The 115343-nt window shown below is 43.9% G+C and carries 104 protein-coding genes, 2 tRNA genes, 1 pseudogene, 1 riboswitch and 1 other annotated feature (1 of these 109 running past the window's edge); of the genes and pseudogenes, 22 read left to right on the top strand and 85 right to left on the bottom strand.

What is annotated here, in order from left to right; genetic code table 11:
* The 5 genes from ACIFSR_RS25135 to lspA form a co-directional block, all read right to left on the bottom strand.
* Positions 1-13, bottom strand: the 5' end (the start) of a protein-coding gene (locus tag ACIFSR_RS25135; protein ID WP_076268183.1) for an aspartate carbamoyltransferase catalytic subunit. The gene continues 887 nt to the left of window position 1, outside the view; only the first 13 of its 900 coding nucleotides appear in the window; the start codon lies at positions 11-13; its stop codon lies beyond the left edge, outside the window.
* On the bottom strand, positions 10-585 hold the full coding sequence (pyrR, locus tag ACIFSR_RS25130; protein ID WP_076268182.1) for a bifunctional pyr operon transcriptional regulator/uracil phosphoribosyltransferase PyrR: 576 nt from the start codon (positions 583-585) through the stop codon (positions 10-12). Before pyrR ends, ACIFSR_RS25135 begins: the two co-directional genes overlap by 4 nt.
* Before the next feature lie 339 nt (positions 586-924).
* The gene (locus ACIFSR_RS25125; RefSeq protein ID WP_339208739.1) at positions 925-2160 is read right to left on the bottom strand and encodes an LL-diaminopimelate aminotransferase; all 1236 of its coding nucleotides are present in this window, start codon (positions 2158-2160) and stop codon (positions 925-927) included.
* A gap of 112 nt (positions 2161-2272) precedes the next feature.
* On the bottom strand, positions 2273-3211 hold the full coding sequence (locus tag ACIFSR_RS25120; protein ID WP_339208738.1) for an RluA family pseudouridine synthase: 939 nt from the start codon (positions 3209-3211) through the stop codon (positions 2273-2275).
* Positions 3192-3713 (bottom strand): signal peptidase II, encoded by a 522-nt coding sequence (gene lspA, locus ACIFSR_RS25115; RefSeq protein ID WP_339208737.1) that lies wholly within the window; start codon positions 3711-3713, stop codon positions 3192-3194. The genes ACIFSR_RS25120 and lspA overlap by 20 nt, the downstream gene beginning before the upstream one ends.
* A gap of 228 nt (positions 3714-3941) precedes the next feature.
* Between lspA and ACIFSR_RS25110 the strand changes: the two genes are divergently transcribed.
* On the top strand, positions 3942-4673 hold the full coding sequence (locus ACIFSR_RS25110; RefSeq protein WP_339208735.1) for a TraR/DksA C4-type zinc finger protein: 732 nt from the start codon (positions 3942-3944) through the stop codon (positions 4671-4673).
* Here ACIFSR_RS25110 and ACIFSR_RS25105 read toward each other — a convergent pair whose 3' ends face one another.
* The 9 genes from ACIFSR_RS25105 to ACIFSR_RS25065 all read right to left on the bottom strand — a co-directional run bounded on the left by ACIFSR_RS25105 (position 4674) and on the right by ACIFSR_RS25065 (position 12806).
* Positions 4674-5012, bottom strand: a complete 339-nt coding sequence (locus ACIFSR_RS25105; RefSeq protein WP_256710892.1) for a DUF5665 domain-containing protein — start codon at positions 5010-5012, stop codon at positions 4674-4676. It abuts the gene before it with no gap.
* A gap of 145 nt (positions 5013-5157) precedes the next feature.
* Positions 5158-8256, bottom strand: a complete 3099-nt coding sequence (ileS, locus tag ACIFSR_RS25100; protein WP_430060844.1) for an isoleucine--tRNA ligase — start codon at positions 8254-8256, stop codon at positions 5158-5160.
* A 46-nt stretch (positions 8257-8302) separates the two neighbouring features.
* Positions 8303-8604: a binding site (T-box leader), on the bottom strand.
* Positions 8605-8683: 79 nt separating this feature from the next.
* Entirely contained in the window at positions 8684-9181 is a 498-nt protein-coding gene (locus tag ACIFSR_RS25095; protein ID WP_076268175.1) for a DivIVA domain-containing protein, read from the bottom strand.
* Positions 9182-9277: 96 nt separating this feature from the next.
* Positions 9278-10060: an RNA-binding protein gene (locus tag ACIFSR_RS25090; RefSeq protein WP_430060842.1), complete on the bottom strand. Its 783-nt coding sequence runs from the start codon at positions 10058-10060 to the stop codon at positions 9278-9280.
* 18 nt (positions 10061-10078) lie between these two features.
* Complete coding sequence (locus tag ACIFSR_RS25085; RefSeq protein WP_054027981.1) at positions 10079-10345, bottom strand: YggT family protein; 267 nt, start codon at positions 10343-10345, stop codon at positions 10079-10081.
* 10 nt (positions 10346-10355) lie between these two features.
* Positions 10356-10805, bottom strand: a complete 450-nt coding sequence (locus ACIFSR_RS25080; RefSeq protein ID WP_076268173.1) for a cell division protein SepF — start codon at positions 10803-10805, stop codon at positions 10356-10358.
* A 2-nt stretch (positions 10806-10807) separates the two neighbouring features.
* Positions 10808-11527, bottom strand: a complete 720-nt coding sequence (locus ACIFSR_RS25075) for a YggS family pyridoxal phosphate-dependent enzyme (protein ID WP_430060840.1) — start codon at positions 11525-11527, stop codon at positions 10808-10810.
* Positions 11528-11530: 3 nt separating this feature from the next.
* Positions 11531-12382, bottom strand: a complete 852-nt coding sequence (pgeF, locus tag ACIFSR_RS25070; RefSeq protein ID WP_430060838.1) for a peptidoglycan editing factor PgeF — start codon at positions 12380-12382, stop codon at positions 11531-11533.
* Between the two features lie 142 nt (positions 12383-12524).
* Entirely contained in the window at positions 12525-12806 is a 282-nt protein-coding gene (locus ACIFSR_RS25065) for a YlmC/YmxH family sporulation protein (RefSeq protein WP_076268170.1), read from the bottom strand.
* Between the two features lie 178 nt (positions 12807-12984).
* Here ACIFSR_RS25065 and ACIFSR_RS25060 point away from each other — a divergent pair, with 178 nt between their 5' ends.
* Together ACIFSR_RS25060 and ACIFSR_RS25055 are read left to right on the top strand one after the other, a co-directional pair.
* Entirely contained in the window at positions 12985-13551 is a 567-nt protein-coding gene (locus tag ACIFSR_RS25060; protein WP_430060836.1) for a TetR/AcrR family transcriptional regulator, read from the top strand.
* Positions 13552-13567: 16 nt separating this feature from the next.
* A complete protein-coding gene (locus ACIFSR_RS25055; protein WP_430060834.1) occupies positions 13568-13996 on the top strand; it encodes a DUF3995 domain-containing protein in 429 nt (142 codons plus the stop codon).
* A gap of 55 nt (positions 13997-14051) precedes the next feature.
* On the opposite strand, the gene sigG is transcribed toward ACIFSR_RS25055, so the two are convergent.
* The 3 genes from sigG to spoIIGA form a co-directional block, all read right to left on the bottom strand.
* Positions 14052-14834 (bottom strand): RNA polymerase sporulation sigma factor SigG, encoded by a 783-nt coding sequence (gene sigG, locus ACIFSR_RS25050; RefSeq protein ID WP_054027974.1) that lies wholly within the window; start codon positions 14832-14834, stop codon positions 14052-14054.
* A 104-nt stretch (positions 14835-14938) separates the two neighbouring features.
* The gene (gene sigE / locus ACIFSR_RS25045; protein WP_054027973.1) at positions 14939-15661 is read right to left on the bottom strand and encodes an RNA polymerase sporulation sigma factor SigE; all 723 of its coding nucleotides are present in this window, start codon (positions 15659-15661) and stop codon (positions 14939-14941) included.
* Positions 15662-15699: 38 nt separating this feature from the next.
* Positions 15700-16683: a sigma-E processing peptidase SpoIIGA gene (gene spoIIGA / locus ACIFSR_RS25040; RefSeq protein WP_305953884.1), complete on the bottom strand. Its 984-nt coding sequence runs from the start codon at positions 16681-16683 to the stop codon at positions 15700-15702.
* 431 nt (positions 16684-17114) lie between these two features.
* On the opposite strand from spoIIGA, the gene ACIFSR_RS25035 reads away from it, so the two are divergent.
* Positions 17115-17798: a DNA-binding response regulator gene (locus ACIFSR_RS25035; protein ID WP_430060831.1), complete on the top strand. Its 684-nt coding sequence runs from the start codon at positions 17115-17117 to the stop codon at positions 17796-17798.
* Positions 17799-19119: 1321 nt separating this feature from the next.
* On the opposite strand, the gene ftsZ is transcribed toward ACIFSR_RS25035, so the two are convergent.
* The 21 genes from ftsZ to ACIFSR_RS24930 all read right to left on the bottom strand — a co-directional run bounded on the left by ftsZ (position 19120) and on the right by ACIFSR_RS24930 (position 44906).
* On the bottom strand, positions 19120-20238 hold the full coding sequence (gene ftsZ / locus ACIFSR_RS25030) for a cell division protein FtsZ (protein WP_339208724.1): 1119 nt from the start codon (positions 20236-20238) through the stop codon (positions 19120-19122).
* Between the two features lie 119 nt (positions 20239-20357).
* The gene (gene ftsA, locus ACIFSR_RS25025) at positions 20358-21599 is read right to left on the bottom strand and encodes a cell division protein FtsA (protein WP_430060829.1); all 1242 of its coding nucleotides are present in this window, start codon (positions 21597-21599) and stop codon (positions 20358-20360) included.
* Between the two features lie 236 nt (positions 21600-21835).
* Positions 21836-22588 (bottom strand): cell division protein FtsQ/DivIB, encoded by a 753-nt coding sequence (locus ACIFSR_RS25020; RefSeq protein WP_339208722.1) that lies wholly within the window; start codon positions 22586-22588, stop codon positions 21836-21838.
* 111 nt (positions 22589-22699) lie between these two features.
* Positions 22700-23968 carry a UDP-N-acetylglucosamine 1-carboxyvinyltransferase gene (murA, locus tag ACIFSR_RS25015; RefSeq protein ID WP_076268162.1) on the bottom strand — a complete coding sequence of 423 codons (1269 nt, stop codon included), beginning with the start codon at positions 23966-23968 and terminating at the stop codon, positions 22700-22702.
* A gap of 15 nt (positions 23969-23983) precedes the next feature.
* Positions 23984-24889, bottom strand: coding sequence for a UDP-N-acetylmuramate dehydrogenase (gene murB, locus ACIFSR_RS25010; RefSeq protein ID WP_430060826.1), 906 nt, complete (start codon positions 24887-24889; stop codon positions 23984-23986).
* A gap of 522 nt (positions 24890-25411) precedes the next feature.
* Entirely contained in the window at positions 25412-26509 is a 1098-nt protein-coding gene (spoVE, locus tag ACIFSR_RS25005; RefSeq protein ID WP_076268160.1) for a stage V sporulation protein E, read from the bottom strand.
* Between the two features lie 46 nt (positions 26510-26555).
* A complete protein-coding gene (gene murD, locus ACIFSR_RS25000) occupies positions 26556-27995 on the bottom strand; it encodes a UDP-N-acetylmuramoyl-L-alanine--D-glutamate ligase (RefSeq protein ID WP_339208719.1) in 1440 nt (479 codons plus the stop codon).
* A 75-nt stretch (positions 27996-28070) separates the two neighbouring features.
* Positions 28071-29030, bottom strand: a complete 960-nt coding sequence (gene mraY / locus ACIFSR_RS24995) for a phospho-N-acetylmuramoyl-pentapeptide-transferase (RefSeq protein ID WP_430060909.1) — start codon at positions 29028-29030, stop codon at positions 28071-28073.
* Between the two features lie 4 nt (positions 29031-29034).
* Complete coding sequence (locus ACIFSR_RS24990) at positions 29035-30450, bottom strand: UDP-N-acetylmuramoyl-tripeptide--D-alanyl-D-alanine ligase (protein WP_430060823.1); 1416 nt, start codon at positions 30448-30450, stop codon at positions 29035-29037.
* Complete coding sequence (locus tag ACIFSR_RS24985) at positions 30447-31934, bottom strand: UDP-N-acetylmuramoyl-L-alanyl-D-glutamate--2,6-diaminopimelate ligase (RefSeq protein ID WP_430060821.1); 1488 nt, start codon at positions 31932-31934, stop codon at positions 30447-30449. The genes ACIFSR_RS24990 and ACIFSR_RS24985 overlap by 4 nt, the downstream gene beginning before the upstream one ends.
* Positions 31935-32008: 74 nt before the next feature.
* Positions 32009-33949 carry a stage V sporulation protein D gene (locus ACIFSR_RS24980; RefSeq protein ID WP_339208717.1) on the bottom strand — a complete coding sequence of 647 codons (1941 nt, stop codon included), beginning with the start codon at positions 33947-33949 and terminating at the stop codon, positions 32009-32011.
* Positions 33950-34086: 137 nt separating this feature from the next.
* Positions 34087-36378 (bottom strand): penicillin-binding transpeptidase domain-containing protein, encoded by a 2292-nt coding sequence (locus tag ACIFSR_RS24975; protein WP_430060820.1) that lies wholly within the window; start codon positions 36376-36378, stop codon positions 34087-34089.
* A 56-nt stretch (positions 36379-36434) separates the two neighbouring features.
* Complete coding sequence (gene ftsL, locus ACIFSR_RS24970) at positions 36435-36827, bottom strand: cell division protein FtsL (RefSeq protein ID WP_256710903.1); 393 nt, start codon at positions 36825-36827, stop codon at positions 36435-36437.
* Between the two features lie 23 nt (positions 36828-36850).
* The gene (gene rsmH, locus ACIFSR_RS24965) at positions 36851-37801 is read right to left on the bottom strand and encodes a 16S rRNA (cytosine(1402)-N(4))-methyltransferase RsmH (RefSeq protein ID WP_179089802.1); all 951 of its coding nucleotides are present in this window, start codon (positions 37799-37801) and stop codon (positions 36851-36853) included.
* A gap of 29 nt (positions 37802-37830) precedes the next feature.
* A complete protein-coding gene (gene mraZ, locus ACIFSR_RS24960; protein ID WP_076268151.1) occupies positions 37831-38268 on the bottom strand; it encodes a division/cell wall cluster transcriptional repressor MraZ in 438 nt (145 codons plus the stop codon).
* Positions 38269-38413: 145 nt separating this feature from the next.
* On the bottom strand, positions 38414-39421 hold the full coding sequence (locus ACIFSR_RS24955) for a DUF4349 domain-containing protein (RefSeq protein ID WP_430060817.1): 1008 nt from the start codon (positions 39419-39421) through the stop codon (positions 38414-38416).
* Positions 39422-39597: 176 nt separating this feature from the next.
* A complete protein-coding gene (locus ACIFSR_RS24950) occupies positions 39598-40863 on the bottom strand; it encodes an adenosylhomocysteinase (protein WP_076268149.1) in 1266 nt (421 codons plus the stop codon).
* Between the two features lie 20 nt (positions 40864-40883).
* Positions 40884-42524: a bacillithiol biosynthesis cysteine-adding enzyme BshC gene (bshC, locus tag ACIFSR_RS24945; protein ID WP_430060814.1), complete on the bottom strand. Its 1641-nt coding sequence runs from the start codon at positions 42522-42524 to the stop codon at positions 40884-40886.
* Positions 42525-42672: 148 nt separating this feature from the next.
* Complete coding sequence (locus tag ACIFSR_RS24940) at positions 42673-43068, bottom strand: DUF3397 domain-containing protein (RefSeq protein ID WP_339208710.1); 396 nt, start codon at positions 43066-43068, stop codon at positions 42673-42675.
* Positions 43069-43074: 6 nt separating this feature from the next.
* The gene (locus ACIFSR_RS24935) at positions 43075-44076 is read right to left on the bottom strand and encodes a ketopantoate reductase family protein (RefSeq protein WP_430060811.1); all 1002 of its coding nucleotides are present in this window, start codon (positions 44074-44076) and stop codon (positions 43075-43077) included.
* Between the two features lie 179 nt (positions 44077-44255).
* Positions 44256-44906, bottom strand: a complete 651-nt coding sequence (locus ACIFSR_RS24930; RefSeq protein ID WP_076268145.1) for an RsfA family transcriptional regulator — start codon at positions 44904-44906, stop codon at positions 44256-44258.
* A gap of 276 nt (positions 44907-45182) precedes the next feature.
* Here ACIFSR_RS24930 and ACIFSR_RS24925 point away from each other — a divergent pair, with 276 nt between their 5' ends.
* Positions 45183-45419 carry a DUF2626 domain-containing protein gene (locus tag ACIFSR_RS24925; protein ID WP_053375484.1) on the top strand — a complete coding sequence of 79 codons (237 nt, stop codon included), beginning with the start codon at positions 45183-45185 and terminating at the stop codon, positions 45417-45419.
* A gap of 185 nt (positions 45420-45604) precedes the next feature.
* On the opposite strand, the gene ACIFSR_RS24920 is transcribed toward ACIFSR_RS24925, so the two are convergent.
* The gene (locus tag ACIFSR_RS24920; RefSeq protein WP_430060808.1) at positions 45605-46759 is read right to left on the bottom strand and encodes a class I SAM-dependent methyltransferase; all 1155 of its coding nucleotides are present in this window, start codon (positions 46757-46759) and stop codon (positions 45605-45607) included.
* 73 nt (positions 46760-46832) lie between these two features.
* Between ACIFSR_RS24920 and ACIFSR_RS24915 the strand changes: the two genes are divergently transcribed.
* Positions 46833-47939 (top strand): coiled-coil domain-containing protein, encoded by a 1107-nt coding sequence (locus ACIFSR_RS24915; RefSeq protein WP_430060806.1) that lies wholly within the window; start codon positions 46833-46835, stop codon positions 47937-47939.
* Positions 47940-48014: 75 nt separating this feature from the next.
* Here the strand turns inward: ACIFSR_RS24915 and ACIFSR_RS24910 are convergent, their stop codons facing one another.
* Together ACIFSR_RS24910 and ACIFSR_RS24905 are read right to left on the bottom strand one after the other, a co-directional pair.
* Positions 48015-49304, bottom strand: a complete 1290-nt coding sequence (locus ACIFSR_RS24910) for an ABC transporter substrate-binding protein (RefSeq protein WP_430060804.1) — start codon at positions 49302-49304, stop codon at positions 48015-48017.
* Positions 49305-49426: 122 nt separating this feature from the next.
* Entirely contained in the window at positions 49427-50758 is a 1332-nt protein-coding gene (locus ACIFSR_RS24905) for a PhoH family protein (RefSeq protein ID WP_430060802.1), read from the bottom strand.
* A 118-nt stretch (positions 50759-50876) separates the two neighbouring features.
* On the opposite strand from ACIFSR_RS24905, the gene ACIFSR_RS24900 reads away from it, so the two are divergent.
* Positions 50877-51413, top strand: coding sequence for a YhcN/YlaJ family sporulation lipoprotein (locus tag ACIFSR_RS24900; RefSeq protein WP_339208704.1), 537 nt, complete (start codon positions 50877-50879; stop codon positions 51411-51413).
* Positions 51414-51452: 39 nt separating this feature from the next.
* Here ACIFSR_RS24900 and ACIFSR_RS24895 read toward each other — a convergent pair whose 3' ends face one another.
* The 7 genes from ACIFSR_RS24895 to ACIFSR_RS24865 all read right to left on the bottom strand — a co-directional run bounded on the left by ACIFSR_RS24895 (position 51453) and on the right by ACIFSR_RS24865 (position 56798).
* A complete protein-coding gene (locus tag ACIFSR_RS24895) occupies positions 51453-51701 on the bottom strand; it encodes a hypothetical protein (RefSeq protein ID WP_430060800.1) in 249 nt (82 codons plus the stop codon).
* Between the two features lie 75 nt (positions 51702-51776).
* Positions 51777-52826, bottom strand: a complete 1050-nt coding sequence (locus ACIFSR_RS24890) for an LCP family protein (RefSeq protein ID WP_430060798.1) — start codon at positions 52824-52826, stop codon at positions 51777-51779.
* A 17-nt stretch (positions 52827-52843) separates the two neighbouring features.
* Entirely contained in the window at positions 52844-53116 is a 273-nt protein-coding gene (locus ACIFSR_RS24885) for a hypothetical protein (protein ID WP_430060796.1), read from the bottom strand.
* The gene (locus ACIFSR_RS24880) at positions 53113-53424 is read right to left on the bottom strand and encodes a YlaH-like family protein (RefSeq protein ID WP_076268136.1); all 312 of its coding nucleotides are present in this window, start codon (positions 53422-53424) and stop codon (positions 53113-53115) included. The genes ACIFSR_RS24885 and ACIFSR_RS24880 overlap by 4 nt, the downstream gene beginning before the upstream one ends.
* Positions 53425-53603: 179 nt before the next feature.
* Positions 53604-55445: a translational GTPase TypA gene (typA, locus tag ACIFSR_RS24875; protein WP_076268135.1), complete on the bottom strand. Its 1842-nt coding sequence runs from the start codon at positions 55443-55445 to the stop codon at positions 53604-53606.
* Between the two features lie 39 nt (positions 55446-55484).
* Positions 55485-55967 (bottom strand): hypothetical protein, encoded by a 483-nt coding sequence (locus ACIFSR_RS24870; protein WP_054027942.1) that lies wholly within the window; start codon positions 55965-55967, stop codon positions 55485-55487.
* Positions 55968-56135: 168 nt separating this feature from the next.
* Entirely contained in the window at positions 56136-56798 is a 663-nt protein-coding gene (locus ACIFSR_RS24865; RefSeq protein WP_076268134.1) for a TerC family protein, read from the bottom strand.
* Between the two features lie 139 nt (positions 56799-56937).
* On the opposite strand from ACIFSR_RS24865, the gene ACIFSR_RS24860 reads away from it, so the two are divergent.
* Entirely contained in the window at positions 56938-57645 is a 708-nt protein-coding gene (locus ACIFSR_RS24860) for a TerC family protein (RefSeq protein WP_339208698.1), read from the top strand.
* Positions 57646-57766: 121 nt separating this feature from the next.
* Positions 57767-58042, top strand: a pseudogene (locus ACIFSR_RS24855) (IS3 family transposase); the annotation flags it as partial.
* Positions 58043-58195: 153 nt separating this feature from the next.
* Here the strand turns inward: ACIFSR_RS24855 and thiI are convergent.
* The 16 genes from thiI to ACIFSR_RS24775 form a co-directional block, all read right to left on the bottom strand.
* The gene (gene thiI, locus ACIFSR_RS24850; protein WP_339208696.1) at positions 58196-59416 is read right to left on the bottom strand and encodes a tRNA uracil 4-sulfurtransferase ThiI; all 1221 of its coding nucleotides are present in this window, start codon (positions 59414-59416) and stop codon (positions 58196-58198) included.
* 2 nt (positions 59417-59418) lie between these two features.
* Entirely contained in the window at positions 59419-60567 is a 1149-nt protein-coding gene (locus ACIFSR_RS24845) for a cysteine desulfurase family protein (protein ID WP_430060792.1), read from the bottom strand.
* 92 nt (positions 60568-60659) lie between these two features.
* Entirely contained in the window at positions 60660-61337 is a 678-nt protein-coding gene (locus tag ACIFSR_RS24840; RefSeq protein ID WP_339208693.1) for a lytic transglycosylase domain-containing protein, read from the bottom strand.
* 57 nt (positions 61338-61394) lie between these two features.
* A complete protein-coding gene (locus ACIFSR_RS24835; protein ID WP_430060790.1) occupies positions 61395-61751 on the bottom strand; it encodes an HAD family hydrolase in 357 nt (118 codons plus the stop codon).
* Entirely contained in the window at positions 61752-62150 is a 399-nt protein-coding gene (locus tag ACIFSR_RS24830) for an HAD family hydrolase (protein ID WP_430060788.1), read from the bottom strand.
* A 170-nt stretch (positions 62151-62320) separates the two neighbouring features.
* Complete coding sequence (locus ACIFSR_RS24825) at positions 62321-62923, bottom strand: nitroreductase family protein (RefSeq protein WP_339208690.1); 603 nt, start codon at positions 62921-62923, stop codon at positions 62321-62323.
* 170 nt (positions 62924-63093) lie between these two features.
* Positions 63094-64698, bottom strand: coding sequence for a DUF2339 domain-containing protein (locus ACIFSR_RS24820; protein ID WP_430060906.1), 1605 nt, complete (start codon positions 64696-64698; stop codon positions 63094-63096).
* A 51-nt stretch (positions 64699-64749) separates the two neighbouring features.
* On the bottom strand, positions 64750-65460 hold the full coding sequence (locus ACIFSR_RS24815; protein WP_339208688.1) for a TIGR02206 family membrane protein: 711 nt from the start codon (positions 65458-65460) through the stop codon (positions 64750-64752).
* 83 nt (positions 65461-65543) lie between these two features.
* On the bottom strand, positions 65544-66242 hold the full coding sequence (locus ACIFSR_RS24810; RefSeq protein WP_339208687.1) for a response regulator transcription factor: 699 nt from the start codon (positions 66240-66242) through the stop codon (positions 65544-65546).
* A complete protein-coding gene (locus ACIFSR_RS24805; protein ID WP_430060785.1) occupies positions 66235-67638 on the bottom strand; it encodes a sensor histidine kinase in 1404 nt (467 codons plus the stop codon). Before ACIFSR_RS24805 ends, ACIFSR_RS24810 begins: the two co-directional genes overlap by 8 nt.
* A 23-nt stretch (positions 67639-67661) precedes the next feature.
* Entirely contained in the window at positions 67662-68390 is a 729-nt protein-coding gene (locus ACIFSR_RS24800; protein ID WP_339208684.1) for a DUF6081 family protein, read from the bottom strand.
* A gap of 29 nt (positions 68391-68419) precedes the next feature.
* Complete coding sequence (locus ACIFSR_RS24795; protein ID WP_339209583.1) at positions 68420-69331, bottom strand: prenyltransferase; 912 nt, start codon at positions 69329-69331, stop codon at positions 68420-68422.
* 73 nt (positions 69332-69404) lie between these two features.
* Entirely contained in the window at positions 69405-70448 is a 1044-nt protein-coding gene (locus ACIFSR_RS24790) for a hypothetical protein (protein WP_339208682.1), read from the bottom strand.
* Positions 70445-72217, bottom strand: a complete 1773-nt coding sequence (locus tag ACIFSR_RS24785) for an HSP90 family protein (RefSeq protein WP_339208680.1) — start codon at positions 72215-72217, stop codon at positions 70445-70447. The genes ACIFSR_RS24790 and ACIFSR_RS24785 overlap by 4 nt, the downstream gene beginning before the upstream one ends.
* Positions 72218-72380: 163 nt before the next feature.
* Positions 72381-74138, bottom strand: a complete 1758-nt coding sequence (locus ACIFSR_RS24780; RefSeq protein WP_430060782.1) for a methyl-accepting chemotaxis protein — start codon at positions 74136-74138, stop codon at positions 72381-72383.
* An 85-nt stretch (positions 74139-74223) separates the two neighbouring features.
* Positions 74224-74308, bottom strand: a riboswitch (cyclic di-GMP riboswitch).
* A gap of 72 nt (positions 74309-74380) precedes the next feature.
* Entirely contained in the window at positions 74381-75151 is a 771-nt protein-coding gene (locus tag ACIFSR_RS24775; protein WP_339208676.1) for a DUF1836 domain-containing protein, read from the bottom strand.
* A 256-nt stretch (positions 75152-75407) separates the two neighbouring features.
* On the opposite strand from ACIFSR_RS24775, the gene ACIFSR_RS24770 reads away from it, so the two are divergent.
* Positions 75408-76727, top strand: coding sequence for a hemolysin family protein (locus ACIFSR_RS24770; RefSeq protein WP_076268110.1), 1320 nt, complete (start codon positions 75408-75410; stop codon positions 76725-76727).
* Between the two features lie 67 nt (positions 76728-76794).
* Here ACIFSR_RS24770 and ACIFSR_RS24765 read toward each other — a convergent pair whose 3' ends face one another.
* A complete protein-coding gene (locus ACIFSR_RS24765; protein ID WP_430060780.1) occupies positions 76795-77916 on the bottom strand; it encodes a glycerate kinase in 1122 nt (373 codons plus the stop codon).
* A gap of 94 nt (positions 77917-78010) precedes the next feature.
* On the opposite strand from ACIFSR_RS24765, the gene ACIFSR_RS24760 reads away from it, so the two are divergent.
* Positions 78011-78086: transfer RNA gene (locus ACIFSR_RS24760), tRNA-Thr, on the top strand.
* Between the two features lie 8 nt (positions 78087-78094).
* Positions 78095-78171, top strand: a tRNA-Pro gene (locus ACIFSR_RS24755).
* 64 nt (positions 78172-78235) lie between these two features.
* Here ACIFSR_RS24755 and ACIFSR_RS24750 read toward each other — a convergent pair.
* From ACIFSR_RS24750 to ACIFSR_RS24725, 6 genes are all read right to left on the bottom strand, one after another.
* Positions 78236-79621 carry a M48 family metallopeptidase gene (locus ACIFSR_RS24750; RefSeq protein WP_339208673.1) on the bottom strand — a complete coding sequence of 462 codons (1386 nt, stop codon included), beginning with the start codon at positions 79619-79621 and terminating at the stop codon, positions 78236-78238.
* 133 nt (positions 79622-79754) lie between these two features.
* Positions 79755-82922 (bottom strand): ATP-binding cassette domain-containing protein, encoded by a 3168-nt coding sequence (locus ACIFSR_RS24745; RefSeq protein WP_430060777.1) that lies wholly within the window; start codon positions 82920-82922, stop codon positions 79755-79757.
* Between the two features lie 236 nt (positions 82923-83158).
* Positions 83159-83575 carry an SRPBCC family protein gene (locus ACIFSR_RS24740; RefSeq protein ID WP_339208670.1) on the bottom strand — a complete coding sequence of 139 codons (417 nt, stop codon included), beginning with the start codon at positions 83573-83575 and terminating at the stop codon, positions 83159-83161.
* A complete protein-coding gene (locus tag ACIFSR_RS24735) occupies positions 83572-83880 on the bottom strand; it encodes an ArsR/SmtB family transcription factor (RefSeq protein WP_372238995.1) in 309 nt (102 codons plus the stop codon). Before ACIFSR_RS24735 ends, ACIFSR_RS24740 begins: the two co-directional genes overlap by 4 nt.
* Before the next feature lie 552 nt (positions 83881-84432).
* Positions 84433-87189: a glycoside hydrolase family 2 protein gene (locus ACIFSR_RS24730; RefSeq protein ID WP_430060774.1), complete on the bottom strand. Its 2757-nt coding sequence runs from the start codon at positions 87187-87189 to the stop codon at positions 84433-84435.
* 253 nt (positions 87190-87442) lie between these two features.
* A complete protein-coding gene (locus ACIFSR_RS24725; protein WP_430060772.1) occupies positions 87443-89179 on the bottom strand; it encodes a hypothetical protein in 1737 nt (578 codons plus the stop codon).
* Positions 89180-89337: 158 nt separating this feature from the next.
* On the opposite strand from ACIFSR_RS24725, the gene ACIFSR_RS24720 reads away from it, so the two are divergent.
* The 5 genes from ACIFSR_RS24720 to ACIFSR_RS24700 all read left to right on the top strand — a co-directional run bounded on the left by ACIFSR_RS24720 (position 89338) and on the right by ACIFSR_RS24700 (position 94959).
* On the top strand, positions 89338-90333 hold the full coding sequence (locus tag ACIFSR_RS24720; RefSeq protein ID WP_430060770.1) for a sugar-binding protein: 996 nt from the start codon (positions 89338-89340) through the stop codon (positions 90331-90333).
* Positions 90330-91781: a sensor histidine kinase gene (locus ACIFSR_RS24715; RefSeq protein ID WP_430060768.1), complete on the top strand. Its 1452-nt coding sequence runs from the start codon at positions 90330-90332 to the stop codon at positions 91779-91781. Before ACIFSR_RS24720 ends, ACIFSR_RS24715 begins: the two co-directional genes overlap by 4 nt.
* A complete protein-coding gene (locus ACIFSR_RS24710) occupies positions 91756-93090 on the top strand; it encodes an AraC family transcriptional regulator (protein WP_430060766.1) in 1335 nt (444 codons plus the stop codon). Before ACIFSR_RS24715 ends, ACIFSR_RS24710 begins: the two co-directional genes overlap by 26 nt.
* Positions 93091-93323: 233 nt before the next feature.
* Positions 93324-94697, top strand: a complete 1374-nt coding sequence (locus ACIFSR_RS24705) for a sugar porter family MFS transporter (RefSeq protein ID WP_430060764.1) — start codon at positions 93324-93326, stop codon at positions 94695-94697.
* Between the two features lie 52 nt (positions 94698-94749).
* Positions 94750-94959: a YrzA family protein gene (locus ACIFSR_RS24700; RefSeq protein ID WP_076268099.1), complete on the top strand. Its 210-nt coding sequence runs from the start codon at positions 94750-94752 to the stop codon at positions 94957-94959.
* A 226-nt stretch (positions 94960-95185) separates the two neighbouring features.
* Here the strand turns inward: ACIFSR_RS24700 and ACIFSR_RS24695 are convergent, their stop codons facing one another.
* Positions 95186-96637 carry an amidase family protein gene (locus tag ACIFSR_RS24695; RefSeq protein WP_430060761.1) on the bottom strand — a complete coding sequence of 484 codons (1452 nt, stop codon included), beginning with the start codon at positions 96635-96637 and terminating at the stop codon, positions 95186-95188.
* A gap of 305 nt (positions 96638-96942) precedes the next feature.
* Here ACIFSR_RS24695 and ACIFSR_RS24690 point away from each other — a divergent pair, with 305 nt between their 5' ends.
* Both ACIFSR_RS24690 and ACIFSR_RS24685 read left to right on the top strand, forming a co-directional pair.
* The gene (locus ACIFSR_RS24690; RefSeq protein WP_430060758.1) at positions 96943-97962 is read left to right on the top strand and encodes an alpha/beta hydrolase; all 1020 of its coding nucleotides are present in this window, start codon (positions 96943-96945) and stop codon (positions 97960-97962) included.
* A 94-nt stretch (positions 97963-98056) separates the two neighbouring features.
* On the top strand, positions 98057-98914 hold the full coding sequence (locus tag ACIFSR_RS24685) for an SDR family oxidoreductase (protein WP_430060755.1): 858 nt from the start codon (positions 98057-98059) through the stop codon (positions 98912-98914).
* 148 nt (positions 98915-99062) lie between these two features.
* On the opposite strand, the gene ACIFSR_RS24680 is transcribed toward ACIFSR_RS24685, so the two are convergent.
* The 3 genes from ACIFSR_RS24680 to ACIFSR_RS24670 all read right to left on the bottom strand — a co-directional run bounded on the left by ACIFSR_RS24680 (position 99063) and on the right by ACIFSR_RS24670 (position 100759).
* Positions 99063-99335 carry a hypothetical protein gene (locus ACIFSR_RS24680; RefSeq protein WP_430060752.1) on the bottom strand — a complete coding sequence of 91 codons (273 nt, stop codon included), beginning with the start codon at positions 99333-99335 and terminating at the stop codon, positions 99063-99065.
* 169 nt (positions 99336-99504) lie between these two features.
* Positions 99505-100353 (bottom strand): methyltransferase domain-containing protein, encoded by an 849-nt coding sequence (locus tag ACIFSR_RS24675; protein WP_339208652.1) that lies wholly within the window; start codon positions 100351-100353, stop codon positions 99505-99507.
* A gap of 52 nt (positions 100354-100405) precedes the next feature.
* Entirely contained in the window at positions 100406-100759 is a 354-nt protein-coding gene (locus ACIFSR_RS24670) for a VOC family protein (protein ID WP_339208651.1), read from the bottom strand.
* Positions 100760-100956: 197 nt separating this feature from the next.
* Between ACIFSR_RS24670 and ACIFSR_RS24665 the strand changes: the two genes are divergently transcribed.
* Positions 100957-101418 carry a VOC family protein gene (locus ACIFSR_RS24665; RefSeq protein WP_430060748.1) on the top strand — a complete coding sequence of 154 codons (462 nt, stop codon included), beginning with the start codon at positions 100957-100959 and terminating at the stop codon, positions 101416-101418.
* Between the two features lie 97 nt (positions 101419-101515).
* On the opposite strand, the gene ACIFSR_RS24660 is transcribed toward ACIFSR_RS24665, so the two are convergent.
* Positions 101516-102130 (bottom strand): glycerol-3-phosphate acyltransferase, encoded by a 615-nt coding sequence (locus ACIFSR_RS24660; protein WP_430060746.1) that lies wholly within the window; start codon positions 102128-102130, stop codon positions 101516-101518.
* A complete protein-coding gene (locus ACIFSR_RS24655; protein WP_430060742.1) occupies positions 102127-103221 on the bottom strand; it encodes a glycosyltransferase in 1095 nt (364 codons plus the stop codon). The genes ACIFSR_RS24660 and ACIFSR_RS24655 overlap by 4 nt, the downstream gene beginning before the upstream one ends.
* 333 nt (positions 103222-103554) lie before the next feature.
* Here ACIFSR_RS24655 and ACIFSR_RS24650 point away from each other — a divergent pair, with 333 nt between their 5' ends.
* Positions 103555-104304 carry a class I SAM-dependent methyltransferase gene (locus ACIFSR_RS24650; protein ID WP_430060739.1) on the top strand — a complete coding sequence of 250 codons (750 nt, stop codon included), beginning with the start codon at positions 103555-103557 and terminating at the stop codon, positions 104302-104304.
* A gap of 57 nt (positions 104305-104361) precedes the next feature.
* On the opposite strand, the gene ACIFSR_RS24645 is transcribed toward ACIFSR_RS24650, so the two are convergent.
* From ACIFSR_RS24645 to ACIFSR_RS24610, 8 genes are all read right to left on the bottom strand, one after another.
* Positions 104362-105723, bottom strand: coding sequence for a sodium-dependent transporter (locus tag ACIFSR_RS24645; RefSeq protein WP_430060736.1), 1362 nt, complete (start codon positions 105721-105723; stop codon positions 104362-104364).
* A 242-nt stretch (positions 105724-105965) separates the two neighbouring features.
* Positions 105966-106937, bottom strand: coding sequence for a hypothetical protein (locus ACIFSR_RS24640; RefSeq protein WP_430060733.1), 972 nt, complete (start codon positions 106935-106937; stop codon positions 105966-105968).
* A 1-nt stretch (position 106938) separates the two neighbouring features.
* On the bottom strand, positions 106939-107424 hold the full coding sequence (locus ACIFSR_RS24635) for an RNA polymerase sigma factor (RefSeq protein WP_339208643.1): 486 nt from the start codon (positions 107422-107424) through the stop codon (positions 106939-106941).
* Between the two features lie 165 nt (positions 107425-107589).
* On the bottom strand, positions 107590-108942 hold the full coding sequence (locus ACIFSR_RS24630; protein ID WP_339208642.1) for a HAMP domain-containing sensor histidine kinase: 1353 nt from the start codon (positions 108940-108942) through the stop codon (positions 107590-107592).
* Positions 108939-109613, bottom strand: coding sequence for a response regulator transcription factor (locus ACIFSR_RS24625; RefSeq protein ID WP_430060730.1), 675 nt, complete (start codon positions 109611-109613; stop codon positions 108939-108941). The genes ACIFSR_RS24630 and ACIFSR_RS24625 overlap by 4 nt, the downstream gene beginning before the upstream one ends.
* A gap of 56 nt (positions 109614-109669) precedes the next feature.
* Positions 109670-111628 carry a serine hydrolase domain-containing protein gene (locus ACIFSR_RS24620; protein WP_430060727.1) on the bottom strand — a complete coding sequence of 653 codons (1959 nt, stop codon included), beginning with the start codon at positions 111626-111628 and terminating at the stop codon, positions 109670-109672.
* Between the two features lie 166 nt (positions 111629-111794).
* On the bottom strand, positions 111795-113300 hold the full coding sequence (locus tag ACIFSR_RS24615) for a M56 family metallopeptidase (protein WP_430060903.1): 1506 nt from the start codon (positions 113298-113300) through the stop codon (positions 111795-111797).
* A 13-nt stretch (positions 113301-113313) separates the two neighbouring features.
* Positions 113314-113688, bottom strand: a complete 375-nt coding sequence (locus ACIFSR_RS24610; RefSeq protein WP_430060724.1) for a BlaI/MecI/CopY family transcriptional regulator — start codon at positions 113686-113688, stop codon at positions 113314-113316.
* A 243-nt stretch (positions 113689-113931) separates the two neighbouring features.
* Between ACIFSR_RS24610 and ACIFSR_RS24605 the strand changes: the two genes are divergently transcribed.
* Positions 113932-114828: a diacylglycerol/lipid kinase family protein gene (locus tag ACIFSR_RS24605; RefSeq protein ID WP_430060721.1), complete on the top strand. Its 897-nt coding sequence runs from the start codon at positions 113932-113934 to the stop codon at positions 114826-114828.
* Positions 114829-115343 lie beyond the last annotated feature (515 nt).

Here is a 115343-nt window from a genome sequence, read left to right as displayed (position 1 = left end):
GTGTGATGGTCATCCGGCTTGCCCCCTCTGATTAATAATGGTCACTTGGTCGATTTGATCGATTTCGGTAAGAGCCACATCGATTTGCTCTTGTTTAGAGCTTGGGACGTTCTTGCCTACAAAATCTGGTCGAATCGGCAGTTCGCGATGCCCTCTGTCTACAAGGACGGCGAGCTGAATGCTTTGCGGCCGTCCGCAATCCATAAGCGCATCCATTGCAGCGCGAATCGTGCGGCCCGTGTACAATACGTCATCGAACAAAATAATGCGTTTGTCCTGAACCGTAAAGGGTACGCCGTCGGTATCGCCAATTGCTGCTGCTATTTCCATGTCTGCAGATATGATTGCTTTGCGATCATCACGGTATTGAGTAATATCAAGCTCGCTCACAGGAACAGGCTTTCCTTCAATTTCACCGATACGCTCTGCAATTCGCCGAGCAAGGTAGATCCCTCTTGTGCGAATGCCTACAATCACACAGTTGTCGATTCCCTTGTTCTTCTCCACAATTTCATGAGCAATTCGCGTTAATGCGCGGCGAATCGCCGTTTCATCCATGATGACTAAATGCTCTTCTTCCGTCATTTCCGCTGACTCCTTCCATAACCGTCCAAAACTGCCAGGTTGCGACAAAAAGCTCCTTGCGAATTTCGCAAGGAGCTTGTGATAAGGCTTAAAGAGATAGGTGCAAGCAAGCAGAGCTCTCGTCACAGAAAGCAGTGCATAAAGCTGTCCTATTCTTCTCTTCTATAGACCTGTTATTCACGCTACCTTGCCAGCCTCTCGGGACTGAGTTAAAGGTACTGATGTATATCATAGGAATTATCCCACGTTCGACAATAGATGTCAAGTAAAAACGAATATTTCCGCTTCAACTTAGTGTGGACCAATCCTGATAAACTATGCAAGGATAGCGATTATAGGTTACAGGCTTAATTTACGAATTCTTTCAACTGCTTTTTGAGTATTCTCAAGGCTTCCGAATGCTGTAAGGCGGAAATAGCCTTGACCGCTTTGACCGAAGCCTACACCTGGCGTTCCAACGATGTTTGCTTCTGTAAGAAGCTTATCGAAGAATGACCACGAATCCATGCCGTTCGGTGTTTTCAGCCAAATATAAGGTGCGTTTACTCCGCCAAATACCTCAAGTCCGATGGACGCAAGGCCGTCACGGATAATTGCTGCATTTTTCATGTAGTAGTCAACCAAAGATTTGATTTGCGCTTTGCCCTCTTCTGAATAGATAGCAGCTGCTCCACGTTGTGTAACGTATGATACGCCGTTAAACTTCGTCGTATGGCGGCGATTCCACAAATCATTGATCAACACTTCATTGCCTGAAGCATCAAGACCTTTCAGCTCGCGCGGCACAACTGTGTAGGCACAGCGAACACCAGTAAAACCTGCTGTTTTGGAGAAGCTGCGGAATTCGATGGCTACTTCACGCGCGCCTTCGATTTCGTAAATGCTGTGCGGAACATCTTCTTCCTGAATAAATGCTTCGTATGCGGAGTCATAAAGAATGATGCAGTTGTTTGCTTTCGCATAGTCAACCCATACTTTAAGCTCTTCTTTCGTAAGCGTCATGCCAGTTGGATTGTTCGGATAGCACAAGTAAATAATGTCTACTTTACGATCAGGAAGGCTAGGCTTGAAATCATTTTCAGCTGTACACTCCAAATACGCAATGTTCTCATAGCGCTTAGTATCTTGATTGTATTTGCCAGAGCGGCCAGCCATGACGTTCGTATCGACGTAGACTGGATAAACCGGATCTTGTACCGCAACGATACTGTTCTCGCTGAAAATTTCTTGTATATTGCCGACATCGCATTTGGAACCATCACTTACAAACACTTCATTTGTTGCAATGTCAATGCCGCGTGCTTTATAGTCATTTTCGATAATTGCATTTATTAGAAAATCGTAGCCTTGCTCAGGTCCGTATCCACGGAATGAACCTGGAGCTGCAAGCTCGTCCACTGCACTGTGCATAGCATTCAGAACCGAATCCGGCAAACCGCGCGTAACATCACCAATTCCTAAGCTGATAATTTCAGCATTTGGATTTTCTTGAATGAATTTAGTACGGCGTTTTGCAATTTCAGAAAACAAGTAGCTGCCTTGCAGCTCCAAGTAATTTTGGTTAATGGAAGTCATTTCACGTCACCTATCCTTATATTCATTTACTTCAGTTGTTATTGATTAGAATAACGTACTTATGTGCTTGAAATAATGAATAATGTGGTGAAAAGTTTGCACTATTGCACTATTACCTTGAACGCAAGCTGCTTAATACATTTTCGAAGTCTGCCGGCAAAGGCATTTCGAACTCAAGCCGCTCGCCGCTGCGCGGATGTGTAAAGCCAAGCAGCGTAGCATGCAAAGCTTGTCCTTTTAAGGCTACAGTCTTGTTGCGGCCGTAAACCGGATCTCCCGCAAGCGGATGACCGATATATTTCATATGCACACGAATTTGATGGGTACGTCCCGTCTCTAGCTGAAGCTCTACAATCGTGTAATCGCCTAAGCGCTCCAATACGTGAAAATGGGTTACTGCATGTCTGCTATTGTGCTCGGTTACCGTAAAGAGCTTCCTGTCATTCAGGTCACGTCCGATAGGCGCATCAATTGTACCTTGGTCATGCGGCAAATTGCCGTGCACAAGTGCGATATATTTACGCGTTACCGTATGTTCCTTAAGCTGCTCAGCAAGCGAGACATGCGCCAGATCATTTTTGGCAGCCATCAGCAACCCTGTTGTGTCCTTATCTATGCGGTGAACAATGCCTGGACGGATCATGCCGTTAATGCCGGACAAGTCCTTGCAGTGATACATCAGCGCATTTACAAGCGTGCCTGAAGAATGACCAGGTGCAGGATGAACAACCATACCGCGCTTTTTATTAATAACAATCAAGTCTGAATCCTCATAAATAACTTCAAGCGGGATGTTCTCAGGGACAATGGCTGCCTCTTCAGGCTCTGGGATAATCAGAACGACACGATTGCCCTCTGCTACCTTCAGATTCGCTTTTGCCACTTTGTTATCGACCTGTACGGCCCCTGCTTTAATCCATTCTTGAACCTGCGTTCGGGACACGCCTTGATCGTCAATACTGTCTGTTACAAACTTATCTACTCGTTCACCGGATTGCTCCGCCTCTACGATCCATTCCAACGATTCTTCATTATACAGGTTGCTGCTCATGATTGTTTTGATCCTTGTCCTCTCCATTTTGCAAACGTTTCTTGTCATCTCTAGCCGATAACAAGGTGTCAATTAGAATTAATGCTACACCACAGACAATCGCTGAATCCGCTACGTTGAATATTGGGAAGCCATAGCTGCCGAAGTTAAACTGAAGAAAGTCGACAACCTCACCATAACGCGCGCGATCGAGAAAGTTGCCAATAGCGCCGCCAAGAACTAGTCCGAGTCCTATTAGCAGCCAAGGCTTAGCTGATTTTCTCGATGCCTGTATGTACCAAATGATACCCAAAACAATGATAACGGTAATAATGATAAAAAACAGTCTTTGCTCTTGCAAGATGCCAAATGCAGCACCGCGATTTCGATGCGAAGTGATGAGAAAAAAATTACCGATAATGCTAATTTGATCCCCTATCTCCAATTTTGTCTCAATTAATTTCTTTGTTACAAAATCAAGGACTAACACTAATACCGCTACCCAGTAATAATAAAAACGCATCGAATCACTCCTAATTTTTTGTAAAGCAGCGTTTCCATTCAAAAGCACTTCAGGCTAGATGTGAAAAGCCAGCGCATTTCTGAAAGTTTGCTAATCAATTGTAGCATACGGAGCTAAATAAGAGCCAGCGCCCGCCTGCTGTTCTTCCATTGAAGACCATACTGAAAAACCGTATTTCAGCAAAAGCTAATACTGCAATTATGTTCCCTGCTAAGGAGGGTGCTCAAAATGACAAAGCCAAACACTGCTCATATTCAGCTGCTGCAAGCCAGATTGTTGGACGAGCAGCGCGAAATTGAAAAACGTTTCTCAGAAAACGATCATTACGGCTTAGCAAATTCGTTGCGTGACACTACCGGAGAACTATCCACAATCGATAATCATCCAGGTGATGTTGCTACTGAGCTTTATGAACGCGAGAAAGATGTAGCCCTTCATGAACAAGAGGAATTGCATCTGAATCGCATTGAGGCAGCGCTAACCGCGATTGCTGATGGAACATACGGCATTTGTAAAACATGCAATGAACCTATTCCGCTTGAGCGTTTGGATGCCGTGCCTGATACGCTTTACTGCATTGAACATGCGCCAAGACAACAATTATCCCTGCGCAGGCCGGTTGAAGAATTATTTCTCGATCCTCCCTTTGGTCGAACCAGCATGGATGAGCATGATTCCTACAACGGCTTTGATGGCGAGGATGCTTGGCAAATTGTTGAGCAATGGGGCAATGCTGATTCACCTGCCACATCTGAGAATCGAGATGTTGCCGATTACGAGCATGTAGGCATTGAAGCTTTCGAGAATGACGGCTTCGTTGAATCCATTGAAAGCTTTCTTGCGACCGACATTACAGGGCGTCATGTGTCCGTAATCCGCAACCGAGAGTATAAAAACTACTTGGAGTCGGATGAAGGCGATCATGGATTAGAAGCTGATCTTGAGGATCAACGCTTATAATCAATAAACTTTTCCTTCGAGCTGGATTTGGACAATTCGGACAATGTCTGCAATATAGTCGCCGATTATCGGTAAGTTTAGCGCTCCTAATATACGCAGAACATAAAGAATGGTCGCAGCAAAAAAGGTAAAACCAATCGCGATTCCTACACCTCTGGCTGTACCAGCCAGCAGATTTTTCCAAATCATTGTCCATGGTCTGTTTAACAGATCAATGTAGTCCGCTATTTGGGTATGCTCCATTTCGGTAGCAATAGTTTGCAGTCGTTTATCAAGCTTGCTTAACGAGGTTTGTAACTCGTTCAAATTTTTCGGCTGTTCCGGGTTATTTGTATTCATACGAGGCATCCCCTTTGTCAAACAATAAAACGAGGCCTGACCTGCCGGACATTGCTAGCATTGCGACTATTCAGTCGTTTGCTGCAGCTGTCGGAAGGCGACGGCCTCGTTTTTTTCGCTTGTTAATTTCCTTTATACTATAACCTTATCCGCGGATGAAAATCCCTATTTCTTTTTCGCCAAGCACAACTTTCTCCATCCCCGGCTCATCACCATAAGCGACGGTTTGAACAAGCACGTTGTCTTGAAGCACTTGTGCGAACGCATCCAGCGCCGCTTTGAGCTCTGCATCAACATCAAGTACTAGATCGATACGCTTCTCAATCGGCAGATCGAGCTTTTTGCGTGTATCCTGAACGGCGCGAATCACTTCACGAACCCAGCCCTCTTGCTCAAGCTCAGCTGTAATATCCGTATTCAGCGCTACAGTAACACCGTTGCCAGATGCAGATGCGAAACCTGACTTCGCTTGCTTCTCAACCAACAGCTCATCAACAGTGATCGACAGCTGTTCGCCTTCTGCACTTGTGAAGTCGAAGCTTCCGCCATTTACGATGCTACGAGTCTGTTCTGCTGATAGTCCTTTTAGCTGACCTTGAATAGGTCCAACGTTTTTACCGTATTTTTTACCGGCAACTTTAAGATTCAGCTTAAGGGTGAAATCAACAAAACCACTGTCTGAATTTTGTACGGTAATAGCTTTTACATTTATTTCATCCTTCACGATATCCTCGTAGTCTGCTACGTTGAAATCACGATCAAGCGATACGATTAGCTCCGACAAAGGCTGGCGCGTTTTGATTCCTGTTTCGTTCCGAACGTTGCGAGCAAGCTCAACGATTTGTTTTGCACTTTCCATATCGCGCTCCAAAGTCTCATCAATTAGCGTTTCATCCGCTTTCGGATAATCAGCCAAATGAACGCTGCCTGCTCCGCCAAGGTTTCCGAATACATCCTCTGCAAGCAAAGGTGCGTATGGTGCGATTAAACGCGAGAGAGTAAGCAGTACGCTGCGCAAAGTTTGATAAGCGGCTAATTTATCAGCTGTAAGCCCGCTTCCCCAGAAGCGATCACGTGAACGGCGGATATACCAGTTGCTCAGCTCGTCAACGAACACTTCAATCGATTTAGCTGGATTTAGGAAATCATTTACTTCAAGACCCTTGTTCACTGTATTAATCAAGCTGTTCAGACGTGAAATGATCCAGCGATCCAGCTTGTTGTCTGATTTGATTTCTTCATGAGCTGTGTAGTCAAAGCCATCGATTGAAGCATACAACGCGAAAAACGCATGTGTATTTACGATGGTATCAATGACTTTGGATTTGGCTTCGCCAACGATGCCTCGTGAAAAGCGCTTGCTGTTCCAAGGTGCGCTGTCTGATAGTAAAGCCCAGCGGAACGCATCCGTTCCATATTCATTGATGATTTCCCAAGGATCGATAACATTACCCTTCGATTTGGACATTTTTTGCCCATTCTCATCCAAAATATGGCCAGTTGAGATAACCGCTTTATATGGCGCTTTGCCATTGTACAACGTAGATACTGCAAGCAAGCTGTAGAACCAGCCGCGTGTTTGGTCAATACCTTCACAGATCATATCTGCTGGATACTGCTCAGCGAATTGCTGCTCATTCTCAAACGGGTGATGATGCTGAGCGAATGGCATCGAACCGCTGTCAAACCATACATCGATAACCTCAGGTGTACGCGTCATTTCAGCACCCTCAGCGAAAGGTGATTTCAGCTTAATATCATCCACATACGGTTTATGAAGCTCAATGTCCTCTGGCACATCGCCAATCGCCATCGCACGCAGATCAGCAATACTGCTTGGTGAATACTCCTTGCCTGTTACATCGCAGACCCAAACGTTAAGCGGCGTACCCCAGTAACGGTTGCGGCTGATGTTCCAATCCACCAAATCCTCCAAAAACTTACCAAAGCGCCCTTCACGGATGTGGCCAGGATACCAATCAACGCTGTTGTTGTTGGCGATCAACTGATCCTTAACCGCTGTTGTTTTAATAAACCAGCTTTCCATCGCATAGTAGATGAGCGGCGTTTTGCAGCGCCAGCAGAATGGATAGCTATGCTCGTAGCGCTCCTTCGAGTAAAGAAGACCGCGTTCACTAAGGTTCTTGACGATGTCAATATCAAGCTCAGCGTCTTTCACGAAACGTCCTGCAAAGTCAGTAACCTCTGACGTATAGCGACCAGCCAAATCAACAACACTCAGCATGCTGATTCCGTTGTCGCGTGAAACTCGGTAGTCATCCTCACCATGTGCTGGCGCGATATGAACGATACCCGTACCGCTAGTGTCGCTAACGAAATCGCCTGCAATAACGACGTGGCCTTTTTCTAGGGCAACGTATTGGAATGGCGGCTCGTAGCTAAGACCAACAAGCTCAGCGCCTTTCAATACGGATAGAACTTCATAATCTTCTTTAAGAACGCTCTCCGCTAGATTTTGAGCAACGATATACACTTCACCGTTTTTGGAAGCACGGATATAATCAAGCTCCGGATTTACGGCTAACGCCACATTTGCAGGAAGCGTCCACGGCGTAGTTGTCCAAGCGAGAACGAATTCTCCCGACTCCACTAGCTTAAACTTCGCTGTTGCGCTTAGATCCTTAACATCCTCATAACCTTGAGCAACCTCATGCGAGCTAAGCGTCGTTTGACAATCCGGGCAATAAGGACTTACGCGATGACCGCGGTACAGCAGTCCTTTTCCGTGGATTGACGATAAAATATGCCAAACACTCTCGATGTACTCGTTTTTAAGCGTGATGTATGGATTGTCTAAATCCGTCCAATACGCGATGCCTTCTGTCAGCTCACGCCACTGCTTCTCATATTCAAATACGCTGTCTTTGCATTTTTTCACAAACTTCTCTACACCGTATTCTTCGATTTCCTGCTTGCCGGAGATGCCTAGCTGCTTCTCAACTCCAAGCTCAACCGGTAGACCATGCGTATCCCATCCTGCTTTACGGATAACACGGTATCCTGCCATTGTTTTGTAGCGGCAAATAAAATCTTTAATTACGCGGCCAAGTACATGACCGATATGTGGTGCTCCATTAGCGGTAGGCGGCCCTTCATAAAATACAAAATTCGGCTTGCCTTCCCGGTTTGCTATTGATTTTTTAAACGTTTCATCTGTTTTCCATTGCTCCAGCACTCGCAGCTCACGGTTGCGGGCACGTTCCTTAACGTCTACGCGTTGCATCGCTTCAGCCTCCTAATTTAAACAAAAATAAAGCCTCATCCCTATGAGAAGGGACGAGGCTTAGTCGCGTTACCACCCTTGTTCCGCACTGCTGCTGAAATCCAGCAACAAGTTAATGAGAGCAGACAGCTACGTTCAGCTGTGCTTCATGCGGCACCTTAGTCGCGAACATAATATTCGCGTTCCCTGTAACGGGGGACAGCCGTCAGCACTTACTGCTGCATACGCAGGTTCAGCACCGCTTCTCAGAGAGGATATTCCGCAATAGCTCACACACCGGGCTTTCAGCTGCCGCCGGCTCTCTGAGGAGTGAACTCAAAACGTACTTGTTCTCATCAACGAAGTTTAGATCATCAATTAATTACTATTAGTTATAGCGTAACAACAGGCCAAATGTCAAATGGCATTTCGCCTGTTTATAAAAAAACTAGCCGCGAGTCAATTCATGCTCGGTTTGTCTTACATGCGGCTCCAACGTATCCCAACCATCTACGGAAAGCAGTTCAAGCTGAGCTTCTACAAGTGTACGGAAACGAGCACGGTATACGGAAGCTTGTTTTTTAAGCTCTTCCACCTCAAGAGAAACCTTGCGAGACTTGGCAAGTGAATCATTGATAATTCGATCAGCGTTTTTCTCTGATTCCTTAATAATCAACTGTGCTTCTTTCTTCGCGTTGTTTCTTACTTCATCGGCTGCTTCTTGTGCAACTATAATCGTTTTGCTAAGCGTTTCTTCGATATTCGTAAAATGATTCAATCTTTCCTGCAAGCCTAATACTTGGTTTTGCATTTCTTTATTTTCACGAATGAGCGATTCATAGTCTTTGATGACCTGATCTAGAAATTCATTAACTTCATCCTCATCGTAGCCACGCAATCTCCGACCAAACTCTTTGTTATGTATGTCCAATGGCGATAACGGCATTGGGGCACCTCCTTATGGTATTTGGAACATTCGTAACCGAAAATACACGATTTGATGAGAATAATTCGACAACTACAGGAAAATTCCTGCAATCATTCAAATAAATTTGCCGACCTTTACTCGAATTCTGCCTTTTTTTGTCACGCCATCCACCTCTAGTACTTTAAATCGGCCAAGTCCTTTGAATGACACAACGTCACCCGCTCGAAGCTGCTCGGATGGGTCTTCTTCCGATTTCCAATTCACCCTGCATCTTCCTGCTCGAATCGGATCAACGATTTTGGATCTGCTTATGCGATAAACATCGCTCGCAATCCCGTCCAATCGCATAGAAGCAACTGACAAACTCATTTCCTCCAGCTTAACCAAAGCCGTCTGAAGCTCAGATAGTGGAAGTACGTCTGTCAGCACATTAATCCGATGAACCTGTCTCAGATGGATATTCAAGTAATCCGCAATTTCATCCATAACAATGATATGACAAAAATGCTCATGCACATGTATGTCACCAATTCGGTCACGTTTTATACCAAGTCCAAGCAGTGCTCCTAAAAAATCACCATGATCTAATTCCATTTGGGCTTGTCCCGGTCCATTAACTACAAGAACAGATATGCCAGCATTTTCGTCATCCAAATTTCGATAATCTGGACCTATAATGGCTCGTCTACGCTCAGCTTGATCATAACCGCCATCAAACCGGACATTAACATCAGGGTTGCGATTTGCCAAAATAGTCAATATTTGCGCTTGTCTTGGGTCTAAAAAATCGGTCCGCTTCAGCTCATGCTGCTGTGCGGACCGCTCTATCCATTCCTCCGCCCGATCTACGAAAGGTTTCTCATCGGGATGGAAATGATCGTATATTCCTTGTTTCATATAAACTCATTCCTTTAATCAAATAAAAAATCCGATTACTGCAATCAGGCCATACGCTACAAATTGCAATGCGAACACGGCAAGGATTGGCGAAAGATCCAGCATGCCTCCGATTGGCGGAATAAACTTTCTGAAAATACCTAAGTATGGCTCAACCAGCTTACCTAGAAATACGCCGATAAAGCTTTCACGGGCGTTAGGCAACCAAGATAGCAGCACATAACCAATGATCATAAACGTGTAAATTTTTTGTACCAGCATCACAATACTATAAACTTCATCCATTAACTCAAGGTCACCTCATTTTGTTGTAGTCGTTCTCCTCCGCCAGCATTTCCGTTATAGCACCTTGAATTTCGACTGAATCCGGCGTACAAAGAAAAATATTGGGTCCTAGCTTAGAGATGCTTCCGCCTAAAGCGTACACGGTACCGCTTAGAAAATCAACAATTCGAACAGCAAGATCGCTGCGAACACGTTGAAGATTCACGATTACTGCACGGCGTGAACGCAAATGATCAGCAATTTCTTGCGCTTCATCATAAGACCTTGGCTCGCTAAGTACTACCCGGACATTCTTCTGTGAATGAATGCTGACGACATTATTGCTCTTCGTGTTTTTACGTGCCTCGAAGGGAGAAGTTTCAGCTTCTTGTTCTTCCTGCTGTACAACACGTTCTCTCTCTACAACTTCTTCTTCATCTTGCAAGCCAAGAAAACTCATAAAGCGGTTCATGACGCTCATCCCTATTCCTCCTCTTTACCTACTAATATCGTACCAAGGCGAATCCATGTCGCTCCTTCTTCGATGGCAACCTCAAAATCATTCGACATGCCCATTGATAACTGGGTGATGGTGTTTGGATGTTCCGAGCGCCGCTCTAATTCATCCCTCAGCTCTCGCAATGCTCTAAAGACGGGTCTCGTTTGCTCTGGTTCGGCTTCATAAGGAGCCATCGTCATCAAACCAATTGGCTTGATCGAATTAAACTTAGCAAGCTGCTCCACAAAGGGAAAGAGCTCGTCTGGATTAATGCCTTGCTTGGAATCTTCTCCAGATACATTTACTTGAATAAAGCAAGGAACGATAATTCCTAGCTGGGAAGCACGCTTATTTATGGCTTCAGCAAGCGATAGCCTGTCCAACGAATGCATGTATGTAAACTTCCCAATGACGTCCTTCACCTTATTCGTTTGCAATGAACCGATAAAATGCCAGATAGGCTGATCCTCTGCTGCTAGATCGTCACTGCCGCTTATCGCTTCCCACTTCGCCTGCGCGTCCTGCCAGCGATTTTCACCCAAATGAAGCAAGCCTTGCCCTAGGGCAGCCTTCGTAGTATCTAAAGAAACATATTTCGTAACAGCAATAATTTGAACTTCATCTCTGCTGCGCCCGGCACGCTCGCAAGCTTTCTTAATTCGCTCTTCCACAAGCTCAATTCTATTCTCTAATGTGAATGACATGTTTCACCTCTCCCGAATGCCGATCCAACTGGCCATTCGGCCGGTTAAGCCACCTTCTTTGCGATGAGAAAAAAATAAATCCCGTCTGCATCCAGTGCACCACTCTGTTAATTCGATACGTATCGGCAAAATTCCTGCTTTTATCATAATCTGTCGGTTTATTTCTTTCAAGTCTAAGTTCGCTTTGCCATCCTCGCTTTGCTTAAGCATTGATTCCGCTTCTTCTTGCGTCAAGCTCAGATCAGTCAAAAGCGCCTGTACTTGCTCTATGACTGGACCATCCACCTCATAGCAGCAGCCTCCTATAGAAGGCCCTATCGCTGCCACAAGCGCTTTAGGGTCGGTTCCATATGCTTGCTCCATTGCTCGTACCGTTTCAACAGCGATCTGCTGGACGGTTCCCTTCCAACCGGCATGGGCAAGCGCCACCGCATCATGCTCTGGATCATAGAAATACAATGGGACACAATCTGCGTAAAAAGAAGTCAGCAGCACCCCAGGGACGTTAGTCATGATAGCATCACAATCCCTGAGCACATCGTCCAGACTATTTCTACCTTTGCCTTTATCTGCTTCAGTCACTTGCCATACCCGGTTTCCATGCACCTGTTCAGCACATGTCCACGCTTCAAAAGGCCAGCCGATAGCATCGGTCAGCAATCGCCTGTTCGATATAACTGCGGCATCTTGATCCTTGACGTGCAAGCCCATGTTTAACGATGAAAAGTGGCCTTCGCTAACCCCGCCTTGACGTCCTGTAAACCCCGCATTCAAACGATCGTAACGTGATTCCCATTCAGACAATAAAAAAAGCGAAGGTCCCTTCGCTGATTGATTATGTTTAAAAGCTTCCATTTGTTCACCTCTATTAAAGGTTTGCGAAGCAAACCTACTTCGTAAGCATTTGCTTAGGTTTGCGAAGCAAACCTACTTCGTAAGCATAAGCTAAGGGTTGCAAAGCAAATCAGCTTTGCTGGTATAGTCACAGTTTAGCGTTTTATGAGCGAGCGTGCAAATCTTCTTCCTCGGAACGAAGCTGTTTCGTGTCATCCATTCGAACGAGCACAACATCTGCCCCAATTTTCACAATATTGCGCCATGGAATAACGACTTCCGTGCCGCCACCGCCAAACATTCCCAAAAACTTAGTATACTGCGGCACCACAATAGAATCGATCCGACCTTGCCGTAGATCAAGCTCCAAATCCGTTATTTGACCTAGCTTTTTTCCGTCCACAATATTAATAACGTCCTTTGTTTGAAAATCAGATATTTTCATTTCCGCTCACCACTTTTCAAGTAGAGTGATCACCCGTTTGTCTCTCCTATAACTATATGTGGAAATCGCCCAAAATGTCCTTCTTATCAAGAAAAGGAGCCTCTTATTTCAAAATTTGATTTTTATGTACGATAGCGTACAATAAAAGAATATCAGAGGATCGAATAAGGAGCATATCATGCCAAAAATCGTCGCAACGGAACTCGATTGGATTAAGCTAGGACTGCAAAAATTTGCTGAAGGGGGTGTCGAAGCTCTCGTTATCGAACAGCTCGCTAAGCAGTTAAACAGCAGTAAAACCAGCTTCTATTGGTATTTTAAAAATCGTATTTTGTATGTGGATCGTATTATTCATTACTGGCATGAACAAACAACCATATCAATCATCGCTCATATTCAGCAGCATGATTCATTAGAACCGAAGCAAAAGGTACACCAGCTGCTCAGCGTCATGTTCAGCACGATAGAAGGAAAAGATTTTATTTATCATTTCCGAAAATTAGGAACGACATCGCCTGCGTATGCCGAGCTGCTTCAGCAAATTGAGCAGCAGCGCTTGGATTATATGAGCGGCTTGCTCATAGCGTGCGAATTATTAGAAGATGAGGCAAAAAATACATCTGAACTCTTATACAGTTATTACTTGGGATGGTACGAACGAAATAAACATCGTACTCTCATTCCGGAAGAAACCAAGAAGCAGATTGACCTGCTCATGCCGTTTATTGAAAAAAATCATACATGACACGGAGGGATATGTGATGCAATCGTTATTAGCAGCGCTCATTAGTGCGGTGTTGTTCGTCATCGGCGTGATACATATATATTGGGTGTTAGGTGGTCGGCATGGAATCTCCATTGCTGTCCCGACAAAGAATTACACATCTCAGCCTCTTTTTAAACCTCGTCCTGTTGGAACGGCAGCTGTTGCAGTACTTTTCTTTGCGGGCGCCGCATTCATTCTTATGTTTGCTGATATTATCCCTGTCATCGGACCAGCATCGCTGCCCTCCATTGCAGCATGGGCACTTGCTATTATTTTTTTGGCTAGAGCAGTTGGTGAGTTTCGTGCAGTCGGGTTATTCAAAACGATTCGAAACACGCATTTTGCACGGATGGATACGTATGTCTACTCTCCGCTTTGTCTGATCATCAGTTTCTTATCTTTTTGGTTAATGATTATTGATTAGTCTCCTTCAATAAATCACGTAAACAAAAAAAATGGTGCCTCTCGGCACCGTTTTTTTATGTTTTTACATGCTTTTGCATTTGCTGAATAGCCGACTTTTCCAAACGAGATACCTGTGCCTGTGAGATGCCGATTTCATCGGCTACCTCCATTTGCGTCTTGCCTTCGAAAAAGCGCATCGACAAAATCATTTTTTCACGGTCGTTCAGCTTATGCATAGCTTCCCGAAGTGCGATTTCCTCGATCCACGATACGTCTTTGTTACGTTCGTCACTAATTTGGTCCATAACATAAATAGGATCGCCGCCGTCATGGTAGATCGGTTCAAACAATGAAACAGGATCTTGAATGGCGTCCAGTGCGAATACGACATCTTCTTTCGGAACATTTAATGCTTCCGATATTTCAAAAATCGTCGGTTCGCGTGAGTTTTTGTTCGTCAAGCTATCCCTAACTTGAAGCGCCTTGTAGGCAATGTCTCTCAAGCTGCGTGATACGCGTATAGGGTTGTTGTCACGCAAGTAACGGCGTATTTCCCCGATAATCATCGGTACGGCATAGGTGGAAAATTTGACATTTTGGCTAAGGTCGAAATTATCTATCGCCTTCATAAGTCCAATGCATCCGACCTGGAATAAGTCGTCTACAAACTCTCCCCTATTGTTAAACCGTTGTATAACGCTAAGCACTAGCCGCAGATTACCGTTAACTAATTTCTCTCTTGCTGCCCACTCATTACGGGTTTGTAATGCCGTAAACAATTCTCTCATTTCGACATTATTAAGGACAGGCAGTTTCGCGGTATCCACTCCACAGATCTCGACTTTATTTCGGGTCAACGTGATTACCTCCCAAGGAGAAACATTAATGTACATTATCTCCTCAGGAGTCCTTTTTATTCCTATTGCGACATCGTTCGACAACCGCAAGCAGGATGCGGGATCTAAACCATTTTGTTAAATTCTTTTCGAAGCCTTTTAATAATTCGCTTCTCAAGGCGTGAAATATAGGACTGTGAAATGCCAAGAAGATCAGCAACATCCTTCTGTGTTTTTTCCTCGCCGTCTGCAAGACCGAAGCGAAGCTCCATAATGATCCGTTCACGCTCAGACAATTTATCAAGCGCTTTGTGAAGCAACTTGCGATCTACCTGCTCTTCAATGTTCCGGTAAATCGTGTCGTTCTCCGTTCCGAGCACATCCGATAGAAGCAGTTCATTTCCATCCCAGTCGATGTTAAGCGGTTCATCAAAAGACACTTCGGTACGTGTCTTGCTATTGCGGCGCAGGTACATCAATATTTCATTTTCAATACAACGGGAGGCGTAGGTGGCCAGCTTAATCTTTTTCTCAGGATCAAACGTGTTAACCGCCTTTATTAGACCGATCGCGCCGATTGATACGAGATCTTCAATATGAATGCCGGTATTCTCAAACTTACGAGCGATGTATACGACTAGCCTTAAATTACGTTCGATTAGCATTGCGCGAATAGCCGTATCGCCGGTAGGCAGTTTTTCCAGCAAATATTCTTCCTCTTCACGTGTTAGGGGAGGCGGTAATGCCTCACTGCCACCAATGTAATAAATTTCTTCACTTTTTAATCCGAATAAAAACATGACACGATAATAATATAACTGAAGGATCAGTTTGTACTTGACGAGCATCTGGCCCATCCCTCCTCGTTTGTATGAGCATACGTTCGTTACTGTTGTACCATAGACGGATGGATAATGGCTCGATATGCCCCATCAGACGTTAACTTACCGCCGTCAAGCCCGATAAGCACCTTCCGCGTTTCAAAAACTTGTCCTTCCCTAGTAATTTCAACCGCATCCGGCTTTATCGCTAGCATGAACTGTGACCCTCGATTAACACCTCTGAATGGTACAAGACGAAGTCGATCTTGCCAAACAAAGGTGTGCTCATCCATTCCCGCTACAAGACGATCCACTTGTGCATCTCGTATGCTATTCAACCACGATTCAGGTAAATCATCTTGCCACAAGGATGCCTCCATCACCATGACCGGTGTCCGTGTAAGTGGATCATACAGCTGATTGCCGGTGTCGATCAGGCCTATGCAGGTTTGTATACGTTCTCCAATCATAATTTTCACTTCTGCCAAATGAGTGTGCACCAGCTCCCTTTCTCTTTTTTGCGTCAATACGGCACGGTATATATACAATCCGATACATAACGCAGCAATTAAATAAAACAATCCCATCTTAAGCTCCACACGCATGTTTCCGTTTACGAACATCATCGTTTTCCAAACCTCACGGGACCCTTGCATGAACAAATAATAAAGTCCAAGCACAGCTCCAGCAGCCACAAAGTTAACCGCATAAAACGCTGCAACATTCCTCATATAGTGCTGAATCGAGGCAAAGCCAAAAGCAATCCATAAAATCAATAACGACGTAGCAACCTTAACTGCAAATGTGAATAAAAAAGATAATTGTGGAAAAAGCATTAAAACGACATAACAAGCTCCGACAGCAGAAGCCAATAATACTCGCCAAGGCTTCGGTTTAAGATGACGTGCCCAAGCAGTAGTTAATAGAATAGCACCGTCAACGAGCAGCTCTCGTAAAAACATAACATCAACATAAACAGCCACTTCGGTCACCTTCCTGCAACTGGCGGTAAACGGCCTGCAGCCGGCACCCGGGAGAACGATTGACACTAGTATATTAAAATCCTATTTCAAAGTCTGTCTATTCATGACGGCATGACGTATCTTTTTTTGTCGAGTAGGAGTATAAAAAACGGCAAGTCTTTTACGTTTTATTGCAGAGGCTTATATCTTTAGCTCGTCATATTTTGCTAACAGTTCATTAGCCTAGGGCAGCTCCTGTGAGGGATCACTCCTATGTCAGGCTGAATCTACCTTTTTGTTTCTTATTGAGGCACTTGACATTGCTAAAATAATTTTCGACTAAATAATCTGGCCGTTTTTTAAAAAATACAAAAAAAAATTGGAATGGATACTTGTTCCACTTAGGCAATTAGATTATCATTCTAAATAGATAGAAGCAGTGAAGCACACCGCTTACTCGGGAGATCTCTCTCCCGCAGTATGCGGTTTTTTTTATTTTCCGTAGGAGGATGATAAATTTGTCGTTTCAATCAGTATACGAATGTTGGCTGGGACTTCATCTGAAAAAGAGTAGTGGAGAATATGGACGGAGGCTGGAGCAAGGACATGGACACGCTGAAAAATTATTTTTAGAAAGGGTGTGGTATCCTGCCTTCCATCAACTTGATGGGCTTATTCCAGAGTTTGAGATTGCTGATTTTCGTGACGGCACTCGTTTTTTGGACTTTGCATATTTAAAATCAGGCTTACGGCTAGCGATCGAAATTGATGGATATCGCACTCATTCCTCAGAAACCACTCGTTGGCAGTTTTCAGATTCATTAATGCGACAAAACCACCTTGTGCTCGACGGTTGGAAAATATTACGTTTTTCCTATGATGACCTAAAAGAAAAACCGCGAATGTGCCAACAGCTTCTCCAACAATTTATGGGTAGGAGCTTAATTGGCAATAAACAAGATACAAGCGCTGATGCATTCTTGCAGTTGGAAGTATTACGTTATGCTTCTCAAATACAGCATCCTATCCGGCCCACTGACGTAATCGATCTCCTAAAAATCAAAAAACGCGAAGCTCAAAAACTGCTTCATCGTATGGTTCTCAATCAAGCCTTATTGCCCGCAGGAAATGGCACCCAGAGAATTCGATGCTACAAAGTAAACCAAGAGCAGTTGCATACTCTATTATTCAAATCACTTTAACAGGCACATTAGAGGGTTATTAGCATTTATAAAATGCAGCTTCTCAACCTTGCTCATTCACCAAGCGTTGATTGTAAGAACATATAGGCGCTTATTGGCAGCAAACTAAGGCTTCTTTCATGCTGTAAGAACCTATACGTGCTTACAGAGGCTTCTCTACCTTGCTCATTCACAAATAGTAGACTGTAAGAACGTATAGGCGCTTATTGGCAGCTAACCATGGTTTCTTTCATGCTGTAAGAACCTATACGTGCTTACAGCGCCTTATCTACCTTGTTCATTCGCAAATAGTAGGCTGTAAGAACGTATAGGCGCTTATTGGCAGCTAACCATGGTTTCTTTCATGCTGTAAGAACCTATACGTGCTTACAGCGCCTTATCTACCTTGTTCATTCGCAAATAGTAGCCTGTAAGAACGTATAGGCGCTTATTGGCAGCTAACCTTGGTTTCTTTCATGCTGTAAGAACCTATACGTGCTTACAGAGTCTTATCTACCTTGCTCATTCGCAAATAGTAGGCTGTAAGAACGTATAGGCGCTTATTGGCAGCAAACAAAGGCTTCTTTCATGCTGTAAGAACCTATACGTGCTTACAGAGGCTTCTCTACCTTGCTCATTCGCAAATAGTAGACTGTAAGAACGTATAGGCGCTTATTGGCAGCTAACCATGGTTTCTTTCATGCTGTAAGAACCTATACGTGCTTACAGCGCCTTATCTACCTTGTTCATTCGCAAATAGTAGGCTGTAAGAACGTATAGGCGCTTATTGGCAGCTAACCATGGTTTCTTTCATGCTGCAAGAACCTATACGCGCTTACAGCGCCTTATTTACCTTGCTCACTCGCAAATAGTAGGCTATAAGAACGTATAGACGCTTAATGGCAGCTAACCTTGGTTTCTTTCATGCTGTAAGAACCTATGCGTTCTTACAGTGGCTTATCTAGCTTATCTAGCTTACTCATTCACCAAGCATTGGCTTTAAGAACGTATAGGTGCTTATTGGCAGCTAACCATGGTTTCTTTCATGCTGTAAGAACCTATACGTGCTTACAGAGACTTATCTACCTTGCTCATTCGCAAATAGTAAACTATAAGAACGTATAGGTGCTTATTCGCAGCAAACTAAGGCTTCTTTCATGCTGTAAGAACCTATACGTGCTTACAGAGGCTTATCTACCTTGCCCATTCGCTAATCGTAGGCAAAAGAACATATAAATGCATATGCGTGCTTACAGCTGCTACTCCCCTTTTCTCGATCAACTTACAATCAAAAAAATAAAAAAAAGCCTCACCATAATGGTGAGGCTTAGTACAAAAAGTTCTAACGATCGTTGTTGCGAGGGCGATTGCGCAAAAATGCTGGAATTTCAAGCTGGTCGCTTGAAGTGTTGCTAGCTCCAAAAGGCTTAACTGCATTGGAGCTGCCCTGTTGCCTTGTATCAACTGCTTCTGGCTGCTGTTGTGGAACACGACGCGCAGCTGGTGACTTGTGCTCGAAGCCCGTTGCTATAACGGTTACTTTAATTTCGTCCTTCAGATCTTCATCGATGATCGCACCAAAGATCATGTTCACATCTGGATCAGATGCTGAAATGACGATTTCAGCTGCTTCATTCACTTCATAGAGTGAAAGGTTGCTGCCGCCAGTAATGTTCATAATAACACCGCGAGCGCCGTCAATTGACGTTTCAAGCAGCGGGCTCATAATCGCTTTTCTCGCTGCTTCAGCAGCACGGTTCTCGCCAGTAGCAATACCGATACCCATCAAAGCGGAGCCGCGTTCTGTCATAATCGTTTTTACGTCTGCAAAGTCAAGGTTGATTAGGCCTGGTACTTGAATAAGGTCTGAGATGCCTTGAACGGCTTGACGGAGCACGTTATCCGCTTCACGGAAAGCTTCCAGCATTGGTGTCTTTTTGTCTACAATCTCAAGCAAACGGTCATTAGGAATGACGATAAGCGTATCTACTTTTTCTTTGAGCGCTTCAATCCCAAGCTCAGCTTGTCCAGCACGCTTGCGTCCTTCAAAGGTAAAAGGCCGAGTAACAACCCCTACAGTGAGTGCGCCGCATTCGCGAGCGATTTCGGCAATAACCGGAGCTGCTCCCGTTCCCGTACCGCCGCCCATTCCTGCTGTCACGAATACCATGTCCGAGCCTTTAAGCTGGTTCATAATAATTTCGCGAGATTCCTCGGCAGCCTTGCTGCCTACATCAGGATTGGCACCCGCACCAAGTCCACGCGTAAGCTTATCGCCGATTTGCAGCTTATGCTCGGATTTAGCCAAATGCAGCGCCTGAGCGTCGGTGTTTACCGTAATAAACTCCACGCCTTTAACACCATTTTCTATCATTCGGTTAACGGCATTGCTACCGCCACCGCCAACACCTATTACTTTTATTTGAGCAAGCTGCTCAAGCTCAAAGTCGAATTCCAACATCTTTCATTTTCCCCCAGTCAAGCGTAAACTGCTGATAACATCTATGAGACGGCACAGCAACGTTTCGCAGTAAAATATAAGTATCGTATATAAGGTGAAACTTATATTATCTTAAATCCTCAAATAAATTTATTAAACATACTTTTAATCCGCTCGAACATACCGGGTTTAGTAGAAGGTGTTGGACTTGCTTTGCGGCTTGCCGTTTTCTTCACTGCTCCAGTTCCGCGAGCTCCCATATATTTTGACACATATTGAATCATGCCAACGCCGCTGCTATACGCCGGGTCTCTTACACCAATATAATCAGGGAGTGCAATTCGGACGGAAGACTCAAGCTCTGCCTGGGCCAAAGCGAGTGTTCCTGGCATCGATACAGTGCCACCGGTCAACACATAACCGTTAACCTTGTCTCCATAACCAAGTCGACGTACCTCTTGACGAACTAAATGGAAAATCTCTTGCATGCGAGGCTCAATTATACTAGCAAGATCAACCTGTGAAAACTCTTTTTCCACATTGCTGCCCATTCGTGCTACTTTAAACTTCACATCTTCAGCAGCATCCAATACATTAGAACAGCCATATTTAAGTTTGATTTTCTCAGCTTGCTCACTTTGCGTGCGCAAACCATAAGCTATATCATTTGTTACATATTCGCCACCAATTGGAAGCGTTGACGTAGCAGCTAGGCCGCCTTGATCATAAATGGCAATCGTACATGATCCTGCTCCTATGTCAGTAAGAACTGTCCCTATCGATTTCTCATCTTTGGTGAGCGAAACCACGCCTGAAGCGAGTGATAACAAAATGACACCAGAAATACGAAGGCCTGCTTTCTCTACACAACGCATAAGGTTATGTATAGCAGTCTTTGTCCCCGTGACGATCGTCGCCTCAACCTCAAGGCGAACGCCAATCATACCGCGCGGATCGGAAATACCTTCCAAGCCGTCTACTAGATACTGCTTTGGAACCAAGTTAATGATTTCACGCTCTGGAGGGAGCGCCACTACTTTAGCAGCTTGTAATACTCGTTCAATATCTTCTTCACCAATTTCACGGTCCTCATTGGATACTGCAACGACGCCTCTATTGGTTTGCAAAGCAATATGATTGCCTTGAATACCAACATATACGTCTGATATTTGAATGCCTACCATGCGCTCCGCATGCTCTACGGCATTACGGATCGATTGCACAGTCTGGTCAATATCTACTATTGCTCCTTTGCGAATACCCTCTGAGTCGGCAGATCCAACTCCAATAATATTAATGGCTCCATTATTCACTTCACCAATAATAGCACGAACTTTGGATGTACCGATGTCCAAACTGACGATGATGTCGTTGCTGCTCATCTTGCGGCACCTCCGTTTCAAATAATTAATTATTTTACCACATGTTAAGGTCTTCCTACATATTCAACGCTTTTATTATTTTCCCTCTTTTTTCAACAAATTTTTCGATGTTTCTCGCTTTGTGTCGAGCACCGCCCCTTGCGATTCTCTATATTTCCTATGTTTATCCAGCTTAATCGAGTATTAATGCATAAATAAAATTCTACCATTCTTTCAGACTATTGAGTAGTATAATTTTACTCAGAATCTATATTTTCTGGACTCTCACTTACGAAAGGCACATATGTATCCGCCAGAAGCATCGTGATCTTACCTGGCTCTTGGGTCTCGATTACTGCATTCAACGCTTCAATCTTCTCTGGAAGAACCGACACCGCTGTTACCACTTCAAATTTTGTGCGAGTGTACATCAGAATCCGATCGGGATAAGCGGTTGACGGAAATGGTAAAATCTCAGACAGGTCGGAGAGCTGCTTCGTCGATATTTTTGCAAGCTGCTTCGTGAGCTGTGCTTTTACGGGATCTCCATCTGCCCAACCTGACAATACAGGCTTGTCCACAAGCTGCATTTCATCGCTGTCAGCCTCAACTGTCGTTCCATTTGTCAATAACGCTGTCATTTCCCCTTGCTTGGAAAGCTCGAATGCAACAACAGGAAACTCCTCTACATGAATCTTCACCACACCTGGAAATACCTTCGTAACCTTAGCCCCTTTAATTTGTGGCAATGTGACAATTCTATCTTCTATAGTAGAAGACGAAGTTCGAAAAAAAGCATCGCCAACCAAAATAGCAGCTGCCTTGCCTATTTCTTCTCTGGTTACGAATCTAGTTCCTTCAATTTGGATTTCTGATATTTTGCTAATAGAGGAATTAAAAAATAATACAGCCAAAAGCGCCACAAACAATAATATAAGTATGGTCAACAGCTTCCGACTGCCCATTCTTTTTTTCGGTGGTTCCTTAAGTACTGGCATCTGTGCACTCATAACTTGTCCCTTCTTTCCCCAAAAAACATCCGGTTAACCTCTCCGCGTCAGCCTTCGCTTAGCATCAAAAGGGTACCGGCTGTTTCTATCTTGCAGCTCATGCGCATAGTATTAGTTATTAGGCACTGGCGAATAACGCGAAATCCGCGCACCCAGCCTAGACAGCATCGTTTCGATTTTTTCGTAGCCTCGATCGATGTGATGAATTTGCTCAACGACCGTCCTTCCTTGCGCTGCTAAACCAGCTATGACAAGGGCGGCACCCGCTCTCAAATCCGTTGCTTCCACCGTCGCTCCATAAAGCCTTGGCACGCCGCGAATGAATGCCGCATTCATGTCTACGCGAATGTCTGCACCCATACGTGACAGTTCATCCACATGCTTTAATCTGCCTTCAAAAATCGTTTCTTTCAATACGCTCACACCATCTGCAAGCGTAAGCAGCACCATAACCTGAGACTGCAAATCGGTAGGAAAAGCCGGGTATGGAGAGGTTACGATTCTTTCAACCGCTCTAGGCCTTGTTGCACTGCCAACTTTAATTATATCATCGTCGACAACAATTTGAACACCTGCCCGGCGCAGAACATGAATCAAGGAAGATAAATGGGCTGGCTGCGTATTTTGGAGCGTGACTTGACCGCGTGTTGCAGCGGCGGCTACCATGATGGTCCCTGCTACAATACGATCCGGAATCACTTTATAACGACAAGGTGTTAGCGACTGTACCCCATCTATCGTTATCGTATCGGTTCCGGCTCCCATTATTTTAGCGCCCATTGCATTTAAAAAGCCTTGCAAGTCTTGAATTTCCGGTTCCCTTGCAGCATTGCTTATTGTGGTTCGGCCTTCTGCCAAAGCAGCGGCCATCATAATATTCTCTGTTGCGCCGACACTTGGAAAGCTTAAGTGAATATCCGCTCCCCTTAGTTTCTCGGCACGGCATATGATCCGGTTACCCAATTCTTCTATTTCTGCACCCAGAGCCTGAAGGCCTTCTAAATGAAGATCAATTTTCCGCTCACCGATTGCACATCCACCTGGTTGATAAACCTGAGTTTCCCCAAATCTAGCAAGCAAAGGCCCCATTAAAAAAATAGAAGATCGCATCTGTCTCATTAACGATTCCGGCACGTGGGATGTATGTGCAGTCTCAGTGTCCAGCACCACAGTTCCTCCCGTATGCTCGGCGCGGCATCCTAATTCGCGCAAAATGTTCAGCATGACATCGATATCTAGCAAATCAGGCACATGATCTATCGTTGTTGTGCCTTCGGCCAATAGACTGGCAGCCAGAATCGGCAAAGCGGCATTTTTCGCTCCTTGGATAACTATGGTTCCTGAGAGAGGTTTCCCACCTTCAATCACCAATTTGTCCAATGTATCACCTCCGAATTACCGCTCACCCACCACCAATACTTCCGGCACCAACAGGATGCCATAGCGGTCCTGAACAGTGCTTTTTATATGAGTCATGAGGGCGAGAACGTCTTCAGCTGTTGCTTGCCCGGTATTCACAATAAAATTGGCGTGCTGCTTCGATACTTGCGCTCCTCCGAGGCTTTCACCCTTTAATCCAGCCTCTTGAATGAGTCTAGCGGCATAATCATTAGGCGGATTGCGAAATACGCTGCCTGCACAGGCAAGCTGCAAAGGCTGCGTTCTCAATCTTCTCTCTTTGTAGGAGGCCATCCTAGCAAGTACTTCCTGCCTATCCCCTTCTGCCAGCTCAAAGGCGGCTTCAATGACAATGCCCTTTTGCTCGTGAAGTATGGAATGGCGGTAAGCGAAGTTCATAGCCTCACGATCGTAGCGAACCAATTCTCCTGTTTCCAGTACAATATCAGCTGACTTAAAAATACGTGACACATCTGATCCATGCGCGCCAGCATTCATATAAACGGCTCCGCCTACCGTACCTGGGATTCCCCCCGCGAATTCAAGTCCGGTCAGACCTTGTTTCCCAGCCATGACTGATAGCTTAATTAAAGAATATGAAGCACCGGCTATTGCTGTCGATCCTTCAAAACGCAAGTAATCGAGCCCTCTGTGCGGTTTTATTACAACGCCGCGAATCCCTTTATCACTTACCAGCATGTTCGAGCCTCTGCCTAAATTAGTCCAGGGTATTTGATGTTTTTGCACCAAACGTACCGCCGATACCAATTCATCTTTGCTGCTAGGGAGGATAAAGATATCAGCGAGACCGCCGATTTTCCAAGTTGTATAGTTCGATAGCGGTTCGTTGTACAAAACTTCGCCAAGATTAGCTTGTTCCAATTCCGCTTTAAAAGCTTCCATTCGTTAAACCTCCCTAAGGTTTTGCGTAGCAAAACCTACTTCGTAAGCAAATGCTTAGGTTTTGCGCAGCAAAACCTACTTCGTAAGCAAAACCTACTCCGCAAGCACAAGCCTGACTGTGTAAGAAGAAAAAGAAATTCCCCTTCAGCAGTCTGAATCGCTGCTGCCGGTTTTTCTGTTGTAATCACCACTCCTTTCGGGTGACGGTCACGAATATAGTGTATCTTATGCCCATATAGGCTCTTGTGTGACAATGGCCTATATCGAGCCAACTGGCTCACTGATTGGTCTGTGCAGCAGAGCAGAACTCAAAGCTGGTTGCCGCTTTAGCGAATTGACTGTTTCTTTCAAAAAAAATGTAATCATTATCTCATCATATTAAATGAGCAAATTTTCCTGTAAACAACAATATCCGGCTTGGATAGTTGCAGCTGCTGTTATGCAACCTGCAGCTATCCAAGCCGGACGTTTATTGTTTTTTTCTACTAAGCATCTGCTGGTTAATGCCCTAGGCATGAAGCCTCACCTCGAATAACGAGATATGTTCAACAAAATCCCTAGTGCAGTTAAGAGAAGCGTTAGGGATGAACCCCCATAGCTAACAAGCGGCAGCGTAATTCCCGTAACGGGCATCATGCCAATGACGACACCAATATTAATCAATACTTGTACACCGATAATGCCTGTGATTCCGACTGCCAGCAAGCTCCCGAATGTATCCGTAGCTGCAATAGCAGCGCGTATCCCCCGCCAGATGACAACTAGAAATAATAGTATAAGAGTAACTCCGCCGATGAAGCCAAGCTCTTCCGCTAAAATCGAGAATATAAAATCGGTTTGCGGCTCAGGCAAATAACTGAACTTCTGTCGGCTCATACCTAGACCGAGCCCAACGAGTCCACCTGGTCCGATCGCATATAAGGATTGAATAATTTGATAGCCGCCTCCGAGCGGGTCTGCCCATGGATCAAGAAAATTCGTTATTCGCTTTAATCGGTATGGCGCAGCGATGATAAGGCCAACAAAACCTGCGACACCGATAAGCGCCAAGCCGCCTAAATGAGATAATCTAGCGCCAGCAGTAAAAATTAAAATTAAAGAGGCGCCAACCATCACCGCTCCTGTACCTAGATCAGGCTGCAGCATAATGAGTCCGAAGGCTAGTCCAACAAGCCCTAGCGGCGGCATAAGCCCTTTTGTGAACTGCGTAATCGTTTGCTGCTTCTCAGAGAGCCATTTGGCTAAAAATAATATCATCGCCAGCTTCATAAATTCAGAAGGCTGAATACCGAAGGAGCTAATGCCAAGCCAGCTGCGTGCGCCGCCGCGAACGACGCCGACACCAGGGATCAGCACGAGCAGAAGAAGGCCGAAGCAAACCAATAAAGCCATTGGCGCCCACTTTTTCCAAACCGTATAATGCGTATTCATTGTAAACAACAACGCGCCTATACCGAGTCCAGCAAATAGCACCTGACGCTTTACATAGTAAAAACGATCACCGAATTCATGAAAAGCAAGCACTGCGCTAGCGCTGTACACCATAATCAACCCGATAGCGAGAATGAGCCCAATTGCAGTCAGCATCCAAATATCCGGGGCAGAACGCGCTTTGGCCATAGCGAACACACCTCTTAGCATGGGAAAGTAGGGACATGCCCCCTACTTACAAGGTATGCGCCGAATCTTTAAAAATGCGCCCTCTTTGCTCATACGATGTAAACATATCCCAGCTTGCGCATGCAGGCGACAATAAAACGATATCACCTGGCTCTGCGATCGCTGCTGCTTGTTTCACCGCTTGCTGAAGGACGGACTCGGCGTCCTCACTAGGTTCGACGATTTCCACCTTAGCTAAACCTGCCAGCTCTGCTACACGGGAGAGCTTTTCTCTCGTTTCTCCTAAAGCAACAAGCCCCTTTAAGCGATCGCGGAATAAAGGAACAAGCTCCATATAGTCAGAGCCGCGGTCAAGTCCTCCAGCCACTAGAACGATCGGTGCCGATAACGAGCGAACGGACATCATCGTTGCAACCGGGTTTGTCGCTTTCGAATCATTATAATATTTGACACCATTCACTTCACGGACGAACTCCAGGCGGTGCTCCACGCCTCTAAACAACTGCAGCGGTTCTACAAGACGCTCTGGTGCAACTCCAGCAGCCAAACACGCCGCAATGGCAGCAAGCGCGTTAGCGGCGTTGTGGCGGCCTGGTATGCCTAGCTCTGAAACTGGTAAAATGTTAATTTCCGAGTCCTCAGACTGGCGGAATACAATTTGTCTATCCACAGCGGCTTCATCATTTTGTGCGTCACCGTTGTCCCGCTCATATGGCGGATCAATGTAAATGCCCGCGTCCAGTCGCTCATATATAGAGAAAGGCAGCAGCTGTGCGATAAGAAACTCCGAAAGCGCGCGGCATTCCGGGTCATCCCAGTTGACGACAGCAACATCATCTTCCGTTTGGTTATCAAAAAGTTTTGCTTTTGAATTGACGTAGTCATCCATATCGCCGTGATAATCCAAATGCGTCTCTGCAATGTTAAGCAATAGCGCAATATGCGGACGGAACTCGCTTGTTCCTTTCAATTGAAAGCTGCTTAGCTCAGCAACGATCCATTGATCGGGCGTCGCTTCCAAGGCTGCTTCGCATAGAGGACGACCGATATTGCCTGCCACGATGGGATTCAAGCCAGCTGCGCTTAATATTTCGCCGATCCAAGTCGTCGTTGTTGTTTTGCCGTTTGAGCCAGTAATGCCTATTATCGGTGCAGGAGAAAGCCAATATGCAGCTTCAACCTCCGTAATGACCTCAACGCCAAGCTCCTCCGCCCTCTGGACTGGAGTAGACGTATATGGGATACCAGGGTTTTTGATAAGGAGCGCTGTTTCTTCTGTAATTAAGTCATCTGGATGATAACCGCATAGCACAGAAATGCCCAAAGCAGTCAATTCGTCCGCTTCGGGGCATAATTCACGTTCCTTCATGTCGTTCACTACAACTTCTGCGCCTAATTGATGAAATACTTTTGCGACGCTTACCCCGCTTCTAGCCAAGCCTAAGACGACAACTCGGCGGCCTTCATAAGATGCCGGATGATTCATAACTGACAGTCCCTTCTATGTATGCATAAAGCGGCTCTTAATCAAATAAAAGCCGCTTTTTCGAAAGCTTTATCTCTATAGTATAACAAATAGTAAACCAATTGCTGCAAACACGATGCCTACAAACCAAAACACAGTAACAACCTTCCATTCGGACCAACCAACGAGCTCGAAATGATGGTGAATGGGACTCATTTTGAAAATACGCTTCCCTCTAAGCTTGAAGGAGCCTACCTGTAATATAACAGAAAGCATCTCAAGTACAAAAACACCGCCGATTACGATAAGGAGCAGCTCCGTTTTGGTCAAAATAGCGACTGCTGCAATACCGCCTCCTATGCCTAGCGAGCCCATATCTCCCATAAACACTTTTGCAGGATGTGCGTTGAATACTAGAAAACCTAAAACAGCGCCTACCATAGCTGCCGAGAATACTGCTGATTCATGAGCTGACGTTTGTAGAGCAACTACAGTAAAGGCACCAAATGCGATGGCACTCGTCCCAGCCAGAAGACCGTCAAGACCATCGGTGAAATTAACTGAATTGCTTGCTGCAAAAAGAATGATGACGACAAGCGGATAATAAAACCATCCTAAATCAAATCCCCAGCCTGTACCAGGCACGGATATTTCGGTGCTGTGCCCCATATTATAGAGCATTGCACACACGATTATAGAAAATAAAAGTTGACCAAAAAGCTTTTGTCTTGCCGTTAGTCCCAAAGAACGTTTAAATACAATTTTGATGTAATCATCCAAAAAGCCGACAAGACCAAATCCAAGCGATGCGGTCAGCAGCACCCAAAATTCAGCCGTTTTATCAGAAAACTTCAGGAACGCGATCATTAGAGCAACCATAATGATAATGCCGCCCATCGTTGGCGTACCGCTTTTTTTCAAATGGCTTTGCGGACCTTCCATACGAATCTGCTGCCCAAACTTTAAGCGGCGGAGCACTGGAATGAACAATGGTCCGAGTAGAACCGCTAGCAGGAATGAAGCGCCAATCGAAAATAAAATGACCATCATATCCATTTCCTCACCCCACTTCCAATGCTTGGACAATCTGTTCCATCTGCATGCCGCGTGAACCTTTTATGAGCACGATGTCCGTTGGCTGCATTTGTTCCCTCAGCCACAGTGTCAGCTCATTTTTATCTTCGAAATGTTTAATCACATCATTCGCGCCTGCGTTAGGAAATTGCGATTTCACGCCCTCAGCAATATGTTTTGCCAAAGGTCCGAAGGTAAGAACCGCATCCGCCTTGCTTGGCGTTATATATGCACCTACTTCAAAATGAAGCGTCTGCTCCTCTGGCCCGAGCTCAAGCATATCGCCAAGCACGATCCATTTGCGGCTATAGCCGTCCAGTTGCTCTACCAGATCAATCGCCGCACGAACGGCAGTCGGATTGGCATTATAAGCATCGTTCAATAACATAGTGCCATTAAACGCGCGAACAGGCTGAATGCGCATGCCTGTCAGCTTAAGATGGCTTAGACCTTCAGCAATTTTTGCAGCTGGAACTCCGAAGAAGCGGCCAATCGCTATTGCAGCGAGCGCATTGCTGACATTATGCTGCCCTGGAACAGGAATTCGAACAGTTCCGAGGCCACTCGCAGTTCCATTATAAATAGCAGTAAAGGTCGTCGCTTCCGATTCAATGCTGATGTCAGATGCTGACCATTCATTTTGCTTCGATAACCCAAATGTACGGCGTACGATGCCTGCTGGAAGTATTGAACGCTCAAGCTCTGCTTCAAGAAGTGGCTCATCGCCATTGTAGAGCAGCAAACCATCCTCGCTAAGCCCGAGTGCTATTTCAAGCTTTGCCTTCGCAATACCGGCTCTTGAGCCGAGCTGAAGCATATGCGCGTCGCCGATATTTGTAATAATTGCGGCATCAGGCTGTGCAATCTTCGTCAGCAGCTCGATCTCGCCGAAGCCGCTCATTCCCATTTCGAGCACGGCTACTTCCGTGTCCTCTTCAAGCCTCAGCACCGTCAAAGGCAGGCCGATGTGATTGTTCAAATTGCCTTCAGTCTTATGCACTTTATAAGTAGTGCCAAGAATAGCAGCTGCCATATCCTTTGTCGTTGTTTTGCCATTGCTGCCTGTAATGCCAACAACACGAGTGACAAGTTCACTGCGATAAGCTGTTGCAAGGCGCTGCAATGCAACCAGCGTATCCCCAACAATAAGAAGCGGCACTCCCTCAAGAGATGCTGGAACCTCGCGGCCTTTCTGCCAAAGCGCAGCAACCGCTCCATTTGCAATAGCTTGCTCCAAATAGGCATGCCCGTCAAAATGCTCGCCTACGATCGGAACGAACAACTGGCCCGCAGCAGCTTGCCGCGAGTCAGTTGTTACTCCTGTTATGTTAAGCTCTGCATGATTTCCATTCCATCTAGCGCCGCTCATTTCGGCAATTTGTTTAATAGTACGTTTAATCACTGTATGATTCCCCTTATCGCTGCTTTCGCTACTTTTCGATCGTCAAATGGATATTTGACTCCGTTAATATCTTGGTAGGTTTCATGACCTTTCCCCGCAATCAATACTACATCGCCGAGGCTTGCCATTTCAACCGCTTTTTCAATTGCTTCCTTGCGATCAACGATTAATTTATAAAATGAAGGATCAATTCTGCTGCTTATTAATCCAGCTTCAATATCCTTTAATATGGACTCAGGCGGCTCCGAACGTGGGTTATCCGATGTTATGATAGCGTAATCCGCGTATTTTACTGCAATATTCCCCATTAGCGGCCGCTTGGAGCGATCACGGTCACCGCCGCAGCCAAATACACATATAATTCGATTTTCTGCAAATTGTTGAATAGCTCTGAGTACATTTTCAAGTCCATCCGGCGTGTGGGCATAATCTACAATTACCGCAAAATCCTGTCCCGCATTAACCGCTTCAACCCGTCCGGGTACGCCGGGAATTTTGCTTAGACTGTGTGCAATCGCCTCTAGTTCCACGCCTTCAAGAAGTACAGCGCTTATAGCGGCAAGCGCGTTGTATACGTTGAACTTCCCAGCCATTTGCAATGTGATGTCCTGCTCGCCTCTGAATGTGTCAACATGAAAGGTCGTACCCTGTGCAGTTATTCGAATATTCGTTGCCCGAACGTCTGCCTCTTTATCAATAGCGTAAGTGATGACCTCTGCCGCTGTGAGCTCGGCATATTCTGCGGATAAAGCATCGTCTGCATTAAGAACCGCATAAGATCTTTCGTTTTCCGCAGATGCATACACATTGCCAAGTCGCGAGAAGAACAATCCCTTTACCGCAGCGTATCGACTCATCGTTTCATGATAATCCAAGTGGTCCTGCGTCAAATTAGTAAATACTGCCGTTCGGAATCTGCAGCCCTTCACCCGTCCTTGCTCGAGAGCATGGGAGGACACTTCAATTGCACAATATTGCGTGCCCGCATCACGCATCTCCCCGAGATAGCTTTGAAGCTGCAGTGTTTGAGGCGTCGTACTGGTCATAGGGAACGATTTTCCCGCATACCGACGCTCAATCGTACCGATCACGCCGGTAGGCTTACTCTGGTCATTTAGAATTTGCTCTATCAAATAAGTTGTTGTCGTCTTGCCATTCGTCCCCGTTACACCGATAAGCTTCAGGGTTTGACTAGGCTGTCTATAATAATAATTAGCAATTACAGCCATGGCAAGGCGGCAATCTCTTACAATAATTTGCGGCACCAACAGGTCCAGCTTTCGTTCCGCTATTAGTGCTGCTGCTCCGGCGGCAACCGCCTCCGAAGCAAACGCGTGACCATCAACGGTGTGGCCTCTCAAGCAAATAAACAATTGCCCTTCAATTACGCTTCGTGAATCCGTCTCAATGCCAGTCAGTTCCGTTTCCCCATCGCCTACTAGCCGTGAGGCTATTAGCAATTCCGCAACATCCTTTAATCGCATCTGCCCAGCTCCTCCCTTAAGCGCCGGCGGACAAACTTCCCCGCCTGCTGCACCCTCGTTAACTACCATTATAGTCAATGCGAGTGGGATATATTATCTTCTTCGCCCAAATAGATCCGAATCGTTGATCCGCGATCTACACGGGTTCCAGCAGCTGGAGCTTGGCGTATGACCGTTTTCCCAGAACCTGCGGAAGTCAGATTGAAATTCATATTCATATCCTCATACAAATCCGATACCGTCTTGCCAATCAAGTTCGGAACTGTAACAATAGGTGTTTCTCCATACTTATAAATACGGTCGATCTGCTTCTCACGAGCCGGAACTTCCAGAATGGTGAGCGCGTCCTCCAGCATATTGCGAACGATTGGCGCTGCAACGACTCCGCCGAACTGAATCCCTTGCGGATTATCAACCGCTACATAAATAACGATCTTCGGATCATCTGCCGGGGCAAAGCCAACAAAAGATACAATATGCTCATTAGGGGAATAACGTCCGTTAATAACCTTTTGAGCAGTACCCGTCTTGCCGCCTACGCGATACCCGTCAATAAAGGCATTGCGGCCTGTTCCTTTGGCTACGACGCTCTCAAGCGCTTCACGCACCTGCTTGGACGTTTCCTCCGAAATAACCTTCCTAACCGCAACCGATTCTACCGTTTCTACGGTCGCTCCCGTCTCCGGGTTTATCCATGCTTTTGCTACATGGGGTTTATACAGCGTTCCGCCGTTAATTGCTGCGGAAACAGCCGTTATTTGCTGAATTGGTGTAACGGAGACCCCTTGACCAAAGGCTGTAGTGGCAAGTTCCACCGGACCGACCTGACTAAGCTTGAATAAGATCCCATTTTCCTCGCCGCCAATATCGATGCCCGTCTTCGTCCCGAAGCCAAAGTTCTTAATGTAATCAAATAGTTTGTCCTTGCCCAGCCTCTGACCAAGCGTTACAAACCCGGGGTTACAGGAGTTTTCAACAACTTCAAGGAAAGTCTGACTGCCATGTCCGCCCTTTTTCCAGCAGCGAAGTCTAGCACCGCCCACCTCAATAGCGCCTGGATCAAAAAAACGTTCGTTTTTCAAATCAACCTTTTTTTCCTCAAGGGCTGCAGCAAGCGTAATTATTTTAAAGGTAGAGCCTGGCTCGTATGTCATCCAAATCGGAAGATTTCGATTATAAACCTCAGTTGGAACCTCTCGATACTTGTCTGGCTCGTAAGTAGGTCTGCTCGCCATGCCTAAAATTTCACCGTTATTCGGATCCATCGCAATCGCGATTATACCATTAGGCTGTAAATTCGTCATCGCTTGATCAAGCTCACGTTCCATAACCGTCTGAATTTGCTTATCGATCGTAAGCTGCATCGTAAGCCCGTCCTTAGGTTCCACGTAGGTGTCCGAAGAATTAGGCATTTGTCTGCCTGCTGCATCTGACAAGAAGGATACGCTGCCTCCGATACCGCTTAACTCTGTATTATATTTTGCTTCTACACCGGTTAAGCCTTGATTGTCGATCCCCGTAAAACCTAGCACATGTGCCGCTAAACTGCCGAAGGGATAAAATCGTTTGTTGTCTTCAGCTACAACGATGCCATCAAGACCCAGCTCTCGTATTTGTTCAGCTTTATCAATCGTAATTTTTCGCCCGCCTGGGCCAAGCTTAACGATCAACGCTCGTGTTTTAATTTTTTTATAGAGCGTTTCTTGCGACATGTCGAGCAAAGGGGCAAGCGCTGCTGCTGCAGCCTGTTGATCCTTGATTTGGACAGGAATCGCATATACGGTAGGTGAGCTTACGTTGTAGGCGAGCTGAATACCGTTGCGATCAACGATTTCACCTCGCTTGGCTACGTATGGGATGTTGCGTCTCCATGAATCCTCTGCTTTATCCGCCAGCTGCTCACCTTGCCATAGTTGTACAAAGCTAAGTCTCACACATAATGCTAGGAATGACACCCCAGCAAGTATGAGCACGATAAATAAACGTCGTCTAACCGTTACATTAGATACCTTCATCGCTTGTTCCCCCTCCGCTTGACCGTTTCGAAAGGAGCGCTCAATTGCGCTCATTCCCAGATTATTCGGGACAAGCGGATGATAGAACAAGCTTTAAGCAACATCATATTAGATCCCTTAATAATTCGATATATGGATCACTCAGAAGCAGCGTTACCATTACTGCTTGTATTGGAATTAGCAGCCTGATCCCCATTTGAAGTTGTCTGACCCTCGGAGGTTCCACCGTTCGTGCCAGCTTCATCTTCTTTTCCAGCCTCACTACCCTTATCGCCGCCTTCTGTCGCATCAGGGTTTGTTTCCGCATTGCCGGATTGGCCTTCTTTTCCTGTCGGAGGAGCAAGTACAACTTTGAGCACTCTTACTTTATTCAAAGTCTCTTCCTTCTGAGACACAACAAACCCTTGCCCCTCCGGAATGAGCCGAATGCCGATAAGAGAGGTTAATTCAAGAGCATCCCGCAGCGAAACCCCAGTCAGATCAGGGATAGCCAGCTTTTCACGCTGCTCCGTTATTAAATATATTCGCTGTGTCGGGTGTACGGCTGAACCGGGAGCAGGTATTTGCTGCAGCACGGTTTTACCATTTCCGATCAAATCAAATGTCATGGCCTTCGCTGTTAATTCTGCTTTCGCTTGTTGAACTTTAAACTCTGTTAAATCTGGAACCGTTATTGTCGCTTCCTTCTTCGAGTTTGCAGAACCAGCCGGATAATTAGGCGCTACTCCCATTTTGCGCAAGCTTTTGAGAACGATTTGTTTAAAAGCTGGAGCAGCGATCTTTCCCCCGGAAGCAAAAGTAGTATTTGGCTCATCTACGACGACATAAACGACGATTTTCGGATTATCAACCGGCGCATAGCCAATAAATGAAACAACATATTTGGAATCAGAATAGCCGCTTTTTCCATTTACCGTAGTAACCTTTTGAGCGGTTCCTGTTTTACCTGCTACACGGTAACCCTCGATATAAGCGTTTTTACCGGATCCCTTATCCTGATCCGATACAACCTGCTCCAAATACTCACCGACTTTTTTAGAGGTTTCCTCTGAGATCACTTGGCGAACCATCTTCGGTTCGAAAGTCGTCGTCGTTTTGGTCGACGGATCTGTCATGCTTTTTACGATTTGTGGTTGAAACAGCTTTCCGCCGTTAGCTACTGCCGCGACAGCTGCAACCTGTTGTATAGGCGTAACCGTAACTACCCCTTGACCAAAGGTAGCATTCGCAATCTCACTCGGGTATTTAAAGTTAATCGTACCGCTTAGCTCATTCCCAAGCTTAATGCCTGTTTTTTGCCCAAATCCAAAATTCGTGTAATATTCTCTCAGCTTCTGTTCCCCTAATCTCTCATAACCAAGCTTGACGAAGGCAACGTTACTTGAATATTTCAAGCCATCCAAAAATGAAATGGTTCCCCATCCCTCTCGCTTAATATCACGGATTGGATTAGGTACACCTTTCAGTTTGATTTGACCTGATTTGTATAATTCATCTGGATTAAACAAACCTTCTTCAACCGCTGAAGCCAGCGTTACAATTTTGAAGGTTGAGCCCGGCTCATATAAAGATTTAATTGCATGATTGTAAGAGTTCGAGTTGTTTTTCCAATATTCATTCGGATTATATTGCGGCATGTTTGCCATCGCCAATATTTCCATCGTGTTTGGATCAGCCGCAATCGCTGTCGCGCTCTTAGGAGAATAGGTTTTCATAATTTCCTGCAGCGCTTCCTCCACATAATGCTGAATTTCGTTATCGATCGTCAGCTGTACATATTGACCGTCTTTGGCTGGCTTGTAGTCTACTTCGCCCTCCGTGAGCTGAACGCGTTTTCCGTCCTTCTCATACTTGATATAGCCGTCCTCGCCAGAGAGCTGCTCATTGAACGAAGCTTCAACGCCAGTCATGGCGACTCCCTCTTTATCCAAATAACCGACAAGCTGTGCAGCTAGAGAATTTTTAGGATAATACCGTTTCAAATTTTCTTGCAAATCGATGCCGACGCTATATACCTCCTTTTCTTTGGCTAAATCTTCACGAAACTTTTTAATTTTATCGGCATGTGCTTTGTCAATTTGCCAGCCTCCGCTACGCACCTCCCGATATACATAGTAATTCCCGTCCTCTTTTTTGGCAGTTACATTTTTCCGGAGCTCTTCCTTAGAAGTGCCAAGGATGTCATGCAAACCATTTATAATTTCTTCTGTAAGTTTCTCATCGTTAATCAGCTTCGGATTTAACGTCACATTATAAGCGATCGTATCCATTGCCAGAACACTCCCGTTGCGATCGGCGATCGTGCCACGCTTGGCCAGCATCTTTTCTTCTGTTGACCATCTTTCCTTTGCAAGTCCATACCATTTGGCGCCTTCTACTACTTGCACAATATAAATTCGGCTTATTAAAACAAGAAAAAGGAGGGTCATTACCCCTCCAAACAATAGTGTCCGCAATCTAATTCTTTTTTTCATCATCGCTCACCCTATTCACTCATTGCTGATTTTATCGCGTCGTCACCTGTATTTACGGTAATTCCACTCTCAATAGAGCTAACCATCCCTTGGGTCTCTGCAAGCTTGCGTATACGTTCTGAATCACTGAGCATCTCTACTTGTTTCTTCAAGTCTTCCATCTCTACATTCATCGTCTGATATTCGCTATTCAACTTTTTAATTTCGAGGCTCATGTCATAGATTTGCGCGTAGCGTAAAATAATGACACCAGCAACTACAACGCACATTAATACAGTAAACATATACAACAACTTCTCCTGAACCGGTAAGGATTTACGAGTTTTAACAAGCCGCTTCGTTTCCTTGATAACCGGTTGCTGATCCTGCTTTCGCTTAGGCTGCAGCGCTAAATTGCCATTCACATACGCCAATTCAAATCCCCCTCTTACAATTTTTCTGCAACTCTAAGCTTGGCCGACCTTGCACGCGGGTTGAGCTCTAGCTCTCTCTCTGAAGGTACGATCGGCTTACGATTGACTAATTTCACTTTCCCAGCATTGCCGCATACACATAACGGAAAATCGGGCGGGCATGTACATTTCTCCACAAACTTTGCAAACAATTGCTTGCATATACGATCTTCAAGCGAATGAAAAGTGATCACCGATGCTCTGCCGCCAGGGGCTAGACAGCGAATCGTTTGCTCCAAAGCTTCTTCTTCTGCTCCCAGCTCATCGTTTACTGCGATACGAAGCGCTTGGAAGGAGCGTTTGGCGGGATGTCCGCCTGTGCGCCTAGTTGCAGCAGGAATCGATATTTTTATCAATTCAGCTAATTCACCAGTCTTCTCAATGGGCGCCTTTTCTCTTGCCTTCACAATATTTCTAGCGATGGACCGAGCGAACTTCTCTTCACCATAACGATCCAAAATGCGGGATATATCACGTTCGTCCCAAGTATTGACGATTTCATGAGCGGTTAGATCACCCTCGCGATCCATGCGCATGTCGAGCGGGGCATCATGGTTATAGCTGAAGCCGCGCTCGGCTTCGTCTAGCTGCGGACTGGATACGCCAAGGTCGAACAATATGCCATCGACCTGCGGAACGCCATCCAGCATTGGAACGTTGCAATTTCTAAGCTCCTGCTCCAAATCGCGGAAGTTGCTTCTTACGAGTGTAACCTTATCTAAATAAGGAGCAAGCCTAACACGAGCATTTTCCAGCGCCCAGTCATCCTGATCGAAAGCGATTAACCGTCCTCCTTCGCCTAACCGGGAGGCTATTAATTCGCTGTGACCTGCACCCCCAAGCGTACAATCGACGTAGATGCCATCTGGCTTTATAGCCAAACCGTCAACCGCTTCTTCTAAAAGTACTGTAATATGCTGAAACACGCCTAAGCCCTCCATTCTTGTTGTCTATTCTAGAAGTTGAAATCGAAATCAACGAGCTTTTCGGCGATTTCGTTAAAGGTTTGTTCGGATTGTTCGTAATAACCGTCCCAAGTCTGCTTGCTCCAAATTTCCACGCGACTAGAAACGCCGAGCACCATGCAATCCTTGTCCAGCTTCGCATATTCACGAAGATGGCTAGGTATATTTACCCTTCCCTGTTTATCCAGCTCACATTCGGTTGCTCCGGAAAAGAAAAACCGGGTAAATGCTCGCGCATCTGATTTCATAAGAGGCAATGTTTTCAGCTTTTGCTCCAAAACAGTCCACTCACTCATGGGATATACGAATAAGCAATTATCTAATCCACGGGTTGCAATAAACGAGGCTCCAAGCGATTCGCGGAATTTCGAAGGTATGATGATTCGGCCTTTCTCATCAATGCTATGTTGATATTCACCCATAAACATGACTTTGAACCACCCCTTCCCCTATTTCCACCACTTTGCCCCACTTTTCCCCACCTAGTAACAGTAGTTCGCCACCTAAAATAAAAATCCTGCTCAGTGAGCAGGATTTTCTAAAATATTTCACACTATTAAAGATTATTAATCATTACAGCGTTGGCGGCTGCTCTTCTTCAGGCTTGGATGGCTTCGGCGCCGTCTCTTTCCTTCTTCGATAAAACCAAATGATTGGGATTGAAATAACAGCCAATATAGCTAATACAGGCAATGCTCCAGCTAAAATAACTAACAATAGATTGATGGCATCCCAAACGACTTTCGTGCTGTTAACTAGAGCGTCAGACATTCTGCCGCCTAAATGTGGTTTTTCGATACTTTTATTTTTTAGTGTTTGATTCGTTTGGTACATGCGCAGCTCCACCGTCGAGAAAGCTACATTATTATCCAGATAGCGAACTCTTCCTTTGATTCGTTCAATTTCTTCCTGCACACCTGAGAGCTGCTGTGAAAATTTTAACAGATCATCAGCTTTTGTCGCTTTATCCATCATGGTGAGCAGTCTAGCTTCAACAAGCTGCTTCGCTTTCAGCCTGGATTCAAGATCCACATATTCCTCAGATACGTCCTTGCCGCCGATATTGCGTTCAAATTCATTATGTTTAATTTGCTCAATCCGATCAATGAACGACATAAACCCTGCAGCAGGAACTTTAATCGTATAGCTTGATCCAATTTCTCCCTCGTGCTTCGTATCTTGAAATTGCAAAAGATAACCGCCGCTTTGATGAATGGCATTGCGCAGCGAGGTTGCTGCAGAAGCTAAATCGTCCACCTGCATACTTAAATTAGCGGTATAAATAATTTTCTGGTTGAATCCATCCGTACCGATGGCCAGCTGAGCATCAATTCCCCCGCCCGATGCTTTGCTCTCGCCCGATCCCTCAGCTGGAGCCTCTTCCGCTTTAGCAGCATTGTCATTCATGGTATAGCTCATCTCAGTTTCTACGTTTCTAGAAGCTGTTGTTGATAACATCTGTTCAGAAGCCGAGTTTTTAGAGCTGCTCGTATCCCCATCTGAGGAAGCGCATCCAACAAGCAGAACAACCAGAGAAACAATTAAAATAAATACAAATATCCCTTTTTTATGTCTATACAAGAAAATACCCCCTTGCTTTTATTTACCTCTAGACGTAATTTGGGAATAAAAGGTTACAACTTTGTCCATCAAAACCCGAACATCCGCCGGATCTAATTATTGATGTAAACGAATCAATTGCTTCTTTTATCTCCACATAAAAAAAAGCCGCGATTGCTCGCGGCTTATTCAATGCTCTATTCTGTTTCTTTCCAGCTGTCCAAATATGCCGATTGCTCCGCAGTCAGTTGATCAATGCCAAAGCCTAGAGATTGCAGCTTCAGTCTCGCTACCTGCTCATCGAGCTCATAAGGAACATTGACTACTTTGCTGCCAATCGCTTTGTACTGCTCATTTACATATTTCAGTGCAACAGCTTGCAGTGCAAACGTCATATCCATAATTTCTGCAGGATGACCATCGCCAGCAGCCAAATTAACAAGGCGGCCTTCTGCCAGCAAGTAAATGCTGCGTCCATCCTCCAGTTTATATTCTTCAATGTTGCGGCGAACGGTCCTTACGCTTGAAGATAATGCTGCAAGTTCTGGTTTGTTTGCTTCGACGTCAAAGTGACCTGCGTTGGAAATGATCGCCCCATCCTTCATCACCTTGTAATGCTCTCCGCGAATAACATCGCGATTCCCGGTAACCGTTACGAAAAACTCACCAACCTTAGCCGCTTCGATCATCGGCATTACCGCGAAACCGTCCATATAAGCTTCGACCGCTTTAATCGCATCGATCTCAGTTACGACAACATTTGCGCCAAGACCTTTCGCACGCATGGCTACACCTTTTCCGCACCAGCCATAACCGACAACAACGACGGTCTTGCCCGCAACCATCAAATTCGTTGTGCGATTAATACCGTCCCATACGGATTGCCCTGTACCATAGCGGTTATCAAAAAGATGCTTGCAATATGCATCGTTAACAGCGACCATAGGAAATTTCAGTGAACCGTCTTTCTCCATCGCTTTCAATCGAATAATGCCTGTCGTTGTTTCTTCCGCACCGCCGCGCAGATTCTCGCCAAACTCCGGGTGCTCCGAATTTAGAATCGTTGCAAGATCGCCGCCATCATCAATGATAAGATCAGGCTTCCACTCCAGCGCTTTAATATTAAGTGCTTTAAATTCTTCAGCACTTGGATTATATTTGGCAAACACGGTAATGCCATCCTCAACGAGAGCGGCACAAACATCATCTTGTGTTGATAGCGGGTTGCTGCCTGTAATAGTAACATCAGCACCGCCCGCCTTAACAACCTTAGCCAAATAAGCGGTTTTCGCTTCCAAATGAAGAGCGATTGTAACTTTCAGTCCTTTAAAAGGCTGTTCCTTTTCAAATTGCTCGCGAATCGTATTCAATACCGGCATATGCGCTGCTACCCAATCAATTTTCAAACGGCCTTCAGGTGCCAATGATAGATCGGCTACGATGCTTTTATTTGCTGTACTCATTCCATTTGCCTCCTTATATTTCATAAATAAACGATTTCATGTCCACCAGTACGGCTAAATGGCGCTTCAAGCAGCTTATCGAGCCAAATCAGGCTGTAACGATTCCAATAGGCTGCCATATTAAGCACTCGCTCTTGTGGCTTGTTCTGCGGGTTAATCGACAGGTGGATACGATCAAGCTGACGTGTGGATGCTTCAAATTGTTTGTTGAAGGCATCTACCGTTTTTGAGCCCATGTAGTTGATTTGCTCTACTATTTTTTGCAAATTCGTATCCCCAAGCTTAGAGAGCGATGGTTGAACGGAAGTTGCAAGCTCAAGAAGCGGTTTATATAGCTGTTCAAACGTATCTCTTGCTTCGGCAAACTGCTGTTCAATGGACAAGCCATCTTGTGCCTTCAGCCATTTCCCTTTGCTCTCTTCGAAATGTTCCATAACATCCTCAAAGGAAAGCTCATACTTATCCATGTGCTTAGCAACTGTTCCTTCAATTAAAGTATAAGACATACGCGGCACGATAATGGGCATTTCCATATTCAGCGTACGGAATGCTTCTCCAGTTAAAGCCCAATAGGCTATTTCCCCAGGACCAAGCACAGTCGCAAGAACAGGGAATAAATAATCCTGCATAAGCGGCCGCGTCAGAACGTTATTGCTAAGCTGCTGCGGCTGCTCGTCAGCGATCCGAAGGAGCTGTTCCTCCGTTAGCGACACTTGCTCTTTACGATCTTGGAATTTTCCATCCTTCTTGTGAAGAAGCGTTCTTTCTTCGCCGTTATCCGAGTTGAAGAGGAAAAGATTCGAGCTGCCAGCCGTTACATCCGCCTGAAGGCTGTAACCAAGCTCTCTCACCTTATCTGCAGCAGCAGCATAAGCATGCTCTAATTCATCGTTCTTCTCAATCAGCTTCCTGAACATAGGCGCTTCTATACGACGAATATCCTCATGATCGCCATCCATTAATACTAAGCCGTGTTTCCCGAATAAATGACTCAAAATCATTGCAAAAAAATCAGATAATGATTTCGCTTGTTCCGACATTTGGCGCAGTTCCTCTAGCATCACAGGTTTAAACTCCGAATGCGGAAGCGATTGTTCAAGCTCAGCAAGCAGCTCTTCCCATGTTTCTGCTGCAATCATCGTGCGGCTTACAGCTGTACGCACACCTTCAGGACGCGCAACTGACAACTTGCGAAGCTCCTGCTCCGTTGTAATAACGTAGGCATGGTTCGCTTCATCCCAGTCATGATCTTCACCAGCTACCCAAAATACAGGAACAACCGTCCGCCCCAGCTGCTCACTTGCAGCTTTGGCCGCACCTATGATGGATACCGCTTTATGTATGACAAGCAGCGGACCCGTCCATAAACCAGCTTGCTGACCTCCAACCACGACTGGAGCCCCCTCTGCCATCGCAGAAATGGAAGCAAAAACTTCTGGATCAGCGTTAATTGCTTCATTGTAAGCACGAAGCGCGCGAGCTACTTGAGCTGCATCAGCTCTTACCTCTCCGCTTTGCTCCAAACGATTAAAGCGTTTAACCCAATCTTGATCAACTCCCGCATGATAGCCATATAAAGCTTCAATGCGGTCATCGTTTTGATGTATATAAGCCTCTGTCAAAGGCTGTGCAATAGGCAATGCATAAGTATCTGTTCTCATAGCGCAGCCCGTAACCTCCCGCTTAATAGTCGTTAGTACGACTTCATATTGTAAAACTGAACATTTTAATTGTACACAATGGTGAAGCCGTCCGTCAAAACAAAAACACCTCTGCTCGGGAGAGGCGTTTAGCAATTTATTATTTGAGTTAAGCCGTCAGAAACATTTTGCCGATGCCGATGCACATAAAAACGATGTACAGCACGCTCATCGTAAAAAAACTTAGCCGCCATATCGTCCGAAATATCTTTTTGGCATCCACTGCGCCGCGCTTGCGAAATTGGGCGTTACCTAGCAATCCTCCGCCTAGCAGCATGAATAGCAATATGCCGTAAATCCCGAATCTGCTGTTAAACAGCTCATCAAACAATACAGCAACGCAGCCAATTAATAAGGCTGTCGTAACATCCATTGCCAATCGGAACGCTTTTTTTCGATCCTGAATATATGCTCCATATCCAAACAAAATGATGGTGAAGGGTATGATTGGAATTACAGCCAAATAAGCGTATGCATGTTTGATGCTTTCCCAAATCATTTCCATCGGCCTTCACTCCTTCATAGTCGACTTAAGATTCAGTGCTTTAATCATCGTAACTATTGCTTGGTTTAACGGCGCTTGCAGCCCATTCTTCTCAGCCAGCTGCACGACCCCACCATTAATGGCATCGATTTCTGTCGCTCTGCCAGCTCTTACGTCACTAAGCATAGAAGAAATATTGCTGCTGGTTTGCCTGCAAACCTTTATAATGAGCTCCCACCCATTCTCCGGCAAGTTCATTCCAGCTTTTACTAACACCAACTCGGTTTCCTCATATAGCGCTTGCATAAGCTTCACGCCGACAGGATGGAGCGGCAGCTGTCCATTCTCCACATCCAATATTGCCGTCAATGGATTAATGACTGCGTTAATCAGCAGCTTATTAAAAATTCGATTCTCCAAGTCTTTCGACAGAAAAGAGGTAAATCCTGCCGTTTCCAGCAAAGAAATCAACATTTTTTGCGAGTTATCGAGAGAATCATCTTGATTGCGCTCATTTTCTCCCCATTCACCAAGCCAAAGCTGCCCCTTCCCCGTATGCTCAACAGAACGAACATCAAGTCGTTTCGCCCCCTCTGTCGTCACCGCTGCAAATAGCGGATAGGTAGGAAGTTTGGTTTTAATTCGCTCTAAATGCCCAATTCCATTTTGCATACATACGACTGCCACACTCTCTCCATCATAGCTGGCAAGAAGCGAAGCAAGCATATTTAGAAAAGCTTCATCCAAATCCGATTGTTTAACGCTCAGCAGCACCCAGCGATAGTCGGCATTCTGTTTTGTGACGTCATAACGTTCTCTATGTTCTGAAACAGACCCGCTCCATAAACTTTTGATACGAATCGATTTCTCATTTGCTCCATCTAGCTCCTTAAGCCTAATGCCTTGATTAGCAAGCACATCAGCCTGTTCCTCACTGCGCGTCCAAATCGTAACATCCGCCCCTGCTTCTGCTAGCTTCGCTCCATAGAGCAGTCCTAACGAGCCCCCACCTACTACATCTATCTGCACCTTATACTCCTTCCGACCAGCTGCTGCTCATCAATAATATTAGCAAACATCGTATCAAATTTTCCGAAAATATTGCAACTAATACAAGTTTAGCCGACTAGACTCTTCTATAAAAAAAGCGCAAAAGAAAAAGAAGCCGGCCATATCATGGCCAGCTCCTCTTATTTACGCATTATAACCTATTCAATCCGTTCCAAATTGCCATTAGCATCCATCTTGAATCTCGGCTTAGCTTCATCGTCATTCGTTAAAACGGTAAGCCTTCTTGCACGATCCATAATTTGAATAAGTGTCTTGTAATCGTCGTTCACAGCACGGTAATCCGTTTGAACATTGTTAACCTCTTTGGACAATCTCTCATTCTGATCACGCAAACGGTATAGCTCTTCCTCTTTGTCTTTCAGTTCCTTCTCATACCATTTGAGTTGGCGAGTTAAATCCTGATAGGTCGTCTTCCATCCACGGAGAAAACGAATAACAGCATCTACCGATAAACTTTCCTCGATTGCACCACTCTCTTGCTTGAATCCACGTTCTTCCGTTTCAAAAACGGCAATCGATGAAACATGCGGCGTTGCGATAATCGTTTGTTTTTTTAAATAATTACGCTTCTGGCGCTGCTGCTTAGCGATTTGTATTGCATCCTCATACCTTTTGCGAACGCAACTGTTCCAGCGGAATCCACATGCTGCGGATGTACGCCCAATTCGTTCGCCCACTTCTTCAAATGCTGCAAGCTGAGTACTACCTTCGCGAATATGGCGTAGTGTAACCTCGGCGAGAATTAAATCATCGTCCGGACTCCACGCATCTTGTCTAACTGCTGTCATGCAACAAAAACCTCCTAACGTAAAGGCGCTTACTTTATCTCTATGCCCTTGGTAGAGTTCATAGAATCTATTGGATACTAATTTGTATAACCAAATTTTCAATTACTCATACATGTTAGCTCTTAGATTTGAGCAAACTATATCTAAGTCAACAGGAGTTAATTAGATGCAAACAAAAAATTTGCGATTTCTTCACGTATTTTGGTTTACACTTATTACACCAAACGTTATAATGATCATTAGAAAATCGGGTCGCAGCGAAAGGGGGATGTTATCATGGCACGTATGTATCGGGTACTTGGCTTTTGGACCCTGGTAATCGGACTTATGGCTTTCGCAGGCCATATGACGGAATTTGCGCTATTGTTTTTTGCACAAGCCGTTGCTTTCGTATTTCTAGGCTACTTGAATTTCTCCGAAAGAACTTACATTGTAATGTTCTGGGGATATATGATCATTTCATTCGTGGGTTTCACGTATTGGTCGGTCTTCAAGATGGACTTGCCGTTCTAACAAAGGCGTCAGCGAAATACGCTAAGGCAAGCTTTAATCAAAGCCATGAAAGAACAGCCATTATCTTATATGATAATGGTTCGTTATGCGCTTAAGGTAAGAACAAACAAGAGTACATATGAGTTCTTTTCCTTAAACAAAAAAGTGTCAGCCCCTTTAGGGCTGACACTTTTTTTGTATATTATTCATCCTTTTTCCAAAACCATCACCTTAAACGTCTCACTCATTTGATCACTTAGCAGCAGCTGCCTAATCGCTCTATTCCTTCGCGCCTCTTTGCTGAATGGATCTGTGCTGTTGTGATTTTGAAGCATATCCATTACGCCGTGCTCAATCAAAAATTGTTTTTGTGTCATATAGCTTGCTACTTGAAATCCGCTTTCTTCAGCGGAATGATGTATAAAGGTAAAGGGGACATGTGAAGTGATATCCTGCTCCCCGATTCGACTATACGGATTGGTGTTCGTCTGATGCCGCGAATAACACATAAGTGTACCAAGCATCCGGTGCTCCGCCGCATATTCCTCCGCTTTATGCCCATAATCAATAATGACGACACGTCCTTTAGTCATCACGGCTCCAAGCTTATTAAGAAAATCAACTGCTCCAGCATGCACCTCCGTTTGCTGCCCCTCAAGCAATTGAATATGATCCCGATTAAGCCAATTTGTAATCCGAGTATCGGTAAGCGGCATTTGAACCTCAACGAAGCCACGCTCATCATGATAAGCAACGCCTAACTCCATCAGTTCTCCATTCACTAGCTGCACACGGTGTACAGGAAAAGCATCAAACAGCTCGTTTGCGAGCACAATCGTTGGCTGCTTAAGCCAGGTTTCCCCCCAAGCATCATCAGATGATGAAAACAGCGGTTCTGCACCCGATATGCTGAAATCTGCAAAGGCATGCCGCGCTGCTTCAGCATGCGCAGGATGATCCTCAATTAGAATTGGCTGTATTTTACTTTTCCAATCCAAGTCTCGCTCACAACCTGCAGCCGCAATTTGAGCAGACAATCGCCCCGTTCCTGCTCCCCACTCAATCAGTTTAAGCGGTTTATCCACTAATGCCGCGTAGTCCAGCACATATTTCGCTAAAACTTCAGCAAGCACCTGCCCAATGCCTGAGCTCGTATAAAAATCACCCTCCTTGCCCACTCTAATTGGCCCTGATCGGTAATAACCATATTGCGGATCATATAGACATGCCTGCATATATTGAAAAAAAGAGATGCATTTGACTGAACTCCAGCCTCCAGCCTCATCTACAAACTTGCCATACGTTTTTGCACCTGCTATTTTTTCCGCAATGGAGGCTGCGAGCTCGTTTTCCATCATCATAAGGTTCATCCTTTTCCAATTGTAAGATATAATAGAATGGATTGCCGCATAAAATGAATGCTGAGGAGGGACGATGCCGTTGACATTGCCAGCCAGGCGCAATCGATTTTCTATCGCAGCCACTTCGATGCTACTCATCTTCTTGTTCCTGTTTCGGCTTCCCGCTTGGGCTGAGCCTCTGCCGGCTGATGAGGCGGATATGCATGCATTGCTTGAGAAAAGCTTGTCTGTCGTGGAAATCGATAAAGAAATCATCCGCATACAAGAACAGAAGCAGCAGCTCATGCTGACGATGACGGACACGGAGAAGCAGCTGCTCATACAAGAACAGCAAATAGCGGACAAGCAAGAAGAAGCAGGAAATGTGCTGCGCGCTTACTATATGGGAGAACGAGATTTTTTGCTTAGCGCTCTTTTATCATTCGATTCATTATCGGAGTTGTTTCAAATGCTGGATTATGCCGAAATTATACTTACTCATGACAAGCATACCTTGAATACATATGTCGAGCAATACAAGAAAGTTAAAGTGGGTTATGAGAAGCTTGAAGCTAGGCAGAATGAGCTCAATACGATTGAACAACAGCTCAAAACGCAGAGAGAACGCGTAGTTGCACTAGAGATGCAGCTTGACGAGCAGCTAGCTGGTAGATCAGATGCCGATCGCATACGCATTTTGATGAAGGAGCTTACCTCTTACTGGGAAACAGCAGGAATAGCTGAAGTGAAACAATATTTCCGAGCACTCTCGAAGGCTATGCAGAAGCTGCCAAGCTGGGTACAAGAAAATAAGCAGCTGCTCGAAATAAAAGGTTTTCAATACACCATTCGAGTACCCGAAGATGATTTAAATACATTCCTTCGCGAGCAAAATGATATCTTCAATCATTTCTCTTTTGAATTCATTGATGACAAGGTCATTGCTCAAGGAAAACGCGACAACATGGAAATAAAAATCAGCGGTCATTATACGATCGAAAATGATCCCAAAAACGCCATCCTATTTCATGTCGATGAACTCATATTTAATGGCTTCTCCCTTCCTGACACGACACGCAGTGCGCTCGAGAAGGAATTCGATCTCGGATTTTATCCTGATTTAATCGTTTCGTTTCTTAAAGCGAATGCTGTTGAAATGAAAGACGGAGAACTGACCATCAAGCTCAGCCTAAAGTTATAGCTGCTGTCATCATTCATCTATTAAGCAAAAAAAACAGCCTGCCATCATCGCAAAATGAGGCCGGCTGTTTTCATTTTACTCTAAAGCGGCAAGCGACTTCATATAATCAGCCAATCGAAAATTGCCATCGGAAAACATTCCCCATAACTTCTCCCTTTGACGCCATTTCTCAGGCCAAATTGGATCTGAAATCGGGAGATCTTCATCTGCGAGCTTAGTGTTCAGCGCATTTTTCCACCAAGCAGGCGGGATATGAATTTGATCGCTTTGAAGGGTGCTGTTAAACGAATATAATGATGATCTTGCAGGTAAAAAGCCAAATCGGTCATAGGTCATCTGTTGATTCATTAATTCGGTCATTTCCCCAATCCAAAGCATCGCTTCCTCTTCTTCATCGCTGTTGGAGGAAATCGCGTAGCTTCGTCCATTCAACCATGGATAATAGACTTGCTCACGATCAATCGTTAATTTCATTTGCAAATCCTCATTTAAACGCTCGTATTGATTCCAAGGAATTACAGCTGCAAACAGATTATTATTTTGAAACTCCTCTGCTAATTGATTGATTGCATCCACATCGATTCTGCTCAAATTCACTTCCATTTGTTGAAACCATTCCAGCTGCTGAGTCTGCTGCTCACTAAGCGGAAGCAATTTCAACAAGTTGGATGGTTTCGTTTGAAACGCGGCTAACCAAGTTAGCTGCTGCTGCAAATCGCCTGCACTCCAGTTTACAATACTCGCTTGCGGGTGAAGCTCGATCATTTTTGAAGCGGCGGCTTGAAAGGAAGCAAAGTCAGAAGGAGGCTCCTTAAGACCTGTCTCCTTAAGCAGTGCAGAGTTCCAAACGATGATATACGGGTTTAAGTCCTTTGGTACGCCCCATAAATAACCGTTCCATCTGAGCGAATCGAGCAATCCTGTCATTTGATCGGTCAGCGTGTCACCTGTCATCATGCTGTCTGCAGGCTTTAGAAACCCTCGTACAGCAAATGATCTAACCCATCCATTATCTAACAGCATAATATCTGCGGCTTCTCTCTGCTGGCTCTGAAGCGTCCACAGATCGTATGCTCTTTCCTTATTCGGCTCATTTGAAAGCTCAACTTGAATATGAGGGTATTTCATCATAAAATTCCGGTTTAATTCCTGCAGCTGTTGATATTGCATGTTCGGCAAGGAAACGCTTACAGTAATGTCAGACAGCTGATCAACAACTAGAGTACCGGGAGCAGGTTGAACATTTGTTTTCCCGTCAGGTTTTCCAGTGCTTGCAGGGTTTGCATTTCGTGAGAATGGGATAAGTAATAATGCTGCTAACAGTAATGTGCCGAATAAAACCAGCACGTATTTTCTGGGAGTCACAGCCTTCTTCCTTTCATCCTTAAATCTACTAAAAATAGGATAACAATATTTTGTTTTTTTGTCCAAAAAACCTTATATTTTTGCAAATAAAAAAAGCCCCTCTCCAGAGAGGGGCACAATCGTTATAGTAAATCCGCTGCCAATTGGGCTAGCTTGGAGCGTTCGCCTTTCTCAAGCGTCATATGGCCGCTGATGCCTTCTGCTTTGAAGCGCTCCACAATATGAGTCAAACCATTGCTTATCGAATCCAGATAAGGATGATCTATTTGCTCGGGATCTCCCATAAGAACGATTTTACTTCCTTCACCGACCCTTGAAACAATCGTTTTCACCTCATGTTTCGTAAGGTTCTGTGCTTCATCAATAATAATGAATTGCCCGGGAATAGATCGGCCGCGAATGTAAGTTAAAGCCTCGACCTGAATGCTGCCCATTCCCATCAATATTTTATCAATGTCGCCTGATTTCTTCGTATCGAATAAATACTCCAAATTATCATAAATCGGCTGCATCCATGGCCGCAGCTTCTCTTCCTTCTCGCCTGGCAAATATCCGATATCTTTCCCCATAGGTACGACAGGCCTTGCGATTAGCAGCTTTTTGTATTTATGCTCATCCTCCGTCTTCAGAAGACCCGCTGCCAGCGCGAGAAGCGTCTTACCCGTACCAGCCTTGCCGGTAAGTGTTACGAGCGGCACATCGTCATTTAGAAGCAGCTCAAGCGCCATGCGCTGCTGAGCATTGCGAGCGGTTATTCCCCAAACCGGATCATTGCTTAAAAATAAAGGCTCAAGCCTTGCCCCGTCTTGGCTAACCTTAAGCAGCGCTGACTTCGATGTTCCCATTTCATCGCGCAAAATCACAAATTCATTCGGATTTAATCGAATATTCAAGTGCATGTTGTTAACTGTAAGGAAGCGATAAGTGTAAAACTCGTCTATGACTGCAGGATGAACATAAAGCGTCATATAGCCCGAATAAAACTCCGACGAAACAACAACCCGATCAGATAAATAATCTTGAGCCTGCAAGCCTAGAACATCAGCTTTAATACGAACGAGTACATCCTTGCTAACTAATACGATACTTTGTTTCTCCGGCTCATTTTCCTGTTCTATATGGTAATTCAGCGCAACCGCCAAAATCCGATTATCGTTGGACATTTCCCCAAACATTTCTTGTACTCGCATGAAGCTGCGGTGATTTAATTCTACCTTGAGCAAGCCGCCGCTAGGCAGTTCAATCCCTTCATGCAAGTGGCCTATTTCTCTCATCTTATCGAGCAGACGCGAGATCGAACGCGCATTTCGTCCTAATTCATCAGCCAACCTCTTCTTTGAATCAATTTCTTCCAACACAACCGCGGGAATTATGACTTCATTATCATCGAAAGCAAAAATCGCTTGCGGATCATGAAGCAGCACATTTGTATCGAGCACGAATTTTTTTTTCATGAGAACCCTCCCGGTGTTGGATATTCATTAGAGGCCATACATAGCATATCGCTGCTGCGGGTAAACTATGGCGGACAGGTGACTATCAGCTTTTCATCGAGAAAAAGAGGTGTCAAACATGTACAAATGGCTTACTTCTGCGATCATTGTTGCGATTGTTGCGACAGGTTGCAGCACCGTCGCACGTAATGAAACATCACCCTCTCCACGAAATGATGGCCGTGTCCATACGCAGCAAACCGAGCCAAGGAAAAAAGAAATTAAAAACTCGGAACAGGTTGCGGTACATCTGGAGCAGTTGGCCAAAGGAATTGACGGAGTTACGAACGCGCACTGTGTCGTGTTCGGGAATACTGCAATTGTTGGCATCGACGTAGACGCCAAGATGGAGCGTTCTAGAGTCGGTACAATCAAATATGCCGTAGCCGAAGCATTCCGTAAAGATCCATACGGTATAGATGCACTCGTGACTGCAGATATCGATATGTCCCAGAGAATCAATGAAATCGGCGCCGATATTAGACGTGGCAAACCGATATCTGGCTTTGCCGAGGAGATGGCCGATATTATCGGCAGAGTAATTCCACAAATGCCGCGTGATGTCATCCCTCAGGAACTCGAGAAACAAGCCCCAAAAATAAATAAGAAATTGTAAAGGCATCCCTGAAGACACAAAAAGCCTAGTGAGCTATCACTAGGCTTTCTTCACGGCTGCGAGAACCTGTACAACAAAGGTGTTCGCAGCAATATTCTTATTCGGTTCCTCGCACGCAAGGGTAGTGGACAAGCTTACGACGTCGTCGTTCGCACTGAGCCCACCAGAAAAGTTCAAGGCCAGTCCATCAGAAACCGCATCAATTCTGTGCATTAGAACGATAGATTGCTTGTGCAAAACTTCGATCGGTAGCTCGGATACTAAGGATACGGTATTGGTCATTCGCATGACCTCCTTCTGAACAGATTTCAAAAATGGCCTCTGTAGATTTATTATAGCTATAATATTAGCTATAGTCTACGGTTATTCAGCCATTTTTGCTTGGAGTGCAGCCCGAGCTTCCTTCAGCTTTTCTTCGTCCATATAAACATAAGGACTTCTCCAAGTTCCTTCAAGAGGGATGAATGTAATATCATTGCGGCTTAAACCCAAATAAGTAGTCATCATATTTTTAATTTCTTTGGAAGGCATATCCAGCGTCAAGTTTTTACCGACTGCTTGCATGACGGATCCAATCTTCGTAACGCCATCAAATGATTTCATCTTGTCTGTTAATGCTCCGATAACTTGGCTTTGTCTTGCGTTGCGCTCGAAGTCACTTGACATGTTTTTTCCATTATTGGATTTCCGGTAACGAACAAAGTCTAGAGCTTTCTCACCGCTTAGCGTTTGAACGCCTGCTTCCAAATCGATATTTGTACCATCAGCAGAGTCCTTGTATTTCATACGCTTATCTACATCCACTGTTACGCCGCCAAGCGCATCAACCACATCAGCGAAACCTTGGAAGTTAATGACCGCAGAGTATTTAATATCAATGTCGAACAGCGTGCTCATGACATTGCGCACTTCTTGCTTCGCATCTGCATAAGCTGCTTCTTTGCTTAATTTCTTCTTATTGAGCGCATTCATATAGAAATCAGCATAAAAGCTATTGGCTTTGCGAGCTCGATATCCTTCGATATCAATGTTAGTATCCCGTGGAATGGTAACGATAGTGGCGCTCTTCGAATTCGGGTTAAATACAGCGACCATCATAACGTCCGTATTCAAACCTCCTCCATGAGCACGAGCATCGATCCCCATCAGAAGCATAGCAACTGCCTTCTCATTTACAGCTTCTCCAGGCGGTATAACAACCTCTTCATCAACTGGCGATGAAATTTCATCAATGGCTTTATCCGCTTGCAAGACCAAATAAGTTAAACCCGCAGCTACGATCAAAAGTATTGAAAATAGCAATGTGAAAAAGATTTTCATTGCCGAGCGTTTTTTTCGCGGCTTCTGCTTTTTTGGTTTTGCTGGTGGACGAGAGCCCGTTCTTGGTGGTAATGCTGTTGATCCTTTACTCATATGATCCACCTTCAAGTTCAGTTGTATTTGGGATTGGATTCAATATCCGTCAAGAGCTGTTCACCCAGCTCACGAGGATAAAGCTGAAGTTTGGTACGGCCATCCTTCTCGTATTTCACATGAACCATCGTATCATCGGTCTTCGTAATTACAAATTCCGTCAACCCATGATCCTCCGTCAATATTTGCTCAAAAAATGTTAATGTCTCAAATGCTGCATTGTCATCGGGACGAGCATCAGCAACCAGCTTGATTTGAAGCCAGTTGAATAGTGCGTCCTCGAACTTCATTTGCCGGATTCCGCATTTGGAGATTGACTGTCATTTGGTTTGTTGCCCTTCCATTTGTCGTACAATTGACGACCACGGAGCATAAGCATCATAAGAACGGCTACTCCCATACATTGAATGATTGGCAGCTTGTCCACCTGCAAAATCATTAGAACGAAAGAGCCGAAGGCAATCAATGCATACACTAAAATTTCTTTAAATAACGGAAGCTTCTGCTGTGCACGAAATACTTTATTGAATATGTATATCGTAAAACCCAGAATGATTAAATAAGAGACTAGCTTATGATCGCTTAACCATGCTTGCATATCGTATTCCTCCTTCATTCATTGTAAACGGCTTTCGCCGTGCTTTAGTTGCACAGTACGCATAACACTGTGAAATATAAGTGGGATTATAAGTTAAGCAACTTATAATCCCACTTATATTTTAAAGAAAACGTAAGGCTTTGCAGAGCAAAACCTTACGTTCATTTAGAAATCTAATCTTACACGCTTGCTTGCGCATTTTTACGGTTTTTGTCCGCACGTTCGCGCTCGCTTTTGTTCAAAATTTTCTTACGAAGACGAATCGTCTTCGGTGTAATTTCACAGAACTCATCATCATTCAAGTACTCAAGCGCTTGCTCAAGCGAGAATAGACGCGGGCTCTTCAATGTTACTGTATCGTCTTTACCTGCTGAACGAATGTTGTTCAGTTGTTTTACTTTACAGATGTTTACGATGATGTCGTTCTCGCGAGTGTGCTCGCCAACGATCATACCTTCATAAATTTCTGTACCTGGCTCCAAGAACTGAATACCGCGATCCTCTACGCCCATCATACCGTAGAATGTTGATACACCATTTTCACTTGCAACAAGAACGCCTTGACGACGGCCGCCTACACCAGCGCCAGCTAGAGGTCCATAGCTGTCAAAAGCGTTGTTCATAATGCCGTAGCCGCGTGTCAACGTCAAAAATTGTGTACGGTAACCAATCAAGCCGCGAGCAGGGATTTTGAATTCTAAACGCACCTGGCCGTTGCCGTTGTTGATCATGTTGATCATTTCTGCTTTACGAGTTCCTAGGCTCTCCATTACTGCGCCCATGCTCTCTTCAGGCAAATCAATAAGAAGACGCTCGTAAGGCTCTACTTTCGAACCATCGATTTCCTTAATGATAACTTCAGGTTTGGATACTTGAAGCTCGAAACCTTCACGACGCATGTTCTCGATAAGAATACCAAGGTGAAGCTCACCGCGACCTGATACGACAAAAGCATCCGGGCTGTCTGTTTCGTCAACGCGAAGTGCTACGTCTGTCTCAAGCTCTTTGAATAGACGCTCACGAAGTTTACGGGAAGTTACCCATTTTCCTTCACGGCCAGCAAACGGGCTGTTATTAACGAGGAAAGTCATTTGAAGTGTTGGCTCATCGATTTTTAGAACCGGCAACGCTTCTGGATTTTGTGGATCTGCAATGGTTTCTCCGATGTTGATTTCACGAATACCAGCAATCGCAACGATATCGCCCGCTCCTGCTTCTTCGATCTCAACACGCTTCAAACCAACGAAACCAAACAGTTTCTCAATTCTTGCTTGCTTAACTCCGCCTTCACGAGTCATAACGGCAACGGATTGTCCTTGTTTAATCATGCCGCGGTTAACACGACCGATTGCAATACGGCCAAGGTATTCGTTGTAATCAAGCAAAGTTACAAGGAATTGCAATGGCTGTTCTGTATCTTCCGTTGGGGACGGGATGTTGCTTACGATTGTTTCGTAAAGTGCTTCCATGTTCTCATCTTGTTTTTCTGGGTCAAGGCTTGAAGTACCCATCAATGCAGATGCATAAACTACTGGGAACTCAAGTTGAGCGTCATTTGCACCTAGTTCAATAAACAGGTCAAGAACCTCATCTACAACTTCTTGAGGTCTTGCATTTGGACGGTCAATTTTGTTAACTACAACGATTGGCGTTTGGTTTGACTCAAGCGCTTTGCGCAAAACGAATTTCGTTTGCGGCATACAGCCTTCAAATGCATCAACAACCAAAAGAACGCCGTCAACCATTTTCATGATACGCTCAACTTCGCCGCCGAAGTCAGCATGTCCAGGTGTATCAACAATGTTGATCAAGTAGTCTTTGTAATTGATTGCTGTGTTTTTTGCCAAAATCGTAATACCGCGTTCACGCTCAATGTCATTTGAGTCCATTGCGCGCTCTTGCACTGCTTCATGGTCGCGGAACGTGCCTGATTGTTGTAGCAGTTTGTCAACCAATGTCGTTTTACCATGGTCAACGTGGGCAATAATTGCGATATTCCGTAATTTCTCTCTTGCTTGCATAACTTGTAATCCACTCCAATTGTTTTTTATTTAAATCTTTTACCAACGCTTGCGTTTGCTTAGCATCATCCAAACACCTGCTGCAATTAACGCAACAGCAATCGCATAAATCCCCCAGCTCCACAAAAGCACAAGAATGACAAACACAGCCGATGCGGCAGCAAGCGCAATCGATGCCGTGAGTACAACACGCGGTCTGGATGAACCGAACAAATAATATTCGTAAAGACCAGCTGCCACTCCAAAGATAAACAGCGGCCACAAATATTTCATACTATCCCATCCAAAAAGGTTGCAAACGACAAACAGCAGGGCATATACGACGAGCATTCCGCCTGGGACGAGCACGACCGCCGGAACTAATCTGCCGAAGTAGAGAACATGCAGAAGCACGCCGGGAATTAAGACGAGCAGCGGCCAGAAGATTGCGCCCAGAAAGCTGAATACACCTAACTTGCCCAACAAAATAACGACCCCGGCTAACAGCAAAATGATTCCAGCGGAATATTTGTTATTAGGCATTCGCGTTCCGCTCCTTACAGCGCCTTTCGCATATGTTGACGAAAGACGACAGTTTTTATCTATATTAGTTTATAGGAACTGAGGCAAAAATACCAGTACGTTGCGAGGGTCTTAACAAAAAAAAAACCGTCCCGCATTATTTTGCGTGAACGGAGCGCGTCATAATCCTTATAAAACAGCCTTTTTTTTGACAATTGCGAGTACAATGACAAGCGGAACACAGAGCAAAGGAATGGCTTCAGCAAGCGTTTTTGACCCATGAAACAGCAAATCATTCATGCCAGGGTCATGCATTAGCATTCCACCTGCAGCATAAGCGAGTAAAGCTGCCCCAATATAGGAAAGAGCAGGAAATTTCTGAAGGAGCGTTCCCAGCATTTGGCTTCCCCAAATAATCATAGGTATGCTGAGCGCAATTCCGAGCAAAATAAGTACAATATCTCCATCTGCTACCGCTGCAATAGCGAGAACATTATCAAGACTCATAATGAAATCAGCTACAACAATTGTCCATATCGCTTGACCAATCGTTTTTGCTTTTTTCACCGTATGCATATCTTGATTGCCGCCTGCCTCTGCAAGCAGCTTAACCGCTATGTAGAACAATAGCAAAGCTCCTACGGCTTGTAAAAAAGGCACCTGAAGCAGTTTAATCGCTACGACGGTCAATACGCATCTTAAGCCTACAGCAGCCATTGCACCCCACCATACAGCCCGTTTACGCTGCTCTGGCGGCAGTTGGCCGCTAGCCATTGCAATCACAATGGCGTTATCTCCGCTCAGCAATACATTAATTAAGACGATTTCGATAAATATAATCAGGCTGTCCAAGTCACATCCCCCCTCTAATCAGCTGTATGAACAAGCTGTGAGGAATATGTCCATAAAAATTTTTGAATCCCTCTTCACTGCGCAGCGTATTTATTGTAGACTTCAAGATATTCCTTTTTATGGAAGGTGGAAATGACTTATGGAACTATTCTCTGTCGAGTTTTTCTCCGCCCTGCTGACCATCGTTTTTATCGACCTTATATTGGCTGGTGACAACGCCATTGTTATTGGGATGGCAGCACGAAACCTACCTAAGGAACAGCAGAAGAAAGCCGTTATATGGGGAACGGTTGGAGCGATTAGTATACGAATCATTGCCACCTTGCTTGTTGTTCAACTTCTAAACGTTCCTTGGCTTAATCTTGTTGGAGGACTTCTCCTCGTTTGGATCGCATACAAGCTTCTCGTACAGGATGATGCACATGATGGCATCAAATCAGGCAATACCCTTTGGCAGTCGATACGTACAATCATTATTGCCGATGCGGCAATGGGACTTGACAACGTAATCGCAGTTGCAGGCGCAGCCCACGGGAACACTTTGCTCGTTATTCTTGGGCTTCTCATCAGCGTACCAGTCGTTGTATGGGGCAGTACGATATTCATCAAACTAATCAATCGCTATAATTGGATCGTTTATCTAGGCTCAGCGGTTCTTGCATATACCGCTGCGAAGATGATCACACATGAAAAATCGTTTAAAGCATTTTTCGAGAATCAACTCCTCTTCTGGTCCTTTGTTATCGTAGTCATTATTCTTACAATCGCAGCTGGATTATTGACCAATAAAGGCAAAAAACAAAAGGCAGAACAATTAAATAGCGATTCCACTAAGGGAGAACATTGAAAAGCCGTTGTGTAGTTGCATCCAGCAAGGGACTGACCATAACGTGAGACAAATCAAAACACCTTCAAGAAAATGCAACCATGTCATAAGATATGGAGACAATCTTGGAGGTGTTTTTACGTTGGCAACAAGAGTAAGTTGCCCAGTGGAAACAAAAATGAAAGCTATTGAATTGAGAATAACAGGAGTTCCAGTGAAAGAGGTCATGGAGCAGCTGAGCATACGAAATAAGACGCAATTGGAAACCTGGATGCGATGGTTCCGCAAGGGCGAATTAAACCGCTTGGAGCAACCTGTAGGCAAACAATACAGCTACGGTAAAGGACCCGAGTTCACCTCGGAACTGGAGCAAATAAAGGCGGAGAATCGGTTCTTAAAGCAACAAATAGATGTGCTAACGCAATTCGTATTCAAACGAAACTAAATAACCAGTCGCCGATTGATTACAGGCGACTGGCCGTTTAAACTTGAAAGGTATTTTAATCCCTGTCTGACAAATGAGGGTCAGTCCCGCAGGAACCATATACCTGCAAAGCTTCTTCATTCGTAATTAAAACCAGCTATCCTCTCCAGCGGTTTGGGCAGCAGTTTGAAGCTGCGGTGACAATAAAACTTCCTCCGTACCGTCAACAGCGGCAGTGAGCAATTGATTATAATTAGGAATTAGAGCCTCAATCTTCTCAACGATACGAAGATTCGGATTCGTACTTGGCGATTTCGGCAAAAATAACGTACAGCAATCCTCATATGGCAAAATCGACGTTTCGAACGTTCCGATTCTCTCCGCCATCCGAATAATTTCATGCTTGTCCATCATAATTAACGGCTTAAGCTGCGGCAGATCTGTTGCTCGACCAATGACATTCATGCTCGGCAGCGTCTGGCTCGCAACCTGCCCCAAGCTCTCGCCAGTAACGATACCGTTTGCCCCATTGCGTTCTGCCAGCTGCTCTGTGATCCGAAGCATCGCCCTTCTCATTAATGTAATGATCAGATTATCGCTCTTCGCTTGTACTAGCGTAGTTTGAATTTCGGTAAACGGCACAAGATGAAGCTTAATCGGCTCCCCGCTGAAATAGGATAATCGCTTTGCAAGCGCAATTACCTTATCTTTAGCCTGCTCGCTCGTGAATGGGTAGCTATGGAAATGCACTGCCTCCACTTCAAGGCCTTTACGCAGTGCCAGCCAGCCCGCTACAGGACTATCTATGCCCCCGGAGAGCAATAACATAGCTTTGCCATTCGATGCAAACGGAAATCCGCCAGCGCCAGTGATGACATCGTAGAAGATGTAAGTAGCTTCCGCTTGAATATCCACCCGCAGCTCAATTTCCGGCTTGCTGACGTTAACTTTAAGTCCCGGCATCGCACGCAGAACATGTCCGCCCACCAAATGATTCATTTCCTGCGAATTATGAGGAAACTCTTTCCAAGCACGTTTCGCGCTCACCTTGAACGTTTTTGGCTGCTCTGGCAAAGCTTGCATAAGAGCTAGCGCAGCTGCTCTTATTTTCTCAAGATCAGCCTCTGTGCTGACAACTGGACTTAAAGAAACGATGCCGAACAAGTCCTTCAAGCGATCAGCTATAGGCTCATAGGGATGTCCATTCAGCTTGATATAAAGACGACCAAACGATTTGAAATAAGTAATATTATCATAAGAAATTAATGCCTGCTTTACTTGATCAAGCATTCGTTTCTCGAATTTGTTCCGATTTCTTCCTTTTACCATTAAATCTCCATAACGGAGCACGATCTGATCATAAAGCAAAATTAAGTCAATCTCCTCTCAAGCGGCTTAAGTTGTGCGACAACATGACGCAGTGCGGCTCCTAAGGCTGCAATATCCTGCTCTTCATGTTCGTCTCCGAGACTAATCCGAATGCCGCTGCTCGCCTGCTCATGACTTGCACCGATGGCAAGAAGCACGCGGCTCGGCTTGTCATCCTTAGAAGAACATGCCGATTTCGTTGAAGCCATTATACCACGTTGCTCTAACATATGGATGACAACCTCTGGCTTCATGCCTGGATAGGAGAAATGTATAATATGGGAAGCTGACGGCTCCGCCCCGTTCAGCTTAAGCTCTGGAATTTGCTCAATATGCGTTAAAAGCTGCTGTTTGAGCACTTTCAATCGTTTTGATCTTTGCTCCATTGAAGCAAGCGACATGCGCAATGCCTTCGCTGACGCAACGATAGCGGGTACGTTTTGTGTTCCAGCGCGATGCCCATACTCCTGGGAGCCGCCACTAAACAAAGGGGACAGCGTAATGCCATCACGCACGTACAAATAACCTACGCCTTTGGGACCACGAAGCTTATGAGCCGAACCGCTAAGCAAATCGATGCCCCACTTTTCCAAATGAATCGGCAGCTTCCCAATACTCTGAACGGCATCGACATGCAAGATGACCTTCGGATATCGTTTAAGCAACTTTGCAATGTTCTCGATTGGCTGAATGGAACCGATCTCGTTGTTAATATGCATCACACTAACGAGAATCGTTTCCTCAGTAATTGCCGCTTCCAATTGCTCAAGCTCTACATGACCCGATCTGCCTACTTGCAAATAGGTGACTTTGAAGCCTTCTTGCTCCAGCTGCGCAAAAGATTCGTATACGGAGGCATGCTCAATTTGTGTCGTTATCAAATGTTTGCCTCGTCCAGCGTACTGACGAGCAGCACCCTTTATCGCAATATTATTTGACTCTGTACCGCCGGAAGTAAATACCCATTTCCCCTTAGAGGTTTGCATCTGCTCGGCTAGAACAGCACGCGAGCGTTCAATTAACTTGTCAGCGTCAGTACCTGCACGATGCAGCGAGGAAGGGTTCGCATACTGCGACTTCATCACTTCCATCATGGTCTGCACCACTTCTTCATACGGTGGTGATGAAGCACAATGATCAAAATATAACATTTTCGATTTGTCTCCTTTTCAAAAAGAAAAAGATCATCGATTGCTCCCGCCTGCATGACGGATCGCTAAATCGTGATCTTATTGCTGTCGTTCTACTTGGCCTGAAGCACCTTGGCAACATAGCGCTGCGTCTCTTCCGGCAACGCTTCAAGATTTTCTATTAGCTGCTCGTTCGTTTTTATGCCTGCACGGTCCACTCGGCCCGGTCCTGCATTGTATGCAGCCAGAGCAACCTGCTCATGTCCATTATACTTGTTTAGCAGCATCGATAAATATTTAGTGCCGCCATCAATGTTTTGCGCGGGATCAAAGGAGTTGCTAACGCCTAGACCTCTTGCTGTTCCGTCCATTAGCTGCATAAGGCCCTTAGCGCCAGAACCTGACTGAGCATCTGCTTGAAAGCCGGATTCGGTTTTGATTACCGCTTGAATTAATGAAGAATCTACGCCATATTTGGCTGATGCCTGTTGAATAAGCTCGTCATAAGCAGATGGAGAGCTGTTAGACACGCCTTGACTGCTAAACGACAGGTTAGGCATGCCGCTAAGTGAACTTAGCTGCGCGAGCGCATCTGCTGGCATGACTTGCGCCAATGTATTATTTTCAGAAGAAGTATCGGTCATATATTGGGATAAAAGAGTATCAAATAAGGATGCCGAGCCATCGCCTGTTGTCGCTTGCAGCGGATTAGTAGCTGCTTGTAAATTTACATTTGGTGAAAGCTGAAGCTGCAATAATGTTTTGATTATCCGAGGGTCAATACTCATCATATCCTCCTAGCTGAATCATTATGTAAGTTTGTTACGTGTACTTTAAGTATATCGGTTTTAATTGTACATGTTTTTAGAGCAAACAGCCAGTTTCCCCTCATGAATCCTTTCAATGAGCGGCATTACCTGTTTTATCGATTGACACTCCAAATATTTCACATGCCCATCCTCTGCAAGAGGCAGCTGCTTTCTGGGATTCAGCCAAATAGGCGTCCAGCCAGCAAGAAAGGATGGTTTGATATCGTTATGCCATGCATCGCCTACATAAATAAGCTGTTCCGGTCTGTAACCGGATTGCTGCTGAACATGCTGAAAGACTTCTCTATTAGGCTTAGCAATACCCATGCCATCTGAAATGAATATGTGCTCTTCATTTATCCATGATAATAGGGATAGTGATCTAATTTTGCTCATTTAATGCTCTACCGGACCATTCGTAATCAAGCCAATTTGCATACCTCTAGCTTCCAGCTGCTCGAACAGCTCAGCAGTATTTGCTCGGAGCTTAATCTGCAATTGCTCCTGCTCGTAGTTCCGCTGCAGCTGCACGGCTGCCTCGCTCGACACAGCTATGCCAATATCAGAGAACGCCGATACCGTCCGCTGGATGCGAAGCTCCTCAAGTGATAATTCACCTCTTGCATGCTGCTCCCATAAACGATCACTGTGTCTTCTGATACGTTTGTACACATCTTCTATAGGAAAGCTCCCCATGACATGTTTTTCCAAGTCAGTACCCTGAGCAGCAAGCCGAAAAGGCTGAAGCTGATCGTACAAGGTATCGTCCAAATCAAAATAGACCGCTTTAATCACTCGTTATCTCCTATCGTTGCATCATGCTGTCGCTTTAAATCTTTTTTTATTATAGCGCTTATGGCAGCTGTTAACTATAAAATCATAGACAGTGTTCATACGGCATAAAAAAAGATCGCCCCTATAAATAGGAACGATCTTTGGCTCAAAGCTATTATATAATATAGTGCTTATTTAAATACTTTCACACGCTCATCAATCGGTTGATACGTTTTTTCGCCTGGAGCTGCTGTTGGTTTGCCAAATGGCATTTGAGCAACAAGCTGCCAAGAATCCGGCAATGACCATGTCGTTTTCACTTCTTCATCAATAAGTGGATTGTAGTGCTGAAGCGAAGCGCCGAAACCTTCATTCTCAAGCGCCGTCCATATTACAAATTGATGCATGCCAGAAGTATGCTGCGACCAGATCGGGAAGTTGTGAGCATATGCTGGGAAGTTGGCCATCAAGCCGTCAACGACTTGTTTATCTTCAAAAAACAATACGGTACCGTATCCGCTTTTGAAAGCGCCCATTTTTTGCTCAGTTGCCTCGAATTGATCTGCTGCAATCATATTGCGAAGCGTATTCGTCGTAATATCCCACAATTTATCATGATTTTCACCAAGCAATACAACTACACGAGTGCTTTGTGAATTAAATGATGATGGAGTATGCTTGACCGCTTCATGTACCAATTCTACAATTTTGTCATCGGAGATAACGGCCTCCTTGCTAATGCCGTAGATCGAGCGTCTTTTACTTACTGCTTCCAAAAAAGCTTGTGATGTCATTTTTTCTCCTGCCTCTCACATGTTGTGTGTCTTCCATCTGTGAACTAAGTATCCGCCTTAAAAGGCAGTTACAAATCCAAATAAATTTAATTACTTTACGTAAGTAACTTTATTGTATTGGAGTACACTTGTCAAGACCAACAGGTTCATTATTCCCCCTGCGTTCTTAATTATGATTCAGTGACAGCCTCTTCACCTTTGCCATTAATTTCTCCATTCTTAACACGCCATTTGCTATTTATCCACGTAATAAAAAACGAAATCGCTCCTAGTATTAACAGTACACCCACCTTGTAAAGTGCCTCTTGCCCGCTTAAATCCATAAATATCGCTTTAATTGCAACGATAACAAGTACCGCTGAACCGAATGCACGAAACAGCAGCTCGCGATAATAAGCCCCCCACAAAATTAGCAGCAGTGCATAGCAGCCCCAAGAGACAGACAAAGCCAAACCTAAATAACTTGAAGCGGAATCATACATATATTCTGTGAAAATATTTTCAATTTGCCTTGTCAGCAATCCGCCGACGATGAGATGGGATAACAGCGCATACACACGAGCAAGCATCCGATTCGCTTGATCAGTGAGCTGAGGAATGACAAGCCTTCTAGAAAAGAAGAAACCCAGTGCAGCCAACACCATCCATGCAACCGCCCCCCAATTCAGAAACGGGATGTACATCCCAAACCATTCGCCGCGAGGAGTGTCCCAAGTGACTACATACCAATAACATCCGACCACAAACCAGATAGCGAGCGAGCCGATGCTCAGCAGGATCCAGCGCTTAACATAGCCGATTGCTGCTGCTATCGCAGCTATGCAGCCCCATAGAAGCACCGTAATTAAAGGCTTTGACTCATATCCGCCGCCAATGCTGCTTACCGACACGAGAATCAACAGCAAACCGCCAAGGAAATACACGCCTGAGGATGGCGTAATCTTGTTTGTTAACATATAAATAACGAAACCACCGATTAAATAAACGATTCCGATAAAAGAGAGTATGTACCCATAAGCCACTTCACCGTTCAAAATGAATAGTGCCCAAAATCCAAATAGAATGCCATTTATCGCGTTCATATACAAATCGATTCCCTCAAAGGATAACTTATTGCTCCATGAAGAGACCATTAGACCGATTGTATAAAAGAGAAAAGCTGCGAGCGCATATCGAAACGGCATACTCCAAAAACCTTCAGTCGATGGATTATAATGAATGAAATATACGATATACATCAGCCATGATCCGATAAAGCTGATGAACCGCAGCTCATGCCAATTGCGCGAGATGCTAAGAAATAGGAAGGCAACATTTAATACAAGAAGATAAAGGAATAAAGCAAATACTTGATCTGTTTCCGGCCGCATAAGCAGCGGAGATAATAAACCACCCAGCATCGCTATATTCATCAGCAGCCGAGACATAAACTTATACGCATAAACGGATATTCCAATGGTTACTGCACTCATTCCAAGCAAGACGGTCATTGGGTTCCATAGCCGGTAAAAAATTCCTGCAAAAGAAAACGTGGCATACAAAATGCAAGCCGCCATGCCAATCAAGATTTCACCAATCGGATTGTGTGGCAGTCGGCTTGCGAGCTTCAAGCCGACTGCGCCTACACCCGCTCCGCATATCATGCCAAAGCCAATTTTCATCGACTCCGTAATCCAGCCTTGATCTATCGAATATTTGAACAACGTAATAAAAGCAGCCATAACGAACAATACCCCAAGCAGTGAAGTCCAATGTCTATTCACCATTTCCTGCATCTCTTTCACTTTCCCACCTTCTCTCTGTAAATAATAAATACATTTCTGATGTTACTGAGCAGAACTGCTTGGTTTAACGAATATTAAGCAATCGAGCAGCCTTACAGCGGCATATAGCAGCAAAAATATTACAAATGCAATAAGCTCCAGCTGCAGCAAATACCATGGCCATGGCCCCAGCATATCAAGCAACGAGGCTGTTCCCGGTTTTTCAGCTAAAAACATAAAGTTTGTTTTACCCGATGCCACGTTCGTAATCGCAGCCGGAATAGCGAATACATGCAGCCAAAGTTGAGCCTTCACTACGGAAAAGAAAGTCGGTCGATAGCGTTCTACTACGACGATAAATAGCGCTGCGCTAACAATACCTATATGTGCGATGAAAAATTGAAAATAACGAAAATGCGGAAACGCTTCATCTAAATTGGGGGTTAACAGCGCCTGCAGCGCACCCATGCTTCCAAGAAAAAATAAAGCATCATACAGACTTTTTGGGTTCCAAAGCAATACGACCGCGCTAATCAAAAGCATTAAGCTGCAAAGCTGAAATGGCAGCGAGCCTACTCCCCAATTATCATTGAGAATATAAGATAGCTGAAGCGAGACCTCGCAGCATATTAGCAAAATAGCCAGCCCTATTCGTACCATCTTGTTTATTCTAGGAACTCTCATTCGCTTTCGGAAAACGATAATGCAGATAATGGCTGCAACGAGAATCGCCAATGCCCCAAAATGAGCAGCCGAGAACATTTCAAAATCCATCGGTTATGCCTCCAATCTGTTGATGTAAGCGTTCTTCTACTATCTATTTTGTAAAAAATGACATAAAAAAAATAGTACCAACTTTACATGGTACTATCCTCGTCCTTTTTCTTATGAAATAAGCCCATCTCTTTGGCTTTATTTGCTGCTTCGCGCGACCCGCTCAAATTCAGCTTTTTTAATATATGATTAACATGGTTTTTGACGGTACGAATCGATACAACCAGCTTGTCGGCAATCTGCGGCTGGGTATATCCTTGATCAATTAAATCAAGCAGCTGAAGCTCAGACGGTGTAATCAAATCACCGAGCTTCTTCGCCTCGAACTCGCGCTCCATCTGCTTCAGTCGACGGAATTCCTCGCGCATCCGTTCTGCTACAGCCGCGTTAATGGGGGATTGGCTTCGGTATGCCGAGCGTACAGCTTCAGGCAAGCTTTCAAAATCAGATTTGATTTGGTAATCGATAGCTCCCGCTTGGAAGGATCGAAAGATAAGCTCCTTCTCCTCCATTGACGTAAGCATGATGACCCTTCCTCCGGTAGCTATTGCCGCCTCCTCAGCGAGCAGAACGCCTTCAGGCCTTCCGTCAAGCATGATATCCATCAGCACTACATCTGCAGGCACAGACTGCTGCTTCCCTTCCATAAGCGCCTGTCTAACATCGTCAGCCCTGCTGGCAGTCCAAACCACTTCAATATCCTGCTCCTTGTTTAAATAAGCGACAAGGCCGCGCAGCCAATCACGATCATCCTCGACGATCCATACCTTGATTTTATCCATTTGCTTCCCTCCTCTGCGAAACATGTACATCTATTTTTGTGGCTTGAACATTTCGTTTCGGAAAAGTCATGTAGACAGATGTTCCAGCTCCTGGCACGCTTCGCAAGCCAAGCATACCTTTATGCTTGCGCATCACATGGTACGCATAGGGCAGTCCGAGTCCAAAATTAGTGTCACTGCCACTTTTGGTCGTATAGAACGGCTCCATTACTTTCGTTATCTCACTCTTGTCCATGCCAAGGCCCGTGTCTCTGACCTCAATAATAAGCTCTCTTTTGGTTTCGCTTAACAGAATAGACAGCACGCCTTTGTCTTGCATAGCCTCCAAAGCGTTGGCTATTATATTGCCTAAAGCCTCGCTTACCTGCGCGGGATCGATGCGACAACTCCAGCCTTCGTTTAACACGCTTTGCAGCTCGATGTTGCCAAGGCTTTGGGCGTATCCTTTCATCGTCTTCTCGATAAGCGCTGCAATGTCGGTCACTTCCACACGAAGCACCAAATCCTCCGTTCGACGATGCACCCTTTGCAGCATCTCCTGCATATGGCGAGAAGCGTTCAGCACCGTTTCAACATCCGCCAGCAGCTCTTGTTGATCGGTTTCGATGGCATAAGCTTTCATCTTCTCCGAGAAAAGCCGCATTTTTCCTGCATCGTTTTTGATCGCATGATTAAGTATGGCAGTTCCTGAGGTGACTGCTCTTAACGTAGAATCGTATCTGCGGCGATCGATCTTCACTCGCACACCCATGAAGCCATAGGTGAATAATGCAATAACAAATACAGTTACGGCTAAACCAATGATCCAAGTATTATAGACCCACATCCGCAGCATGCCGAAGCTTGGAAATACGTAATTCATGACCATACAGAACATAACTGGCGGCAGCACGGTTGAACATATTATCCAGTGTGTGCGAGAAAAAGAGGCATGCAGCTGCCGCTTGAGCAGTACCTGTATCGCCCCGTACATAATATAAGGAACCGCCCACCATACGACAATCTTGAACGAGATGGGGTACATCGTATTATAAAATGGAGTAAACAAAACACATAAAACAATCGGAATTAACAGTAAAAAGGGCATAAGCTGCTGCAGCCGTTTTGGTAGCCGTACAGGTTTGTACGCTATAGCAAACAATGCAAAGGAATACGGCAATCCGTAGTAGGAGGTCAACGAGGAGAACGCTTGCAAGCGATAAAGAAGCTGCTGCGCTACTTGATTCATTCCAGCTTCCGCTGCTGCTGGCAGCCATTGCAGGTCAAGTACGGCAGCAAGCGCACCAGCTCCTCCGCTAAACGCCACAGCGCCTAACCAATGATTAACGGATGCTCGCCGATCGGAGAGCCATATAATAGCTGCAATAGCCCACAAAGCAATAAGAACGAATAGCATAACGCAGCTCCTTCATAACAACTTTACTCTTTAATTTCTATTGTAATGGGAGACCATTCTCCGATCACAGTCTGTCCGTGCACCGACACGCTGCCCTCCGGCGACAAATCCTTTTCCGTCATAATGCCTAGCGCAACGATAAATTGGTTAAATTTAACCGGAACATCACGCTCTCTCCGCACTTCTTGGCCATTCAAAAAAAATACGACTTCATCATTGGTGCGATTGTACGTAATTTTGTACGTATTAAATTCGCGCGCCGCAAAGTTTGTGTCTTCCTTAAACACACAGAAATATCTCGTTTTATCCGTCTCCGGCACCTTTACTCCCGGAAAAGGAAGAACGGCATATACACTTGCATATTTGTCATTTCCCGCAAAAAAGTCGAGTGCCCCGCCTGTCGTGAAATCGAGCAGATTCAAAGAAACGAAACCATCATAAAGATCATCAGGCGCTGTATTTTGCGACCGTGCGCGAATTTGCAGCTCAAAGCTGATCTCACCGGATTCAGGTACAAGAACAGGTTCAGCAGAATAATACATATGCTTAGCATTATCCAGTATTTGAATTTGATCGTTCGAGCGGCTAAGCGGTGCTCTTACATACAGCAGTCCATTGCGAACAATGACAACCGCATTAGGCTCTCGGTACTGCCAGAAGGTTCCGTCTTGCAGCGGAAAACCACCGATTTTCCATACTTCCCCTTCATTTAGAATCGTATGAAAATCTCCTAAAGTCCATTGCTTCTCCATATCCATGACCTCTTTCTAAGTTGTATGTTTTAAATAAGACCCTGAATGATTAAGGCAACGATTAAGATCACACCGCATCGCATCGTTGCTTTCAGCGAGGCACCCATAAGCGGTACGTATGCAGCAGATACATTATTTGATGATAACCTGCCGTATACCAAATATAAAGGTATCGCTGTTGGCAGCGCCAGCAGCCCGTAAATAGGCAATGCTTTCACGACCACGCATAGGATAAGTGAAATATAGGCGAGAAAAAGCAAAACGCGCGAGAAAACGAGTGCTCTCTTTTCTCCCCAAACGACGACTAATGTTCTTTTCCCTGCTTGACGATCAGCCTGCCAGTGCAGGAAATGGTGATTAAACAATATTAGGGTAGTCAAAAGTCCTATTGGGAGCGATAGCCAAAATGCCCGAGAATCTAATTCTGAGGTTTGTACAAAATAAGCGCCTACGACAGGCAGTATGCCGAAGGAGATCAAAATCGCGACTTCACTGTAGCCTTTGCCGCGGTATCCGAATTGGATCGGCGGAGCTACATAGAAATAAGCAATTAACGCCCCAAGCCCGCCAAATACGAGCACCGGCCAGCCGCTTGTTATACTAATTATAATGCCGCAAATCGCTGCAATGCCAAATAATGCCCATGTTACGGTCGCAAAGGTGCGAATGCTCCACGTCCCTTTTGTCAAATAGCCAGAGTTGGTTGCAATTGCCCCTTCCGTCGATTGAGCGGCCGTATCCGTACCGTTATAATAATCCCATAAATCATTGATCATATTAGAAAATAAATGGGCTGTTCCTGCCCCAACTATGGTGATGATAAATAATAAAGGATTGAAAATGCCGTTCCACACAAAAGCCCCCAGCGCACCTAACGCCACGGGAATAAGCATAACAGGAAGAACCCTCAGCCTGGATGCTTTCATAAATTGTTTAAACATAAGCTGCCACTGCCCTCTCTGTTGTCGATCGTTCAATTGAACCACTTCCATTTGCTATACGTCAACACATGGATTAAAAATGGCTTAGTTTTTGAACTTGTTTAAGCTTCTGTTTGAGCAGCTCGGTGCAATAATGATTTTGGTTTCTTAGATCAAAAGCAGCAGCTAATTGTTCGGTATCCTTTACAATCATCTCATACGTAATATCGCTGCTAACATTCAGCTTTCTCCGACGGTTTTTCGCATGCCACAATTGTAGAAATGCTCTAGCTGAAATCATATACAACAACCGATCCCAGCCTACTCTCGTATCCAGCGCATATTGGACGGTTTGTTCAAACCATTTGGCGGCTTTATGAATGTCGGTTGCTGTGTAATAAGCAAGGAAGCTCCCATATTCGCTTAAGTAACCAGGTCCCTTTAACAAACGCGCGCCTTTTTTTGCCATCTTTACAGCTTCATCTGCTTGCTCCGTCTCAAGGAGCGGGAGAAGCAGATGGCTGTACGTATTTTGCGGAATGGATTTGCAGGTCATTCGACCATCCATAATAGGCTTCATAGCTTGCAGTCCTCGCCGATATCTGCCAACTGTAAAATGATAGTAGCCAAAGCCATTTTGCTCACAGGCGCTGCAATCAGACATTCCATCTCTAGCCGTCTTGCGCCAAAGCTCATAGTTTGCTTGAGCCGACTCATGATCGCCTTGAGATAGCGCGTATCGATGAAGACATTGATAATATGGGCGCAGGCTGTGACCGTATTGTAAGCATTTTGCCTTAAAATCATTAAAAATCGAATTGATTTGATCCGTACCAAATTGCGGAAACCGCCAAATTTGATTAACAAACCATTTATAGTGCCAAATAAGGGTGAAGCTCGAATAAGCAGCCGGATCTTTTTCAAACTGAGTTAAGCACCAGGTAAACGAAACAAGAAATCGCTCTTCATAGCCCGAATCAAGCGCTGCCTCGGAATAAGTCATGCGGGCGTAATAGGAGTCTTCCTTCGTCATATGCAAATCGGCTATCCGAATAGCCTCCTCAAGCACCGCAAGCTTCTGTTTTCCCTGCGGCAAGCTCCATGCCTCGCTTCGCAATTGATCATATCGCTGCTTCATAGCTCTCGATCACCAGCCTGACTAAGACCGATTTCCAGCACCTGCATAAACGATTTGTTCATTAACTTCAGCTCCTCAGGGCCAAGAGGATATTGACCAAGCAGCAAGGCCTGCGTATAAACGGTCTCAATGCTTAGCTTCTGCATATCCGCATTCTGACAGGTCATAGCCCTCTGCATAAGCGGATTATTAAAGTTGTAGCAAATCGTCGCATATGGCACCTCATATAACTCATGGATGACAACATCCACAATGTTTGCGAACAAATCATTAGCTTCATCTTTCGTTTGCTCTGCCATTCTCAGAAAATTCACTTCATCATTTGTATTGTATAAAGCAGCCAAATCCACTGGCTCAAATCGCTTTACTACGCTTCTGCATTGAAATGGAGCTAGCAGCTGATCCGAGAGCTCCAGAAAGGAAAGAATGCTTTTATGCTCCGCGGGAGTTATGGATTGGAAGACGTTCGAGAAATTAATCGGATCTAGAACTAACGCCTCGATATCCTCATCCAGCGCAGGCAGCTTGCGTACAAGTTCAAAATCATGGACATAACCGCCGTTAATAACCATCACATTTTGCGCTTTGGCAACGCGAGCCACTTGGCGGAATTCATCAAGTGTTGAAGATACAACGATCCGTTTGTTCTGTTCCAATATTTCGCTCATCTTCATCATGCCAAATGAAGTCTCAAACGACAAGAAAGGGATAAACAATCGATAAAGCTCATCATCTTCGGCAGCCATCGCTTTAATGGAAGCAGAATGAATAACAATAATTTTCCCGAATAGTACAGGATTTGATTCTGAAAGCTGAATCATATGCTGTTTAATGTTTTCGCCAATTTCATCCTTTACGGTATGAAAAAGCTCATTTTCCATAAATGACTCCCGAGAAGCCGTTGGTCGAAGTCCATTCGTATTCATGATACACGTAACAAAAAAAGCCCAATCCGGAAGCATATTGTTAACTTGATCGGAAAGCAGCATACGTTTCATATATACCTTATGTTTTTTCTCGGCTTGCAAGCTTACAGCATAAGGAAGAATATAAGCGACACCCTCAAGCTCACCAATTACTGATTTTAAAGGTATGGCATCCAAGAAGGTTTGATACAAGTGATCTTCGCCATAGGTGAGCGCATCACTGCTATTCATGGACCACGGAGGAGTTTCCTCGTTAATCCTAATATCTGTTTTCCCTTCGGACAAATGAATCGGAACAGGTAGGAACTGACCATAATGGCTCATTAACTCCATCACACGATCCCATTCGTAATAATCCTCGTAACCCTCCTTGCATGTCAAAAACACGGTTGTTCCGATTGGAGCATCCTTCTCAAGCTTGCGAATCGTGTACGTGCCGTCTGGCCGCCCGCGCCATTCTAAAGTATCGCCTTCTAGAGCGGAGCGGGTAATAACAACGATTTCGCCGCTCACTACGAAGCAGGACAGCAAACCCACGCCAAATTGTCCAATATAGTCGTCTGCTGAATCCATTTCGTCACGCTTGGAGGTACTTCCGATTTGAGCCAAAAAAAGCTGGATTTCGGATTCGGACAGGCCTATCCCATTATCGTGAACGGCAATCGTTCGAGAACCGTAAATTTCAACTGTTACGCGTGCATCAAAACGATGTCCAAGCCGTTTGCGTGCCGTTATCGCATCAACGCCATTTTGTAGTAATTCCCTAATGAATACGCCTGGGCTCGAATATAAATGCTTTGAGAGAAGCTCGATCATCCCTTGTAAATTAACTTGAAAGTTCATTTCGCTCATCCTGTCTCCCATAGTGGATCTGTTTTGTATTGGTCTATTCCATTCATTGATTCGGCATTATACTCGCTTATCCTTCTTTATTTGCACAAAGAGGCAGGCAGCACCCCAAACCTATGGATGCTGCCTGCCTCACACGATTATCATTTTGTGTTGCTTATACTTTGAAAACAGATGCTTTCTCCTTCAAATCCTGCGAGGAAAGTGAAAGCTTCTCCGCAAGCGTGCGCAAATCATCGGAAATATCATTTTGCTTAACTGAAAGCTCGCTCATATGTTCCATTTTCCCATTCACTTCTGAAGACGTAGTCAATAGCTTGTCTACTGCAGACACGATATGAGACATGCCTGTTGTAATTTCACTAATTGCCGTAGAAATCTCGCTCACTTGATCTGACAGCATGCTGCTTTGTGATTCCAATGCTTGGAATGTGCTGCTTGCGGTTTCAGATGCTTGACGCGTCGTGTTAATAACATTCGCGAAGCTGCCGATCGTGCGGCTGCTTGCTGCCACATCGCTCTGTATGAGTGTCAGCTCCTTCGTGATCTGCTTCGAGATCATATCGGTCTGACTGGACAACTTGCGGATCTCATCAGCGACTACTGCGAACCCTCTGCCATGCTCACCCGCTCTTGCCGATTCAATGGATGCGTTCAGTGACAACAAATTCGTCTGTGTGTTCAAATCCTGAATGCCGTTCAAAAACTTAGCTACATTGTTATATCGTTCATTCATCGTTTCGAAAGCTTCAGTTAGCTTTGAGAACTGGTCTACTGTTTCATTTACCATCGAGACCACGCCAGCCATCTGCTGCGTGCCGTTATGAGATGATTGCTTCATATTTTGCATATCATTGTTTATGTATTCACTCGACGCAGCAATTTGCTGAGAGCTTGCTGAGATTTCTTCCGTAACTGCCGAAATGGATGAAGCATCGTCATACTGCGACAGCAACACTTTTCTGCCCAGCTCCACTTGGCCATTTACATCCTCTGATGCTTTTCGATTAATACCAATCATATTATCCATATTATTCGAGATGTGGAGCACAGATTCGCTCACTTCAAGCGTAGCTTTAATCGTTTCTCGCAGCTGATCGCCCATATTAGCCAAAGCGTGGTCAAGATCGCCAAATTCGTCAGAGCGAACGAGTTTTTCTTGACTTGTAAAATCATTATTGCCATACTGCTTAATTCTTTTTGTAATGCCTACAAGTCCTGTTCTAATCGATTGTGAGATGACAAAAATCATAATAGCAGGAAGAATAGCTAGCAAAATGACATTTATAAGCACAATAAGGTTCGCACTGGATATGTCTTTATCGAGAAGCCTCTGCGTCGCGTTAGCGTCTGCGGTCAAACGCTCGTGCATTGTATCGTTGGAATAACTTAGAATGACGGTATATACGCTTATTAGATTGCTTATGCGGAGCGATTTCTCATCTGATGATAATCCACTCACGTCTGTATTCGTCACTTTCAAGTTATCTAATGCTAGCTTAAGAACATTAACTTGATTCGCATAATAAGGACCATCTTCCGTTGCAGGCGGATATTTCTTATCCATATCGATAAGCTGTTTCTCCAACTCATCGATGTTGGCAGGCATCGTTTCCAAATCCTTCATGATCAGCGTTGCATCGCTTTTGCCATTTTCAATGGCATCTACCATTAGAAGCATCACTTTCAGCAGCCTATTCGATATACCTTGATAATTGCGTTCAGCACGCTGCAATTCCTCTGAACCTTCGACTGAGGTTGCTACTGAATGATTTTGAAAATAAATCAAAACGCCCGAGCCTACATTAAATAGTGTGATGATTGCGGTAACAAGCAATAATTTGCTCGTTATTTTCTTCAAACTCAATTTCTTAAACAGTATTTTTGCTCTCTCTATCCTATCCTTAAAAACCATCCTGCTTGCTCTCTCCTCTGTCTCCTGAAAACAAAAAAAGCTATCCAGCCACAGGAGGCGGACAGCTCAGTTAGCTTATTATCCTTCCGGCGGTCTGGCAGCCATAGTGCGTACACCTTAGGCCCATAACTTTGCGTCCTTGTCTTTCAACAAGTTTGCCTTTTTCAGTTTGTCTATTTTGTAGTTTACAACTTAAACCAGTATAGGACTATTTAGTGAGTTTGTCATCCCTTGAACCATATTTATTCTGTGGCTAAAAATAAGGTTGCATTGCAATAACGCCTTGCTAACGAATGAAAATAGGAGGTTTGGATGGAAATAACCGCAACGAGCAAAATATTTCGCACCGCTTCCCATTGTTTTTCTGTTAAATTCGGCAATCTGCTTGCAAATTGATTCGCTGAAGAGCGAATGACATGCTCTGTCAATAAATCTTGATGCGGATTTTCCTTCAGATGACCGGAAATGTCGAGCAGTTGATCGTTATTCGCATCTAGCTCCTCAAACATACTAGTATAAGATGCATATAATTCAATAGGCCCAACTAAATCGTCTGCTTCATCCTCTGGTTTCTTGAATACGATCTCAAAAAGCTTGCGTATGGATTCAAAATCAAGATTTGACTTTAAATCATCAATAATAAATAATAACGCAGCTTGGTTTAGAGAATATTTTTTCCCAGCTTTCGGACAATCGAAATAAGGTTTGAAATCTCGCTTTACCCAGTTTTGCATGGAGGTAATCGACAGATTCGAATATTCGATTAATTGGCCCAACGCAGCAATTTCATGTAGTGAAAAGCCTTTAATCTCATTTCCTTTAATGAGCTTTTCAATAATTGGAGGCAGCAGCGTAGACATAAATGCAGGCAGTCCCGTGCCTTTCTCCAAATCACATTGATGCGTTTTGGTCCATGCGGCTTGCAGCACTTGCAGTGGCTTTAAATTATACTTTCCGTCCAGAGCCAGCAGCAAGCAAGCCATCTCTTTTCGAGTAAGCGTAAAGGACTCCATCTCGCTTCCTCCTCGCACATTCGTCTTGCATTCCTATATTACAAGTTCATATGAACTCATCATATGCCGGAGAATGACGCTTGTAAAGGCTCGAAAATCAATGAGAATAAGCCTTTCATTCTCGTTAAATCGATTTTAAAGCGCGTATAAGGCTGTTACCGTTGGATATGGCATTTGTCATATCATGTAATCATTCGTTATAGTAGATCATAAGAATAAAAAAAATATAAACATAAAAGGGTAGTGAAAAACGAAAATGGGTATAGGATTCAATTTATTCATGATTGCTCTTCTTATTTTATTAACTGCTTTTTTCGTCGCAACGGAGTTCGCCATCATCAGACTTCGCTCCAGTCGGATCGATCAGTTAGTGCTTGAGGGCCGGAAGAACGCACTTGCCGTTCAACGGGTTACGAGTAATCTGGATGCCTACTTGTCAGCCTGTCAATTAGGTATTACTATTACAGCGCTCGGGCTGGGCTGGCTGGGAGAACCGACAGTTGAAAAAATGCTTTTACCCTTGTTTGAACGTTTTGCTATTAACGATGACATCAGTCATATTCTATCCTTTTTAATCGCATTTATTTCGGTCACATTCCTGCATGTTGTTGTCGGGGAGCTTGCACCAAAAACGTGGGCGATCCAGAAAGCTGAATTTATTAGCTTCTTAACAGCAAAACCGATTATTTTATTCCACAAGATTTTATATCCTTTCATTTGGTTGCTAAATGGCTCGGCTAACGCTTTGGTTCGCTTGTTCGGATTGAAACCAGCTACAGAGCATGAAGAAGCACACTCGGAAGAAGAAATTCAAATTATTCTTAACGAGAGCTACCAAAGCGGAAAGATTAACAATACAGAATACGGATATGTAAGCCGCATTTTCGCTTTTGACGAATTGCTGGCCAAAGAAATTATGGTGCCTCGCACCGATATGATTTGTTTGTATACAAACAAATCATTAGCTGAGAACATGGAAATTATTCGCAAGGAACAATATACGCGTTTCCCGGTCGCACTTGAGAGCAAGGATAACATCGTCGGCATGATTAACACGAAGCAGCTTTTCCTAGAATATGAATCAGATCGTGATTTGGATTTCAAAAAGCTTGTTCATCCTGTACTGAGCGTTTCTGAGGTTACGCCAGTCAAAATGCTTCTAAAGCGAATGCAATTAGAACGTGTTCACATCGCTATTCTCGTTGATGAATACGGCGGTACTTCCGGACTAATTACAATTGAAGATATTTTGGAAGAAATCGTTGGTGAAATTCGTGATGAATTTGATGCTGACGAACGCAAGGAAATTGAACAGTTGGCCGATAACTGCTATCTTCTCGATGGTAAAGTATCACTTAGCGAGCTGAGCGATCTAACCGGCATGAACTTCGAGGAAGAGGATGTGGATACGGTCGGCGGCTGGTTGTACAGTCAAGTGACCGATCCAAAGCCAGGCAAAGAGCACTTTTACGAAAATTATAAATTTATCATTCGTGAGACGAGCAAAAACCGGATTCGCAAGGTCGAAATGCTAATTGAGCAAAATCAAGAAGCCGTTGAAGGCGAAACCGCATAACGATAGGTTAACAATAAAGAAGCAGCCATTGCTCATTGCATAGGCTGCTTCTTTTTTTATTATGACTTTATAACAAGCTGAAAATATGAACGATTCGATCAAGCAGCCACTCATCCGTGTGGTCTATCGCCTCTTCTACGGAACATGGACCCGGCACGAGCGAGAAGGCTGCACGAAGACCTAGCTCCGACGTGTATGCGGAACTTGCATCAATTGACCCGCAAACGGCGATTACAGGGTTGCGCTGCCCCCGAGCGGCATCACATATCGCCTTGATCACCTTGCCTGATCCCGTTTGGCTGTCTAATCTCCCTTCGCCTGTCAAAATCCAATCAGCGTCAACAATATGCTCCTCAAACCCAATTTTATCCATAACAAGTTTTGCTCCAGCGTGCATAGCGGCGTCAAAAAAAGCTAAAAGCGCTGCGCCTGTTCCTCCTGCCGCTCCGCTGCCTGGCAAATTCGCGACATCAATCCCTGTATGCTTGGATATACCTTCAGCAAAATGAGCTAATGCAAGGTCAAGCTGCTTGACTGCTTCTGAAGATGCTCCCTTCTGAGGACCGTAAACCAAAGAAGCTCCATGCTCCCCGCACAATGGATTACGTACATCGCCAGCAATGATGAAGCTGCTTTCACGAATGCTTGAATGGAATCCTCCATCATCAATCGATGCAAGCTTCGACAAATGAACGCCTCCGAGTGGCAGCTCAGCTCCACTTTCATCTAACAGCTTCATTCCAAGTGCCTGCAGCATACCCGATCCGGCATCATTAGTCGCGCTGCCTCCTAAGCAAATAATAAATTGACGATAGCCAGAACCGAGCGCATGCCGAATCAATTCACCGGTGCCAAATGTTGAAGCGATAAGCGGATTTTTCTCTTCATTCTTGAGCAAATCAAGACCCGATGCTTCAGCAAGCTCAATGACCGCGGTTTGACCATCCCCCATTACGCCATATCTTGCATGAATGCTTCGGTTCAGCGGATCGTGAACAGGAACTTCGATAAAACTCCCGCCTGTAGCTTGTACCAAAATCTCAATCGTTCCTTCACCGCCATCAGCCATTGGGAGCTGTACGATTTCAGCATGTGGATGTACTGTTCGAATGCCTGCTTCCATCGTGCTAGCAATTTGAAATGCACTTCTTGACCCCTTAAACGCATCCGGTGCAATAACGATTTTCACCCTAATCATCCTTTCAGAAAAAAAAATAAAAAAACACTTGCAATTATTTCAGTTTATATGCGATAATACATCTTGTGTTTAGCGAATACATCTTGCCGTTGTAGCTCAACTGGTAGAGCAACTGACTTGTAATCAGTAGGTTGGGGGTTCAAGTCCTCTCGACGGCACCATCTTTTCCCGGGACGTAGCTCAGCTTGGTAGAGCACCTGGTTTGGGACCAGGGGGTCGCATGTTCAAATCGTGTCGTCCCGACCATCCTAAACATAAAGAATTGAATATACATAAAAGAAAGAAGCTTGAGCAATCAAGCTTCTTTCTTTTATATTTGGTCGCCTAAGTTTTGCAACAGCTCGGCGAGCTCGTCAAACCCAGCATCCAGCGCATAATCCTCAGCTGTATATCCTGTTTCATCAACTTTCAACGGATCAGCCCCTGCTTTTAGCAAAAGTTCCGCTCCCTCTATGTCACCATTTTTTGCTGCCGTCATTAGCGGTGTCCATCCGGTACTATCCTGTAAATTCGGATTAGCTCCTTCTTCCAGCAGTAACGCTACCATCTCTATGCTTTCATTATACAACGCTATCGTTAATGCCGTTTCTTCATAACTTTGCTCAATCACATTCAATTGCGCTCCCGCATCTATCAATGAAGAAGCGATTGCTGTTTCATTTAGCTGGGCTGCCCACATTAGCGCTGTCCACCCTTCATCGTCTGCTGCATTCGGATTTCCTCCAGCATCAAGCAGAGATTTAACAAGCTCCAAATCAGCCTCTGAAGCTGCACCAAGCATTTGATCATCGGTTGGCGGCCCATCAAGAGAAGACATAAAGGTATCAATCGATTTCGAGAAGGTCACTCCGATCGTAACAGAACCCCCGAGAACAAGAATAACAGCTAAAACGATGATAAGTGCTATTCGCGAAGAAGATGTCTTAAAAATGATATTCGATGAGATGCCTGCATATTGCTGAATCGCGTAGATACGCTTCGGCAGGGGAGGGTGAGTCGATAGCTTCTCAGCCAGCCATACAAATAATCCTTTCTCATAGCTGCTTTGCAGCAAATATTCCTCACGGTCTACCCGTTTGTAGAGCGTTTTGCCGATGGCTAATATCGTTAAACCATTCATTGCGGCTTCAGCATCATTGGTGTAATAAGCAGCCATACGGTCGCATGTATATTCGCAAGCCCGCGAGTATGCTTCGCCAAGAAATGGAAGCCATAACGCCGGCAATATGAGCAGCTGCTTCGACAAATGATTTCGTTTGATATGGGCGAGCTCGTGTGAAATAACAAAAGTGAGCTCTTTTTCCCCACCCGCCTGAATCATTTCGAACAAATCGGAATAAAGCACCACCATATTGCGGCCAAAAAAGCGCGAGGCAAACGCATTTAATATCCCGCTTGACTCCATGACATAGAGATCCGGTACAACAGTAAAGCCCATCCGCTCACACTGTGCCTGGGCAATTGCGAACACTTCCGGGAATTGTCTCGGTGTGATCCGAACGCCATTGGTTCGAATGCTTGCCATCATAATCGCTTGAGCGAATAAGGGCAGGAGAATAAGAATCGGTAGGATGAAAATGAAAATAATAGAAATAAACAAACATAAATAAATAAAAACACTAAAGATAAGCGCAAGAACGAAGTAACGATTCTCTTTCTTATGTATGAGCGACGTTTCTAAATCAATTGCATTCAATAAATGGCATCCCCTTCTAAAATAATACCCACATTATACACGATTTCCCAAAGTTATTATACAACCTTCAGCATAACAAAAAAACTCATCTGCAATTTAGGATTGCAAATGAGTTTCTTTCAGTGTATGACATCTAGCTTTGCTCAAGGAATTGGTAAACAGCCATCATTTCTTGTTTATTCAACTCACGAATGCGATTGAAAATAGGAATATCAGCTACAGCCTCGATATTTGAGCTGTCTTTAACAACATCACTTACTTTGCCGGTCAGCCATGTTTGCACGTCTATGCCTTCAACGATTTCCTTAAGCCCTTCATCGTTGATGCCACTTGCATAACAGCTAACACATGGTACCGATAATTTAAACACGCCATCATGGAGCCCATCTTCCGAAATTACTCTTTTCCCTTTGCAGAATGGGCATGGCTGGCTGGCTTTAATTTTGTTTATTAAGGTAACAATTTTTTTGTAGCCAAACGCTTCATAAACATAGGTCAGTTTTTTGTATTTACCATTGGTGAAATACTTATCAATGATCGTTTCTCTCGTTTCGGTGATATTGGCAAAATCACAGACGGTGATCCGATTATTAATACTGATGGATTCGATACTGTTGCTAATACGGCCCCAGAAAGGCAGTACATTTTGCAAAACCATTTCGTAGTGGGAAAAGCTCGCTACCTCTAGTTCAAGCATTTTCAGCGCAGCTTGCGTCTCCCTAGGCAATAGAGAAACCTCTTCCGTCAAAACCATATCGCCCCCAACAATTGCTTTCATTTTGTCTAGAACCTGTAGATTTCCAACGGTTTTAATGACTTGATCAAGAGGCTGCTGAATAATGTCACGAATATCCGTCTCGCCAAACTTCAGCTTTTTATGATGCTTTAGCACCGTTCCTTGACAGATTGGGCAAGTAATCAATTTTTTGGATTCTTTTATACGCTCTTTAATCTCCGATTTCGATACCACCATATACATCCCAATGATGTGATTAAAGCCTTCCCATGTCCTTGATGCCTTGCCTACTTTATCATAGAATGACTTTTCCCAATATCCGTACAAAAAAGTATGCTTTTCTGCGTCTGTCATCTCTGCATAACTTTTGCTTATATCCTGGCCGAGCTCATTTTTAATCTCTTCAAAAATAAATTTTATTTTTGGGAATTGATAAAACTTCAAAATATCCATCACATCTGGATGCAATAAGCCATCCCAGAATGGCGCGGCTTTGTCCTGAATAACAATATCAAAATCAAATTTTTCAATTACACGGCGGCCCGAGCAGCATGGGCAATGATTAGCTTGATTATAGAAATCGAAGCTATTCGTATCTTTATTGGTTGGATGTGCCGCCACAATATGGTTGATTAAGCCGCCAATTTCGTAGAGAAACGTATATTGGCTGTACAAGTGGCGTTCCAAATCAATGGCGATGACGGGTGCAATGGTATCCGATTCATATTCGCCATAAATGAGACGAGCCATTGATGATAAACTTTTCAAGATGCCGCCTTTATAAACGTTTTCCGCATTTTTAAAATAGGCAATCTGGTTTTCTTTTAAATAATTAACGCCATTTTTTTGATCAAGTGTTGAAGGAATATGGAAAGGAGCAGCTTTATCTTCATTGTTTTGTTCCCGGTAATAATCATCATGACTGACCACATCAAGATGCTCCACGGGTGCAAGCTGTCTTTTGCCAAAATCAACGATAAAATCAGAGCTTTCCAGCATATACGAATTATGCTCAATCATGATCATGGAGACAGATTCATCCTGAAGAATGACCCTCACACTATCAATGAATTGATTCAAAATGTTTTGTGATAACCCTTTTGATGGCTCGTCAAAAATAAATAGCGTATTCGGGTTTCTGGAGCCCGCAAACAACTCAGAAACTAAATGAACACATTGAAATTCACCCGTTGATAAGGATTGTGTTTTTCTCTCCAACGTCAAATAACCAAGTCCTAGCTTGATCAATAAGCTCAAGCGTTTATGAGCGATGTCTTCATTTGGCAGCTCAACAATAATATCTTCAATCGAGCGCTGAAAAATATCATCAATATCATCACTATATTTTGTAAGCTTCTTTTTAATATCTAGAAATGTGGCAACGGTTGACCGACTAGTGATCGATTGGTTTCGATCTTGCCCAACCATAACCAGCTTATCTTTCGGATAGCGCTTCACAAAATCTTTGGACATGCACTCATTAACTAGTGTGGATTTGCCGCAGCCTGACTCACCTGTAAAAGTGACAAGTCTATTTTTAGGAATCTGAATTTCATTGATTTGAATATTCCGGCAGTGAAGATCAAGAAATTGATAATATTCTGTTGGTGCTGCCTCGTTTCGTTCCCCGTGGATTGGCTTTGGACGTGGTGATTCTTCCACTATTTTTCCGCCGTATTTTCCGCTCCCAGGGCCAAAAAACAAATGCTTATCCGCTGTGTCCAGCACCGTGTCAGAATGGTCAATGAGCCAAATTTGATTTTTAACTCCCAATTGTTTAATCTCAGCTAAAATCTTTAATAACGTCTGATGATCAAGACCTACGGAAATTTCGTCGATGATAATAACCGTATTCTCACTTGTTGCCATAAATTCAGCTAAGTAGAGCCGAGTTACTTCTCCGCCTGACAATGTTCCCATAATCCGATTTAACGTTAAGTAACCAATATTCATATTGATTATATTTTTTAAAATGTTTTGTTTACCTTCACTAATCTTTAGAACTTCTGCTAGTGAATATATTGTTTCCACACTGAAGTCGTTGATGTCCGATATACTCTGTGCTTGTTCAAGTAACTCAAATTTATATTGTTCAACTTCTTGAATGTAACGTTTCCCCATACATTTTTTACATTCGATATTTTTAGTTGTTCCGCGGCCTTTACAGTCTGGACACCAGCCTAATTCATTATTAAATGAAAAAACTTCTGGAGAAAGATTATACTTTTCAGCAAGAGCAACTCGAATTTCAGTAAACACGCCAGTATGCGTACCAATAGTTGAACGAGGATTTGAAGAAATGGATGATCGACCTAGAAAAAGGACAAGCGGCATTTCCTCCATCTTAATGGCACTGAAATTGGTTTCCATAATATTAGGAAATAGATACTGATACTCCGCCTTTGGCAATAAGGAAACAAGACGTTTCTTCGATTCTTCACCAATGGTTTGAGAAAAAGTTGTTTTTCCAGATCCAGATAAACCAGCTATGCCTAACGATTTATCTACTGGCAGTACTTCATCTAATTTGTTAATATTGTTCGCAATTAATTGCTTTATTTTCATTGTGATCTCCTCTCCAATCTCTAAAAATTTGTCTCTTTATATGATAAAAGCAAGCTTCTACTGCCAACCTGCTATGTTTGCTCATTTAAAATGATTTCAAAAGGCATCTTATCAAAAAGAAAGAGCACAATTCTTACTGCGGAATTGCGCCCTATTTTTAAAAAATAATTTATTTGTATTGATGAATTAAGTTTTGTGCTGAATAACTGGTATCATGAAAGTTGAAAAAATCATATTTACAGTTCGGCTAACACTTTTCCAAGCTGATTGCCCTTGTAAGTCCAAGCAGATTTTGCTCCCTCAATTGCTCCCGGACGGGCTTTTGTTTCTTCACTAAATCCAGTTTGATCGAGGTGCAGATGAACTGTTCCATCTGAACCTTCTTTCAAAGTCCATGTAATTGTCGTATTTTCTCCAGCACTTATCCAAGTGTAAGATAAGGTATGCGGCTCGTCCACTACAAGCACTTCGCAATCTACAATGCCGTTCCACCATTCGGAAGGCTCCGTTTTGAACTGAAATTTATGTCCAACGACCGGTTCAAAATCATTATTCCAAATCCATTTCGCAAGCGTATCCGAATCCGTTAAAGCATTCCACACTTGGTCGATTGAACTAGTAAATTGATAATCTAATGATACATCTGGTTTCATTTTTTTTCCTCCAATATAAGTTTTAATTTATCTATTCTTTCATTCCAGAATCCTTCGTAAAATGATACCCAATCTTTTATTTCTTTCAACGGATTAGCATTCAACCGATATCTCGTTTCTCTGCCAACCTTTTGAGCAATGACAAGATCAGCATCTTTCAGGATTGCCAAATGCTTGGAAACCGCTGTCCGACCCATTTGAAAATGAACCGTTATCTCATGTAGGGGCAAGTCTTCAACTTCTGCCAACAATTGAATTAGTTTTCGCCTTGTTGGATCGGCAACAGCGTCATAAACATCCCTCATCTGACCTTTATCGTTCAAAACCACCCCCACCTTTTCATTATTATTTACTGTGATGTTGCCAATTAAACGACATTACAGCTTATTATGACACCTTTTGGAGTCATATTGATTATAGGACACCAAAAGGTGTCGTGTCAAGCTTCTTGCTCATCCACTATGTGGCTTTTAAATCTTACTTTGTTAGTTTAACAGAGTACCCTGCTTACATAAAAAAGACTCTTCAGCCGCGTAGCTAAAGAGTCTCTCCTTCTATCTCTTCTTATCTAAAGTTTAGTTTATCATTACAACTAATGATCCGATTCATCCCATTTTTTCGAATAGGCTTTTTTTGTAACCCAAAGTGTCAGCCATGTGAGCAATACAACGATAATACCCGAAAAAATCCAAACACCTGCAGGAACGTTCATCTATATGTACCCCCTCTTTGTCTACTCCCTCTATTTTACAAGATCCCATTCGATTATTTTCAACAGATCCGTTAACAAATTCGTAACTTTTCTAATCATAAATCATCAAGGACGGAGTAGCAAATAACGGATTACACTTCATGAATTAACCTCTATGGTGAACGATAATATCGATCGGATAACGACCAGCATTGCGTCCGTATAGCGTCAAACCGCCTTGTTCAGCTTCGAACTGAAGCTTAAAGCTGCGGTTTTGGTTCAGCTTAGCAGTCAGCGCACTAGGCAAAATGACCTTGCAGAGATAGCCGTATGAGCCTGCATCCTCCAGCTTGTTAGAAACCGCTTGATAGTGCCAAGACAGAACGCCACGGCTATCCGCTGGATCATCTGTCAACACAATAGTATCAACCAGCTGTCCATCAATGAGAACATTTAGCTTAGCTTCATGGCGATCCGAATCCGTCATAAAATAAGAATTTATGTTGTACTCTGGATCAGACAGCGCACCATGCATAAAGGAAATGTCCAGCTTTTTCTGAATGCTTTCCTCAAGATCACGTTTTAGCAGACGCTTAGAGCCCGCTTCAAAAAACAGTTCAATATCATAAATCATCGTTTGCTCCGAAATGGATGGCAGCTGTACATCATAAGTAAATTGTCCTGCAATTCCGCCATTCACTTTCTGATTCTGCAACGAATTCCAGCTATGCGGCCACTCGCTATCGGTGAAGCTTGCAACCGGCACGCTTATCGTTTGACCGTCAACCTCGTATTTTCCATTCGTTTGACCGCTACGAACGTCGAATGTAACGAAGTTGCGTGTAATCGTTTTGCCATCGGAAGACAAGAGACGTACTGCAATTACCGCAACCGCATCCTGCTGAGGCATTTTCAAAGAAAGCGGCTGCAATGCACTCACGCCAAATCCGTTCCAGTCAATGATTTCGTGTCCTGATTGTGCGACAGTACGTACACCAAAATGATCATACGACAGCTCCCACGCCAGCTGAAGCGCTTGACCATGATAACGATCCGAGAAGCTGGAACGCAAAAGCTCCAATGTAACCTGTGCCCCTGTATCCAGCGTTTGACAAGGAGGTGCATCAATAACGATAAAATCTGGCGAGTGCAAATCTGCGATCGTCATGCCGGGAACGAACCACTCGTAGCCAAAATGCTTGTCGGTGCCGTCCAAACGGTAATAACCGTTAAACTCATTTACAACATCTCGGAATTCTGTAAATACGAAACCGCACATTTTATCATGACGGCGGAATTCATTCATCATATAGCGGTAATGCCAGGCTAAGTCACTATCTCCTGCTCCGCCTTCGATCCCCCACACATTGCCGCATTCGCTATTCATTAATGGTGCATCTGATTGTACATTGCCCGCAGTATAGTTAAAGGTAGAACCTACGAACGTTTTATCAGCGACCTCTGTTACATGGTTTCGTAGCTCATTGTAGCCATTAATGTAGAAATGCCAAGTGTTAATATCAGACTCCACATGATCATAGTTACATGGTGAGTTATCTTCAACTATACGGGTTGGATCAACCTGTTTGGCCCAACGATAGATGGAACGAACCCACTCCTGCGTTTGCGGCAAATAATTTTGCGGATGTGATGCATCTGTTGTAAGCGAAGCGGATTCACTTTCCGTTTTCAAGCCCCATGTCTCATTAAACATAACCCAAGAGAAAATTGACGGGTGATTGTAGTCACGATCAATAATTTCACGCGCTTCACTCTCATAAGCAAGCCGTGCCTGCTCATCCGGGTCCCCCCAGAAGCATGGCATATCCTCCATTACGAGGATTCCAAGTTTGTCAGCCCAGTAAAGCTTGCGCGGCTCTTCCGGCTTAATGTGAATCCGAACAAAGTTCAAGCCTAAACGTTTCAAAAGGAAAATTTCATCATGCATTTCTTGATCGGACGGATACGTGAAAAATCCGGTTGGATGGAAAGATTGATCCAACGTTCCATTCAAATAAACAGGTTTGCCATTCAACATAATCCAGCGATAATTTCGATCACCTACAAGTGCAGTTGAAATTTCACGAATACCGAAATAAGTGCTTATAACATCCGACTGACCATTGCTGGACAGGGAAACTTCGCCTTCATATAAGAAAGGAGATTCTGGACTCCATAGCTTAGGATCTGCCACTACAAATGAAGTGCTGATCGTATTGGCTCCTTCTGTAAGCTCTGCTTCGAATTGATGTGATACAGCACCTTCTGCAAACAAGAAGGAAAGCTGAGCATGACCTGCGCGGCTTGCTGTCACTCTAGTCGTAACTTGTATAGTACCGTCCATTTTTGTATTAAACTTCGAATCCTGTACATAGTTTTGAGGACGAGCCTCCAGCCATACGGGCTGCCAAATGCCGCGAATTTCCCCATAACCTTGCTTGCCACGGCCTTGGAAAGAATGATCAAAATCTTCAACACGAACCGTAATCGAGTTTGTGCTGTCGATTGACCATACATCTGTTACATCAAATTCGAAATGGCCATATCCGCCTTCATGCGAACCAATGGAGATCCCATTTACCCATACGTCGGACTTAAAATCGACCGCGCCAAAGCGAAGGATTACTCGGGCATCAGCTAGCTCTGGTGCCCAATCTACTTTCTTATCGTACCAAGCGATGCCTTTATCATTGCTTCCGATTCCCGACAACGGGCTTGACCAGGAGAAAGGAACAGTGATTTCCGACTTTAAGGATTGCCCCTTCGATTTATGCCAATCTGCACCGATGCCGCGATTCTCATGATCAAATTCAAAGGACCATGCTCCATTCAAATTCAACCATTCCGAGCGCTGCCAATCTGGCCGAGGATACTCAGCTCGAGGGATGTTCACTTGTGATGCATGTACCGTATTTAAAGACATTATTAATCACACTGCCTCTCTTTGATATTTTGATGACGTTCATAAGATTAATTAAAAAGTTAATAATAAACCGAAATAACAACCATTTCGTAACAAGAATACGTCTTCATTAACTTGTTTGTCAACTATTACTTTGAAAACCCGTGATTAACCTATTATATAGTTAACTATTAAGTTACTCTAATATATAGTGAATCCTCATTGAAATCAAAAAAGGAAGCTGGCCTTAGCCAAGCTCCCTCCAAATATAATGCTAAAGCTTTCTGATCTGACCGATAAATATCTCGGAAGTCAGCCATCTCCGGAATATAAGAAATAACATAACTGACGGCAGGCTTGTCAATGCTCCAAGCTGCAGCATTAATGCACTGTCCATTTCTCCTCCTGAGCTTGCTAACTGTACTAATTTCATTATTGGTGTTTGCAGCTCCATATTAGAAATATAAATTAACGCTGGTAAGTATGAGTTCCATAATACGACGAAATGGAGCACGCCAAGCGCAAGCAGTGGCTTCCATATTTTTGGGATAAACAGAGTGAAAAACGTATGCAGTTCCCCTTTTCCCGATAGCTCGGCCTCAGTCTTTAAGTCGGCGTGTCTACTGTTGAAAATACTTTTGAGAACAAAAACCGCCGCTAAATTAAAAAAGCCGAATATCATTTGCGGAATAATCGTATTGACCATTTCTAGGCTCCGAACGAATAGGTACTCATTAATCATCCCGCTTCCCATCGAAATGACGATAAGCAGAAACAACTTATACCAGCTGCGCCCTGGCAAATGTTTGACAGTCAGCGGATAAGCCAGTGTGACAGTCATCAATAAAAATATAATTACAGCAACAAAGTTAACGACTGAATAAGAAAAAACGTTCCAGAACGATATGAAGCTCCACACCGATTGCCTTGCTTCTCCGGTTCCAGTAAACGGATAGATGAACAGCATATACAGTAAAAAAATGACAACGATTGAATATAAGCAAGCTGTCACAATCCCAATTATGCTGCGTCCAATATTTGTTGTTTTAATGTCAGCTGCACCTGTGTGATTACTGAATAATTGCTTTAAAAACAGTCTTTTTACAATGAAATAAGCGATGATCGTAAAGAGCAGTTGAACCGCATACTGAAAAATGCCCGCAGCAGCGGAAGGACTTACGTTCATCATCAAAAAACCTAGTTGAAAAATATAAGCGTCGAGCGTCTCTCCTGTCTTCGATACCAAGGGATTCAGCAAGCTTCTAATGAGCTCATAGTCCGTGGACATGATGGCAGACAGCTGCAGCACCATAAAAGCGGCTACCGCTTTCAGTGCTGGAATCACATTCATTACAAGGTAGCTATTCCCGATGCCTGCAAGCCCCGTTTCTTGACGGTTCAATGAAGCATGCTTCGAGGCTATAGCTGCAAGCGCGATGATGTTCGGAATACCGCATGTTTTTAACACTTCAACGAATACAATGATCGGTCGAAATAATGTCTCATCACCCAAAATCAGCGTCCCCGAGGTTAGAAAGGGAGATGTGCTTATCGACAGTATATAAATGAAAATATACACAAAAACAATAGAAGGAATGAAAAAAGGAATAAGAAATAAAGACGAGAACAGCCCTCTCAACCACTTGTAACTAATATTGCTCAGAGCAAGCGCCAGAAGGAATGCGATACAACCGCTAGCCAGTGTATAACCCGTTTTGATAACAAATGTATTTACAATTACCCTTTGGAAGTTCTCATCGTTAAACAATTGGGCAAAATGATTAAAGCCTACCCACGAACTCTCAAATAGGCCAACAAAAACTTTGTAGTCGACAAACGATAAAATTATACCATTAGCAAATGGAAGCAGCTTAAAAATCAATATGAGCATAAGAGCGGGAATGACGATCAAGTAATGCAGCTTGTACTTCCATATTCTCTGAGGCAGACTGTCTGGATCATGTAGTTGGTTATGTAGATTGCTTTGGGCATTAGGCGGTTGATGCTCCATAATAAACCCCTTTCTTTTTCCGTAATTTTACTAAATTATAATGATTTAGTTGTATGTTGTATAGCTTCAATATCGCTCATTTTCGCTGCAGCTTTTGATTATTCGCCTGTTCTTGTATAATAATCCGATATAAATGGACGCAGTAAGGGAGTTGTATAATGTCTAATCGTAAATGGAACATAGGCATTGCCATTCTGTTTATTGTATTTTCCAGCCTTCTGCTAAGCTTCTTTCTCTCCACGCTTCGGATAAAGGATCTGCTGCAGCCCATTCTCTCAACCGAGGTAAGCGAGAAACCTCCTTATCACATTGTCCTCATCTCCCAAGAAATCGATAATCCATATTGGCGATCAATTGAACGAGGTGCAAAAGATGCAGCGGTTGAATTTGGGATGGTGCTTGAATATACAGGTCCGTTTCGCATTAATCCCGCAGAGCAAATGAAGCTGCTGGAGAAAGCTATTGCAGCCAAAGCTGATGCGCTGCTCGTACAGGGGCTTAACGACCCGCAGTATATCGGATTAATTAATAAAGCGATTAGCTATGGCATTCCTGTCTTAACGATTGATACAGATGCTCCGAACAGCCGCAGGCTCTCTTATGTCGGCACAAACAATTTCGATGCAGGCAAAGTTATGGGTGAATTGGTTGCCGAAGCGGCTGGAAACCATGGGCAAATCGCCACTTTAATCGGAAACGAGCAAGCCCCCAATCAGCAGCTGCGGCTTGCTGGATTTCGAGAGGTTATTTCACATTACCCCGAGCTGAATCTTGTCGAGGTGCGCTCCTCAAACATTTCACGCCTCCAAGCATCAGGTGAAACAGAGGAACTGCTTCAGCACTATCCACAGCTGAATGTAATGGTCGGATTAAGCGCACTCGATGCGATCGGCATCGCAGAGGCAACTGAACGCATTCGGCCAAAAGGCCTGCAAATTTTTGCATTTGACGCGCTCGATGAAACTCTGGAGCTTATTCGCAGTGGAATCATCCATTCAACCATTGTCCAGCAGCCTTACGACATGGGCAATGAAGCCGTATCGCAGTTGAACGATTACCTCCATGGCAAGGAGCTTCCTGTGCAGCATTTTACGAAAATATCGGTACAAAGCCAGAAGCCCTTCGTTCAAGAAAATGGAGAAACTAGCCCATGACCATTCGGACTAAGCTGCTCATTTTCATCCCATTACTCGTTCTCCTTATTAATTTGGTTACGTTCTTTTTATTTCAAAGTGGAAAGATGGTTCAGCAAAGTTATAATCAAATGATCGATCGTATCCTTTTGTACAACCAGTCCTCCAAGATTGTAGATAACAACTTAAGTACGCTGTATAGCTATTTACTTAATCCAGACGACAGCAATAAAGAGCGATACGATCATAGTCGAGTGGAACTTCAGGATCTGCGCTTACTGCTCCAAGAAAAGTCGAATGTTTCCATATCTTCCTCCACTATTACTAGCTACGTTCATCTGTTAGATACTTTTTTGGAGCAGCAGCAAGACGCTTTCACTGCAGCTTCTGCCGAAAGATCGAAGGTGTCGCTCACTCAATACGAGAATGCGGAAAGGACAGCAAGCTTCATACAAGAGGACAGCAAGCAGCTGGTTGAATTGGAGTTAAACATTTATGAACCTGTATATGAGCAGATTCAAGCAGAAAATAAACGCATGTATTTGCTCGGTGCCGCCGTCTTCATAACGAACACCCTGCTGAGCATTTTACTTGCCATTTGGATTTCACGCAGCATTACTGGACCTGTAAGCAGTCTTGTCTCACGTGCGAAGCAGATCTCCAAGGGACATCTAAAGCAAAGCTCAAACGAGCTGCAAGCCAAGGATGAGCTTGGCGTATTATCAGGCGCATTCGAGCAAATGTCGAGCGACCTCCTCGAATTGATGGAGCGGGATAAAGAAAGCCTGGAGAAGGATCGACTCGTTAAGGAATTAGAGCTGCAAGCGCTGCAAAGCCAAATTAATCCGCATTTTCTCTTTAATACGCTCAATGTATTATCCAAGCTAGCGCTCATTGAAGGAGCCGAGAAAACAAGTGATCTCATTATTTCGATGTCCAATTTACTGAGATATAACTTGCGCAATCTGGAGCATGCGGTCACGCTCAGAGATGAGGTAGCACATGTAGACGAGTACTTCACCATTCAACAAGCACGCTTTCGCGAACGCATTCAGCTGGTGAAGGATATCGACCCATCTGCATTGTCATATCACATCCCTGCGCTCACGCTTCAACCCATCGTAGAAAACGCCTTTGTTCATGGCATTGAACGTATGGAGAATGGAGCGAAGATCCGCCTTGAAATAAAGCATGATCAACATCATGTACGTATCTCTATTTCCGACAATGGCAGCGGTATGACTGAAGAAATTCGAGATTCGCTGCTCCGAATGGAAGCTGGCGCATTCACCGAACAATCAACAGGCCTTGGCACAAAAAATGTGTTTAAGCGCCTCCAACTATTTTATGGTCTACATGGATTAGTCGATATTGAAAGCGAACGGGGTAAAGGAACGACAGTCACAATCCGAATACCTGTTAGAGAGGACGGTGAAAACATACATGTACCGACTGTTAATCGCGGATGATGAAGCACTTGAGCGGGAAGGCTTGGAATTGATTATTGAACGAATGCTTCCGAATACCTTTCAAATAATCCATGCCGAGAATGGACGTGTCGCGATAGAAAAAGCAGAGGAATATCGCCCCCATATCATACTTATGGATGTCAATATGCCCGGCATTCAAGGTTTAGAAGCGATCCGCGAAATCAAGCATACCTTGCCGGATGCCAAATTCGTCATGGTGACCGCTTATGATTATTTTGCTTATGCCAAAGAAGCCCTTTCTCTCGGAGTGAAGGAATATTTAGTCAAGCCTGCCAAACGCGAGCAAATCGTACATACGCTTCAGCAGCTCATACAGGAACTCGAGCTGGAGAAGAGGAAACGCTCGGATGAACTAGAGCTGCGGCATAAAGTTTCTCAATTAATGCCTTTAGCAGAAAATGAACTCGCTATGATGTTTATGGTCGATCATGTTACAAATACCGATATCGAGCAATTATCAGAATGGCTCAGCTTTCCACTAGAACATGGCTGTGTGATCGTGATCGCATTTCCCGAGCATGTCAAAGCTAATCCCAAGCAAAAAGTTTACGATACGATTAGAAGCTTTATCAAATCATCTTTAACGAATAGTATTGTAAGCTCCTTAATTGATCGCCATATGGCTATCTTCATCAATCATGATAAATCTGTTGTGGACGCAGATTGGAAGGCAGCCGGAACCGCTTTAGGTGAAGAACTATGCACGATCGCAGCACGTCAGCTAGAGGTTGACATCTTAGTCGGAATCGGAAAAACGCGCTCGGGTGTTGAGGGTTTGCGCAAATCCTATTTTGAGGCTGTATTTGCCTCCAATTATTATGAGCAATGCGGCAAGATATGCCACTTTGATGAATTGATACATGGTGCAGTCCCTTCACTGAATCGTAATAACAAGCAGCATGAACATGTGGAAGCTATACCTGAAGCGTATGTTATCTCAGCAATGCAGCGTATTCGAGAGCAGCGGGAGCAGCAAACCCAATCCGTGCTTGACCGTGCACAACGTTTTATTCAGGACAACTATACAAAGGACCTCTCACTCGAAGAAGTAGCCGAATCCGTTCATCTAAACCCACACTATTTCAGTAAAATATTTAAGCAGCAAGTAGGCACAACCTTTATCGAATATGTCACTGCCCTTCGTATCGAAAAGGCGAAAGCGTTAATGGCAACTGGAAAACTAAGTTTAAAGGAAGTTTGCTTCGAGGTCGGTTATAATGATCCAAACTATTTTAGCCGTGTCTTTAAAAAAGTGACCGGTGTCCCCCCCTCCGACTACCGGGGATAAAAAATGAGCAAAAAAGTAAAGTCCATGCTGCAACGACATGGACTTTTTTGTGCTGGGATGACAACAAAATGCTAGTTCTCTTTATTCGTTTCCCTATGCTTGCAATGTCTAAAATAAATGCGGGAACAACACTCATTAATGCAGGTTTTTACGAGCGGATTCGCTCTTTTTGCATGCTATAATAAAGTTCGTTTTCACGCAGGAAAGGTTTTTGACAGAGAGGAGAAACGGAAATGGAAATGCCGATTACTAACAAAAATGAACAAGTAAGCATGAAATTTGTGACGCTTGTTTCCATTGTTTCCGCTCTTGGCGGATTATTATTCGGATTCGATACAGCAGTCGTATCAGGTGCTGTCGGTTTTATGGAGGATCGATTCGACTTATCTAAGCTACAAGTGGGATGGGCTGTATCGAGCTTAATTATTGGCTGTATTGTCGGCGCGGCTATGTCTGGTATTTTGGGAGACCGCTTCGGACGTAAAAAGGTTCTTATTGCTGCCGCGACTCTATTTATTATCAGCTCGATTGGCTCAGCTGTTCCGGATACTTTTTCCGCGTTTATTGTGGCTCGGATTATTGGTGGAATCGGAATCGGAATTACCTCTACGTTATGCCCGCTTTACAATGCCGAAATTGCACCTGCAAAATATCGCGGCAGACTTGTTGCACTTAACCAACTCGCCATCGTTACAGGCATCTTTCTTACTTATTTCGTAAACCTATGGATTTCCGGCTCAGGTGACGAAGCATGGGGCATCGCCTCCGCTTGGCGCTGGATGTTCGGAGTTGGCGCTATACCTGGTTTGTTATTTTTGATTTTGCTATTTTTTGTGCCCGAGAGCCCAAGATGGCTGATCAAACAAGGGCGCGCAGCGGCAGCTCTTCCGATCTTATTGCGTATTCACGGCGAAGAGCTCGCCAAAAAAGAAGTGATCGATATTAAGCATTCTTTCGAGCAAGAGAGCGGTTCGATTCGGCAGCTATTCTCTCCAGGGCTTCGAATTGCTTTAATTGTAGGAGTTGGACTTGCTGTGCTCCAACAGGTGACAGGCATCAACGCCGTCATGTATTATGCCCCAGAAATTTTCAAAGCAACTGGCGCAGGAACAAACGCTTCATTGATCCAAACGATTTTGGTCGGCTTTATCAACTTATTGTTCACCCTCGTTGCTCTATGGCTCATTGATAAAGTAGGACGCAAAGCGCTTCTGCTCGTTGGTTCGGCTTCTATGACAATTTGTTTGATTGTTATAGGCATCGCTTTTCAAACGGGACATGCAGCAGGTCCACTCGTGCTTATCTTCATTTTATTGTATGTGGCTTCATTTGCTATTTCGCTTGGACCGGTCGTATGGGTCATCATGTCTGAGATCTTTCCTAACCGTATTCGCGGAAAAGCGACGGCTATTGCTGCAATGGCGCTCTGGGCAGCGGATTATCTCGTTTCACAGTCGTTCCCGCCTATGCTTAGCTCCGCAGGACCTGCCGCTACATTCTGGATTTATGGTGGCATGGCCTTGCTCGCCTTCTTGTTTACATGGCGTGTTGTACCGGAAACCAAAGGAAAATCACTTGAAGAAATTGAAGCTTTGTGGGCGAAGTAATATCTCTGTATAATGGGTTTAGGTTATAAATCTATTTATAGGAGATAAACAAATGGACTTTCGTTTAGATTTAATTGAAAATAAGATCGAATTTTTTGAAGCCTATGACTTGAAGACGCTCGAGCTAAAAATCGATCAGCAAATTGAAAATAATAAAGGCTTGCTGCTGGAAGTGTTCCACGTCAGCCATCATGCTGTTTTTAATCCTAAAATCGAAAAGATGCTTTATAGTGCGGTTGTTCACTTTAAAGCGAAGAAATAGCGCTTTAAAGGCATACAAATCCTCCCGACTCCAACAGTCGAGAGGATTTTTTAAAAATATAGGAAAGCATATCATTTTCTCATTCTTATCTTATATTTCACCGTCAAAGCTACACAGCGTCTAAAGGAAGCCGAAGGCGTTTTTGCTTGTTACGCGCTTAAAAAGCTCTGAGTCAAATCTCCGTCAAACGTATAATAGTCGAGATGCGGCATCTCGTCCTATCCCATTAAATAAAGCTCTTTAATGAAGGCGGACGCCTCACCATGCTGTGCTGCTCGTATGCATAAGCGAGTTTAATGAGCATCGGCTCCTCGAAAGCTCTCGCAGCGAATGTCACACCAAACGGCACTCCTTTTGAAGTATAGCCAGCTGGGACGACAATCGATGGATAACCTGCACGCGATGTAATCCTTGCTCCAAAGTCAGCAGGAAAAAGCAGCGCGTCAAGCTGATGCTCCTTCATCGTCGCATCTATTCCCTCTTCCTTGCATAAACGGAGATCTGCAATCCGATCTCGAAGATATGGAAGCTCCGTCTGCGTACCTGAAGTCGTCGTTTCTGCTAGCAGCAGAGTAGACTGTCCATACTTCAAGGTTTCAACCGGATGCTCGTTATTAAAAGCAATAATGTCCTTGAGCGAGCGAATTTTGCCGTTTGGAGGCAGCTTGGACAAATAAGCGTTTATCGAGGATTTGAATTCATTCAGCACTACCGATGAATAAACGATTTGCCTAGCAGTTCTTACATCAGCCGGGTCAATGATGACCGCGCCTTGTTTTCTCATCACCTCTACAGCGTCGTTAAATATGGCTAGCTGCTCGTCCGTTAATTCCTCAAAAAAATAATCTCTAGGAATGCCAATTCGTGCACCCTCAAGACCTTTCTGATCAAGGAAAACACGATAATCCTTATGTTTTTTAAAGTAACCCGCACCCATTGCAGAATCCCTGTCATCATGCTCCGTTATAGCGTTTAATACGAGCACTGCATCCGTTACGGTTCTTGCCATTGGTCCCGCAGTATCCTGTGAGTTCGAGAGTGGCAATATGCCTGATCGGCTCACCAGTCCAACGGTCGGCTTAATGCCAACGGTTGAGCTTAAATTGCCTGGATTTAAGATCGATCCTGAGGTTTCCGTGCCTATCGAAGCCATACAAAAATTACAAGCCACCGCGACGCCTGAACCAGCGCTTGATCCCCCAGTCGGCGTTGATATGTTGTAAGGATTAAGAACTTGGCCGCCCCGCGAGCTATAGCCAGACGGCATTCCATCTGTCATAAAGTTAGCAAACTCCGTCATATTCACTTTCCCTAATATAATGGCCCCCGCTTCGCGCAGCCTTTTTACAATAAAAGCATCTTCTCCCGCATAGGAATTGGCAAGCGCAAGCGAGCCAGCGCTCGTATGCATGTTATCCCCTGTATTAATATTATCCTTGAGCATGATGGGGATGCCGTGAAGCGGACCTCTTGGGCCTTGGACAGCTCGTTCGCTGTCTAATGCAGAAGCTATAAATAAAGCATCGGGGTTAAGCTCAAGCACCGAATTTATCGTGAGTCCATCTTTATCATGCGCTGCAATTCGGTCAAAATAAAATAGTACAAGCTCGCGAGATGTGATCTCGCCAGATTCCAAAGCGGCTTGAATGGACGAAATGGTTGCCTCTACGATTTCCATGCCTCTTATACCCCTCATAAACCCGAATATGTACGATATGAGCCTAGTATATACTATTTTTTGGTAATGAACATCATTGATAAAGGCAAGCTAATGAGCTTAGACTAGAAATATTGCAGACAAGGAATGATTTTCATTAGAAAAGAAACAATAATAACGATTGATTCCATAAAGAAGCTGGCAATACCTTTATAATCTCCACACTCAAACCATCACTTCAACAATCCGCTCCCTTTTAGCAGCTTTCTTCAGTATGATAGAGACATAGCACAAATTCACACATAACCGCCTACTTGGAGGAATGAATGACTATGACGATGCTGATGAGCAGAATTGTACTTGGAATAGGAGGTTTGGCGGTCCTTTTTATCGGTTTACTTACCGTGATTAGTTATTATTTCTATTACGTGGCAATCAAACGAAACTCCAAAGCATTTTTAAGCAATAATCAGGATTTAGCGCAAATTCACGGAGAAGAGGAAACGGATGATCAAGCTGCCATTGCATTAGCAGATGAATCTGGTCCAACACCGGTTGAGGCTATAGGGGTAGAATGGATAGAAAAACAAGCTTATGAAATTTGGCACCTTACTTCAAGTGACGGTCTCTCCTTGGTTGGCTATTACCTTGAAGCCAAAACTTTGACGTCCAAAACCGTCATTCTTGCACACGGCTATTCCTCGCAAGGGAAAGATATGGGCAGCTTCGCTAAATTTTATTATGACAGGCTTGGGTATAACGTGCTCATGCCTGATGATCGAGGTCATGGCGATAGTGAAGGCGATTACATCGGCTTCGGCTGGCCAGATCGGAAGGATTATCTCCTTTGGATAGACGAGGTCGTACAGAAACTTGGTGAATCGGTGCAAATCGTGCTGCATGGCATTTCGATGGGAGGAGCGACTGTGATGATGGTAAGCGGTGAAAATGTTCCAAAACAAGTCAAGGTCATTGTGGAGGACTGCGGCTATACGTCCGTTACCGATCAGCTCTCTTATCAACTAAAGCGGATGTACAAGCTGCCTGCTTTTCCGATTTTGCCTGCAACTAGCTTATTAACCCGCCTTAAAGCAGGTTATAGCTTCAAGGAGGCATCTGCAATCAAGCAGCTGGATAAAAATAAGCTGCCCATGTTCTTTATTCATGGTTCCGCCGATACTTTTGTACCTACAGAAATGGTGTGGAGGCTTTATGAAGCTTGTAAAGCTGACAAAGATATTTATATCGCCGAGGGTGCTGGTCACGGCATGTCCTATGGTACGGATACAACAGCCTATGAACAAAAAGTGGCGGCATTTCTCAGTCGATATGTTATGAATGGATAGTGTCTAAATGATTCTTTATTTTGCACATAACCTATACCACTCCCTGATATGAATAAACAGACAGAATCATTCTGATTCAGAGGAGAGTGTGCATTTGGGACCATTTACAAACGATTTATTGCAAGGAAAGGTCGTTCTCATAACGGGAGGAGCGACCGGACTTGGACGCGCCATGGGTGAGAAATTTGTTGCGTTAGGTGCTAAACTCGCAATTGCCAGCCGCCGTGAGGCGGTATTGAAGCAAGCGGCTGAAGAAATGAGCTTGCCCACCAGCACCGTTTACTACAAAAGCTGTGACGTTCGTGATCCATCACAAGTTCATGAGCTGATTGAAGCCGTCGAGAACCATTTTGGACATATCGATATCCTCGTCAACAACGCTGCTGGAAATTTCATCAGTCCTACCGAGAGGCTCTCTCCAAGAGCAGTAGATACAATCTTACATATTGTTTTACATGGCACCTTTTATACGACTCTGGAAGTGGGCAAGCGGTGGATTGAACAAGGAAGAGGCGGTACGATGTTGAACATCGTCACCACCTATGCTTCTACCGGCTCGGGATATGTTGTACCTTCCGCTGCTGCAAAAGCTGGCGTTCTTGCGCTTACAAGATCGCTCGCCGTTGAATGGGCACCTTACGGTATTCGCCAAGTTGCGATTGCACCAGGTCCCTTTCCGACAGAAGGCGCTTGGTCTCGCCTCTCTCCCACTCCTGAGCTTGAAGAGAAGATGATTAGCCGCATCCCCTTAAAACGTGTTGGCGATAAAGAAGAACTAGCTAATTTGGCCGCCTATTTAGTTTCGGATTTCGCACATTATTTGAACGGTGAAGTTGTAACGATTGATGGCGGCGAGTGGCTGCAAGGTGCAGGGCAATTCAACAGCTTAGCAGAGGTGTCCGATAAGCAATGGGATGAGCTGGCTGAAATGACGCGCAAGGGTAAAGGTTGAGTCGATCAGCCGCATCCTATGAATCTTTGAAAAGAAAAGCAGCTCATTTCTCTAAGAGTCATGAGCTGCCATCTTGTTCAAGCATAGTCTCTACACAACTATAGCTTCATTTGCGTCAATTAAACTTCGTTGCCTGGAGCTGTGTCACCTAAAGGATAGCCGCCTGTGCGGTTTCCTCCGGTACGATTTCCACCAGTACGGTTTCCTCCGGTACGGTTTCCACCTGTACGGTTGCCTCCCGTGCGATTACCGCCTGTACGGTTGCCGCCTGTGCGATTGCCTCCTGTTCGGTTACCTCCAGTACGATTTCCGCCTGTGCGGTTGCCACCTGTACGATTTCCTCCCGTACGATTTCCACCGGTACGGTTACCGCCTGTACGGTTTCCTTCGCTACGATTGCCTGTTGAGCTGTTTTTTGCATTTTTCTTTTCTTTTGGCATATTTGTAATACCTCCTCTAGAAGATACTTACAACATATGAACCAACTCTATCTTTTGTAACCAGACATTTGATTGTTTTATAGATTTGGACTTTTATCTATATTCAAGCTAGCGTTACAAACGTATAAATATTCATTTCTAGCATTTACATTATCGTGCAACCAATGCAAAAGTCGACATTGGTTTTGTATGATCTTGCTTCACCGCTTCTAGAAGTAAACCAATCTCCGAGTTAATGAGCGTTTTTAGCTTGCTTGGTATTTTGGTAAGAGCTTTCAGCTCATGTGGATAATCTTCTAATGTCATATTAATTTCCCATTTGCCATCCTGCAACTCCGAGGAATATATCGATATTTCATCAGTTATCTCCCAGCCAGCGTTCTCTATAATATTTCGAATATCACTTTGAGAAAACAGCGTGCGTATATTAGACGAGCTGTTTTCCTTAAAACATTCACATTGTGCTTGGATTAAAGCCGCTAAGAAATGAGGAGTTTGCTCCGGATATTGAACTCTTAAATCCCATTCAGCAAAACAAAGCTGTTTCCCCCATTTCTTCACTTTTTCCATAATGCTCGTTAAATGTTCAAACGATTCTAAATACCATGAGCAATGAGACAATACAATAAAATCGAAGGATTGATCAGGATAATTTATCTTATCGGATAAAATATCAACTTCAAAGCTCATTTCTAGTTGATTTCCTAATTCAGATTTTTTCAAGTACTCATAAGCTTCACCTAATGTGATTGGACTTCCATAATTAGCAGATGCGATATCAATCCCTTGAACAAGACCGCTTTCTCCAGTCAAAAAGGCAAGAACTGCTGTTGTATCCCCTTGACCGCAGCCTATTTCCAGCACTCTGCTGCCTTTTGTTATGCCCCAGAATTGTGCTAATTTCAGTCGATGCTCCGTCTGTATTTTTTGTATCGAAGTATCCTCACCTGAAACAGCCATACAGTTCACAATGGTTTGAATCGTTTCGTCGCTGTCCATAAATCCCCTTTCCAACCGCTGCATTCTCATTTCTATTATTCATTCTACCATTTTAAATGGCTTCTTTAATTTCTATTCTATTTCCTTCAGGGTCGATAATAACTCCAATGGTTCCCCAACTGGGTGTGTATACTTTGACTTCAATACCGCGATCTCTTATTTCTTTTATAGTTACATCAAAATCAGTCACATCTAACCTTAATACAGTTGGATTTTGAGCTCTTGTTTTTTCAGCGGCCGAGGACACTCCATGATCCTCAACCATGAGATAGCTTTTTCCGAAATCAAAAATAGTCAAATCCTCTTTCTGTTCTCTAACAGGAAGTCCTAACTTAGTCTTATAGAAGTCTAATGTTTCCTTATAATTTTCCATAAAAATGATGATTCCAGCTTCGTGTATGTTCATCTGTACCTCCCATAATGGTAAATTTTAAACTTATTATAAGTATATGTATATAAAATAGAAATAGAAGTCTTACGGATGATTATCGTAACACCAGATTACAGGGCAATTTTTAAACCAACTTGCAGGAAAACTTTGGTGAATAATCGAATAAAGTCAGGCATGCTTAGAAAAATTTCTGATGACAAAGGAGAAATAAAATGAGCGAGCAAGCTGCAAAGACTCTGACAGGTCAAAAAGCAAAATTCGGTCAAACCATTCAAGTTCGGTTGGTCTCAGACTTAAAGAAATCGCAGGAATACTACCGTGACGTTCTCGGTTGCCATGTAGATAACTGGGGACATGCGGAACGAGACGGAATGACCGTGATTCTACAACAGGCGGTTTCCCCAGAAGATGTACGACCTAATGCACGCTCACAAAAACGTCCAGACTACCCAACGGAATGGGAAGGCCCTGACTATGGTTGGGACACATTTATTCACGTTAGTTGGGAGGACTTGGACTCCATTATCGAGGAAGTGCGTAGGCTTTGCGGACATATTGCGGTCGAACCGTTTACTGATGCTCACGGCAATCACGAATTTAAAAACGCTTATATCAAAGACCCAGATGGATATCACATCGTATTGGGCGCTATGCGTGAAAATTCCCGTTCGTAGTATAAATACAACTCCTGATGAAGGCTCGTTCGGCGGGAACATAATTAAAGAGATTATCTCGGAAGGCATCACCTTAAGAGACAATCTCTTTTTCATTTTAGACACCTTTGTCATATCCTTTTTTCCACGACTTCCCTATTTCAACTCTGTGCTTATAAACAAGAATTGCAAAATTTCCAAGCCATATGAGGAGTATGGCAGTTGAGAACATCCTTATATACAAATAAACGGAAAGAAGCAGCATACCAACCACAACCTGCAAGCCATCCGCCTCGGTGGATTTAGGCTTATTTTTATATATCATACGGCTCACGCCGGCCATCAGCGCTAGAATTACGGCATAAGCCAATGAAACCTCGAACCCCGTGAGCGCACTCCATATTCCGAATGTTACTGCAATAGCTTTGCCGCCCTTCCCTTTCAGGAAAGGAGAAAAGGCATGCCCTGCTACAGGCGCGATGGCAAGCGGAACGATTAGATAAACATGATTATAGCTGCTTCCCATTATAAAAAGCACCGGCAAGTATCCTTTCAAAAAATCCAATAAAATACCGACCACACCAAATTTATATCCAGATGACTTCCAAAGATTCAAAGCACCAGGGTTACCGTCGCCAACCGTTTTTATGTTTTTTTTGCGGAGCAGACCAAGCCAATACGAAAACATAAGTGAGCCCGATAGAAATGAACCCGCAATCCAAAATATGATCATAGGTCCCTCTTGCCCCCTACCCGGATGTGCCTGCCTTTCCAGCTTACATGCCCTAGAATAACCACCTGATACATGGAATAAAGCATAACAATGATAAAAAATAACGAAGCAAAAACATGGAGCAGCGGAATAACGATCCCAAAAGCGCCTACATACTTCGTGAAGTAAAATAATTGAAACATATAGACAAAATAACCGATTAAGAGAGGTAAAGCCCATGAAGTATTCGCAAATATAAACACCGTTTCCGATAGAAGCAGTCCTACCACCCAAATAGCTATCGGGATAATTGTCCACGGACTAAGCGTCGAAGTGCTTAACACCGCCCCTTTGCTAAATCCTTCAATTTCGCTTTGAATGCCTTGCGGATACATGCGGAAAGAAACCAAGCCATATCCGATAAAATTAGTGACTGGTACCCCCGCTGCCATAAATTTGGAGCCTAGAAACAAATCGTCCAGCACTTCAGCTTTTACGCTTTCGTGGCCATTGATTTTTTCGTAATCCTCCCTTAAAGCAACAATGCAGGAGCCATAGAGCCCTTTCATCCGGTTTTTCTTTTCAAAGACCGATGTAAACGCAAATATCCCAAGCACATTCATAATCAAAGCAAGCTTCTCATATAGCTTCTCGGTGTGATGAAAAGGAACAACTGAAATAACACCCTTCGATCGCTCCCTAGCCTTTATTAATGAAGCCAAGGCGTTAGGCGCCAGTCTTATATCCGCATCTAAAAATACAAACATATCACCAGAGGCATGCAAATATCCATTCCATACCGCCCAGTTCTTACCTGTCCAGCCTTTAGGGAGGCTGCTATTTGAAATAACATTGACCCCATAGCCTTCAGCTATTTCTTTGGTTCGATCATCGGAATAATCATCTACCACAATAATTTCAAAGGGTTGAACCGTTTGCGACTTAAGGGATTCAAGCAAATGTGGTAAATTACATTCTTCATTTCTAGCTGGAATAATAATGGACAGTTTCCGCACGCTCTGATCTGTCTGATTAGTGACGGTCAGAGTATTTTTCCTGAACAGAAAAAAACCAGAGAGACATCCGACTAGCATTAGAATGAGCATCCACATTTTCTAATCCCCCCTCATGTATTTATGTATATGAAGGGGCCGTCTGTATTATTTTAGTTTCATTGATTCCTCCATCCATATGGGAACGGCACATTTTGCACGATGGCTTGATTGATAAGCTCACTTTGCCATATAATGAGAACAATCTTTCAATCGAGGTGAATGGAATGTCTTTCCGAATGGTTCGAAGTAATTAGTTTCCGGGCTGGATAAAACGCGTACCAGCTGCAGAGGGGATCGTCTGTCCTTCTGACCACATGAAACTAAATTTTGAACGGATATCGGCAGCAATCCATTTGTTTTTTATTATCCTCTTTGGAAGGTGGAAGAAATATGAATGCAGTAGAATACAAACAATTTTATGATCAAGTCGGGAAAATCAACGGTTGGGATTTCAGCAAAGTGAAATCTGTCTCAGAAGGAATCGCATGGGATTTTTATGAAGAAGTCATCCAGTCTTGCAAGAAGTCTGATCTTTTGCTTGATATCGGCACTGGCGGCGGAGAAGCATTATTATCAATAGCAGATTCAGCATTGCTTTTAATTGGCATTGATCTTTCCACAGGCATGATTGAGACCGCATTAAATAACGTAAAACAATCAAATAAATCAAATATACGCTTTTTACAAATGGATGCGGAGAAGCTCGATTTTCCTGACCACTTTTTCAATGTAGTCTCTTGCAGACATTCCGCTTTTTCTGCCAAAGAAATCGCAAAAGTATTGGTGAACGATGGTGTATTTTTTACCCAACAGGTTAGTGAGTACGATAAGCTCAACCTTAAAGAGGCATTCGGAAGAGGACAGTCATTTGGTACAAAAAAAGGTGTGTTGAAAAATCAATATATTGCGGAGTTAGCTGATGTAGGCTTCACAGACATTCAGTCATTTGAATACAACGCAACCGATTATTTTGAGACGGCTGAAGACTTTATTTTTCTATTGAAACACACGCCAATTATTCCGAACTTCGGACAATCCGAGACAGATTTTCAAATCCTTCAACAATTTATTAAAAACAACCAAACCGAACAAGGAATCAGAACAAATTCAGAACGATTTATGATTACAGCAAGGAAATAAAATAGAAAGGGATACCCGGTCATGGGTATCCCTTTCTTTTGCTCATAATGTTGGATACTACAATAATGAAGTTATTTTATCAAGCACCCCAGTAATATCAAGAAATACGATGATAATGACTAGAGGAATAATAAACCTGATAATAAAAAACCAAATAGTAAAGGCAGTAGCGCCAAAACGAGAATGCTGCAATAACTCCTCTCGCAGCGTGCTTTTCTTCATTTTAAGCGGTACAAAAATCGAAATCAAAAACACGCCAAGCGGCATTAAAATAATACTTACTAAATAATCAGCTGAATCAAATAGATTTTTCGAAAAGATTAAAATGTCGGCAAAAGCACTATAAGATAACGCAGACGGAATGCCCACCGCAAATATGAATGCACCAAGCATATAGGCATATTTTGTTCTCTTCTCCTCTTTGCCTTTAACCATAGAAGCTACAATGATTTCTAGCATCGAGAAGGCCGACGTTAATGTTGCAAATAAAAATAATGCTAAAAAGCCTAATAAAAAAACTTCTCCAAAAATAATTTGATCAAATACCGCGGGCAATACAACAAACAACAAGCCAGGTCCTTCCGCTGGTTCTAAACCTAGTGAAAATACAGCCGGAAAGATGGCCAATCCTGCTAATAATGCAATCAGCAAATTCATGGTTACGATGGAAATAGCCGGTTGAATCAAGCTTTCTTTTTTTGACAAATAAGAGCTGTATGTAACCATTACGGATACTCCGACACTTAAGGAGAAAAACGCTTGACCCATCGCAAACAATACACTTTGGGATGTGATCCTTGAGAAATCAGGTGCTAGAAAAAACTTCACACCTTCCATCGCGTTATCAAGCGTAAGTGAGCGAATGATGAGTACGATAAAGAGTACAAATAAAGCTGGCATCAAAATTTTGCTCACCTTTTCAATACCGTTTTGAATCCCTTTTGCCACTACAACAACTGTCAAAGCCAAAAACACAAATTGTGCCGCAATAACTAAAATAGGATTAGCAATGGTATCGTTAAAGACCGCTCCATAATTTGCGCCTTCACTAATGATTCCACCAAACAAACCTTTTGCAAAATAAATAACAATCCAACCGCCAATAACGCTATAAAAAGACAATAAAAGAAAGCAGGTAAATACCCCGAGCTTTCCGATCCAATGCCAATTGCTATGAGGAGCTAAGCTGCGATAAGCACTAATGGCTTCTTTTTGTGTGCTTCTCCCGATTACAAACTCTGCTAATAACAATGGGAAACCCATAAAAAAAGTGAATAAAATAAATAAGAGAAAAAATGCCCCTCCCCCGCTTATCCCCGTAACATAGGGAAGTTTCCATATTGCGCCCACTCCAATAGCAGAGCCTGCCGCGGATAAAATAAAACCAATCTTCGATGTCCATTGCGCTGATGTTTGCATACAAATCAATCCAGTCTATTTTTATTATGTCTTTTTTTTTAAAATGTAAAAGACAAAAAAAGCCACATCTCTATCTTTAACGATAGGGACGAGGCTATTCACACGGTACCACCCTAATTGAAAACAAATTTTGTTTCCTGCTTATCGCTCTTACGCTATTAATAGTCTACGGAATTATAGTACGGCAACAACGAAAGGTCAACCTTTATTGTCGATATTTTATTACCAAAAAACTTGCTGCCTTATTGCAAACGATCCCAAAGCGCTGAGAAAGCTGCCGGCTCTAACTGAAAAAAGACAGGTGCATTTGAATATTTTACATAGTTTCCTTTAAACAACCACATCTGCACTTCCGTCTGATCCTCCAGCTTAAAGAACAAAACCTTCTGATTTTGTGCACCTTCATTGTATATGCCTTCCTTGTACAGCTTATCCTCATCAATAGGCTTAGCATCATATAATGCTGTCATGAACACATGAAGCGTTTGATCGATTGGGAACTTATTAAATTGCGGCTTGCTATAATTCCAGCTATTATAATCCTGCCATCTTACTGATTCCATATGATCCTTTACTTTCGTTTTTCCTATTAAATCTTCGCCATTCGCAATCGTAATGCCATTTAGATGTTCATACAATTCAGCATAGATCTGTCCCTCATGCTCTTGGTAGGACATAATTCTAAAATCACTATCGTATCCGTTCACGGAATAAATGTCAGCAACGCCAATCGTTGAAGCTAGTTCAACATAATCTGTTTGCTTGCTCCACTCGTCAATACCAGCTTTTGTACGTCCAAGCTTGTCGCCGCGCAGCTCCTTCGCATTTTCCGCAGAGATGCGAGTTTGCGTTTGTGTATAAATATTGCCTTTATAAACGATTAGACCGATCATATCAGCCATGGCATTTGATTGATCTGGAAGCTTTATTTTCGGAATCGCAATCGCATTCGGGTCGTTTATAGGCTCAACTGGGTCTCTTTGTTCAATGGGCTCCGTTATATCAATAAGAAGTTTATTATCACTCATCCACCTATCTGCACCTATCCATCCAAGGATAACGACCAACAGTAAACTACCCACAATATATTGAAATCGTTTGATTCGAAATGGACTCGCTGGTTTCTGACGAAGCAGCTGTTGAGCGATTCTATTCTGTAAATCTGCCTCCGGCTCTATTTGATCCATCATATGCTTGTACGCCTTGTGATTCATATTATCGTTCTCCTTCCAATTCCAGCTTTAACCGTTGCCTTCCCCGTTGCAAACGCATCTTTACTGCAGACTCACTAATTTGCAATATGTCTGCAATTTGGTTGACCGAGTAATCCTCATAATAATAAAGATGAATCACCGCTTTGAATTTAAACGGCAGTGCCATGACATGATCCATAACGGTACGGTCCGTTTCCGATTCAAAAAAATCATTCATTTCTTCCATCTTCACTACACGTCTTCGCCATAAGCTGCCTAACATATTTTTGCATTGGTTCGTGATGACTCTTATGAGCCATGCCTTTTTATGATTCTGATCATTAAATTCAGGTGATTTATACAATAATTTCGCAAATGTTTCCTGCATGGCTTCTTCTGCGTCCTCTTTGTTTCCGAGGTGAATCATTGCGATTCGGTAAAGCATTTTGCCGTATAAAAGATAGGTTTCCCCAAAATCGACGCCCGGCCGGAGCGAACTGCTTGGCATTGTAATATGACCTCCTTTACCCATTAACACAATTAAGAACGTAGATTGGTCACATATTGTTTTACTTTTTTTTTGAAAAATCGTTTTTTAGTTTCAAATTGGGTTCAACAGTATGCTAAAAAAAAAAGAAATGATCGGTCATTTGACCGATCACTCCAATTATTATTATTGAATGGGTAAATATACCATTACTGTCGTACCTTCGCCTAGCCTACTTTTCATTTCGATCGTTCCATGATGAAGAGTAACAATTTTTTTGGCGATCGCAAGCCCCAAACCATTGCCGCTAATATTGCGGTTGCGCGATTGGTCCGACTTGTAAAACCGCTCAAACACATGCTCAAGCTTATCTGCCGCAATGCCAATACCTGAATCGGTTATTGTGAATAGCACTTCAGTATCGGATTGAGTTAAAGAAATTTCGATATGTCCGCCTTCAGGTGTGAATTTGATGCTGTTGCCGAGTAAATTCATCCAAACTTGGTTCAACTGATCCTGATCTGCTGTAATCTTGATCGTGTTCGCCCATTCTAAATCGATACGAATGTCTTTGGACGACCATTGAGGCTCGCAAGTAACGACGATTTGTCTAATTTGCTCGTCGAGATTATACGTCATCGGCTCGAATGGATGCTGATCGGAATCAAGCGAGGCAAGCCTCAGCAAATTATCGCTAAGCCTCGATAGCCGCCCGCTCTCCATAATAATAATATCCAAATAATAATTACGATTATTTTCTGCTACCAAGCTGTTGTTCTTCATCGCCATTGCAAAACCCGATATAGACGTTAGCGGTGTTTGAATTTCGTGCGATACATTCGACACAAAATCCTGCCGCATCTGCTCCAGCTGTTTCAGTTCACTCGCCATTTCATTAAAGCTATGGCTTAAGACTCCTATTTCATCCGCGCTTTTCAGTTTGATTTCCACATCGAAATCTCCCTTGGCAAGCCTCTTGGTCGCTTGTGTCATCGCTTGAATCGGTTTCACCAAATAACGAGCCGCAATGAGAATGCATAGGCTCCCAATAAATAAGCCAAGAAGCAGTATGAGCAGCATCATTCGATTTATAATATCTTCATTTTGCGCTGAAAACTGCATAAACATGGCCTGTATCTTCCCATCGATGGGAAAAGGAATACCAACGAATGTTTGACCTTCCTTACCAGGTGAGCGATAAAATTGCCCTCGAAGCACCTGCTGAACAGCCTCCGGCGCAATTTTCACATTACTCGTATTGTTTAAAGCATAGATCGTAACATTTCCGGATGCATCATACATGTGGATTGGATAAGCGGACACCTTTACCATTCTTGTTAGGAAAACACTCAGATCATCCGGCCTTGTTTGTTCATAGAGAGTAATCATTTCCTCTCCTGCTGCAAGCATGTCGTTCTGACCGACATGGTTTATTTCTTTCTTGAATATAGAATAGCCTATAAAAAATGAAGATAATAAGCTGAAAATGATGACGGCCAGAAACGTGCAAATGATGCGGACATATAATGTATTGATCATGTGATGACAAGCCGATAACCCAGACTACGGGCGGTTTCAATCTGAAAATGCTGTACATCGCCAGCAAATCTTTCCCTTAGCCGTTTAATATGAACGTCGACGGTTCGATCGTCACCTTCATAATTTTTGCCCCAGATCTGGGTGATCAGCTGTTCCCTCGTAAAAATTTGCCCAGGATGGTTCGCCATTTTAAACAGCAGCTCAAACTCCTTCAATGGAAGAGTTAGCGTTTCATCTCCTCGAATTACTTGATAGTTGCGGCGATTGAGGGTAACACCGCCAAGCTGTATCGTTTGTGAAGACACAATCATATAACGCTTCAGCAGCGCTTTTACTCTCATCACAAGCTCCATTGGGTCAAACGGCTTCGTTAAATAATCGTCCGTGCCAAGCTGAAATCCCTTCACTTTTTGCACAGACTCTCCCTTGGCTGTGACCATCAGAAGAGGAATATTGGAATCAATACGTCTAATCTCCCTGCATAATTCCCAACCGTCTACGTGAGGCATCATAATATCGAGGATAACCATATCAATTTGATTGTTTTCCCAAATTCCTTGCGCCTCCGCACCGTCTTTTGCCTCTAAAATTTCGAAACCTTCGTTTTTCAAAAATAAAGACATCAATTCGCGAATATGTGCATCGTCATCCGCGATCAGAATTTTGGCCATTAAGATGTACGTCTCCCCTCTTTAACATGCGCCTCCCATATGGGTGGATTGCTGTTTCAACCAAAATGCCATCCAAGCAAGTTCCAATGATAGAAAAACAAACTGAGTGCTACTGCCGATAGCATAATAAGAGAGTAATGCACGCGTTTTAGTACCGTCCAATATTTGTTTTTCCAAGCAAGCACACTCAAAACGATCATTGCCAAAGTAAATCCAACGAGTAGAATAGGCATAAACAAATAAAGATTCAACGACTGTGTAATGCGGCTAAGTCGAGTGAGCAAATCCATATTCATCACGATAACAAGCGTCGCAACAATGGTTGATAGTGCCCAAACGGCGGTGGCTGCAGACAGCCGATATGCCCACTTCTGCTCATTTGGCATTGCGCTGATTTCACGCCTGCGATATAGGAAGCCTAATATTACCGTAATAAATAGAAAAACTGAGATGCCAAGCAATGGAAACCAGAACGATGTTTGATCCAGCAGCGACGCGCGTTCAAGCGGCATCGCAGGTAAGAAATCAAGAAGCAAATGCGTGACTTTTCCTGATTCGTCGGTGCGGAATCCAATCCGTCCCTCTCCGCCTACCTGTTGAAATACATCAGGTCCAATAGGTTCAAATACTTGCTGTTCGGCACCACTCCCAATGAATAAACGATTACCTGCAGCCGCTACACTGATCTTGGACATAAAACTATAAAACTTATCAATATCGGTATGATTGCGACGAGTGAATTGATAGGAACCCGCATATTTTTGTACAGCATCATTAAGTTCAGCGGATACTGGAGGCAGGCTGGCTTCCTCGACTGGGAAATAGCGGTCTAAAAAGGCTTTTGCGAGCCCATCCGCAGCTAATGCGCCGTCACCGCCATTGTAAGAAACAAAAATGCCGATCTGCTTATCTGGAACAAGATATAGCTCCGTATTAAACTGCATATCTGCTCCGCCGTGGGAAATAACTTTCCGCCCGTTCATGTATAGCTCATAGAAACCGAGATCCATTGCTGGTAAATCCTTATGAAACAGGAAAGCTGGTGCATGCATCAATAGGGCAGTTTCTGGCTTCAAAAGTTGCTTTTCTCCATAACGTCCATTCTGAAGATGAGCAATCATGAAATGAGCCATATCAATTGCAGATACTGCAGCAGATCCCGCAGGCCGAAATCCCCCCTCAAACGTTGGCGGCTGAGCTGCGAATACGCCGTTTTCCTTGGCATAACCCGGTACAGAAAAAGCTTCTAATGCAGCAGGGATAGGCTCTTGAACCGTAGCGTATTTCATATCCAGCGGATCAAAAATATACTTTTGTATATAATCATTGTACGCTATCCCGCTAACTTCCTCGACGATTAATCCTGCTAGCGCGGCGCCATAGTTGGAATAAGACGACATCTCGCCTGGAGGTCTTACTCGTGCCGGCATATGCTTGGCAAGCGTTTCCGAAATCGATACCGGCAGCTTTTTAGGATCTGTAGTAATTTGATAGCCGACTCCGCCTTCTTCAAAGCCAGCGGTATGGGTCATTAGATGACGCATCGTAATCGGCTCTGAATAGGTATTCGGTATTTTCACCGTTTTCAAATAGTTATTAACGTCTGTGTCCAGATCGATCTTGCCTTGCTCAACAAGCTGCATCACAGCGGTCCAAGTAAACAGCTTCGTTGTTGAAGCGATTCGAAATAGATCTGTCTCTGGGTTCGACAACTGGTTCTTCTCGAGGTTAGAGTAACCATACCCCTTAGCGAGCAGGATTTCCCCATCCTTGACGATTGAAATAACCGCACCTGGAAACTTGAAATTGTCCATATGCACTTTCATAATACCATCAATGAACGCCGTTAGCCCAGCGACATCGTTTAGAGAATTGGCTTCTCCCTCAGACTTTACGGGTGTGGACTGCGCTGCCGATATCGGCGCCTGAGCTCCGAATAAACTCGAACCTGCAACAGCTACAAGTAAAGTGACTAACATCATTTTGTAACCTATTTTCTTCATAATCGATAACATGATAAGCCTCCAACATTCTGCGTATTTTTTTTGACAACCTACTCTCGACTTGCTTGTGAGAGCATAACATAAGCTTGTGAACGCAGAGTGAACCTCGCTAGTTTTCACAAAAAAAGAGCCGCCAGCATGCTGCTTGGGCGACTCTTAATCGTAATAAACCATCTATTTATTCGGGAAACTGCTCGTAATCAAACTTTCCATCCGAAGCAAAAACATATTCGCAGCTATTTTGCCCCCAAGTGGCTGTGATGCTATAAACTCGGCCAGTTGTTGAAATGTCGCTCACAGTTGTTGGTGGATTAATGAATTCAATCTTTCCATTAACATGGTTTACGGCAACTTTTTCAATCGGCAATAACGATTGCTCGAAGCTTTCAGTCAAAAAAGCCATTTTCACTGTAACTTTATCTGGTGTATTTTCTCCAAAATCGACTTTCAATTTCTCACCTGGCTTTAAACGACGCAGACCTGTTAGAAGAGTAGGCTCACTATGCCAAGCTGCTTGGTAAAAGGACATTCGATCATACTTAACCCCATTCCAACTTGATTTTAATATTGAATAATTTTCGATGGGATCAGCATTTCTCTCATGTGAGATAACAATTGCGGGTGGCTCAACTGGACTGATGATGCTGCTTACATTGGAATTGCTTGCTCCCACACTAGCCCCAAGTGCAATTGCACTAAAAATGACGACTGCAGCTAATACGAATGAGGATAATATTATGAATGTCGATCTTTTACTAGGTCGCATAATAGCCACCAGCCTTTCTCTTAAAATCGTCTTCTCATCGCTAAAAGTAGCCTGTAATCCTCCAACGGGGTATTGTTCATTTGAGGCTAACGCAATTAAGGTTTCACCGTATTCCTGCTTCTCTGAAGAGGTGAATTTACGAATAACCACTTCATCGCAAGACAGCTCACAAAGACGGTTAATCTCTTTTTCTACAAAATAAACTACGGGGTTAAACCAATGCAGCGAAGTAACGAGCATGGAAAACCATTTTACAACAATATCAAACCGTTTCTGATGTGTGATTTCGTGAATCAAAATATTTTTGAGCTGAACTTCATTGAAGTGGGTATCCGGTAAGATGATTATTGGCCTAATCATTCCTATAAGCATAGGAGTGGTGATGTAGGAGTTGCGTACAAGCTTCGCTTTATACCGTCCATTCAACATCATGCCAAGCATCCTATTTTCCCAATCATATGCAGGTTTGCTGGTTGTCTTCATATACTTTAAAAATCGAGTATAGCCTCTTAATTTTATAAAGAGTGATAGTATTGTCCCAATTAACCAAACGTAAATGGCATATTGCTTAATTATTGTAATCACAAAAATTTCTGAATTATCAGCTCTGACACTTTCTACTGCTTGAGCATCATTAGCTTGAGGTAGGGTGATCGCATGAGTTGGGTCTAGCTCCATACCAGATTCTGAAGCTTCCCCGCCTTGTGAAATGGGACTCGTTAGAAATGGATTTTTGTTAAAAACATCATTCATAATACTCCCATCAAACGAAAACGGAATCGTCAATCTTAGGAGAACCACGATCCAGATGTAATACTGAAACGACTTCGAGAATTTATGCTGGATTATTGGCTTCATTAAAAACAATAAAATGAAGAGGATGCTTCCTGATATCGAAAGCGACAATATAAGTTTCATGATGTCATTCAATTCAGTCACCTACCTTAAATAAGGTACGCAGCTCCTTAATGTCTGCTTCATTTAGCTTATTGCCTCCTAATAGCGTTGCCACTAGACTTTTTGCACTGCCTGAATATAAACGATCGATTAATGTTTGTGTCGCATGCTCGTTATATTCTTGCTCGCTCACTTGTGGCTTGTAATAGAACACTTCCTTCTTGGTTGCAATGACTACACCCTTCTCGCACAATCTCCGAAGCAAGGTTTTTATTGTAGAGCTTTCCCAGCTGCTTGATTTTTCAAGACATTTTCTAATTTCAGATATAGGCAGCTCGGTCCCGGCTTCCCATAATACACGCATAACTTCAAGCTCTGAATCCGTTATCTTTGAAACTAAGCTGCTCATCATCCCACTCCTCAAGGTTACGTATGTAGACTCTGATTAGAGTTTACAACAGTAACCTCTGACTGTCAAATCATTCCTGCAGCTAACTGACAGCTGTTGGTGGAGGTTAATTGTTGAAGGTTTTAAACCATTAAGATTACATCGTTTTCTCCTAGTCTTTCAGATTAACGACGAACCCTGAGGGGTAATAGTAAGTGTTAACGAACGAATTTAATAGAAATGTCCATAGAGAGGATACTATTTATGAAAAAAGCGATGATCATTATTAATCCCACTTCTGGTAAAGAAGAGGCACTCAACTATGTCAGAAACGTGGAAGACCTTTTGACTGATCAAAGGTACGAGGTTACGGTCAAGGAGACGGCAAAAGAACAGGACGCAACCCTGTTTTGTATTTCTGCGTGTGAGGCCAGTTATGATTTGGTCGTTTCAATCGGAGGGGATGGAACGCTTCACGAAACGATTAATGGACTTATCAATCAAGAACATCTTCCAAAGCTTGGAGTAGTCCCTCTTGGAACAGTTAATGATTTTGCTCGCGCATTACAGATACCGCTTCTTCCCGACAAAGCGATTCAGACCCTCTCTTCTTCCCGAATAAAAATTGCAGATTTGGGCCAATTAAATGACCAATTGTTCGTCAACACCGTTGCTGTAGGCTCATTTGCTGAATCACTCTCTTCCGTTACGTCAGACGATAAATCCCGGCTCGGAGCTTTAGCCTACGTAAAAGAAGGGATCAAAGAGCTTATGAACCAGCCGACTCATCCTCTTTGCATTCAATATGATGGAGAAACATGGGAAGGAGAATCTCCACTCTTTCTCGCTGCGTTAACCAATTCAGTAGGCGGATTTGAGAGGTTGGCACCCGACGCGGCTGTTGACGATGGTCTGCTTCACTGTTTTATTATAAAGGATTTGACTATATTCAATACGATTACAGCCAGCCTGTCATTGCTGTTCGGCAATTTTAAGAATCATAAAGACGTGGTTTATTTTACAGCCAAAAATGTAAGTATAAGCTCGCCTGAATCAGTAAGGACTAACGTTGATGGTGAAGAAGGGCCCTCCTTGCCCATCCAAATAAGCAGTATGCCTCGTCATATTCAGGTGATTGTACCGGAAGAGGCTACTGTGTAGTACTAGTCCGTAGCTATTCTATTTGTAGATCAAGATCAATATAATCGGCTGGTGGAATCGATGAAATCGATGGAGTCCGAGCGATCGGCGAGATAGGTGGATTCGGTGAGATCGGTGGGGTCAGTGGATCGCTGTAGAATCAATAGGAATGCTAAGATTGGTGGGGGCATTGGATCGATGAGGTCGGAGGTGTCGGTGAGATCGGAAGAATCACTGAGGTCGGCGGGATCAATAGGAACGCTGAAACTGGTGGGATCGGCGTGATAGGTGTCCTTGTCAATGGAGCATTACAAGCCTTTTCGGATTCTACAACGTTAGGTCCTTTCGTCGTTGATTACGAGGACAAATACTAGTTTTGGAGCAAGGTTGCCTACCAAGATTGGACAGATGAATGTAAGACGTAATGGCTAACATCTGCTCATTTTGCTCATCGTACGGACATTGATTCTAATCTTCGAACATTTAACCTCATTTTGCTTATCTTGCGGACATAACTATATAGCCCCCTAATCCAT

It is taken from the genome of Paenibacillus sp. NRS-1760 (assembly GCF_050467785.1).
Classification (GTDB): domain Bacteria; phylum Bacillota; class Bacilli; order Paenibacillales; family Paenibacillaceae; genus Pristimantibacillus.
Note: the sequence above shows the minus strand (reverse complement) of the source record. Positions and strands in the feature narration are given on the sequence as shown.

Excerpts from the sequence above, each read along its gene's own strand:
- ACIFSR_RS24770 (WP_076268110.1), top strand. The coding sequence starts at position 75,408 with ATGGGTATAGGATTCAATTTATTCATGATTGCTCTTCTTATTTTATTA.
- ACIFSR_RS24725 (WP_430060772.1), bottom strand. The coding sequence starts at position 89,179 with ATGGAGCATCAACCGCCTAATGCCCAAAGCAATCTACATAACCAACTA.
- ACIFSR_RS24695 (WP_430060761.1), bottom strand. The coding sequence starts at position 96,637 with ATGGAAATCGTAGAGGCAACCATTTCGTCCATTCAAGCCGCTTTGGAA.
- ACIFSR_RS25110 (WP_339208735.1), top strand. The coding sequence starts at position 3,942 with ATGACAAAGCCAAACACTGCTCATATTCAGCTGCTGCAAGCCAGATTG.
- ACIFSR_RS24675 (WP_339208652.1), bottom strand. The coding sequence starts at position 100,353 with ATGGACAGCGACGAAACGATTCAAACCATTGTGAACTGTATGGCTGTT.
- ACIFSR_RS24890 (WP_430060798.1), bottom strand. The coding sequence starts at position 52,826 with ATGAGTAAAGGATCAACAGCATTACCACCAAGAACGGGCTCTCGTCCA.
- ACIFSR_RS24730 (WP_430060774.1), bottom strand. The coding sequence starts at position 87,189 with ATGTCTTTAAATACGGTACATGCATCACAAGTGAACATCCCTCGAGCT.
- mraZ (WP_076268151.1), bottom strand. The coding sequence starts at position 38,268 with ATGTTTATGGGTGAATATCAACATAGCATTGATGAGAAAGGCCGAATC.
- ACIFSR_RS24785 (WP_339208680.1), bottom strand. The coding sequence starts at position 72,217 with ATGAACTTTCAAGTTAATTTACAAGGGATGATCGAGCTTCTCTCAAAG.
- murD (WP_339208719.1), bottom strand. The coding sequence starts at position 27,995 with ATGAATCATCCGGCATCTTATGAAGGCCGCCGAGTTGTCGTCTTAGGC.
- ACIFSR_RS24840 (WP_339208693.1), bottom strand. The coding sequence starts at position 61,337 with ATGATGAGTATTGACCCTCGGATAATCAAAACATTATTGCAGCTTCAG.
- ACIFSR_RS24805 (WP_430060785.1), bottom strand. The coding sequence starts at position 67,638 with ATGCTATTCGTTCTTATTGCTTTGTGGGCTATTGCAGCTATTATATGG.
- ACIFSR_RS25055 (WP_430060834.1), top strand. The coding sequence starts at position 13,568 with ATGCAATCGTTATTAGCAGCGCTCATTAGTGCGGTGTTGTTCGTCATC.
- ftsZ (WP_339208724.1), bottom strand. The coding sequence starts at position 20,238 with ATGTTGGAATTCGACTTTGAGCTTGAGCAGCTTGCTCAAATAAAAGTA.
- ACIFSR_RS24605 (WP_430060721.1), top strand. The coding sequence starts at position 113,932 with ATGAAAAAAGCGATGATCATTATTAATCCCACTTCTGGTAAAGAAGAG.
- ACIFSR_RS24975 (WP_430060820.1), bottom strand. The coding sequence starts at position 36,378 with ATGACCCTCCTTTTTCTTGTTTTAATAAGCCGAATTTATATTGTGCAA.
- ACIFSR_RS24645 (WP_430060736.1), bottom strand. The coding sequence starts at position 105,723 with ATGCAAACATCAGCGCAATGGACATCGAAGATTGGTTTTATTTTATCC.
- ACIFSR_RS24790 (WP_339208682.1), bottom strand. The coding sequence starts at position 70,448 with ATGAAGCAGCGATATGATCAATTGCGAAGCGAGGCATGGAGCTTGCCG.
- ACIFSR_RS24670 (WP_339208651.1), bottom strand. The coding sequence starts at position 100,759 with ATGAACATACACGAAGCTGGAATCATCATTTTTATGGAAAATTATAAG.
- lspA (WP_339208737.1), bottom strand. The coding sequence starts at position 3,713 with ATGCGTTTTTATTATTACTGGGTAGCGGTATTAGTGTTAGTCCTTGAT.
- ACIFSR_RS24690 (WP_430060758.1), top strand. The coding sequence starts at position 96,943 with ATGACTATGACGATGCTGATGAGCAGAATTGTACTTGGAATAGGAGGT.
- ACIFSR_RS24815 (WP_339208688.1), bottom strand. The coding sequence starts at position 65,460 with ATGGATTTTGAAATGTTCTCGGCTGCTCATTTTGGGGCATTGGCGATT.
- ACIFSR_RS25085 (WP_054027981.1), bottom strand. The coding sequence starts at position 10,345 with ATGGATGAAGTTTATAGTATTGTGATGCTGGTACAAAAAATTTACACG.
- pgeF (WP_430060838.1), bottom strand. The coding sequence starts at position 12,382 with ATGGAAGCTTTTAAACATAATCAATCAGCGAAGGGACCTTCGCTTTTT.
- ACIFSR_RS24940 (WP_339208710.1), bottom strand. The coding sequence starts at position 43,068 with ATGGAAATGATTTGGGAAAGCATCAAACATGCATACGCTTATTTGGCT.
- murB (WP_430060826.1), bottom strand. The coding sequence starts at position 24,889 with ATGGAAGCTTTTAAAGCGGAATTGGAACAAGCTAATCTTGGCGAAGTT.
- ACIFSR_RS24980 (WP_339208717.1), bottom strand. The coding sequence starts at position 33,949 with ATGAAGGTATCTAATGTAACGGTTAGACGACGTTTATTTATCGTGCTC.
- ACIFSR_RS24775 (WP_339208676.1), bottom strand. The coding sequence starts at position 75,151 with ATGGAGTCCTTTACGCTTACTCGAAAAGAGATGGCTTGCTTGCTGCTG.
- pyrR (WP_076268182.1), bottom strand. The coding sequence starts at position 585 with ATGACGGAAGAAGAGCATTTAGTCATCATGGATGAAACGGCGATTCGC.
- ACIFSR_RS24795 (WP_339209583.1), bottom strand. The coding sequence starts at position 69,331 with ATGTTTAAACAATTTATGAAAGCATCCAGGCTGAGGGTTCTTCCTGTT.
- ACIFSR_RS24735 (WP_372238995.1), bottom strand. The coding sequence starts at position 83,880 with ATGAGGGATGTTTATGACGCTGTTGCCGATCCAACAAGGCGAAAACTA.
- ACIFSR_RS24900 (WP_339208704.1), top strand. The coding sequence starts at position 50,877 with ATGTACAAATGGCTTACTTCTGCGATCATTGTTGCGATTGTTGCGACA.
- ACIFSR_RS24905 (WP_430060802.1), bottom strand. The coding sequence starts at position 50,758 with ATGAAAAAAAAATTCGTGCTCGATACAAATGTGCTGCTTCATGATCCG.
- ACIFSR_RS25065 (WP_076268170.1), bottom strand. The coding sequence starts at position 12,806 with ATGAAAATATCTGATTTTCAAACAAAGGACGTTATTAATATTGTGGAC.
- ACIFSR_RS25105 (WP_256710892.1), bottom strand. The coding sequence starts at position 5,012 with ATGAATACAAATAACCCGGAACAGCCGAAAAATTTGAACGAGTTACAA.
- ACIFSR_RS24705 (WP_430060764.1), top strand. The coding sequence starts at position 93,324 with ATGGAAATGCCGATTACTAACAAAAATGAACAAGTAAGCATGAAATTT.
- typA (WP_076268135.1), bottom strand. The coding sequence starts at position 55,445 with ATGCAAGCAAGAGAGAAATTACGGAATATCGCAATTATTGCCCACGTT.
- bshC (WP_430060814.1), bottom strand. The coding sequence starts at position 42,524 with ATGAGAACAGATACTTATGCATTGCCTATTGCACAGCCTTTGACAGAG.
- ACIFSR_RS24630 (WP_339208642.1), bottom strand. The coding sequence starts at position 108,942 with ATGATCAATACATTATATGTCCGCATCATTTGCACGTTTCTGGCCGTC.
- ACIFSR_RS24930 (WP_076268145.1), bottom strand. The coding sequence starts at position 44,906 with ATGACAGCAGTTAGACAAGATGCGTGGAGTCCGGACGATGATTTAATT.
- ACIFSR_RS24810 (WP_339208687.1), bottom strand. The coding sequence starts at position 66,242 with ATGGATAAAATCAAGGTATGGATCGTCGAGGATGATCGTGATTGGCTG.
- ACIFSR_RS24895 (WP_430060800.1), bottom strand. The coding sequence starts at position 51,701 with ATGCGAATGACCAATACCGTATCCTTAGTATCCGAGCTACCGATCGAA.
- ACIFSR_RS24745 (WP_430060777.1), bottom strand. The coding sequence starts at position 82,922 with ATGAAAATAAAGCAATTAATTGCGAACAATATTAACAAATTAGATGAA.
- mraY (WP_430060909.1), bottom strand. The coding sequence starts at position 29,030 with ATGGATATGATGGTCATTTTATTTTCGATTGGCGCTTCATTCCTGCTA.
- ACIFSR_RS24780 (WP_430060782.1), bottom strand. The coding sequence starts at position 74,138 with ATGGTTTTTAAGGATAGGATAGAGAGAGCAAAAATACTGTTTAAGAAA.
- ACIFSR_RS24625 (WP_430060730.1), bottom strand. The coding sequence starts at position 109,613 with ATGGCCAAAATTCTGATCGCGGATGACGATGCACATATTCGCGAATTG.
- ftsA (WP_430060829.1), bottom strand. The coding sequence starts at position 21,599 with ATGAGCAGCAACGACATCATCGTCAGTTTGGACATCGGTACATCCAAA.
- sigE (WP_054027973.1), bottom strand. The coding sequence starts at position 15,661 with ATGCTCGTCAAGTACAAACTGATCCTTCAGTTATATTATTATCGTGTC.
- ACIFSR_RS24885 (WP_430060796.1), bottom strand. The coding sequence starts at position 53,116 with ATGAAGTTCGAGGACGCACTATTCAACTGGCTTCAAATCAAGCTGGTT.
- ACIFSR_RS24640 (WP_430060733.1), bottom strand. The coding sequence starts at position 106,937 with ATGAATCACAAGGCGTACAAGCATATGATGGATCAAATAGAGCCGGAG.
- ACIFSR_RS24915 (WP_430060806.1), top strand. The coding sequence starts at position 46,833 with ATGCCGTTGACATTGCCAGCCAGGCGCAATCGATTTTCTATCGCAGCC.
- ACIFSR_RS24800 (WP_339208684.1), bottom strand. The coding sequence starts at position 68,390 with ATGGAGAAGCAATGGACTTTAGGAGATTTTCATACGATTCTAAATGAA.
- ACIFSR_RS24860 (WP_339208698.1), top strand. The coding sequence starts at position 56,938 with ATGGAACTATTCTCTGTCGAGTTTTTCTCCGCCCTGCTGACCATCGTT.
- ACIFSR_RS25090 (WP_430060842.1), bottom strand. The coding sequence starts at position 10,060 with ATGAAACAAGGAATATACGATCATTTCCATCCCGATGAGAAACCTTTC.
- ACIFSR_RS24740 (WP_339208670.1), bottom strand. The coding sequence starts at position 83,575 with ATGAAACCAGATGTATCATTAGATTATCAATTTACTAGTTCAATCGAC.
- ACIFSR_RS24620 (WP_430060727.1), bottom strand. The coding sequence starts at position 111,628 with ATGTTATCGATTATGAAGAAAATAGGTTACAAAATGATGTTAGTCACT.
- ACIFSR_RS24615 (WP_430060903.1), bottom strand. The coding sequence starts at position 113,300 with ATGAAACTTATATTGTCGCTTTCGATATCAGGAAGCATCCTCTTCATT.
- ACIFSR_RS24845 (WP_430060792.1), bottom strand. The coding sequence starts at position 60,567 with ATGTTATATTTTGATCATTGTGCTTCATCACCACCGTATGAAGAAGTG.
- ACIFSR_RS24985 (WP_430060821.1), bottom strand. The coding sequence starts at position 31,934 with ATGCGATTAAAGGATGTTGCGGAATTGCTAATAGCCTCACGGCTAGTA.
- ACIFSR_RS24920 (WP_430060808.1), bottom strand. The coding sequence starts at position 46,759 with ATGATGATGGAAAACGAGCTCGCAGCCTCCATTGCGGAAAAAATAGCA.
- ACIFSR_RS24610 (WP_430060724.1), bottom strand. The coding sequence starts at position 113,688 with ATGAGCAGCTTAGTTTCAAAGATAACGGATTCAGAGCTTGAAGTTATG.
- spoVE (WP_076268160.1), bottom strand. The coding sequence starts at position 26,509 with ATGGCCAAAGCGCGTTCTGCCCCGGATATTTGGATGCTGACTGCAATT.
- ACIFSR_RS24835 (WP_430060790.1), bottom strand. The coding sequence starts at position 61,751 with ATGAGCAAAATTAGATCACTATCCCTATTATCATGGATAAATGAAGAG.
- ileS (WP_430060844.1), bottom strand. The coding sequence starts at position 8,256 with ATGCAACGCGTAGACGTTAAGGAACGTGCCCGCAACCGTGAGCTGCGA.
- ACIFSR_RS25120 (WP_339208738.1), bottom strand. The coding sequence starts at position 3,211 with ATGAGCAGCAACCTGTATAATGAAGAATCGTTGGAATGGATCGTAGAG.
- ACIFSR_RS24700 (WP_076268099.1), top strand. The coding sequence starts at position 94,750 with ATGGACTTTCGTTTAGATTTAATTGAAAATAAGATCGAATTTTTTGAA.
- ACIFSR_RS24715 (WP_430060768.1), top strand. The coding sequence starts at position 90,330 with ATGACCATTCGGACTAAGCTGCTCATTTTCATCCCATTACTCGTTCTC.
- ACIFSR_RS24950 (WP_076268149.1), bottom strand. The coding sequence starts at position 40,863 with ATGAGTACAGCAAATAAAAGCATCGTAGCCGATCTATCATTGGCACCT.
- ACIFSR_RS24720 (WP_430060770.1), top strand. The coding sequence starts at position 89,338 with ATGTCTAATCGTAAATGGAACATAGGCATTGCCATTCTGTTTATTGTA.
- ACIFSR_RS24665 (WP_430060748.1), top strand. The coding sequence starts at position 100,957 with ATGAGCGAGCAAGCTGCAAAGACTCTGACAGGTCAAAAAGCAAAATTC.
- ACIFSR_RS25080 (WP_076268173.1), bottom strand. The coding sequence starts at position 10,805 with ATGAGCGTCATGAACCGCTTTATGAGTTTTCTTGGCTTGCAAGATGAA.
- ACIFSR_RS24710 (WP_430060766.1), top strand. The coding sequence starts at position 91,756 with ATGTACCGACTGTTAATCGCGGATGATGAAGCACTTGAGCGGGAAGGC.
- ACIFSR_RS24820 (WP_430060906.1), bottom strand. The coding sequence starts at position 64,698 with ATGCAGGAAATGGTGAATAGACATTGGACTTCACTGCTTGGGGTATTG.
- ACIFSR_RS24660 (WP_430060746.1), bottom strand. The coding sequence starts at position 102,130 with ATGATCATATTTTGGATTGCGGGTTCATTTCTATCGGGCTCACTTATG.
- ACIFSR_RS24650 (WP_430060739.1), top strand. The coding sequence starts at position 103,555 with ATGAATGCAGTAGAATACAAACAATTTTATGATCAAGTCGGGAAAATC.
- ACIFSR_RS24680 (WP_430060752.1), bottom strand. The coding sequence starts at position 99,335 with ATGCAAAAAACAGCTCAACAGGCAATCGTAGCGAAGGAAACCGTACAG.
- ACIFSR_RS25060 (WP_430060836.1), top strand. The coding sequence starts at position 12,985 with ATGCCAAAAATCGTCGCAACGGAACTCGATTGGATTAAGCTAGGACTG.
- ACIFSR_RS25020 (WP_339208722.1), bottom strand. The coding sequence starts at position 22,588 with ATGAGTGCACAGATGCCAGTACTTAAGGAACCACCGAAAAAAAGAATG.
- ACIFSR_RS24880 (WP_076268136.1), bottom strand. The coding sequence starts at position 53,424 with ATGCAAGCATGGTTAAGCGATCATAAGCTAGTCTCTTATTTAATCATT.
- ACIFSR_RS24655 (WP_430060742.1), bottom strand. The coding sequence starts at position 103,221 with ATGTGGATGCTCATTCTAATGCTAGTCGGATGTCTCTCTGGTTTTTTT.
- ACIFSR_RS25075 (WP_430060840.1), bottom strand. The coding sequence starts at position 11,527 with ATGTCATTCACATTAGAGAATAGAATTGAGCTTGTGGAAGAGCGAATT.
- ACIFSR_RS24635 (WP_339208643.1), bottom strand. The coding sequence starts at position 107,424 with ATGCCAAGCAGTTCGCTCCGGCCGGGCGTCGATTTTGGGGAAACCTAT.
- ACIFSR_RS24925 (WP_053375484.1), top strand. The coding sequence starts at position 45,183 with ATGGCACGTATGTATCGGGTACTTGGCTTTTGGACCCTGGTAATCGGA.
- ACIFSR_RS25125 (WP_339208739.1), bottom strand. The coding sequence starts at position 2,160 with ATGACTTCCATTAACCAAAATTACTTGGAGCTGCAAGGCAGCTACTTG.
- ACIFSR_RS24825 (WP_339208690.1), bottom strand. The coding sequence starts at position 62,923 with ATGACATCACAAGCTTTTTTGGAAGCAGTAAGTAAAAGACGCTCGATC.
- ACIFSR_RS25095 (WP_076268175.1), bottom strand. The coding sequence starts at position 9,181 with ATGCCGTTATCGCCATTGGACATACATAACAAAGAGTTTGGTCGGAGA.
- ACIFSR_RS24870 (WP_054027942.1), bottom strand. The coding sequence starts at position 55,967 with ATGCCTAATAACAAATATTCCGCTGGAATCATTTTGCTGTTAGCCGGG.